At 64.1% G+C, this 108876-nt stretch carries 118 protein-coding genes and 4 pseudogenes (2 of these 122 cut by a window edge); 65 read left to right on the forward strand and 57 right to left on the reverse strand.

The annotated features are described in order from the left end of the window. The 3 genes in view from IVB36_RS12320 to IVB36_RS12330 are tightly spaced (at most 10 nt apart) and all read right to left on the reverse strand, a layout consistent with a single transcriptional unit that may run on beyond the window. Positions 1-219, reverse strand: the 5' portion of a protein-coding gene (locus IVB36_RS12320; RefSeq protein ID WP_018460303.1) for a transporter substrate-binding domain-containing protein. The gene continues 711 nt to the left of window position 1, outside the view; the window shows 219 of its 930 coding nt (coding positions 1-219); the start codon lies at positions 217-219; the stop codon falls past the left edge of the window. Then, complete coding sequence (locus tag IVB36_RS12325; RefSeq protein ID WP_018460302.1) at positions 216-572, reverse strand: c-type cytochrome; 357 nt, start codon at positions 570-572, stop codon at positions 216-218. Before IVB36_RS12325 ends, IVB36_RS12320 begins: the two co-directional genes overlap by 4 nt. Before the next feature lie 10 nt (positions 573-582). Further along, positions 583-2247 carry a methanol/ethanol family PQQ-dependent dehydrogenase gene (locus IVB36_RS12330; protein WP_085350564.1) on the reverse strand — a complete coding sequence of 555 codons (1665 nt, stop codon included), beginning with the start codon at positions 2245-2247 and terminating at the stop codon, positions 583-585. 345 nt (positions 2248-2592) lie between these two features. Between IVB36_RS12330 and IVB36_RS12335 the strand changes: the two genes are divergently transcribed. The 4 genes from IVB36_RS12335 (at position 2593) to IVB36_RS12350 (ending at position 4507) form a co-directional block, all read left to right on the forward strand. Next, positions 2593-2985 carry an EF-hand domain-containing protein gene (locus IVB36_RS12335; RefSeq protein ID WP_026233996.1) on the forward strand — a complete coding sequence of 131 codons (393 nt, stop codon included), beginning with the start codon at positions 2593-2595 and terminating at the stop codon, positions 2983-2985. A 171-nt stretch (positions 2986-3156) separates the two neighbouring features. After that, positions 3157-3237 (forward strand): pyrroloquinoline quinone precursor peptide PqqA, encoded by an 81-nt coding sequence (gene pqqA, locus IVB36_RS12340; protein WP_018460299.1) that lies wholly within the window; start codon positions 3157-3159, stop codon positions 3235-3237. Positions 3238-3273: 36 nt separating this feature from the next. After that, positions 3274-4179 (forward strand): hypothetical protein, encoded by a 906-nt coding sequence (locus IVB36_RS12345; protein WP_247391531.1) that lies wholly within the window; start codon positions 3274-3276, stop codon positions 4177-4179. A 118-nt stretch (positions 4180-4297) separates the two neighbouring features. Beyond that, the gene (locus IVB36_RS12350; protein ID WP_018460297.1) at positions 4298-4507 is read left to right on the forward strand and encodes a hypothetical protein; all 210 of its coding nucleotides are present in this window, start codon (positions 4298-4300) and stop codon (positions 4505-4507) included. A gap of 170 nt (positions 4508-4677) precedes the next feature. On the opposite strand, the gene IVB36_RS12355 is transcribed toward IVB36_RS12350, so the two are convergent. The 4 genes from IVB36_RS12355 to IVB36_RS12370 are packed head-to-tail and all read right to left on the reverse strand — an operon-like array spanning position 4678 to position 7498. Beyond that, entirely contained in the window at positions 4678-5031 is a 354-nt protein-coding gene (locus IVB36_RS12355) for a hypothetical protein (protein WP_018460296.1), read from the reverse strand. A 47-nt stretch (positions 5032-5078) separates the two neighbouring features. Further along, positions 5079-5789: an ABC transporter ATP-binding protein gene (locus IVB36_RS12360; protein WP_018460295.1), complete on the reverse strand. Its 711-nt coding sequence runs from the start codon at positions 5787-5789 to the stop codon at positions 5079-5081. Further along, the gene (locus IVB36_RS12365; RefSeq protein ID WP_018460294.1) at positions 5779-6516 is read right to left on the reverse strand and encodes an ABC transporter permease subunit; all 738 of its coding nucleotides are present in this window, start codon (positions 6514-6516) and stop codon (positions 5779-5781) included. Before IVB36_RS12365 ends, IVB36_RS12360 begins: the two co-directional genes overlap by 11 nt. A 1-nt stretch (position 6517) precedes the next feature. Further along, a complete protein-coding gene (locus IVB36_RS12370; RefSeq protein WP_204513979.1) occupies positions 6518-7498 on the reverse strand; it encodes an ABC transporter substrate-binding protein in 981 nt (326 codons plus the stop codon). 88 nt (positions 7499-7586) lie between these two features. Between IVB36_RS12370 and IVB36_RS12375 the strand changes: the two genes are divergently transcribed. Then, positions 7587-7946, forward strand: coding sequence for a hypothetical protein (locus tag IVB36_RS12375; protein ID WP_018460292.1), 360 nt, complete (start codon positions 7587-7589; stop codon positions 7944-7946). Positions 7947-8066: 120 nt separating this feature from the next. Here the strand turns inward: IVB36_RS12375 and IVB36_RS12380 are convergent, their stop codons facing one another. Together IVB36_RS12380 and IVB36_RS12385 are read right to left on the reverse strand one after the other, a co-directional pair. After that, positions 8067-8885 carry a quinoprotein dehydrogenase-associated SoxYZ-like carrier gene (locus tag IVB36_RS12380; RefSeq protein WP_026233994.1) on the reverse strand — a complete coding sequence of 273 codons (819 nt, stop codon included), beginning with the start codon at positions 8883-8885 and terminating at the stop codon, positions 8067-8069. Positions 8886-8935: 50 nt separating this feature from the next. Continuing rightward, positions 8936-9859, reverse strand: coding sequence for a quinoprotein relay system zinc metallohydrolase 2 (locus IVB36_RS12385; protein ID WP_026233993.1), 924 nt, complete (start codon positions 9857-9859; stop codon positions 8936-8938). Positions 9860-9986: 127 nt separating this feature from the next. Here IVB36_RS12385 and IVB36_RS12390 point away from each other — a divergent pair, with 127 nt between their 5' ends. After that, a complete protein-coding gene (locus tag IVB36_RS12390) occupies positions 9987-10868 on the forward strand; it encodes a substrate-binding domain-containing protein (RefSeq protein ID WP_247295105.1) in 882 nt (293 codons plus the stop codon). Between the two features lie 10 nt (positions 10869-10878). Further along, positions 10879-11436 (forward strand): PQQ-dependent catabolism-associated CXXCW motif protein, encoded by a 558-nt coding sequence (locus IVB36_RS12395; RefSeq protein WP_018460288.1) that lies wholly within the window; start codon positions 10879-10881, stop codon positions 11434-11436. A gap of 127 nt (positions 11437-11563) precedes the next feature. Here IVB36_RS12395 and IVB36_RS12400 read toward each other — a convergent pair whose 3' ends face one another. The 6 genes from IVB36_RS12400 to IVB36_RS12425 all read right to left on the reverse strand — a co-directional run bounded on the left by IVB36_RS12400 (position 11564) and on the right by IVB36_RS12425 (position 16432). Next, a complete protein-coding gene (locus IVB36_RS12400; protein ID WP_007601401.1) occupies positions 11564-11863 on the reverse strand; it encodes a copper-binding protein in 300 nt (99 codons plus the stop codon). 137 nt (positions 11864-12000) lie between these two features. Then, positions 12001-12615, reverse strand: coding sequence for a hypothetical protein (locus IVB36_RS12405; RefSeq protein WP_026233992.1), 615 nt, complete (start codon positions 12613-12615; stop codon positions 12001-12003). Continuing rightward, positions 12612-13460, reverse strand: coding sequence for an ABC transporter permease (locus IVB36_RS12410; protein ID WP_018460286.1), 849 nt, complete (start codon positions 13458-13460; stop codon positions 12612-12614). Before IVB36_RS12410 ends, IVB36_RS12405 begins: the two co-directional genes overlap by 4 nt. After that, positions 13457-14263: an ABC transporter ATP-binding protein gene (locus IVB36_RS12415; protein ID WP_018460285.1), complete on the reverse strand. Its 807-nt coding sequence runs from the start codon at positions 14261-14263 to the stop codon at positions 13457-13459. Before IVB36_RS12415 ends, IVB36_RS12410 begins: the two co-directional genes overlap by 4 nt. Next, positions 14260-15240 carry a YVTN family beta-propeller repeat protein gene (locus IVB36_RS12420; protein WP_026233991.1) on the reverse strand — a complete coding sequence of 327 codons (981 nt, stop codon included), beginning with the start codon at positions 15238-15240 and terminating at the stop codon, positions 14260-14262. Before IVB36_RS12420 ends, IVB36_RS12415 begins: the two co-directional genes overlap by 4 nt. A gap of 10 nt (positions 15241-15250) precedes the next feature. Further along, complete coding sequence (locus IVB36_RS12425) at positions 15251-16432, reverse strand: ABC transporter substrate-binding protein (RefSeq protein ID WP_018460283.1); 1182 nt, start codon at positions 16430-16432, stop codon at positions 15251-15253. 127 nt (positions 16433-16559) lie between these two features. On the opposite strand from IVB36_RS12425, the gene IVB36_RS12430 reads away from it, so the two are divergent. Further along, positions 16560-17060: a DUF3280 domain-containing protein gene (locus IVB36_RS12430; RefSeq protein WP_018460282.1), complete on the forward strand. Its 501-nt coding sequence runs from the start codon at positions 16560-16562 to the stop codon at positions 17058-17060. A 9-nt stretch (positions 17061-17069) separates the two neighbouring features. Here the strand turns inward: IVB36_RS12430 and fghA are convergent, their stop codons facing one another. Together fghA and IVB36_RS12440 are read right to left on the reverse strand one after the other, a co-directional pair. After that, entirely contained in the window at positions 17070-17915 is an 846-nt protein-coding gene (fghA, locus tag IVB36_RS12435; RefSeq protein WP_018460281.1) for an S-formylglutathione hydrolase, read from the reverse strand. 70 nt (positions 17916-17985) lie between these two features. Further along, positions 17986-18606, reverse strand: a complete 621-nt coding sequence (locus IVB36_RS12440; protein WP_018460280.1) for a response regulator transcription factor — start codon at positions 18604-18606, stop codon at positions 17986-17988. 146 nt (positions 18607-18752) lie between these two features. Here IVB36_RS12440 and IVB36_RS12445 point away from each other — a divergent pair, with 146 nt between their 5' ends. The 9 genes from IVB36_RS12445 to IVB36_RS12485 all read left to right on the forward strand — a co-directional run bounded on the left by IVB36_RS12445 (position 18753) and on the right by IVB36_RS12485 (position 28618). Next, the gene (locus IVB36_RS12445) at positions 18753-20111 is read left to right on the forward strand and encodes a histidine kinase (RefSeq protein ID WP_247391532.1); all 1359 of its coding nucleotides are present in this window, start codon (positions 18753-18755) and stop codon (positions 20109-20111) included. Between the two features lie 153 nt (positions 20112-20264). Next, on the forward strand, positions 20265-22784 hold the full coding sequence (locus IVB36_RS12450; RefSeq protein WP_018460278.1) for a TonB-dependent receptor: 2520 nt from the start codon (positions 20265-20267) through the stop codon (positions 22782-22784). 131 nt (positions 22785-22915) lie between these two features. Beyond that, positions 22916-23215, forward strand: coding sequence for a hypothetical protein (locus IVB36_RS12455; protein WP_085384859.1), 300 nt, complete (start codon positions 22916-22918; stop codon positions 23213-23215). Then, positions 23212-23445 (forward strand): hypothetical protein, encoded by a 234-nt coding sequence (locus tag IVB36_RS12460; protein WP_018460276.1) that lies wholly within the window; start codon positions 23212-23214, stop codon positions 23443-23445. Before IVB36_RS12455 ends, IVB36_RS12460 begins: the two co-directional genes overlap by 4 nt. 169 nt (positions 23446-23614) lie before the next feature. Next, positions 23615-23782 carry a hypothetical protein gene (locus IVB36_RS12465; protein ID WP_162847266.1) on the forward strand — a complete coding sequence of 56 codons (168 nt, stop codon included), beginning with the start codon at positions 23615-23617 and terminating at the stop codon, positions 23780-23782. 60 nt (positions 23783-23842) lie between these two features. After that, complete coding sequence (locus IVB36_RS12470) at positions 23843-24250, forward strand: hypothetical protein (protein ID WP_018460275.1); 408 nt, start codon at positions 23843-23845, stop codon at positions 24248-24250. 863 nt (positions 24251-25113) lie between these two features. Beyond that, on the forward strand, positions 25114-26577 hold the full coding sequence (locus IVB36_RS12475) for a GH1 family beta-glucosidase (protein ID WP_085361044.1): 1464 nt from the start codon (positions 25114-25116) through the stop codon (positions 26575-26577). A 148-nt stretch (positions 26578-26725) separates the two neighbouring features. Next, positions 26726-27958 (forward strand): acetyl-CoA C-acetyltransferase, encoded by a 1233-nt coding sequence (locus IVB36_RS12480; protein WP_247335377.1) that lies wholly within the window; start codon positions 26726-26728, stop codon positions 27956-27958. A 357-nt stretch (positions 27959-28315) separates the two neighbouring features. Then, positions 28316-28618 (forward strand): HU family DNA-binding protein, encoded by a 303-nt coding sequence (locus IVB36_RS12485; RefSeq protein WP_007601427.1) that lies wholly within the window; start codon positions 28316-28318, stop codon positions 28616-28618. Between the two features lie 70 nt (positions 28619-28688). On the opposite strand, the gene IVB36_RS12490 is transcribed toward IVB36_RS12485, so the two are convergent. From IVB36_RS12490 to IVB36_RS12510, 5 genes are all read right to left on the reverse strand, one after another. Next, the gene (locus tag IVB36_RS12490) at positions 28689-28844 is read right to left on the reverse strand and encodes a hypothetical protein (protein WP_247295101.1); all 156 of its coding nucleotides are present in this window, start codon (positions 28842-28844) and stop codon (positions 28689-28691) included. 5 nt (positions 28845-28849) lie between these two features. Further along, the gene (gene lon, locus IVB36_RS12495) at positions 28850-31255 is read right to left on the reverse strand and encodes an endopeptidase La (protein ID WP_247335373.1); all 2406 of its coding nucleotides are present in this window, start codon (positions 31253-31255) and stop codon (positions 28850-28852) included. An 8-nt stretch (positions 31256-31263) separates the two neighbouring features. Further along, on the reverse strand, positions 31264-31647 hold the full coding sequence (locus IVB36_RS12500) for an Hsp20/alpha crystallin family protein (RefSeq protein WP_007601432.1): 384 nt from the start codon (positions 31645-31647) through the stop codon (positions 31264-31266). Positions 31648-31801: 154 nt separating this feature from the next. Further along, on the reverse strand, positions 31802-32368 hold the full coding sequence (locus IVB36_RS12505) for a ferritin-like domain-containing protein (RefSeq protein ID WP_085384836.1): 567 nt from the start codon (positions 32366-32368) through the stop codon (positions 31802-31804). A 100-nt stretch (positions 32369-32468) separates the two neighbouring features. Next, entirely contained in the window at positions 32469-32675 is a 207-nt protein-coding gene (locus tag IVB36_RS12510; RefSeq protein ID WP_007601434.1) for a hypothetical protein, read from the reverse strand. Positions 32676-32764: 89 nt separating this feature from the next. On the opposite strand from IVB36_RS12510, the gene IVB36_RS12515 reads away from it, so the two are divergent. The 3 genes from IVB36_RS12515 to IVB36_RS12525 all read left to right on the forward strand — a co-directional run bounded on the left by IVB36_RS12515 (position 32765) and on the right by IVB36_RS12525 (position 36003). Next, entirely contained in the window at positions 32765-33391 is a 627-nt protein-coding gene (locus IVB36_RS12515; protein WP_247335370.1) for a MarC family protein, read from the forward strand. A gap of 158 nt (positions 33392-33549) precedes the next feature. Next, positions 33550-34203: a class II aldolase/adducin family protein gene (locus IVB36_RS12520; protein ID WP_198957640.1), complete on the forward strand. Its 654-nt coding sequence runs from the start codon at positions 33550-33552 to the stop codon at positions 34201-34203. Between the two features lie 12 nt (positions 34204-34215). Continuing rightward, positions 34216-36003, forward strand: coding sequence for a chloride channel protein (locus IVB36_RS12525; RefSeq protein WP_085361046.1), 1788 nt, complete (start codon positions 34216-34218; stop codon positions 36001-36003). Between the two features lie 50 nt (positions 36004-36053). Here the strand turns inward: IVB36_RS12525 and IVB36_RS12530 are convergent, their stop codons facing one another. Further along, positions 36054-36311, reverse strand: a complete 258-nt coding sequence (locus IVB36_RS12530) for a DUF2798 domain-containing protein (RefSeq protein ID WP_085350586.1) — start codon at positions 36309-36311, stop codon at positions 36054-36056. A 286-nt stretch (positions 36312-36597) separates the two neighbouring features. On the opposite strand from IVB36_RS12530, the gene IVB36_RS12535 reads away from it, so the two are divergent. The 5 genes from IVB36_RS12535 to IVB36_RS12555 all read left to right on the forward strand — a co-directional run bounded on the left by IVB36_RS12535 (position 36598) and on the right by IVB36_RS12555 (position 40784). Further along, positions 36598-36987, forward strand: a complete 390-nt coding sequence (locus IVB36_RS12535) for a hypothetical protein (protein ID WP_247335410.1) — start codon at positions 36598-36600, stop codon at positions 36985-36987. Positions 36988-38022: 1035 nt separating this feature from the next. Further along, complete coding sequence (locus tag IVB36_RS12540) at positions 38023-38643, forward strand: TetR/AcrR family transcriptional regulator (protein WP_345947075.1); 621 nt, start codon at positions 38023-38025, stop codon at positions 38641-38643. Positions 38644-38695: 52 nt separating this feature from the next. Continuing rightward, complete coding sequence (locus tag IVB36_RS12545) at positions 38696-39889, forward strand: MFS transporter (RefSeq protein WP_247369267.1); 1194 nt, start codon at positions 38696-38698, stop codon at positions 39887-39889. A gap of 136 nt (positions 39890-40025) precedes the next feature. Then, positions 40026-40436 carry a hypothetical protein gene (locus tag IVB36_RS12550; protein ID WP_026233102.1) on the forward strand — a complete coding sequence of 137 codons (411 nt, stop codon included), beginning with the start codon at positions 40026-40028 and terminating at the stop codon, positions 40434-40436. Between the two features lie 138 nt (positions 40437-40574). Continuing rightward, positions 40575-40784, forward strand: coding sequence for a hypothetical protein (locus IVB36_RS12555; RefSeq protein WP_018456179.1), 210 nt, complete (start codon positions 40575-40577; stop codon positions 40782-40784). A 257-nt stretch (positions 40785-41041) separates the two neighbouring features. Here IVB36_RS12555 and IVB36_RS12560 read toward each other — a convergent pair whose 3' ends face one another. Next, complete coding sequence (locus tag IVB36_RS12560) at positions 41042-42013, reverse strand: LysR family transcriptional regulator (RefSeq protein WP_247298573.1); 972 nt, start codon at positions 42011-42013, stop codon at positions 41042-41044. A 120-nt stretch (positions 42014-42133) separates the two neighbouring features. On the opposite strand from IVB36_RS12560, the gene IVB36_RS12565 reads away from it, so the two are divergent. From IVB36_RS12565 to IVB36_RS12605, 9 genes and pseudogenes are all read left to right on the forward strand, one after another. Further along, positions 42134-43171 carry a class 1 fructose-bisphosphatase gene (locus IVB36_RS12565; protein ID WP_085352578.1) on the forward strand — a complete coding sequence of 346 codons (1038 nt, stop codon included), beginning with the start codon at positions 42134-42136 and terminating at the stop codon, positions 43169-43171. 13 nt (positions 43172-43184) lie between these two features. Next, a complete protein-coding gene (locus IVB36_RS12570; protein ID WP_063993396.1) occupies positions 43185-44060 on the forward strand; it encodes a phosphoribulokinase in 876 nt (291 codons plus the stop codon). A 16-nt stretch (positions 44061-44076) separates the two neighbouring features. Continuing rightward, positions 44077-46097: pseudogene (gene tkt, locus IVB36_RS12575) on the forward strand (transketolase). A gap of 14 nt (positions 46098-46111) precedes the next feature. Further along, positions 46112-47197: a class II fructose-bisphosphate aldolase gene (gene fba, locus IVB36_RS12580; protein WP_247369263.1), complete on the forward strand. Its 1086-nt coding sequence runs from the start codon at positions 46112-46114 to the stop codon at positions 47195-47197. 31 nt (positions 47198-47228) lie between these two features. After that, complete coding sequence (locus IVB36_RS12585) at positions 47229-48689, forward strand: form I ribulose bisphosphate carboxylase large subunit (RefSeq protein WP_085352576.1); 1461 nt, start codon at positions 47229-47231, stop codon at positions 48687-48689. 11 nt (positions 48690-48700) lie between these two features. Next, complete coding sequence (locus IVB36_RS12590; RefSeq protein ID WP_018456187.1) at positions 48701-49108, forward strand: ribulose bisphosphate carboxylase small subunit; 408 nt, start codon at positions 48701-48703, stop codon at positions 49106-49108. Between the two features lie 98 nt (positions 49109-49206). Beyond that, positions 49207-50142, forward strand: coding sequence for a CbbX protein (gene cbbX, locus IVB36_RS12595; RefSeq protein ID WP_247369261.1), 936 nt, complete (start codon positions 49207-49209; stop codon positions 50140-50142). Beyond that, a complete protein-coding gene (rpe, locus tag IVB36_RS12600) occupies positions 50139-50876 on the forward strand; it encodes a ribulose-phosphate 3-epimerase (RefSeq protein ID WP_018456189.1) in 738 nt (245 codons plus the stop codon). Before cbbX ends, rpe begins: the two co-directional genes overlap by 4 nt. Before the next feature lie 278 nt (positions 50877-51154). Next, the gene (locus tag IVB36_RS12605; RefSeq protein WP_018456190.1) at positions 51155-51367 is read left to right on the forward strand and encodes a hypothetical protein; all 213 of its coding nucleotides are present in this window, start codon (positions 51155-51157) and stop codon (positions 51365-51367) included. 115 nt (positions 51368-51482) lie between these two features. Here the strand turns inward: IVB36_RS12605 and IVB36_RS12610 are convergent. Next, positions 51483-52300: pseudogene (locus IVB36_RS12610) on the reverse strand (universal stress protein). Positions 52301-52510: 210 nt separating this feature from the next. On the opposite strand from IVB36_RS12610, the gene IVB36_RS12615 reads away from it, so the two are divergent. After that, positions 52511-54049, forward strand: a complete 1539-nt coding sequence (locus IVB36_RS12615; RefSeq protein WP_247369259.1) for a Do family serine endopeptidase — start codon at positions 52511-52513, stop codon at positions 54047-54049. Between the two features lie 267 nt (positions 54050-54316). Next, positions 54317-54691 carry a hypothetical protein gene (locus IVB36_RS12620; RefSeq protein ID WP_026233103.1) on the forward strand — a complete coding sequence of 125 codons (375 nt, stop codon included), beginning with the start codon at positions 54317-54319 and terminating at the stop codon, positions 54689-54691. 6 nt (positions 54692-54697) lie between these two features. Here IVB36_RS12620 and IVB36_RS12625 read toward each other — a convergent pair whose 3' ends face one another. Together IVB36_RS12625 and IVB36_RS12630 are read right to left on the reverse strand one after the other, a co-directional pair. Further along, positions 54698-55015: a DUF6496 domain-containing protein gene (locus IVB36_RS12625; protein WP_018456194.1), complete on the reverse strand. Its 318-nt coding sequence runs from the start codon at positions 55013-55015 to the stop codon at positions 54698-54700. A gap of 85 nt (positions 55016-55100) precedes the next feature. Further along, positions 55101-55295, reverse strand: coding sequence for a DUF3072 domain-containing protein (locus IVB36_RS12630; RefSeq protein WP_018456195.1), 195 nt, complete (start codon positions 55293-55295; stop codon positions 55101-55103). A gap of 115 nt (positions 55296-55410) precedes the next feature. On the opposite strand from IVB36_RS12630, the gene IVB36_RS12635 reads away from it, so the two are divergent. Both IVB36_RS12635 and IVB36_RS12640 read left to right on the forward strand, forming a co-directional pair. Further along, positions 55411-55632 (forward strand): hypothetical protein, encoded by a 222-nt coding sequence (locus tag IVB36_RS12635; RefSeq protein ID WP_247391580.1) that lies wholly within the window; start codon positions 55411-55413, stop codon positions 55630-55632. Between the two features lie 15 nt (positions 55633-55647). Next, a complete protein-coding gene (locus IVB36_RS12640) occupies positions 55648-55860 on the forward strand; it encodes a hypothetical protein (protein ID WP_018456197.1) in 213 nt (70 codons plus the stop codon). A 130-nt stretch (positions 55861-55990) separates the two neighbouring features. Here the strand turns inward: IVB36_RS12640 and IVB36_RS12645 are convergent, their stop codons facing one another. Beyond that, complete coding sequence (locus IVB36_RS12645) at positions 55991-56239, reverse strand: hypothetical protein (protein WP_247369257.1); 249 nt, start codon at positions 56237-56239, stop codon at positions 55991-55993. 94 nt (positions 56240-56333) lie between these two features. Then, positions 56334-56591: a hypothetical protein gene (locus IVB36_RS12650; RefSeq protein ID WP_018456199.1), complete on the reverse strand. Its 258-nt coding sequence runs from the start codon at positions 56589-56591 to the stop codon at positions 56334-56336. Between the two features lie 138 nt (positions 56592-56729). Between IVB36_RS12650 and IVB36_RS12655 the strand changes: the two genes are divergently transcribed. Further along, positions 56730-56951, forward strand: coding sequence for a hypothetical protein (locus IVB36_RS12655; protein ID WP_018456200.1), 222 nt, complete (start codon positions 56730-56732; stop codon positions 56949-56951). Here IVB36_RS12655 and IVB36_RS12660 read toward each other — a convergent pair. Together IVB36_RS12660 and IVB36_RS12665 are read right to left on the reverse strand one after the other, a co-directional pair. Then, a complete protein-coding gene (locus IVB36_RS12660) occupies positions 56948-58438 on the reverse strand; it encodes an HWE histidine kinase domain-containing protein (RefSeq protein WP_085352570.1) in 1491 nt (496 codons plus the stop codon). The genes IVB36_RS12655 and IVB36_RS12660 overlap by 4 nt on opposite strands. Positions 58439-58451: 13 nt before the next feature. Next, entirely contained in the window at positions 58452-64739 is a 6288-nt protein-coding gene (locus IVB36_RS12665; RefSeq protein ID WP_247391537.1) for a HAMP domain-containing protein, read from the reverse strand. Between the two features lie 282 nt (positions 64740-65021). Here IVB36_RS12665 and IVB36_RS12670 point away from each other — a divergent pair, with 282 nt between their 5' ends. Beyond that, positions 65022-65318 (forward strand): hypothetical protein, encoded by a 297-nt coding sequence (locus tag IVB36_RS12670; RefSeq protein ID WP_085352568.1) that lies wholly within the window; start codon positions 65022-65024, stop codon positions 65316-65318. A 4-nt stretch (positions 65319-65322) separates the two neighbouring features. On the opposite strand, the gene IVB36_RS12675 is transcribed toward IVB36_RS12670, so the two are convergent. After that, the gene (locus IVB36_RS12675) at positions 65323-65835 is read right to left on the reverse strand and encodes a DUF4142 domain-containing protein (RefSeq protein ID WP_085352567.1); all 513 of its coding nucleotides are present in this window, start codon (positions 65833-65835) and stop codon (positions 65323-65325) included. A gap of 96 nt (positions 65836-65931) precedes the next feature. Between IVB36_RS12675 and IVB36_RS12680 the strand changes: the two genes are divergently transcribed. Beyond that, positions 65932-66126: a hypothetical protein gene (locus IVB36_RS12680; protein WP_026233106.1), complete on the forward strand. Its 195-nt coding sequence runs from the start codon at positions 65932-65934 to the stop codon at positions 66124-66126. A gap of 315 nt (positions 66127-66441) precedes the next feature. After that, positions 66442-66648, forward strand: coding sequence for a hypothetical protein (locus IVB36_RS12685; protein WP_007594775.1), 207 nt, complete (start codon positions 66442-66444; stop codon positions 66646-66648). Positions 66649-66785: 137 nt separating this feature from the next. Here IVB36_RS12685 and IVB36_RS12690 read toward each other — a convergent pair whose 3' ends face one another. Next, entirely contained in the window at positions 66786-67034 is a 249-nt protein-coding gene (locus tag IVB36_RS12690) for a hypothetical protein (RefSeq protein WP_018456205.1), read from the reverse strand. A 175-nt stretch (positions 67035-67209) separates the two neighbouring features. On the opposite strand from IVB36_RS12690, the gene IVB36_RS12695 reads away from it, so the two are divergent. After that, positions 67210-67377, forward strand: coding sequence for a hypothetical protein (locus tag IVB36_RS12695; protein WP_162847273.1), 168 nt, complete (start codon positions 67210-67212; stop codon positions 67375-67377). On the opposite strand, the gene IVB36_RS12700 is transcribed toward IVB36_RS12695, so the two are convergent. From IVB36_RS12700 to IVB36_RS12725, 6 genes and pseudogenes are all read right to left on the reverse strand, one after another. Next, positions 67374-67862, reverse strand: a complete 489-nt coding sequence (locus IVB36_RS12700; protein ID WP_247369254.1) for a DUF3147 family protein — start codon at positions 67860-67862, stop codon at positions 67374-67376. The two genes, IVB36_RS12695 and IVB36_RS12700, sit on opposite strands and share 4 nt — an antisense overlap. Then, complete coding sequence (locus IVB36_RS12705; protein WP_018456208.1) at positions 67862-68209, reverse strand: DUF3147 family protein; 348 nt, start codon at positions 68207-68209, stop codon at positions 67862-67864. The genes IVB36_RS12700 and IVB36_RS12705 overlap by 1 nt, the downstream gene beginning before the upstream one ends. Next, entirely contained in the window at positions 68206-68790 is a 585-nt protein-coding gene (locus IVB36_RS12710; RefSeq protein WP_247298602.1) for a phosphatase PAP2 family protein, read from the reverse strand. The genes IVB36_RS12705 and IVB36_RS12710 overlap by 4 nt, the downstream gene beginning before the upstream one ends. Before the next feature lie 134 nt (positions 68791-68924). Beyond that, a pseudogene (locus tag IVB36_RS12715) lies at positions 68925-69023 on the reverse strand (NAD(P)-dependent oxidoreductase); the annotation flags it as partial. A gap of 188 nt (positions 69024-69211) precedes the next feature. Then, positions 69212-69763 carry a DUF4142 domain-containing protein gene (locus tag IVB36_RS12720; protein WP_085352563.1) on the reverse strand — a complete coding sequence of 184 codons (552 nt, stop codon included), beginning with the start codon at positions 69761-69763 and terminating at the stop codon, positions 69212-69214. Between the two features lie 322 nt (positions 69764-70085). Next, positions 70086-71868, reverse strand: a pseudogene (locus IVB36_RS12725) (thiamine pyrophosphate-requiring protein). Between the two features lie 157 nt (positions 71869-72025). On the opposite strand from IVB36_RS12725, the gene IVB36_RS12730 reads away from it, so the two are divergent. The 8 genes from IVB36_RS12730 to IVB36_RS12765 all read left to right on the forward strand — a co-directional run bounded on the left by IVB36_RS12730 (position 72026) and on the right by IVB36_RS12765 (position 79803). Continuing rightward, on the forward strand, positions 72026-72400 hold the full coding sequence (locus tag IVB36_RS12730) for a PRC-barrel domain-containing protein (RefSeq protein ID WP_007594753.1): 375 nt from the start codon (positions 72026-72028) through the stop codon (positions 72398-72400). Between the two features lie 24 nt (positions 72401-72424). Then, the gene (locus IVB36_RS12735; protein ID WP_007594751.1) at positions 72425-72583 is read left to right on the forward strand and encodes a hypothetical protein; all 159 of its coding nucleotides are present in this window, start codon (positions 72425-72427) and stop codon (positions 72581-72583) included. Between the two features lie 200 nt (positions 72584-72783). Next, on the forward strand, positions 72784-73938 hold the full coding sequence (locus tag IVB36_RS12740) for an HlyD family secretion protein (RefSeq protein WP_247391539.1): 1155 nt from the start codon (positions 72784-72786) through the stop codon (positions 73936-73938). Continuing rightward, entirely contained in the window at positions 73935-75554 is a 1620-nt protein-coding gene (locus tag IVB36_RS12745) for a DHA2 family efflux MFS transporter permease subunit (protein WP_247391542.1), read from the forward strand. The genes IVB36_RS12740 and IVB36_RS12745 overlap by 4 nt, the downstream gene beginning before the upstream one ends. A gap of 92 nt (positions 75555-75646) precedes the next feature. Continuing rightward, entirely contained in the window at positions 75647-76648 is a 1002-nt protein-coding gene (locus IVB36_RS12750) for a nitronate monooxygenase family protein (protein WP_247391544.1), read from the forward strand. Between the two features lie 107 nt (positions 76649-76755). Next, entirely contained in the window at positions 76756-77175 is a 420-nt protein-coding gene (locus IVB36_RS12755) for a hypothetical protein (protein ID WP_026233109.1), read from the forward strand. Positions 77176-77273: 98 nt separating this feature from the next. After that, entirely contained in the window at positions 77274-78839 is a 1566-nt protein-coding gene (locus IVB36_RS12760) for an alkaline phosphatase D family protein (RefSeq protein ID WP_247391546.1), read from the forward strand. Positions 78840-78984: 145 nt separating this feature from the next. Beyond that, positions 78985-79803 carry an aldo/keto reductase gene (locus IVB36_RS12765; protein WP_247298616.1) on the forward strand — a complete coding sequence of 273 codons (819 nt, stop codon included), beginning with the start codon at positions 78985-78987 and terminating at the stop codon, positions 79801-79803. A 235-nt stretch (positions 79804-80038) separates the two neighbouring features. Here IVB36_RS12765 and IVB36_RS12770 read toward each other — a convergent pair whose 3' ends face one another. Together IVB36_RS12770 and IVB36_RS12775 are read right to left on the reverse strand one after the other, a co-directional pair. Continuing rightward, entirely contained in the window at positions 80039-80266 is a 228-nt protein-coding gene (locus IVB36_RS12770) for a hypothetical protein (RefSeq protein WP_026233110.1), read from the reverse strand. A gap of 96 nt (positions 80267-80362) precedes the next feature. Then, complete coding sequence (locus IVB36_RS12775; RefSeq protein WP_240543189.1) at positions 80363-80803, reverse strand: hypothetical protein; 441 nt, start codon at positions 80801-80803, stop codon at positions 80363-80365. A gap of 169 nt (positions 80804-80972) precedes the next feature. Here IVB36_RS12775 and IVB36_RS12780 point away from each other — a divergent pair, with 169 nt between their 5' ends. Beyond that, a complete protein-coding gene (locus IVB36_RS12780; RefSeq protein ID WP_018456224.1) occupies positions 80973-81245 on the forward strand; it encodes a helix-turn-helix domain-containing protein in 273 nt (90 codons plus the stop codon). A 4-nt stretch (positions 81246-81249) separates the two neighbouring features. Here IVB36_RS12780 and IVB36_RS12785 read toward each other — a convergent pair whose 3' ends face one another. Then, on the reverse strand, positions 81250-82482 hold the full coding sequence (locus IVB36_RS12785) for a PLP-dependent aminotransferase family protein (protein WP_018456225.1): 1233 nt from the start codon (positions 82480-82482) through the stop codon (positions 81250-81252). Between the two features lie 91 nt (positions 82483-82573). Then, positions 82574-83101, reverse strand: coding sequence for a DUF3124 domain-containing protein (locus IVB36_RS12790; protein WP_204513887.1), 528 nt, complete (start codon positions 83099-83101; stop codon positions 82574-82576). A gap of 67 nt (positions 83102-83168) precedes the next feature. Here IVB36_RS12790 and IVB36_RS12795 point away from each other — a divergent pair, with 67 nt between their 5' ends. The 4 genes from IVB36_RS12795 (at position 83169) to IVB36_RS12810 (ending at position 88574) form a co-directional block, all read left to right on the forward strand. Next, the gene (locus tag IVB36_RS12795; RefSeq protein ID WP_085352555.1) at positions 83169-84896 is read left to right on the forward strand and encodes a cation:proton antiporter; all 1728 of its coding nucleotides are present in this window, start codon (positions 83169-83171) and stop codon (positions 84894-84896) included. 153 nt (positions 84897-85049) lie between these two features. Next, on the forward strand, positions 85050-86126 hold the full coding sequence (gene ribB, locus IVB36_RS12800; protein WP_018456228.1) for a 3,4-dihydroxy-2-butanone-4-phosphate synthase: 1077 nt from the start codon (positions 85050-85052) through the stop codon (positions 86124-86126). 160 nt (positions 86127-86286) lie between these two features. Continuing rightward, on the forward strand, positions 86287-87501 hold the full coding sequence (locus IVB36_RS12805) for an acyl-CoA dehydrogenase (RefSeq protein ID WP_247391548.1): 1215 nt from the start codon (positions 86287-86289) through the stop codon (positions 87499-87501). Between the two features lie 149 nt (positions 87502-87650). Next, entirely contained in the window at positions 87651-88574 is a 924-nt protein-coding gene (locus tag IVB36_RS12810; RefSeq protein ID WP_247391550.1) for an MBL fold metallo-hydrolase, read from the forward strand. A 7-nt stretch (positions 88575-88581) separates the two neighbouring features. On the opposite strand, the gene IVB36_RS12815 is transcribed toward IVB36_RS12810, so the two are convergent. Both IVB36_RS12815 and IVB36_RS12820 read right to left on the reverse strand, forming a co-directional pair. Beyond that, positions 88582-89436 carry a DUF1499 domain-containing protein gene (locus IVB36_RS12815; protein WP_247391552.1) on the reverse strand — a complete coding sequence of 285 codons (855 nt, stop codon included), beginning with the start codon at positions 89434-89436 and terminating at the stop codon, positions 88582-88584. A 240-nt stretch (positions 89437-89676) separates the two neighbouring features. Continuing rightward, on the reverse strand, positions 89677-91305 hold the full coding sequence (locus IVB36_RS12820; protein WP_085352551.1) for a fatty-acid--CoA ligase: 1629 nt from the start codon (positions 91303-91305) through the stop codon (positions 89677-89679). A gap of 65 nt (positions 91306-91370) precedes the next feature. On the opposite strand from IVB36_RS12820, the gene IVB36_RS12825 reads away from it, so the two are divergent. After that, a complete protein-coding gene (locus IVB36_RS12825) occupies positions 91371-92507 on the forward strand; it encodes an extensin family protein (protein ID WP_247391554.1) in 1137 nt (378 codons plus the stop codon). Positions 92508-92544: 37 nt separating this feature from the next. Here the strand turns inward: IVB36_RS12825 and IVB36_RS12830 are convergent, their stop codons facing one another. Continuing rightward, a complete protein-coding gene (locus tag IVB36_RS12830) occupies positions 92545-93231 on the reverse strand; it encodes a L,D-transpeptidase (RefSeq protein ID WP_018456233.1) in 687 nt (228 codons plus the stop codon). Between the two features lie 336 nt (positions 93232-93567). Here IVB36_RS12830 and IVB36_RS12835 point away from each other — a divergent pair, with 336 nt between their 5' ends. Continuing rightward, positions 93568-94545, forward strand: coding sequence for a magnesium transporter CorA family protein (locus IVB36_RS12835; RefSeq protein ID WP_018456234.1), 978 nt, complete (start codon positions 93568-93570; stop codon positions 94543-94545). A gap of 186 nt (positions 94546-94731) precedes the next feature. Beyond that, positions 94732-94950 carry a hypothetical protein gene (locus IVB36_RS12840; RefSeq protein WP_247298668.1) on the forward strand — a complete coding sequence of 73 codons (219 nt, stop codon included), beginning with the start codon at positions 94732-94734 and terminating at the stop codon, positions 94948-94950. 205 nt (positions 94951-95155) lie between these two features. On the opposite strand, the gene IVB36_RS12845 is transcribed toward IVB36_RS12840, so the two are convergent. After that, positions 95156-95908, reverse strand: coding sequence for an SDR family oxidoreductase (locus tag IVB36_RS12845; protein WP_026233115.1), 753 nt, complete (start codon positions 95906-95908; stop codon positions 95156-95158). Positions 95909-96005: 97 nt separating this feature from the next. Beyond that, positions 96006-96647, reverse strand: a complete 642-nt coding sequence (pdxH, locus tag IVB36_RS12850) for a pyridoxamine 5'-phosphate oxidase (RefSeq protein WP_247391556.1) — start codon at positions 96645-96647, stop codon at positions 96006-96008. 113 nt (positions 96648-96760) lie between these two features. On the opposite strand from pdxH, the gene IVB36_RS12855 reads away from it, so the two are divergent. Together IVB36_RS12855 and IVB36_RS12860 are read left to right on the forward strand one after the other, a co-directional pair. Then, positions 96761-97168 (forward strand): RT0821/Lpp0805 family surface protein, encoded by a 408-nt coding sequence (locus IVB36_RS12855; protein WP_247391558.1) that lies wholly within the window; start codon positions 96761-96763, stop codon positions 97166-97168. Between the two features lie 109 nt (positions 97169-97277). Continuing rightward, complete coding sequence (locus IVB36_RS12860; RefSeq protein ID WP_018456238.1) at positions 97278-98243, forward strand: J domain-containing protein; 966 nt, start codon at positions 97278-97280, stop codon at positions 98241-98243. 328 nt (positions 98244-98571) lie between these two features. Here IVB36_RS12860 and IVB36_RS12865 read toward each other — a convergent pair whose 3' ends face one another. Both IVB36_RS12865 and IVB36_RS12870 read right to left on the reverse strand, forming a co-directional pair. Further along, positions 98572-99342, reverse strand: a complete 771-nt coding sequence (locus IVB36_RS12865; RefSeq protein WP_085352549.1) for an anti-sigma factor — start codon at positions 99340-99342, stop codon at positions 98572-98574. Positions 99343-99448: 106 nt separating this feature from the next. After that, entirely contained in the window at positions 99449-99937 is a 489-nt protein-coding gene (locus IVB36_RS12870) for a sigma-70 family RNA polymerase sigma factor (protein WP_007594679.1), read from the reverse strand. A 171-nt stretch (positions 99938-100108) separates the two neighbouring features. On the opposite strand from IVB36_RS12870, the gene fabI reads away from it, so the two are divergent. The 4 genes from fabI (at position 100109) to IVB36_RS12890 (ending at position 104063) form a co-directional block, all read left to right on the forward strand. After that, entirely contained in the window at positions 100109-100924 is an 816-nt protein-coding gene (fabI, locus tag IVB36_RS12875) for an enoyl-ACP reductase FabI (RefSeq protein WP_027568710.1), read from the forward strand. A gap of 14 nt (positions 100925-100938) precedes the next feature. Beyond that, positions 100939-101538, forward strand: a complete 600-nt coding sequence (locus tag IVB36_RS12880) for a histidine phosphatase family protein (protein ID WP_204513890.1) — start codon at positions 100939-100941, stop codon at positions 101536-101538. A gap of 165 nt (positions 101539-101703) precedes the next feature. Continuing rightward, positions 101704-102792, forward strand: coding sequence for a chorismate synthase (aroC, locus tag IVB36_RS12885; protein ID WP_247391560.1), 1089 nt, complete (start codon positions 101704-101706; stop codon positions 102790-102792). Positions 102793-102872: 80 nt separating this feature from the next. Further along, positions 102873-104063: an adenylate/guanylate cyclase domain-containing protein gene (locus IVB36_RS12890; protein WP_247391562.1), complete on the forward strand. Its 1191-nt coding sequence runs from the start codon at positions 102873-102875 to the stop codon at positions 104061-104063. A gap of 44 nt (positions 104064-104107) precedes the next feature. Here IVB36_RS12890 and IVB36_RS12895 read toward each other — a convergent pair whose 3' ends face one another. The 7 genes from IVB36_RS12895 to IVB36_RS12925 all read right to left on the reverse strand — a co-directional run. Next, positions 104108-105277, reverse strand: a complete 1170-nt coding sequence (locus tag IVB36_RS12895; protein WP_026233117.1) for an HWE histidine kinase domain-containing protein — start codon at positions 105275-105277, stop codon at positions 104108-104110. Between the two features lie 61 nt (positions 105278-105338). Continuing rightward, the gene (locus IVB36_RS12900; protein ID WP_026233118.1) at positions 105339-105590 is read right to left on the reverse strand and encodes a hypothetical protein; all 252 of its coding nucleotides are present in this window, start codon (positions 105588-105590) and stop codon (positions 105339-105341) included. A 551-nt stretch (positions 105591-106141) separates the two neighbouring features. Then, positions 106142-106447, reverse strand: coding sequence for an ATP-dependent Clp protease adapter ClpS (gene clpS, locus IVB36_RS12905; RefSeq protein ID WP_007594672.1), 306 nt, complete (start codon positions 106445-106447; stop codon positions 106142-106144). A 43-nt stretch (positions 106448-106490) separates the two neighbouring features. Beyond that, a complete protein-coding gene (locus tag IVB36_RS12910) occupies positions 106491-106832 on the reverse strand; it encodes a DUF190 domain-containing protein (RefSeq protein WP_085384121.1) in 342 nt (113 codons plus the stop codon). Between the two features lie 2 nt (positions 106833-106834). Then, the gene (gene crcB / locus IVB36_RS12915) at positions 106835-107263 is read right to left on the reverse strand and encodes a fluoride efflux transporter CrcB (RefSeq protein ID WP_018456248.1); all 429 of its coding nucleotides are present in this window, start codon (positions 107261-107263) and stop codon (positions 106835-106837) included. A gap of 6 nt (positions 107264-107269) precedes the next feature. Continuing rightward, positions 107270-107668, reverse strand: a complete 399-nt coding sequence (gene crcB, locus IVB36_RS12920) for a fluoride efflux transporter CrcB (protein WP_247396565.1) — start codon at positions 107666-107668, stop codon at positions 107270-107272. A 7-nt stretch (positions 107669-107675) separates the two neighbouring features. Continuing rightward, on the reverse strand, positions 107676-108876 hold the 3' portion of the coding sequence (locus IVB36_RS12925) for an MFS transporter (RefSeq protein WP_247391582.1). The gene runs 8 nt beyond the window's last position; 1201 of the gene's 1209 nt are visible here — the last part of the coding sequence; its start codon lies off the right edge, out of view; its stop codon occupies positions 107676-107678.

Here is a 108876-nt window from a genome sequence, read left to right on the forward strand (position 1 = left end):
CTCGAACCACTGGATCGTCAGCGGCCGTCCGAGCCGGTCGGCGATCGCCTGCGCCAGCAGCACGTCGAAACCCGAGCCGGGCTTGCCCTTGTGATGCACGGAGAGCGGCGGCCTGACCTCGTCGAGACAAATCTTGAGCGGATCGTCGGCCGCGCGTGCAGCTGCGGCCGCCGCCGCGAGAATCGCGGCAATGCTCCAAACGGCCAGCCAGCGCCTCATGGTTTTCTCCGGCTCGAGATGAAGGCCCAGAGATTCCCGATCTCCTCGTCGCTGAGAATGTCAGCCCAGGGCGGCATCTTGTTGTTCTTGCCGTTCTTCACGGTGGTGACGAAGCGCGTCTTGTCGTCGGGGAAGGCGCGCAGGTCCGGCGTGATGGTGCCGGGGTTCATCATGTTGGGGCCGTGGCAGTGCGAGCATTTCTCGGCATAGGTCGACTTGCCGTGGTCGATCTGTGCCTGCACGGGATTGCCGGTTGAATCATCCGCGGCACGAACGGTCGCCGCAAGCGCGACCGTCAGCACCGCGACGGCGGCGAGGATCGCCACCGTCTTGTGAGATAGCTTTCTCAGCATCGTGCCGTGGTTATTGCTTGACCGCAAAAACCCAAAGTGAGCCGCCGGGCGGGACTTTGGCCAGCCGTTCGTCGCCGGAGAACAGCGAGTAGACGCCGCCATAGCCGCTCGTCACGGCGACATACTGCACGCCGTCCTGCTGCCAGGTCACCGGTTGTCCCTCGATGCCCGAGCCGGTCTGGAACTGCCAGAGCTTCTTGCCGGTATCGGCATCGAAGGCCTCGAACTCGCCGGTCAGCGCGCCCGAGAACACGACACCGCCCGCGGTCGACAGCACGCCGGAGAAGCGCGGGATGTCGCTGGGTGCTTCCCACTTCGCCTTGCCGGTCATGGGATCGATCGCCTTCAGATGACCGCGCGGGCCGTCACCCCATTCCCAGAGATCGGTGAGGTCCATGCCGAGATACCATTCACCCTGCTTGAAGGTGGCGGGTTCGGTCTTGTACCTGCCGCCGAAGGCGAGCGTGTTGGCGTAGGCGAGGCCGGTCTGCGGATTGAACGACATCGGCTCCCAGTTCTTGCCGCCGAGGATCGACGGATAGACGGTCACCTTCTTGCCCTCACGCGCATCCTTCGAGACGTCGGTCTCGATGGGACGTCCGGTCTTCATGTCGATTCCCGTCGCCCAGTTGACCTTCACGTAAGGATTGGCCGCGAGCAGCTTTCCGTTGGTGCGGTCGAGCACGTAGAAGAAGCCGTTGCGGTTGGCGTCCATCAACACCTTGGTCGGCTTGCCCTCGACGTTCATATCGGCGAGGACCATCTCGGCCACGCTGTCATAGTCGAACGGATTGTTGGGCGAGAACTGGTAGTGCCACTTGATCTTGCCGGTCTTGGGATCCATCGCCAGCACGGAGCAGGTGTAGAGGTTGTCGCCCGGGCGTACCGCCGAGTTGAACGGTCCGGGATTGCCGATACCCCAGTAAACCGTGTTCAGCTCGGGATCATAGGAGCCCGTAATCCAGGTCGAGCCACCGCCGAGCTTCCAGGTATCGCCCTTCCAGGTGTCGCCGCCGGGCTCATCCGGAGAGGGGATCGAATGGGTGCGCCACAGGTGCTTGCCCGTTGCGGGATCCCAGCCGTCGATGAAGCCGCGGGTGCCGAACTCGGCGCCGGAGATGCCGGTGATCACGACGCCGTCGGCGACCAGCGGCGCCACCGTCATCGAATAGCCTTCCTTGATATCGGCCGCCTTCTGTCGCCACAGCTCTTTGCCGTCCTTGGCGTCGAGCGCGATCACGTTGGCGTCCAGCGTGGTGCGGAACACCTTGCCCTCATAGAGTGCTGCGCCGCGATTGATGATGCCGCAGCAGACGATGCGCGGCGTTTCGGCAGGATACTCGACCTTGGATTTCCAGATCTGCTTGCCGGTCTTGGCGTCGACCGCCATGGTCGCGTTGTGCGACGTCACGTAGATCACGCCCTGGTACACCAGCGGCTGCGATTCCTCGCTGCGATCGTCGTTGAAAGAGTAGTTCCAGACCGGGACAAGGTTCTTGACGCTGTCCTTGTTGATCTGGTTCAGCGTCGAGAAACGCTGAAGATTGTAGCCCATCCCGTAGTTGAGAACGTTCGATGTATCGGTCGCGCCTTTGACCAGCTGCTCGCTGGTTTGTGCACTTGCACAAGTCGATGCAAGCATGACGAGGCTCGCGGCCATCGCAAAGCGTTTCATCCGTCCCTCCCAATATGCGCGCCTATTGACGCTGCGACAGCAACACTCCGCCCGAAAGCAAAACGCGTCAATACGAAAGTCGTAATTGCGATGCCGATATGGTAGGCGGCGCGGGATGCCGTCACCTGACGGAGACCTGACAAAGCAACTCTCACTTGTGCGCAGGCGCTGAAGAAATTCCGCGGCATGGAGCAGAGCGCGTGCGCCACGGCAGCGGTCGCGCCGACGGGTTCTGCAAGTTGTGCGGTGCGCAGGCTGCAATTCGGGACTTGAACCGAGGCTCGCTTGTGGACTTATGTCGTTTCGATCCGGTTCGAATCGGAGCTCTTGGTGAGGGAGGTTTTCATGATATCGCGTCGCTCTGTTGCACTTGCGCTCACGATTGCACTGCTGTCCGGTCCGGCATGGTCGGCCTCCGGCAACGCGGTCAAGACGTTCGATACCGACAATGACGGCACCCTCGATCTTGCCGAGGTGAAGAAGGCGGCGGCGGCGTTGTTCGCCAAGCTCGATCCCGATCACGACGGCACGCTCGACGCCCGCGAATTGCGCGGACGGTTAACAGCGAAAGAACTCGCCGCCGCCGATCCCGATCGCGACGGGACTCTCACGCTCGACGAATATCTCTCGGTGGTGGAGCAGCGCTTCAACGCGGCGAATCCCGACAAGGATGGAACGCTGGATGCGAAGGAGCTGAACTCGCGCGCCGGTCGCGCGCTGCTGCGCTTGTTGCGGTGAGAACCGCGCCGCTTGACTGGGAGCGAAGGCGAGTTGCCCGAGAGAGAAATTTGCAAGCGCGATGCGACAGTTCGCTGTGTCAACGGTGCGATTCCAGACTTGCGCTGTGGCTGACGCAGCCCTAGGTTTTCGCCGGCGCGATGTCGCGCTCAATCCCTTGGGAGTCCCCGAATGGCCTGGAAAGCTCCGAAGATCGTGGAAGTGCCGGTCGGCATGGAAATCAACATGTACGCCTGCGCTTTGCGCAAGTAAGACCACAAGTAAGACTGACGACCTGCCGCGGCTTCGATGGCAACCACCGTCGAAGCCGTGGTAGTGTCGGGGATGCGCGCGAGAGCCCTTACATTCTGGACCATAGCCGCCTGCACCGTCGCGCTCGCGCCGGCATGCGTCCGCGCCGAAGAGGGCTTCGATACCGAACACATCTTCGGCTTCATCATCGGTACCGATGTCGGCAATCCCGGCGAGCGCGAATTCCAGACTCAGACGACAGGCCGATTCGGCAAAGGAGGCGGGACCTATCGCGCCCTCTCGCAGGAGGTCGAGATCGAGATCGTGCCGCTGCCGAACTTTCGCATCGAGGTCGGCGGCACTGCCACCCTGCACGACATCACCGGCGTCCCCGACATCGGCGACCGCCGCCAGTTCAATTTTCAGGGCGCTTCGCTCGACCTGCGCTATCGCCTGCTCGATCGCGAGCGCGCGCCATTCGGGTTGACCGTCGCCGCCGAACTCCATGGCGACCGCATCGACGAGACTTCTGGAGCAAAAGGGCGGATGTACGGTACCGATTTCACGCTCGCCTTCGATCGCGAGCTGATCCCGAACTTCGCCATCGGGGCGCTCAACCTGATCTATCAACCCGAATGGGCGCGTTTCGAAATGGCGGGACTGTCCGAAAAGAGTTCGACCATCGGCGCGGCCTTCGCCGGCCTGGTGCGCGTGCGGCCCGATGTGCTGCTCGGCGGCGAGGTGCGCTACTTCCGGCAGTACGAAGGCATCGGCCTCGGCGAGTTCGCAGGACAGGCGCTCTTCGTCGGTCCGACCGCTTATTTCCAGCTTTCCGAGCGCTCGCGCCTGACCATGAGCTGGAGCATGCAGGCATGGGGCCGGCCGGCCGGATCGGGCGGCAATCTCGACCTCGTCAATTTCGAGCGCCACCAGGCAAGGCTGGTCTTTGGAGTTAATTTCTAGCGCTCGGGGAGAGTTGACAGGCAATTCCCGCTTTATTTCGGGCGGCCGGATTGAAACTTCCCGCTCATCGGAACGTAATCTTTTGTGCTAACTTCATCGCCTCTGCGAGGATCCCGGCATGAATCCGATCGACCTGGTGGTGACTGTGTGTGCGTTGCTCTCGCCAGCGACCTGCGAGGAGCAACATCTGGTGTTCAACTATGCGGGGTCGCCGACGCAATGCGCGATGGCTGCGCCGCCCTATATCGCGCAATGGATTGGTGACCATCCGAAGTGGCAGGCGGTGCGGTGGCGCTGCGAATATCCGCATCCGAACGACAAGGCGTAAAGCCCTGAGCTGCGTTGCCGGTCGCGACTGGCTTAGGTCCTCATCCTGAGGAGCTTGCGAAGCAAGCGTCTCGAAGGATGGCCGCAGGGCGACAGACGGGCCTGCATGGTTCGTGACGCGCGTTCCGCGCTCCTCACCATGAGGGGATAACGCTCGTAACGCAGCCCCCGTTACTTGCTGCAGTCCTTCAGATCCTTGTCGGCGATCGAGAACACCGCATCCGCCTTGATCTCGATGTCGCGCACGATGCATTGCCGCGCATTGGGATAGCTGACCCTGGCGTCGTAGCGGCCGGGCTCGACGCCGGTGATGCGCAGCCGCTCGTCGTGGTCGACCTCCTTGTCTTTGTCGTTCAGGCACTGGTTCGGCCCCCACTCGGTCTTCCCGGCCGGGGAGAGCTGGAAGCCGGAGATCGCCTCCGTCGTCAGATTCCAGAGCCGGATACCCTTGCCCTTGGCCTGGGCGAGCGCCGCGCCCGGCATCGCAACCAACAGGATGCCGATCGCAATCAGCGTACGCCGCATGATGACCCTCCCGCGAAGATGTCGTTGGTCCAATTGACCATGAGTTCTCATTGCGATTCAAGCTGCAACGCCGCGAGCTCGGCCCTGATCTTGCCGAGTTCGGCCTCGCTGCGCTCCGCGCGCGGGATGGCAATCGGCACCTCGCGCACGATGCGCGCCGGTCGCGGCGACAGCAAGAACAGGCGGTCGCCGAGCCGGATCGCGTCATCCAGACTGTGGGTGACGAGCAACGTCATCACCGGACGGCGCGCCACCAGCGTCGCGATCTCGTCGCGCAAACGGCCGGCGAGTGCGTCGTCGAGCGAGGCGAGGGGCTCGTCGAGCACGAGCAGGTCAGGCTCGACGGCAAAGGCGCGAGCGAGCGCGACGCGCCGGGCGAGGCCAAGCGACAGCTCGCCTGGAAAATGACTGCGATGCGCGTCCAGCTCCAGGATCCTGAACAGCTCGGCGAGCTTGGCGTCGGTGACATCGGGTGCCGCAAGCCGCACATTCTGCTCGACCGAGCGCCATGGCAGCAGCCGCGGCTCCTGGAAAACCATACCGATCCGCGCTTCCGGCGGGCGCGAGACGCGTCCCTCGAAATCGCGGTCGAGGCCGAGGATAATGCGCAGCATCGTGCTCTTGCCGCAGCCGGACGGTCCGATCAGCACGCCGACCTCGCCGGATTGAAGCGCGAAGCTGACCGGCGCGAGCACCTCCTGCGTCCCGCCCGCGGCACTCTTGAACCTCTTGCCTGTGATATCGACCTCAAGCCGCACGGGGTCGCCATCGTGTTGCGCGGGCTTCGAACGGTTGCACCAGCGCGGTCTCGATCACGAGCACGACGGCGGCGAAGGTTAGCGAATAGGCCAGCAGCCGCGGCGTGTCGAACAGCTGGAAGGCGACGCCGATCTCGAAGCCGACGCCGTTGGGTCGCCCCAGGAGTTCGGCGACCAGCACGATCTTCCACACCAGCGACAATCCGGAGCGGGCTGAGGCTGCGATATAGGGCGCCAGTTGCGGCAGCACGACGTGGCGGAAAGCGCGCCAGCGCGGCATCGCGAACACGCTCGCCATCTCGTCGAGCGAGCGGTCGAGCGCGCGCGCGCCCTCGCGCAGGGTGACGATGGCGGTCGGCAACTTGTTGATGGCGATCGCCGCGATCGCTGCGGCTTCGGTGAGCCCGGCCCAGATATAGGCCAGCACGATCACGACCAGCGCGGGCAGGTTCAGGAGCAGGATTAGCCAGGGATCGCCGAGCCGGTCGGCGAGCTTCACCCGTCCCATCAGATAGCCGATGGCGCTGCCGAGCGACATCGCCAGCACGAAGGCGAGGCTTACGCGGGCAAGCGTTGCGCCGAGATGCAGGAACAGCGCGCCGCTCGATGCTTCCGCGACGACGACGTCGAGCACGGCGGGCGGGGAGGGCAGCTTCGCGGCGCCGACGAAGAGGGCGGCGATCCACCAGATCGCGAGCAACAGGGCAAACGACAGAAGACGCAGCACCTCACTCCCCGGCAACTGCGTGAAAGAACGTGCCGGGATCGAGCTCGGCAGCCGGGCCGACGAGGTCGCGGCCGCCGGTCTCGGCCAGCACGCGGTAGAGCACGCGCGCGTCCCTTTCTTCGTCATCGATGCTCCGGCGCGGAATGCCGTCGCGATAGCGCTCGCGATAAGTCTTGAGCAGGGTGGCATCGCTCGTGCCGGTGAGCGGTGCGATCTTGTCCCAGGCGGCATCGGAGGTCACCAGCAGCTGCTTGGCCTTGCGGGTCATCGCGATGAAGCGCGCCACCGCATCGCGATGACTTGCCGCCCAGGTTTCGTCGAAGACATAGCCGACCGCGGAGACCGCGCCCTTGGCGCCGAGTTTCGGCAATATGTCCTCGATACCGGCAAGGCGTCTAAAACCCTTGGCCTCCAGCTGTGCGCAGAAATTCCAGAAATTGAGGCTCGCATCCATCTCGCCGTCGAGCGCCTTGGCGGCGAGCAGAGGCGGAGCACCATAGACGATGGTCGCCTCCGATTTCAGGTCGATGCCGTCCTGCTTCATGCGCGCCTGGAGCAGCAGCCAGCTCTTGTCGATGGGACCGCCGCCGACGGCGAGCTTGCGGCCCTTCAAGTCGGCGAGCGACTTGATCGGCGAGGAGGCCGGCACCATCACCGCGCCGAGCGCGCTGGAATAGGGATAGAAGGTGAGCTTGGCGCCAAGCGTGCGCTCGCGAGACACCCACAGCCAGTCGGAGAGGATGATGTCGGCATTGCCGGCGCGCAGCGCGATCTTGCCGGCCTCGGGGCTCGCAAGCTCGGCGACGTCGAGCGACAGGTCGGCCTCCTTGTCGAGGCCGTTGGCGCGGATCGCGGCCAGCTCCCAGGAGAATGTTCCGGTCTTCTGCACCGCAAGGCGAATCGTATCCGCGGCGCGGCCGGGCCCGGTTAGCGTCAGCGCCAGCGCCACCGCGAGCGCCAATGATCCACCAAATGTTCTCATCACGTTGTGAGCCGTTTCCTCTGACAGAAGTGCTTTTCAGGACAATACGCATAGCATAGCTTCCGTCGCAACCAGCGGGAGGACGCTCATGAATCTGGCCGGACAGCTACGACCGATTGTCGCCGCATTGGCGGTGTGGGCTGCGACCGCGCTCGCCGCGCAGGCTGAACAGGCCAATGATTATCCGACGTCGGCGCGTGCCGAGTATGTCTATGGCTGCATGAAGGCGAATGGCGAGAGCCGGCAGGCGATCGAACAATGTTCCTGCTCGATCGACGTGGTGGCCTCGATCGTGTCCTATGAGCGCTACGTTACCGCAGAAACCGCGCTCAGCATGTCCCAGGTCCGCGGCAATCTCGGCGTCCAGTTCCGCACCTCGGAGCAGGCGAACTCGGCCGTGAATGATTTGAGGCGTGCCCAGGCGGAAGCCGAGGTGAGGTGTTTCTGACCGCTTGGTTGTACGACCACCGTATTCGTCATGCCCGGGCTTGTCCCCGGGCATCCACGTCTTGGCGGCACCTAAGATCGTGGATGGCCGGGACAAGCCCGGCCATGACGACCGGGAGCCTCACGTCCCCGGCTTCTCCACGTCCCACTCGTTCCGGAACACGTGTCCGTCCGTGTCCTTGGCTTCCGCGCGAAAACGCCTGGCGCCGTTGGATACATAGGTGAAGCGCAGATTTGGATCTTCCGAGATCGAGATGCCGCCTTCCATCGACAGCACGGGGCTGTCGTCCTGCGTCAGCTTGAGCTGGTTGATGAAGAAGGCGGGAATGTAGAGCTGTGTGACCTGGTCCATCTGCAGGCCGGAATTGTTGGGATGGCCGATCATGATCTGCGCTTCCCGCATGCGGCTCGCCGGGGCCTCCTCGCGCGCGAATTGGCGGTAGCGCATCTGGCCGAGCCGGTTCTGGGCCTCCTCGGCATTCTTCCCTGCTGGTGCCGAGCAGCCGCCGGAGGCCTTCACGTAGACTTTCGAGACATAGAGCTGGCCATCGCTGAGCTCGGCCACCGCATGAACGTCGGTGTAATTGTTGACGCGCACGCGGGTCGAGATTTCAGTGACGTTGGCATCCGGTCCGAGCTCGAACTTCGCCGCCATCGGCGCGGGATTACGATCGATCACCAGCGTGATCGAACGGATGCGGCGGGCATCGCCGGGCGAGAGCTTGCTGCGCAGGGTCACCGGCACGATGGCCGCGTCTTCGGCACGATACGGCATCTCGATTCCAATGACATTGCCGCCGTCATTCATCGGACGGCTGCTGAAGATGTCCTGCACCAGGCCCGGCCAGGGATCGTAAGCCTCTTCCGCCTGCGCCGGCACGGCGAATGCAATGCCGAGGAGCAGGGCGATCAGAGGCAGTCGGCGCGTGCATCCCGTCATGGTCATGGTCCCGCGGACGAAGCAACGTTTCACGCATCGTAGCGCGTCCGCTACTCCCATTCAATTTCCGAAAATGCTGCGGTTGCGTTGCGGGCGTTGTAGTCGTCGAACAGCTCCCAGTGCGGCCGTTCCGAGGCGGCGGCCCTGTCTGCAGCGGTTCGGATCGGCTCGCCCTTCTTGTTCGACGCCCGGATGTCCGCCAGCAGTGCCGTCAGATAGCGCCGTTCATCGGTCAGCGCGGCAGGCCATTCACTCACAGGTCCGTGACCGGGAACGACGCGCTGCGCCGGAATGCTCTCGAGTTCCGCGAGGATGCGAAGCCAGCCGCGAATGCTGCCGTCCATCACCGGAATATGGCGGAGGAAGATGAGGTCGCCAGTGAACAGCGTCTTCGTCATCTCATCGAACACGGTCAGGTCATTGTCGCTGTGCCCGGCCGGCCAAGCCCGCAGGTTGAGGCGGCGCGCACCGAGATCGAGCATCAGGGTGTCCGTGACGAGCATTGTGGGCGGCACGATTTTCACGGGAGATATCAATTCGTCGCCCATGATGCGCCTAAAATTGTCGAGATAGTACGGCCCACGGGCAGCGAGCGCCCGCGGCAATCGGCTGTGACCGACGAAAATGGTGTCCCCGGCGACGAAAGCCGCATTGCCGAAAACATGGTCGGGATGGCCGTGGGTATTGATGACGTAGCGGATCGGCTTGCTGGTGCGGGCCCGCACCGCCGCCAGCAGCGCCTCGCCCTCGCGAACGCTACCGCCGGTATCAATCACGGCCACCGCATCTTCGCCCACGATGAAGCCGACATTGGCGATGTCGCCCTCGTTCTCGCGGGTCATCAGGGCGATGGTCCCGGAGTGTACGAAGATTCCCGGCGCGACTTCGCTCACAGGCAATTCGGCCGCTGCGGCGCATGCTAGCGTCGCTGTTACCAGGGACAAGGCTGCGATCACGAGAGCGATGCGAGACACTTTTCAGCCTCAGTTCAAAGGTTGCGCGCATTGCACTGCAACAAAGAAAGCCAGCACAAAGTCTGGCAAAACATGGCGCGTCATGCGTTGCATGGCTAGCATTCAAACAAGCCTAGGAGGAAGCGCGATGACGGAGGCCGGACGACATCGTCGCTGGTTGCTTTCACTGAGTATCCTGGTTGCGTCTTGCGCGTTCGGCGACGTCGCCATAGCGCAGACCAACGAGACGGGTGACCTCTCGTTCGAACTGGTCGACCCCAAGGTGCTACGCGTCTGTTCCGACCCGCGCAATCTGCCGTTCTCGAATGAGAAGGGCGAGGGGTTCGAGAACAAGCTTGCCGAGCTGTTTGCGGACAAGCTCCAGAAGAAGCTCGACTATGTCTTTTTTCCGCAAGCCACCGGCTTCGTGCGCATGACGCTCGGCTCGCATCGCTGCGACGTCATCATGGGCTTCCCCCAAGGCGATGACCTCGTGCAAGGCACCAATCCCTACTACCGCACGAGCTATGCCTTGGTCGCGAAAGCAGGTAGCGGGCTGGAGGAGGTCGACACGCTGGAGGATGCCAGGCTCAAGGGCAAGCATGTCGGCATCGTCGCCGGCACGCCGCCTGCGACCAACATGGCCATTGCGGGACTGATGGGTGATGCAAAGCCCTATCCGCTCATGATCGACACGCGCTACGACAATTCGGCGCAGGCAATGATCGATGATCTCACGGCGGGCAAGATCGACGCCGGCGTGCTGTGGGGACCGATGGCAGGGTTCTACGCGAAGAAGGCGGGGTCGCTTCATGTCACGCCGCTGGTGAAGGAAACCACCGGGCCAAAACTGGTCTATCGCATCGGCATGGGCGTGCGTGGCGCCGACCAGAACTGGAAGCGGCAGCTCAACAAGCTGATCCAGGAGAACCAGGGCGAGATCAACAAGATCCTGCTCGATTTCGGCGTGCCGCTGCTGGACGAGAACGATCGGCCGCTTGGCGCGGAGACGACCAAGAAGGCACCATGAGGCAGACGCCATGAGGCGGCACCTTGCGGCTGCGCTGGTCGGCGCCGTGCTGGTGGCGCCGGTCGTTGCGCAGCAGCAGGAGCCGTTCGAGCCCGAAGGCTATCGCACCGACAACTACCGCGCGCCCGTGCCGCCGACGCTCGGCGGCGCGCGCGTGCTGTCGACGTCAGAAGCCGAGGCGATTTGGCGCGCGAAGAGCGGCGCCTTCATCGACGTGCTGCCGCGCGCGCCGAAGCCGAAAAACCTTCCCGCGGGTACCGTTTGGCGCGAGGCGCCGCGCAAAAATATTCCGGGCAGCATCTGGCTGCCGGATACCGGCTACGGCACGCTGCCGCCCGCCATGGACGACTATTTCCAGCGCGGCCTGGCGCGTGCATCACACGGCGATAAGAACGCGCTGCTCGTGATCTATTGCCTGGCCGATTGCTGGATGTCCTGGAACGCCGCCAAGCGCGCGCTCGCGTATGGCTACTCCAACATCGCCTGGTATCCCGATGGCACCGACGGCTGGGAGCGTGCAAAGCTTCCTACTGAGGAGGCGCAGCCCGAGCCGCGGCCGGAGCAATAGGCAAGAGATCGTCATGCCTGGGCTTGCCCGGGCATCCACGTTCTTGGTGCCTCGTGGCTGTGCGTGGATGGCCGGGACAAGCCCGGCCATGACGCCCTGTCGCACGTGGGAAGAGGCGAGGAAAAGCTTACTGCTTCTGCAACTTCGTCAGCGTGCCCGTCCCGTTATTGTCGGTCGCAGAGTAGCTCACCCTGTCGCCGGCGTGGACGGCGTCGAGCATCGCGGCATCCTTGGCCTTATACTCCTGGAGCGCGCCGGCGCCGCCTGCGCTGCCGCCGACTGTGCCCTTCTGCGTCTGCTGGATCGAAATCGTGCTGTTGAGCCGATCTATCCGGGTGACCATTCCGGTCAGATCGTCAGCGAATGCGCTGCTTGCGAGCATGCTGATGGCTGCAGCGCCTGCGAGGATGAATTTCGTGGTTCCCATCGAGGCCTCCCGATGCCTTGGATTACCCGTCGACAAGACATCCTAGACCGATTTGGTTCCGGCATATAGCACGGCGGCAGGTTAATGATCGCCATGGAGGCGCGGGAACCGGCCGCAAGCGGTCAATGAGGCTGACTCTATTCCATTTCCTGCTGGATCACGCGTCCAAGCGCAAACAGCCGCTGGTCGATGGTGGTGGGAACCTCGCAGACGAATCGCACCACCTTGTGGCGGTCCTCGAAAATGCGAGTCTTCCAGATCAGCTCGTTGCTGAGCGCATCGACCTTAGCCTCGTCGCGCGGCGTGGCGCCTTGGAGCGCCTGAAGCTGGACGCTCTCCTCGCGGATCTTGTCGGCGGCTTCGCGCTGCTTGCGGCTGACGCGTTCCAGCCCGCTCATGACCTGCGAGCGCTGAGCGTTGAGCGTGTCGAACAGGCCTGCGAACAGCAGTTTTGCGTTCGTGGTCTTGTCGGCCGCGGAGCCCGCCAAAAACTCCTTCACCAACTTCTCGCCCTCGTCCAGCGGCGTCTTGCGTGCCGACAGTTTGGCGACCAGCGCGCTGACCTTGGCGTCGTCCTTCCATTTGTTCTGCACGTCGTCGAGCGGAGGACCGGCCCATACGGCGGCGAGCGAAATTTCCGGCACTTTGGCCTGCGTGCAGGGCCAATCCGGATAGCGCGGATCGGCCGCGCGTGCCGCCGTGCTCGCGGCTGCGAGCATCAGAGCGGCCATGGCCAGAACCCGAACCGTCATCCTTCGCCTCCCGCAGGCCCCCGTCGCGCCAGCCCGCGCGAGGGATCATAGGCCAGAATCGCGCCGATCATGAAGACGATTGTGCAGGTCGCGACCACCGCCAGCGAGATCCAGTTGATCTGTCCGTACAGCGCGAAGCGGATCAGCTCGACCGCATGGGTGAACGGATTGGCCTCGCAAACATAGTAGAGATATGGGCTGCCCTCCTGCACCCGCCAGAGCGGGTAGAGTGCCGATGAAGCGAAGAACATCGGGAAAATGACAAAATTCATCACGCCGGCAAAGTTCTCCAGCTGCTTGATGCCGGAGGAGATCAGCATGCCCAGCGAGCCCAGCATCAGTCCGGACAGGATCAGGGCCGGCAGCACGGTGAGATAGCCCGATAGGGGAGGGGTGATGTCCCAGAACCAGGCTATCAGCAGGAACGCGTAGACCTGGAGCAGCGACACCGCGGTGCCCGCGAGCAGCTTGCAGAACAACAGGTAGCCGCGCGGCAGTGGGCTCACCAGCAGCGTGCGCATGTTCCCCATCTCACGGTCATAGACCATCGAGAGCGAGGACTGCATGCCGTTGAAGAGCTGGATCATGGCCATCAGCCCCGGCGCGATGAAGACCTCGTAGAGGATGTAGGTCTCGTAGGGCGGGATGATGGAGATGCCGAGCACCTGGCGGAAACCGGCGGCGAAGATGAACAGCCAGACCAGCGGCCGCACCAGCGCCGAGACGAACCGCTCGCGCTGGTGCAGGAAGCGCAGTCCCTCGCGCCAGACAATGCCCGTGAGGCAGGTCATGTATTCGGCGGCCGAGAAGCCGCGCTGCGCCTCGCGCGTGGTGATGCTGCTCATGCGCCGCCGCCCGGCAGGGTCTGCGCGCCGGTCAGGCGCATGAAGGCGGTGTTGACGTCCTGCGCGCCGGCTTCCGCGACGACGCGGCTCATCGGTCCCTGCGCCAGCACCTTGCCCTGATGCAGCACCACGAGATCGTCACCGGCCATGATTTCGTCGAACAGATGCGTGGCCCAGAGTACGCCGATGCCTTGCTCGCTCACGAGCTGGCGCACATGGCTGATGATGTCGGCGCGCGCCTTGACGTCGAGGCCGACGGTCGGCTCGTCCAGCAAGAGCAGGCGCGGCCGGTGCAGCAGCGCCCGGGCGATCTCCAGCCGCCGCATCTGCCCGCCCGAGAGATCGCGCACCTTGCTGCCGGCGCGCTCGGTAAGCCCGATGCGACCGAGCAGCTCGGCGGCTCGAGCGCCGGCTTCGCGGCGGCTGATGCCGTGGAGTGCGGCGTGATAGAGCAGGTTCTGCGTCAGCGACAGATCGAGATCGAGCGTGCGCGGCTGGAACACGACGCCGAGCAACCGCAGCGCCTCGCCGGGACTCTTGCTGATGTCATGGCCGAAAATGCCGACGCGGCCGGACTGGATGCCGAACAGGCGCGTGATCAGCGAGAACAGCGTGCTCTTGCCCGCCCCGTTGAGGCCAAGCAGGGCCGTGAAGCTCGCGGGCTGCACGTTGAAGGACACGTCCATCAGCGCGCGGCGCGGTCCATAGGCGTGGCTGACGTCGTCGATCGATAGCGCGGGCACGGTCGCCGGATCGGGCCTTGGTGTTTCGCGTTGTTCGGCGATGGGAACAGGGCTGGTCATGGCGCGATCGTGATACCCCAGGGCAGTTCGCCCACTTGAATGGTCTTGATCACCTTTTGCGCGGCGACGTCGATGACGGAGACGTCGTTCGAGACGCCATTGGTGGTGAGCAGAAATTTTTCGTCCGGGGTGAATGCCATGTGCCAGACCCGCTGTCCCACCAGCAGATATTTCGTCACCTTGCGCGAGGCGGTATCGACCACGGCGACGCGATTGGCGGGACCGAGCGCGATGAAGGCGGTCTTGTCGTCCCGGGTCATGCCGATGCCAACGGGCTGGATCGCCTCTTTCCTCAACCCCGGAATCTCGAAATTGATCTTGCCGGTCACCTCGTGCTTTCCGGGGTCGATGATCGAGACGGTGCCGCCGATCTCCGAGGACACCCACAATTCGGAAGCGTCGTGCTTGAATTCGGCAAAGCGCGGTCGCGCGTCGACCAGCACGTTGGCGACGATCTGGCGCGACGACGTGTCGATGAAATGCGCCATGTTGGTGGTCTCGGACGTGTTGATCAGCGTCTTGCCGTCCGGGCTGATGGTCATGCCCTCGGGCTCGACGCCGACCTGGATGTCGCCAAGGCGAGCGCGCTTCTCGAGGTCGATCACGGTCACTGTGTTGTCGTTCTCGTTGGCGACATAGAGGACCTTGCCGGCGGCATCCTGGGCGAACAATTCAGGGTCGGGACCGGAGGGCAGGCTGTCCACCACGGTTTGCGTCTTCGCGTCGATCATCTGGATCGTGTCGTCGTCGCCGACCGCGACCATCACGAACTTTCCGTCGCGCGTGAAGTCGATGCCACGCGGGCGCTGGCCGACCTTGATGGTCTTGGTCACCGTCCAGCTTTCGGTATCGATCACCGACACCGTGTTGCTCTTCTCGTTCGAGACATAGGCGATGAACGCATGCGCCGGCGCTGCCGCCAGCGCCAATCCGGACAGCAACCCAACACGCCACGCGCGGAACGTCCAAGTCCTCACTTTAATGTCCTCACTTCAGCTTGCATTTGCTCTCCGGGCGGTCATAGCCGAGCGTGTCGAGCTCGGAGACCTGGTGCAGGAAACCTTCTTGCGGCGACACCGACACCACCATGCGGCCATCGACCAGCAGGATCGGCTGGCGCAGCTGCAGGTTCCAGTCGCGCAAGGTCAGCTTCGTGCCCTTGAAGGCGGCGACCGAGAACTCCGGGCCCTTGATGAAATCGGTGACCTTCTTGACCTCGCCGGAATTGGTGCGCGACGTGGCCTCTCCGATCATGCGCACGGCGGTCCACGCCTGCATGTCGAGCGCAGTCATCCGCCGCGCGTTGAGCTTGACGAAGCGGTTCTGCATCTGGATCGCGCCCCACTGGTCCTGCGCAGCGTCCCAGCTCCGCGGCACGAGGCCGGCCGAGCCCGCGACAGGCCGTGGATCCCAGGTGCGATAGGGCAGGTAGGCGCCGAACACCTCGCTCTCGTCAGCGGCGACCAGTACATCATAGGCCGGAGCTTGTTGCGTGAACACCGGCATCTGCCGCTGGATCAGCGTCACGCCGGAGTCCGTGCGGCGCGCGCCGCCTTTGTCTTCGAAGCTGCGCTCCTGCACGATCTTGGCGCCGAACCGCGTCGCGGTGCGCCGGAGCGCATCGGCGAACAGTCTGTCCTCGTCATGCGAGCCAACCACGAGCAGCCAGCGCTTCCATTGCTTCCACACCAGATACTGACCGAGCGCATCGGCCAGCATTGCGCGCGTCGGCGCGGTGTGGATGACGTTGGCACGGCAATCGGCCTCGCGCAGCCGCTCGTCGATCGCGCCGGCGTTGAACAGCAACGTGCCGCGCTCGCGCAGGGCGTCGGCGACCTTCAGCAGCGTGTCGGCCGGCAGGTCGGCGATGATGAAGCCGTTGCGTGCGGCGAGCTCTGTCGCGGCCTGCACGGCATCTTCGCCCTCCTTGATACGACGCTCCTCCAGCGCAAATCGCTGGTTGAGGAATTTGCCGGTAGTGTTGTTGTCCTCGATGGCCAGGCGTGCGCCGGCGACGCCGTCATTCTCCGCGGGCTGCTCGACCAGCGACAGCGTTGATCTGGTGCCGGCGATTCCGAGATAGCCGACGCCGATCATGACAGGGTCGGCTGCGAGCGCACTCGTCGCAGCAAAACCCAGGCAGATCAGGCCGACCAACCATCGGATCATGTTTCCTCCAGATGTTCTCCCCGGCTTGACCGCCGATGGAGAATTGTCTCTGCTAAAGCATGACCGATTTGTCAGGGCATGCAACCCCGCATTTCGTCCTCACGCCGCCACGCCGGGAATCACGATCATGCGAGCGCTGATATGTTTCGCCGCTTTGCTGTTGACGGGCTCGGCCGCATTCGCCGATCCGCCGAAACTCGCGGTGTTCGATTTCGAACTGATCGACACCAGCCTGCCTGGCGAGTTCTACGGCTCCAAGCCCGAGGAAGCGCGGCTCGACCTCATCAGCGAGCAGTTGCGCAAGGCACTGGTTGAGTCAGGCAGGTTCCAGCTGATCGATATTGCGCCGGTCCGGGATGCGGCCCGTCACGCCAATCTGCAGGCCTGCGGCGGCTGCGACCTCAAGCTTGCCGGGCAGCTGGGTGCCGATTTGGAAATCACTGGCATGGTGCAGAAGGTCTCGAACCTGATCATCAATCTGAACATCTACCTGCGCGACGTGAAGACCGGCAACATGATCACGGCCGCCAGCGCCGATATGCGCGGCAACACCGATGAATCCTGGACGCGCACGATGAGCTATCTGATCCGCAACCGCTTGCTGGCGCCGAACTACGGCAAGCCGTGAGGGAGATATTTACCCCTTCAATCGCTCCGCATGCCAGTGCAGGTGATCGCCCATGAAGGTCGAGATGAAGTAATAGCTGTGGTCGTAGCCCGCCTGCCGCCGCAGCGTCAGCGGAATGTTGGCCTTGGCACAGGCCGCCTGCAGCAATTCAGGACGAAGCTGCTCTTTCAAAAAGTTATCGGCCTCGCCGACGTCGACGAGGAAGCCTGAAAACTTCGCGCCGTCCTCGATCAGCGCCACCGTGTCGTGGCTGCGCCAAATGTCCTTGTTCGGCCCGAGATAGCCGGTCAACGCCTTGATGCCCCAGGGCACGAGCGACGGCGCGACGATCGGCGCAAAGGCGCTGGCCGCGCGAAAACGGTGCGGGTTGCGCAGCGCGACCGTCAGCGCGCCATGGCCGCCCATCGAATGGCCCATCACCGATTGGCGCTTCGCATCGACCGGAAAATTTTCCGCCACGAGTTTCGGCAGTTCGTCGGTGACGTAGCTCCACATGCGATAATTGCTTGAAAACGGCGCTTCCGTCGCGTCGACATAGAAGCCGGCGCCAAGACCGAAATCATAGGCATTATTGGCATCGCCGGGCACGTCGGGGCCTCGCGGGCTGGTGTCGGGCGCGACGAAGATCAAGCCGAGCTCGGCGCAGGCTTTGCGGAATTCGCCCTTCTCGGTGACGTTGGCGTGCGTGCAGGTGAGGCCGGAGAGATACCAGACCACAGGCAGCTTGGCGCCCTGTGCGTGCGGGGGAACATAGACCGAGAACGTCATGTCGGTTCCGGTCGCCTGGCTGGCATGGCGATACACGCCCTGCACGCCGCCATAGGATGTATTGGTCGAGACAGTCTGGATCGTCATGCCGTTATGCTCCGTGGCATCAAACCACATCAGGATTGCAACGCTTGTGTGACCGAATTCGCGGCGGCCGTCAGGCCACGCCGCTGTCGATCGCCAGCCGCACCAGCTCGACAGAGGTTTTCACCCCGAGCTTCTGGCGCATGATGGACGAGGTGTTGGCGACAGTCTTGTAGGACGACTGCACCAGCCAGGCGATCTCGGATAGGCTCTTTCCGGCGCTGAGCAGCCGCAAAATCTCCATCTCGCGCGCGTTCAGCTTCGACAGCGGGCTTTGCGCCAGCGCGGGTCCCGCAAAGGCGATGCTGCGCGCGATCGCGCTCGGCAGATAGGTGCCGCCGCCGCCGACGGTGCGAATCGCCTCGACGAGATCGTCGGGGTCACCGGTCTTGGAGACATAGCCCTTGGCGCCGCACTCGATCGCCCGCGCGGCAAAAGCAGGGTCGTCGTTCATGCTGAACATGATGATCCGGGCCTCGGGCGCGCGCTCGAGGATGCGGCGCGCGAGCTCGAAGCCGGACACGGTCGGCAGGTTGATGTCGATGATCGAGAGGTCGGGGCGCTCGACGATGAAGACGCACTCGCCGTCTTCGGCGTCGGCGGCCTCCAAAATCTCGATCTCGCCCTCGTCCGCCAGCACGGCACGGCAGCCGGAGGCGACGATGGGATGATCGTCGACGATCAAAATGCGCATAGGCGTTCCTCGCGACAGCGTCTTGGCCTGTTTCGCGCCCGGCCGGGATTGCTGTACGCTTTCGATTAGATATCGGGCGCTTCGCCTCTGTCAACGTTATCGGACAAGGGGCAGGCCAATCCTTCGCGGGGGCACGGGCGATACCAATGTGGCAAAATCTATCCTTGCGCGGGCGCATCAACCTGCTGCTGGCGCTGCTGCTGGCGCTGGGACTCGCCGTCAATATCGGCCGCCAGGTCGCGGAAGCCGGGCCGCGCGTGCAGGCCGAGGACCAGAGCGTGATCCGGCTCGCGCGCGAATTCATCGAGATGATCGTTGCGGATCTCAACGAGGCGCCCGATCCGGATGCCAGGCTGAACCAGATCGCACGCGACCTCAGCCGCCTGCGCCATGTCAGCATCGCGCTTCGGGACGAAGCCGGCCGTCCGCTGACGCAGCCCCGGACCGACGCCGATGACGACACCCGCGCGCCGCCGGCCTGGTTCGTCAGCCTGGTTCATCCCGAGCAGACCGCGGTGAGCGTGCCCGTCTCGATCCATGGCAAGCCGGGTTCGCTGCTGATCACCTCCCATCCCGATGACGAGATCGCCGAGATCTGGGACGCCATCGTGACCCAGCTCGAGGTCGGCTCGGTGATCGCGCTGGCGCTGTTCCTGGTGATGATGAATGTGATCGGCCGGGCATTGGCGCCGCTCCAATCCCTTGCGGACGTGATGGCCGAGCTCGAAGACGGGCGTTATCAGGCGCGCGTCGCGCCGGGCGGCGCGCCGGAACTCGCCGCGATCTGCACCAAGCTCAACCATCTTGCGGCAACGCTCAGTGACGCCATCGAGGACAAGCGGCGCCTCGCCGAGCGAACGGTGTCGCTCCAGGACGTCGAGCGCAAGGAGATCGCGCGCGAGCTCCATGACGAGTTCGGGCCATACTTGTTCTCGCTACGCGCGCATGCCAGCGCGCTGGCGAAGCAGGCGGACGGACGCGCCCCGAATGCGGTGGCCGTGCGAAAACACGGCAGTGCCATGCTGGAGCAGATCAACGCGCTTCAGCAGTTCAATCGCCGCGTGCTGGAGCGCCTCCGGCCAGTCGGCCTGGCCGAGTTCGGCCTGCGCCAGGCGCTGGAATCGCTGTCGCGGCTGTGGCGGGAGTCGCATCCCGATGTCACCATCGAGACCGTGATCTCGCCGGCGCTTGGCGTCACCGGGGAGACCGCCGACCTCACCATCTACCGCATCGTGCAGGAGGCGCTCACCAACGTGTTCCGCCACGCCGGCGCGACCTCGGTTAACGTCGTCATCGAGCCGGTGGCGGAGGCGGCAAGCGACGGCCGCAGCTGTGCCCGGGTGCGGGTCAGCGACAATGGCCGCGGCATGGAGCCCGGCCAAAAGCTCGGCTTCGGGCTCGTCGGCATGCGCGAGCGGATTCTCGCGCTGGGCGGCACGCTCAACGTCGTCTCGGGTGACGGTGGTCTGACCGTAGAGGCCCTGGTCCCGACGGCAGCGGCCTGATCGCGTCGGGAAAAATTCCCGATTTGGTCGGGAAATTTGGTGCGATACGGCCCGACCTTTTGTGGCTGGCGCACGCATTCCTGCCGATTACACTCGTCTCGACCAACCGGGGGAAGATCAAAACAGTCGGTGGTCACGGATGGGAAGGCTGGGATGGGCGATCGTGTTTGGTTCAAGCGTTTTCGGTTCAAGCCTATTGGGTTCAAGCCTCTTGGGTTCAATCGTCGTTTGTTGATCGCCTTGGTTTCGACCGGGCTGCTCTCCGTCTTCGCGATCCCCGCGGGGGCCGCGCAGGACGAGGAAACCAACGTCCAGAACCTGCCGCCGGTCGAGGTGACGGCGCCGCCGCGGTCAACGGCGCGGCGCACCGCGTCATCGCGTCCGGTCGCGCACATCGGAGCGCCGTCATCCGCCAGCCCCAAGACGCGCCTCTACGTCTATCCGACCGCGCCGGGTACCGGCAGAGGTCTTGACGTCGACAAGGTCCCCTCGGCGATCAACGCCGTCGACGCCAGCCAGATCAAGCGCACCGGCTCGCTGAACATCACCGACGCGCTTCGCGACAACATCGCCGGCGTCAACATCAGCGAGGTTACCGGCAATCCATTTCAGCCGGATGTCGAATTCCGCGGCTTCGTTGCCTCGCCGGTGACGGGCACGCCGCAAGGCCTCGCTGTGTATCAGAACGGGGTTCGCATCAACGAGGCCTTCTCCGACGCCGTCAACTGGGACCTGATCCCGACCGCGGCGATCCGGTCGGTGACGCTCGTGACCAACAATCCCGCCTTCGGCCTCAACGCGCTGGGCGGCGCGATCAATTTGCAAATGAAGGACGGTTTTACCTATCAGGGCGCGGAGCTTGATCTCATGGGCGGCTCGTTCGGCCGCATTCAGGGCTCGGCGCAATGGGGCAAGACGGTCGACAAGAACTACGGCGTCTATGCCGCGCTCGAAGGCCTGCACGACAACGGCTTCCGCAATTTCTCCCAATCGGACGTGCGGCGCTTCTACGGCGACGTCGGTTACAAGGCGGGCGACAGCGAATTCCACGCCAACATGGGCGTCGCCAAGAACGATTTCGGCGCCAACGCCACCGTTCCCGCCGAGCTGCTCGACAAATATTGGGGCGCGACCTACACGACCCCGCAGACCACTTCCAACCGCGTCGGCTATCTCAACCTGACGGGCAAGGTCGATGCGACGCCGACCTGGACACTCGAAGGCACCGCGCATGTGCGCAGGTACGAGCAGAAGCTCGTCGACGGCAATCCGACCGACGCGCAGGAATGCACTGACCCGGGGCTCGCTGGGCTTCTTTGCTTCGGCGACGGCGCCACACCGGCAAACGGCGTGAACGGCCTGCCGCTTGCCAATCCTTTCGCGTCCGGGACCATCCTCGGCGAGATCGACCGGAGCTCGATACGTTCGACCACCTTCGGCGTGTCGGGGCAGGCCACCAACACCGACCAGCTGTTCGGCCACGACAACCGCTTCGTGATGGGCGCGACCTATGACGCCAGTGTCACGCGCTATAACGCCACCGCCGAAATCGGCACGATCGGAGAAAGCTACGTCGTCAGCGGCGGCGGCCTCTTCCTGGGGCCGACTGGCGTACCTGATACCGTTGCCGGCCCTGTCTCGCTGCGGACCGTCAATCAATATAACGGCCTCTACGCAATGGACACGTTCAATATCACGGACGCCTTCGCCGTCACCGGCGGCGGCCGGTTCAACGTCGCGCGCATCACGCTGGAGGATCAGCTCGGGACCGATCTCAACGGCGATCACACCTTCACCCGCTTCAATCCGGTAATCGGCGGCACCTACAAGATCACGCCGGAGCTGACGGCCTACGCCGGCTATTCCGAGGCCAACCGCGTTCCGACGCCGCTCGAGCTCGGCTGCTCGGATCCAGCCCGTCCCTGTCTGATTGCCGCGTTTCTCGTCTCCGATCCGCCATTGAAGCAGGTCGTGTCCAAGACCGTGGAAGCGGGCCTGCGCGGCAGCAGGGAGCTGAACATCGGCACGCTCGGCTGGAAAATCGGCGGCTTCCGCGCCACCAATTACGACGACATCGTCGCCGTTCCCGCAGTCGGCCGCACCGGCTTCGGCTATTTCTCCAACGTCGGCCGTACCAGGCGTCAGGGGCTCGAAGCTGAGGTCAACATCAAGTCGCCCACGCTTCAGTTTCAGGCGAGCTACGCTTTCGTCGACGCACGCTATCTCGACGCTTTCGCGCTCGGTTCCGAAAGCCCGTTCAGGGATACTGTCACCGAGACCATTCAGGTGCTACCCGGCAACCAGCTCCCCGCGATCCCGCGCCATCGCGTCAAGGTCGGCATCGACTATGCCGTCACCGACGTGTGGAAGGTTGGCGGCAACGCGCTGTTCGTCTCCAGCCAATATCTGGTCGGCGACGAGTCCAACCAATATACGAAGCTGCCGTCCTACACCGTGTTCAACTTGCACACGTCCTACCAGGTGACCAAGAACGTCCAGCTCTACGGCAAGATCGACAATATCTTCGACAGGCGCTACGCGACCTACGGACAGTTCTTCGACCGCGAAGCCGTGCCCAACTTCACCAATGGCGGTGCCGAGTTCACCGACCCGCGCTCGCTCAGTCCGGCAAGGCCGCGTGCGTTCTATGCGGGGATGCGGGTGACGTTCTGATCTTGGCTCGGTAAGCCCGGGTTGGCGCCGCCCGGCATGGCGTGTCACGCCGGCTCTGCTCTACCTCAAGCCGATTGACTCATTGTTCATGTTTTGTTCTTGTGCTGCTCGTCCAGCCAAGGGAGCGAGCCATGGACAACCGCATCAACGAAATCCGCAGGATCATCAGGGCGTTACGCGTCAGCATGCGTGAGGCCGAGGCGATCATGCATGAGCAGATCAACAGGGACGAGGACTGCAGCTTCGTCGCAGGCGAAGTCATGAAGATGCGCACGGTAATGAGCGGGCTCGTTCAGGAGCGGGCCGCGCTCGGAGACACCGACCCGATCGTCGTCGCCAGCCTGTTCGTTCCCCGCCGTCGGCCGATGCCATCGCGCGTCGGGGTTGAGAAGCGCAGCCTTGTTCCGCCGCGAAAGATGGCACGAGCATGAAGGGGGAGAGGCCGACCTACTTCTCCGACATGCAGGAGCCGCCGGAATTTCTGAAGGCGCTTCATCATGCGCGGCGCCTGTCCTGCCTCGAGGGTTGGTGCCGCATGCACATCGAGGCCATCCAGGTTGCGATTGATCAGTACGCGGAGGCGGCTCTCGGTAACCGGGAGTTCTTCCTCAATAAGCCGCACAGCATCGGTGGAAGTCGCAGCGGCGGCGACGTGCCGTGACAGCGGTGCGTGTCAGCGTATCGACCTTTTGACATCTCCGATGATCCCGCCCGCCGGCGAAGCTTGGCGTCGCGTTGTTTTTACCGATTGGAAACCATAGCGAATGATCCTAAAATTGTAACGAAACTGTTCGGCTGTCTCTGCGTCGGTTCGTCGGAGGGCCCGTCCGATGACAGAGCACCAGTTGAGAGAGCAGGAATTCCAGATCGCGCGGTACCGGCATTTGGAGCGCGAAGTGACCGATCCACTTGCCGCCTGTCTGCTTCACAGCATCATTGAAGACCTGGAGGCCGAGCTGCGCAGGAATAGCCCGGATTGGCTCGGGCCGCGCGATTAACGCTTTGTTAGCGCTGATCGTGTCGATATGCGCGAGGAAATACCAGGGGAGACTGCTCCCATGTTGAAGGACGGCACCTACGCCGCCTGGTACAAGACGCCGCTCGATCAGGGGACCGGGATCGTCCATATCGCAGACGGACAGATCTGGGGCTGCGACAGCCTGATGACCTATCACGGCTCTTGCAAGGTCGACGGCGATCGCTTCACCGCCACCGTGTCGACGAAGCGCCATACCGACGGACGCGCAACCGTGTTCGGCGTCGACGATGAGCTCACGCTGGACATCGAGGGAAACTGCCCGGGCAAGGTGGCGACCTACACGGCGACGGCAGCGCAAGCGCCGGGAATGATCCTCCAGGGTACGCTGATTCTGACGGAACAGCAGGCGCCCGCACCTGAACGAACCGGGCAGATGCCGCCGTTCAATCCCGACAAGCTGCCAAAGTTGCCGAAGCGCTCGCGCTGATCGCGGAAGCCCGCGCGCCACCGCGGCGGAAGGACCTCATGTCTGCTCCCGACCCAGGCAGACATTCCGCAATCCAGGCTCGCCAAGCAACGAGAACGGTCCCGTCGTTGGTCATGGCAACACCGAGCCAATTCATCCGCGCTGGATTCCCGCCGTCATCAAGCGATCACTGCGAATACGAAAGCTGATCTTCCGTGACGACTCGCTCGATTTTCTCCGACTTGCACTTGATGCGGTATCGGAGACGTCCATCGGACTCGATGGGCATATGCTGGACGATGGTGTAAATCATCGGTGGCTCAGTTGCGGCACGTCCTTGTGGGCCTTGGGGCTGGTGGCGAACGTCTTCATTCAGCTTGTAGGCATACGACATATATCTACCTCGAATTCACGGTGGCTCTGACGCGGGTCAGTCATTGTATCCCTGGCAGGACAGGCGCTTGGTCAAGCGGAAGAGGTTACCACAGTCTGATGCGGTCAAACCGCGTCATAAGTCAGTCGTTCTCTTGCTTGACCGGTGCAGACAGACAATCGCCCAGAGCGGAGCGGCGATGGCTGCAGCATACGCCATATTTGCGAAGTTTGGTCGTAATTTCCGAGCGGTATATGGCATTCTGTGAGCCTACGGGCCCTCGTATCGAGGGAACTGACAACTTCCTTGCCGGATTGGGCTGGAATTCGAATGACGGTGGGGCTGGTATTTCGGCTTTGGGGTAGCTCTGCCGACGATCGCCCTAGCCCCTTTCGGACAACTTTGTCGCATTCCGCAATCCTGCATCCTCGGCCCTCGGCTCGCCCGCTTCTCAAACGACCCGCGATTCGCCATGGTGCCACCGAAAGAGCATCACCCCGGAGCACGATCAATGTCGGACAAGGTCTCGCGTCGCCAGTTCGCCACGCTGGCGGGATTGTCCGCAGCCGGAATCGCCAATCCTCTCGAGGTCGCGGACGCCAAGCCCGCATCGCCGCCGCGAAACGTGGACGGTTTCCCCGCGGGCTTCGTCTGGGGCACGGCGACCTCGTCCTATCAGGTCGAGGGCGCGGTCAACGAGGACGGGCGAGGGGCCTCGATCTGGGACAAGTTCGTCCGCATCCCCGGCAAGATCGAGGATGGCTCGACCGGCGACCGCGCCAACGAGCACTATCACCGCTACAAGGAGGACATCGCGCTCATCAGGGAGCTCGGCTGCAAGGCCTATCGCTTCTCGGTGGCCTGGCCGCGGCTGTTTCCGGACGGCGACGGCAAGCCCAACCCGAAGGGACTCGATTTCTACAACCGCCTGGTCGACGAACTCCTCAAGAACGGCATCGAGCCGTGGCTGACGCTCTATCATTGGGACCTGCCGCAATCGCTCCAGGACCGGTTTGGCGGCTGGCGGTCGACGGAGACCTGCAAGATCTTCGGTGATTACGCGGCCTATGTCGCCGAGCACCTGACCGATCGCGTCAAGAACGTATTCACACTGAACGAGAGCGGTCGCTTCGTCTATTTCGGCTACGGCATCGGCATCGACGCGCCCGGCGTGACGCTGCCACAAGCCGAGGTCAACCAGATCAGGCACAACAGCGCGCTCGCGCACGGGCTTGCGGTGCAGGCGGTACGCGCCCATGGCCGCCGTGGCACCAGGGTGGGGCCGGCGGAGAACATCGATGCCTGTGCCCCCGCGATCGACACGCCGGAGAACGTCCGCGCCGCAGAGATCGCGCTGCGCGAAATGAACGCCGGCTATCTCAACGTCATCATGACGGGCCAGTACACCGACGCCTTCCTGAATTTCGCCGGGCGCGACGCGCCGAAATACACGGATGCGGAGCTGAAGATCATCTCCTCGCCGGTCGATTTCCTCGGCCTCAACATCTACGCGCCGCAGAACTATGTGGTGGCCTCCGACCAGGGCGCGGGCTTCATGCCGCTGCCGATCCCGAAATCCTTCCCGCACATGAATTCGGACTGGCTGCGCGTCGGCCCCGAGACGATCTACTGGGTGCCCAAGCTGGCGGCAAAGATCTGGAAAACGGACGCGATTTATATCAGCGAGAACGGCACCTCCGGCGACGACGTCGTGACGCCCGACGGCAAGATCTACGACACCGACCGCATCATGTATTTGCGCAACTACCTGGCCCAGCTCCAGCGCGCCACCGCCGAAGGCGTGCCGGTGCGCGGCTATTTCCTCTGGAGCCTGATGGACAATTTCGAATGGGTATTTGGGCTCAACAAGCGCTTTGGGCTCTACCACGTCAATTTCGATACGCAGGTGCGTACGCCGAAACTCAGCGCCAGCTTCTATCGCAACGTGATCGCGAAGAACGCAGCGGGGGTTTGATTGCTCTCCCTCGCCCCGCTCTTGCGGAAGGGCGACGAGCTTGGCTCGCGTTGAGAGGGCGGGGTGAGGCGGTTCCGCCAGCGCGCATTGACTCCCTTCGCCCGCTGATTCAAAACGCTTCCAACCGTTCAACAAGAGGATAATGCCAATGATCGACGCACTCATCATCGATGCCTGCCGGACCCCGCGGGGCGTTGGCAAGGCCGGCAAGGGGGCGCTCTCGGGCATTCATCCGCAGCAGCTGGGAGCAACCGTGCTGCGCGCGCTCGCGACGCGCACCGGCATCGACACCGCCGACGTCGACGACGTCATCTGGGGCTGCAGCGCGCAGGTCGCAACGCAAGGCGGCGATCTCGGCCGCATGTCGGCGCTGGACGCCGGCTACGACGTGCGCGCGAGTGCCGTAACGCTCGACCGCTTCTGCGGCTCCGGCATCACCGCCGTCAACATGGCCGCAAGCTCGATCATGTCGGGCACGGAGGACCTCGTCGTCGCCGGCGGCTGCGAGATGATGTCGATGGAAGGACGCCGCGGCGGCGGTCCGATGATGATGGACAACGGCAATCTGCGCCTGCGAGCGCGGCATCCGCAGTCGCATCAGGGCGTCTGCGCCGACGCGATCGCGACGCTGGAAGGCATCACGCGAAGGGACGTCGACGCGCTCGGCCTCGAAAGTCAGAAGCGTGCCGCGCATGCGATCGCGAACGGCCACTTCAAGAAGAGCCTCGTGCCGGTGCATCGCGAGGACGGCAGCCTCGCGCTCGACCATGAAGAATATCCGCGGCCGCAGACCACGATGGAAGGGCTGAGCGCTTTGAAGCCCGCATTCCCCGCAGTCGCCGACCATGCGCTCGACGACAGGGGCACGACCTATCGCGGCCTGATCCTGCAGAAATACCCCGACCTCGAGATCGACTTCATGCACCACGCCGGCAACTCGTCCGGCGTCGTCGACGGCGCCGCCGCGATCCTTCTGGCTTCGCCCGCTTACGCCAGGGCGCACGGCCTGAAGCCGCGCGCCCGCGTCGTCGCGATGGCGAATATGGGGGACTCGCCGACGCTGATGCTGAACGCGCCGGTGCCGGCGACGCGCAAGGTGTTGGCGAAGGCGGGGCTGACCATCGACGACATCGACCTGTTCGAGATCAACGAGGCCTTTGCCGTGGTTGCGGAAAAATACATCCGCGACCTCAAGCTCGACCGCGCCAAGGTCAACGTCAACGGCGGCTCGATCGCGCTCGGCCATCCCATCGGCGCCACCGGCTCGATCCTGATCGGCACCCTGCTCGACGAGCTTGAACGGCGCGACTTGAAGCGCGGTCTCGTCACCATGTGCGCGGCCGGTGGCATGGCCCCGGCCGTCATCATCGAACGTATCTAGCGCGAGCGAAGCTCGTCGCGCTCCCTAGAAATAAGGGAGAGAAAGTACCCGCGATCGCCACATCACGACGATCTAGGCTTATTTTCCAGGGTGAATCGCGACCGGACTCCGACAAAGAGGCCGGTCATCGCTTGTCGAAAGCATCGAATCAGCTTTAGCAAGGCTGCGTGCGGGCCTTTGAAACAAGGTAAAATCCGCTGCCTGAGGCTTCTCCCGCTCCGGAAGTGGCTAAAAAGCAGGGTTTTTTGCCACAGAGGGCCAAAAAAGCCCGTAAAACCCCGACAAAACTGTGCAGAAGGCTATAGGCCTTCACCGGTTGGTCTAATATGCAGCCGTCAACGAATCAGAGGAGACACGATGGCCACCCAAATGTCGAAATCGCAGCTGATCGAAAAGATCGCGACCACCACCGAGCTTTCCAAGCGTGACGTCAAGAGCGTCATGGAGACGCTGACCGACGTCGGTCACAAGGAGCTCAAGAAGAACGGCCTGTTCCTGGTGCCGGGCTTCGCCAAGTTCGTGGTCATCAAGAAGCCCGCCACCAAGGCGCGCAAGGGCACCAACCCGTTCACGGGCGAAGAGATGATGTTCAAGGCCAAGCCGGCCCGGAAGATCGTCCGCGCCCGCCCGGTCAAGGCCGCCAAGGACGCCGTGGGCTAACAACGCAAAGGCCCCCTCGAGCGAGGGGGCCTTTTGTTCGGGGCTGTCGCGAGGACTTGAGACGGAGGGCTCAACCCTTGCGGCGCTTCGCGCGGACCGGGATCGGCTGAAGCCGCGGTCCGGATGCCGCCAGCGCATCGCGAACCCCGTCTATGGCGCGATCGAGCAACTGGCGCAACCGCTGCGTCTTTCGCGATTGCTTCGCTTTTTCCAGCAGTTTCTTCATCGCATTCACTCCGCCGCTTCGACCTTGGCCTCGATTTTGGCCTCGGCCGGCTCGAGCGCCGCGGCGATGGCTTCGTCGACGCGCTCCAGCCAGATGAATTCGAGGTTGTCCCGCGCGCTCTGCGGGATATCGTCGTAATCTCGCTTGTTGCGCGCTGGCAGCATCACCCGCTTCAGGCCCGCGGCCGCGGCTGCCACCACCTTCTCCTTGATGCCACCGACCGGCAGCACCAGGCCGCGCAGCGAGATCTCGCCGGTCATGGCGGTGTCGCTGCGCACCGTGCGATTGGTGAGCAGGGACGTCAGCGCCGTGAACATCGCAACGCCCGCGCTCGGTCCGTCCTTCGGGGTCGCGCCTGCCGGCACGTGAACGTGGATGTCGCTCTTTTCGAACAGCTGCGGATCGATGCCGAGCTGCGTGGCCTTGCTCTTCACCAGCGTCATCGCAGCCTGCACGCTCTCGCGCATGACCTCGCCGAGCTGGCCGGTCAGGATCATGCCGCCGCGGCCTGATACCCGCGAGGCCTCGATGAACAGGATGTCGCCGCCGACCGGCGTCCAGGCCAGGCCAGTGGCCACGCCTGGAATGCTGGTGCGCTGCGCGATCTCGCCTTCGAAGCGCGGCTGGCCGAGCACAGTGCCGATGTCCTTTGGCGTCACGACGATCTTGGCAGCCGTGCCCTCGGCGACCTGCACGGCAGCATGGCGGAACAGCTTTCCGATCTCCCGCTCGAGGTTACGCACGCCGGCTTCGCGGGTGTAGCCCTTGACCACCAGCTTCAGCGCCTCCGGCTCGATCTCGGCCTGCTCGGCGGTCAAGCCGTTGGCCTCGAGCTGCCGGCGCACCAGATAGCGCTTGGCGATCTCCAGCTTCTCATCCTCGGTGTAGCCGGCGAGGCTGATCAGCTCCATGCGGTCCAGCAACGGACCCGGGATCTGGTCCAGCATATTGGCGGTCGCGATGAACACCACGCGCGACAGGTCGAAGGGCACGCCCAGGTAATTGTCCCGGAACGTCCCGTTCTGCTCGGGGTCGAGCACCTCCAGCATCGCGGCGGAAGGATCGCCCTGCACGCCGCGGCCCATCTTGTCGATCTCGTCCAGCATCATGACGCAGTTCCGGGCGCCGGCCTTCTTGATGCCCTGGATGATGTTGCCAGGCAGCGCGCCGATATAGGTGCGCCGGTGGCCGCGGATCTCGGCCTCGTCATGCACGCCGCCGAGGCTGACGCGCACGAAGGGACGGTCCATCGCGCGTGCGATGGACTGGCCGAGCGAGGTCTTGCCGACGCCGGGCGGTCCGACGAAGCACAGGATCGGCGCCTTGCCCTGCGGCGCCAGCTTGCGCACCGCCAGATATTCGATGATCCGGCTCTTGATCTTCTCCAGGCCAAAGTGATCGGCGTCGAGGATGCGGCGCGCTTCCTTGATGTCGATCGGCTTCTCCGCGGGCAGTGCCCACGGCAGCTCGATCAGCCAGTCCAGGTAAGTGCGGACCATGCCGGCCTCGCCGGCGGCCTCCGGCATGCGCTCGTAGCGGCGCAGCTCCTTCTTCGCATGTGCATCGGCCTCGGGCGGCATGTTGGCCTTGGCGATGGCAGCGGTCAGCTCGGCCACCTCGGCCGCCTTGCCGTCGCCTTCGCCGAGCTGGCGCTGAATGGTCGCCATCTGCTCGCGCAGGATCGCTTCGCGCTGCCGCTCGTCGAAGCTGGCGCGGGTCTGCTGGCCGATCTCGTTGCTGATGCGCAGCACCTCCAGCCGTTCGGCCAGATGCTTCGACACCTTCTCGACACGCAGAGCGAGGTCGATGGTCTCCAGCACCTCCTGCTTGTCCTGCGGCTTGATGTCCATGAACGAGGTCGCCAGGTCCGCCAGCGCGCCGGGCGCCGTGGTGCCCTGGAACATCGCGACCAGTTCGGGCGGCGCCTGCGGCAGCAGCTCGATCGCCTCGATGGCCTGGCGCTGCAGGTTCAGCCCGCGGGCCTCGATCTCGGGCGTGCTGGTGGTCGGCTCCGGAATCTGCTGGATCCGCGCGGCCGGGAACGGCGTCCCCGGCAGGAAGTCGAGGATGCGCGCGCGCTGCACGCCCTGGCAGACGATGTGATGGGTGCCGTCGGGCGCGGTGATGTAGCGCACGATGTTGGCGATGGTCGCGACCCGATAGAGGTCGTCCGGTCCGGGCTCCTCGGTCTCGGGGCTGCGTTGCAGGACGATGCCGACCGGTCGCTGCTCGCGCAGCGCCTGTTGCGCGGCGGCGACCGACTTCGGCCGCGCGATCGCGATCGGCGCGATGGCGCCGGGGAACAGCACCATTTCGCGCACGGGAATGATGATCAGCGCGTCTTCGGGAATCTTCACGTCGGAATTGCTCTGGGGATTGGTCGGTGCGGTATTCATTGGTTCGGTGGTCATGATCGACCTCAGGATTTGGCGAGGCGCAGCGCGACGCAGCCGTCCATCACGAAGCGGCTGATGGCGTAACGGCCAACGGGCAATGCAATGCGGCGCTCAAAACGCCCCTGCGGCAGTTCGAGCCGGTGGATGCGGGCGTTGCGAAGCTCTGGCGGAAGGGTGCGCTGGCCGGAGATGACGAGCACGCCGTCATGGATGACAGTCTCGACATTGTCGGGATTGACGCCGGGAAGCGCGACCAGGATCAGGAGCTCATGCTCGGTTTCGAGCACGTCGATCGGCGGCTCCCAGCAGGCTTCCTGCCGGCCGAACTGCTGGCGCAGCCGTTCGGCGCGGGTCAGCGAGTCCAAGGCTTCGGACAGCATCCAGTCGAGGGGATTTTTGGGTTGCATGATGCGGGCTCGGCGGGTGAGGAACGCTGAATATGGGGCCGGTTCCCGAGAATTCCAGCCCGGCTGCGCGCAGGTGCCATGCGGATCGTGCGATCCGAAAACAAGCGCCGCGGCCTTCCGGGCCGCGGCGTTCCGTCGTCACCCTATGTGTGCCTCAGGCCGCCTGGCGGTATTCCTCTTCCGCCTCGAGGTTGATCACGGAGGTGGCGAGCTCGGTCAGGGCGTGATCGGTCGCCTCTTCCTCGTCCAGCGTCGCCTGCAGCAGCTTTGCCGCGTCCTGCATGCCGAGCTCCTCGGCCCAGGTGCGCAGCGTGCCGTAGCGGGAGATTTCGTAGTGCTCGACCGCCTGCGCGGCTGCGAGCAGGCCGGCGTCGAGCGCAGGCGCGTTCTTGAACTCCTTCATGATCTCGGCACCTTCGTCGGTGATGCCGTTGATCGCTTCGCAAGGCTTGCCGCGGGCCGGCTTGCCCAGCATCTTAAAGATCTGGTCCAGACGTTTGACCTGGCCCTGGGTCTCGCGCAGATGCTTGTTGAAAGCCGCCGCGAGCTCCTTCGAGTTGGCAGCCTTGGCCATCTTGGGCAGGGTCTTGATGATCTTGTTCTCGGCGAAATAGATGTCCTTGAGCGTCTCCAGGAATAGGTCGCTCAACATCTTCGGCGCCTGACGGGCGCGGCCCGTCGACGATTTCTTGCTTGTGCGCTTCTTTGCTCGTTTTGCCATACATCCTCCTCTTGAGGTGACGCGCGAAGGCATCGCCTTCCGCAATCCTCAGGCGATCAAAAGCTTTCGGAGAACGAAAGTTCCAAACTGCAGCCTGCGCTCAGGTCGGGCGCTTGTAGGGATCTTCCTGCCGCTGCCGCGCCTCGGTGTTGCGGTCGAGCTGCGCGCGCTCGCGGCGCCGCAGGCGCCCCGCCTTCGCCACGCCGTAGACGAGGACCGCACCGAGCACGAAGGCACCGATGAACCAGAGCCAGAGCAGGTTGCCCGAAAGGTGACCCAGCAACATTCCAATTCCACTGTCACTCATTGTGCATCTCCGGTGATTTTCAAAGCGGTTCTATCGGGCTAAGTCAGTCCGCCAGCCATCGTTCCTGCGTCCAGGGAGCCCACCGAGACATGATCGACTTCACCCTGTCCGCGTTCGTGACGCTGCTGCTCGTGGTCGATCCGGTGGGCCTTGCGCCGGCCTTCCTCGCTGCGACCGGAGGCATGCCCGACAAGACCATGCGCACCATCGCGCTGCGTGCGCCGCTGATTGCGGCGTCGATCCTGGTGGTGATCGCCCTGATCGGAAACTGGCTGCTGCGCCAGCTCGGGATCGGCATCCCCGCCTTCCAGATCGCCGGCGGGCTGCTGCTGTTCGGCGTGTCCTACCAGATGATCTTCGGCGACCGTCCGCATCGCGAGGCCCGCGAGGCCGATAAGGCAACCTCGGAGCATGCCTCCGACGTCGCGGTATTCCCGCTGGCGATCCCGATGATGGCCGGTCCCGGCGCGATCGCGACCACGCTGCTCCTGACCGGCGATGCCGGCTACGGACCGAGGCTCGCGATCATCATCGCGGTCGTGCTCGCCGTGTGCCTGCTCTGCATGCTCTGCTTTGTCTCCGCGAACATGATCGCGCGGAGCCTCGGGCGCACCGGCAACGCCGTCCTCTCGCGCGTGCTCGGCATGCTGCTCGCGGCCTATTCGGTGCAGTTCGTGATCAACGGCATCGCTGCGGTCCGGGCAAGCTTGCCGTAGAGCTGCGACAATCTGTTAATGCGTTGATTTTCATGTTTATTCCATGATGCCATGAGGCGGCTGGCGGGATCGCGCGCGATCCGGTCCGCTTTCTCTTGCGCTGCCATATTGCTTGACGTACTCCCCGTCTGACAGGCGCCCATCGTCAGGAAATCGAGATGTCGATGACAGCGGACGAGCTCGACAAGAGACAGGCCATCATCGGCGCCTGCCGCCGCATGAATGCGCTCGGCATCAACCAGGGCACCTCGGGCAATATCAGCGTCCGGCATGTGGACGGGCTTCTGGTCACCCCGACCAGCGTGCCCTACGACGCCATGACGCCGGACCAGATCGTGTTCATGACGATGGACGGCTCGCACGCGCCCGATCAGAAGCCGTCCAGCGAGTGGCGCTTCCACCTCGACATCCTGAAGGCCCGGCCAGACGTCGACGCCGTCGTCCACGCCCATCCGACCTATTGCACCATCCTGGCGATCATGGGCCTGGAGATCCCGCCCGTGCACTACATGATCGCGGCCGCCGGCGGCGACAGCATCCGCTGCGCGCCCTATGCCACCTTCGGAACGGCGGAGCTGTCCGAACATGCCGTGCGGGCGCTGGAGGGCCGACTTGCCTGCCTGCTCGACCATCACGGCATGATCGCGATCGGCAAGTCGCTGGACAAGGCGATGTGGCTCGCGGTCGAGGTCGAGACGCTGGCGCGGCAATATCACGGCTGTCTCCAGATCGGAGAGCCGCCGCTGCTGTCGAGCGCCGAGATCGAGCGGGTCCGCCAGCGCATGTCCGGTTACGGCATGTCGGAAGGGTAGGGCGGACAGAACGTGTTCCTGCGGATCAGACATCTCGCCGACCGCAAGGGGACGAACCGCATCATGGTTCGGCTGCGGGCGCTGCTACGCAGCAACGAATTCTATCTGATCCCGCTGGCGCTGGTGATCGGCACGCTCGCCGGCGCCATCGTGACGCTGATGGCCGAGATTGCGCAGATTGCCCACATGGTGATCTACGGCATTCCCATCGACGTCCGCCTGTCCGCCAATACCAGCGTCAGTCCGTGGGCCGCGCTGATCGCGCCCGCGCTGGGCGGGTTGGTGCTTGGGATCATGGAGTGGTGGCGGCGACGGCTCAAGCTCTCCAGCGCGGTCGATCCGATCGAGGCGAACGCACTGCGCGGCGGCAATCTGTCGATGCGCGACAGCGTGGTGGTGTCCAGCCAGACGCTGATCTCGAACGGCTGCGGCGCCTCCGTCGGCCTCGAGGCCGGCTATACCCAGATCGGCTCGGGTATCGCCTCGTTGCTCGGCAAGTTCTTCAATCTGCGCCGCAACGATCTGCGCCTGATCGTCGGCTGCGGTGCCGCTGCGGCGATCGCGGCGGCCTTCGGTGCACCGATCACGGGCGCCTTCTACGCCTGCGAGCTGATCGTCGGCGTCTACTCGGTCGGCAGCGCGGCGCCGATCCTCGCCGCCTCGCTCGCGGGCGCCCTGACCGCGCAATGGCTCGGCGGCGCGCCATACTCGCTCGAAATACCCAAGGTCAGCGCCGTCGGCGTCGAGCAATATCTCGCGCTGATCGGTCTCGCGCTCGTCACCAGCGGTGTCGGCATCGCCGTGATGCGCTCGTCCTCGATGTTCGAGCGCCTGTTCAAATGGCTGCCGGTCTGGTTGCGCCCGGTGATCGGCGGCCTCATCGTCGGCGGTTTTGCGATCGTCACGCCGCAGGTGCTGGCGGCCGGCCACGGCGCAATGGTGCTCGATCTCTTTCACGACATGACGATCGGCCTGATCGCGCTGATCATCGCCTTGAAGGTGACGGCCTGCCTGATCTCGCTCGCCTCCGGTTTCCGCGGCGGCCTGTTCTTTGCCTCGCTGTTCGTGGGCAGCCTGATCGGAAAGTTCTTCTCCGCGGTGCTGCTCTTGATCAGCCCGAACTTCGTGATCGATCCGCTGGTCGCGATGCTGACGGGCATGGCGACGCTGGGCGTCGCCATCGTCGGCGGTCCCTTGACCATGTCGTTCCTCGTGCTCGAGATGACCCGCAACGTCGACGTTACCGCCGTGGTGCTCGCCGGCTGCATCGTCACCTCGATCTGCGTCCGCTTCATGTTCGGGCACTCCTTCTCGACCTGGCGCCTGCATCTGCGCGGCGAGACCATCCGCAGCGCCAACGACGTCGGCTGGCTGCGCAACCTCACCGTCGAGCGGCTGATGCGCTCAGATGTTGGCAAGGTGCCGTCGACCACGACGATCGCCGCGGTCCGCCGCGAATTCGCGCTGGGCTCGCGGCCCGGGATCGTCATCGTCAACAATGCGGACGAATATGTCGGCCTTGTCCTGCTGCCCGACCTGTTCTCGGGCGACCTCGACACCATCGCCGACGAAATCCAGGTGATCGAGCTCGCGCGCCTGACCGAGATCGTGCTGATCCCGGAAATGAACGTGAAGTCGGCGATGGCGGTGTTCGACGAGGCGGAGGCCGAGATGCTGGCGGTGGTCGATTCCACCGACAGCCGCAAGGTGGTCGGCTTCCTTACCGAGACCTTCGCCCGCCGCCGCTACGTCGAGGAGATCGACAAGGCGACGCGCGGCGTACTCGGCGCGCTGTCGTAAGGTCACGCGGAAGCGGGACGGCGTGCGTCATGCGCCGCCGTCCGCGCCTGCTATCGGCCTGGCTGCAAGGGAGCAGCGACGACGCTAGCCACGATCCGGCGGACCAGTGGCAGCACCATCAGCAGCGTCGGAAAGGCGACGAGCCATGACAGCGCCCAGGCGCCCGGCCAGGTCGCGAGGAACGCCGGCGTTGCGCCGAGGCTTCGAAGGGTGGAAATGACCGACACCACGGCTGTCATGAGGATGGACAGCACAAATGGCATCACGATCGACGCATAGCGCGCCGGCAGTTTGCGAACCGCAATCATCTGGTTTCTCTTGGAATAAGACGCGTCAGTCACGGTGAACCCAAGAATGGCATCGATCCCGACGGCGTCGGTTGATGCGTTGGTTCACGTAAAACGCTTACGGCGACCGAAAGACGGTGCGCCTGTTCATTATCCGCTCATGTTGGATGGTTCAAGCTGGATCTGGACGTTCGATCTACAATCGTTCAACGCGTGGCAGATTGCCGCGATCACGAAACCATTTCAGTGGTTTGGACGTTTAGTCTTGTTTGATTATGTCGCTTCGAGCGAGAACAGGAAGGTCAAGATGAATAAAGGACCGATGATTTCCGCAGCCGGCCGCAGCGTTGGGCTGGCAGCTTTCGCAAGTCTTGTTCTGATGACGGCCCCGATCACCCCTTCGGCTGCCAACTCGCCCGCGCCCACCAAAGCCGCTGCCGCGGGCTCGGTCGCTCCGGCTGCCACCGATTTCAGCGCGGCTCGCCGCCACCACTATTATCGGCGAGGTCCGAACGCTGCAGGCCTCGCTTTCATGGGCGTGGCGGCAGGTCTGATCGGCGGCGCGATCGCAGAGAGCAGGCGCCAGGAGTACTACGAGGACCGCTATAATTACGGTCCCGGTCCTTACTACGGCGGCCAGAGATATTACGGCGGCGGTCCCTACTATGGTCCGCGTGGCTATTATCAGCCGTATTAGGCGCCTGTCCTCGCCGCAGTCTCGTTCTCGCCAATGGGCGGTGTTTTGCACCGCCCCTTGTTGCTTCTGCGCGAGGCGTCTCATTGCGCGACCTGTGTCGCGGGCGCGTCAATCCCCTCCAGAAAAAAAGATTCCGCTTTACCGAAATTCGGAATTGGCGTATGTGTCGCCCATCCCGGCTCATCCTTGAGGGGCGATCTTGTGGTCGTCATGTTCGCGAGCCGGGCTTGCGGTGGACGCGGCAGCGTTCGGGTGCGAGAGGCCAAGGGCAGGGCGGATTGCTCTCCGTGAGCCCAAGGCTTCGTTCCGACGAGCGGCGCTGCTAGGCTTCGTCTCGTCTGTAAGTTTCCGGCTCCGTCGACAGGGCTGGAAAAACTGCGGCGAAATGGCGAGCCGTGCGTACGGCAAAACCGTGTGGTCCTGGCCGTCGTTGCTACGGTCAAGCCCTGGCGAATGCGGCATCCGCGTCAACCGGCGCGGTGCCGGTGACTTTCGTTGGGGCGAGGGAGGCCAAAGAGAACTCGGCTCCCGAGAGAGCACGGCATAAGCCGTCCAACCATCGCGCAGGGAAGGCCGAGTGATTGGCTACACCTGTATGCTGCTGTGCGGTTTTCCTGCGTGTGCTTTTCGCGCAGCGGACCGCGGGGTGCCAGCCGGCACCCGGCCTTCCCTGCGCCCTCTTGGACAAGAGGGTGGAGCGATCAAGCAAAGCTCGGGCGAAATCAGCCGCGAGGATGAGAAGGCATGTCTGCAAGTTGAAATGTGCGCAGGACCGCGATGTGGCCTGCGCCGTGGCGATGCCCGGCAGTCAGGCGTAACAACCTCAAATGTCGTCGTGGCTAAGGCCAGGACCATACCGCGAGGTCTATCGATTTAAGGCGGTATCAATCCCACCGAACGAATGTCCGCCCAACCCCTTCCCTGGGATAATGGGTCCTGGCCTTGGCCAGGGACGACGCCGGAGTTAGTGGCCCTACCGCCCCAATCACAACCAAGTGTCTTTGTTTGGAAACAAACATTCCCTATTATCCCGCAATGCAAAAAGCGGCCCGCAAATCCAGCTCCGTCGCCCGTTCGCCCGGCCGTCCGCGGGAGTTCGACATGGACACCGCGCTCGACAGGGCCGTCCGCGTGTTTTCCGAGCGCGGTTATCATGCCACGTCGATCGGCGATCTCACCGCGGCGATGCGGCTGGCGACGGGCAGCGTCTACAAGGCGTTTCGCGACAAGCATGCGGTGTTTCTCGCCGCCTTCGAGCGCTACGCCGCGCTGCGCCAGGAGCAGACGCGCAGCGCGGCGGCAAAAGGCGCCAATGGCCGCGAGCGGCTGCGCAACATGCTGCTGTCGTATGTAGAGCATTCCCAGGGCAGCGAGGGGCGGCGCGGCTGCCTCGTGGTCGGCAGCGCGGTCGAATTGTCCGCGGTCGATCCGGTGGTCGCCGCCCTCGTCAGCGCGCGGCTCGAGACCAACGAAGGCTTCATCGCCGGCCTCATTCGCGAGGGGCAGGCCGACGGCTCGATTCCCCGCCATGTCGCCGCCGCCGACACCGCGCGCCTGATGATCTGCATCACGCAAGGCCTGCGCGTGGTCGGCAAGGCGGGCCTTTCGCTCGACGGCAAGCGCCTGGTCGCCGTCGCGATGAAGCTGCTCGCCTGAATTTTTTGTCATATTAGGAAACGACCGTTTCCGATATCTGGAGAGCCTGTGAATGACGATGAATGCCACGATCGAGACCGCGCCGGATCCGGATGCGGTGTCGCAGCGACTGACCTTCGTGCTTGCCGCGGCCTGTGGCATGGTCGCCGCCAACATCTATTACGCCCAGCCGCTGATCGCCCCGATCAGCGCCGCGCTCGGCCTGTCGCATGAAGCGGCGGGACTGATCGTCACCATGACGCAGATCGGCTACGGCGTGGGGCTTCTCTTCATCGTCCCGCTCGGCGACCTCGTCGAGAACCGTACCCTGATTTGCTCCGTCATCACGCTCGGCGCGGCAGCCCTGCTCGCCGCGGGCTTCGCGTCCCACGCGCTGCCCTTCCTGATCGCCGCGTTGTTCATCGGACTCGGCTCGGTCGCGGTGCAGATCATCATTCCCTATGCCGCGCATCTTGCGCCGGCAGCCATTCGCGGCCGCTTCGTCGGCAATGTCTCGACCGGCCTGATGCTCGGCATCATGCTGGCGCGGCCGGTGTCGAGTTTCGTCACGGCGATGCTGTCGTGGCATGCAGTGTTCTTCTGCTCGGCCGCGTTGATGATCGTGCTCGCAGCGGTACTCTGGATGACGCTGCCGAAGCGCAGGCCGGTCGCGCGGATGCATTACGGCGAGTTGCTGCTGTCGATGCTCCATCTGGTGCGGACCACGCCGCTGCTGCGCCGCCGCGCGCTGTACCAGGCCAGCCTGTTCGGCGCATTCAGCCTGTTCTGGACCGTGACGCCGCTGCTGCTCGCGAGCGAATTCGGCTTCACCCAGCGCGGCATCGCGCTGTTCGCGCTTGCCGGTGTCGCCGGCGTGTTCGCAGCCCCGATCGCGGGACGGCTTGCCGATCGCGGTCATAGCCGCATGGCCACACTGGTCGCGCTGCTACTCGCGGCCGTAGGATTCCTGATTACGCATGTCGGCGCGCCCGGATCGGTGCTGAACCTCGCCTGCCTGGTCGTGGCTGCGATCGCGATCGACATCGGCGTGCAGGGCAACGTCGTGCTCGGCTTCCGCGCGATCTTCGCGCTGGGGCATGAGCACCGCAGCCGCCTGAACGGTCTCTACATGGCGACCTTCTTCACCGCGGGCGCGGCGGGCTCGGCGGTCGGCGCGTGGGCGTTTGCACAAGGCGGCTGGACGCTCGCATCGGCCTTTGGCCTCGCGCTGCCCGTCGCAGGCCTGGTCTATGCGGCCACCGAGTAGGGGCTGGTTGCTCCAATTAGCGATCCGGCCCGTTTACCAAGGCCGCCGGGTCGGCAATTTCCACCTCGCAGTTTCCCTGCCGCTGTAGTACTTTGGTCGCAAGCGAGCCTGGTTAACGGGCGGCAGGGGGAGGCTGATGAGGCGTGCGGGGCTGGTTGGCGTACCGCGGGTACGACCATGGTCGTGGCAGGCGTTTCTGCTTGGATTCATCGTTGTCGCAATGTCGGCTGCGCTCCAGGGCGGCTGTGTCGCGCTCGGCGCAAAACTCTATTTCGCGGCGTTCCTGCCCAGCCTGTTCGTGCTCGGCATTATTGCGGGCGCACCGGCGGCGGCGTTCGCCGCACTACTCACCATTCCGCTGGTATGGTGGGCATTCATGCCGCCCTTCTTCGAGTTCAATTCGCTGACCAGCGCGCATGCCGATTCCATCAAGCTGTTCTGCCTGCTCGCCGTGCTGGTGATCGGCCTTGCCGATCTCTGCCGCGAGATCATCAGCCGCGGTGGGTTGAAGCCGCGGGGCGAGAGCGCGGCGACGAATTCGCAATAGATCGGCCTTGTGCGGCCGCGCACGTTGCGCGCGGGCAACAGTCCGGAAACCATTCGCACGCTTGCTGTGCGGCGCTAACTTTTCGAAAAAGATTTGGCCGCAATTTCTCCCTCGGGAATGACGAGGGAGTTTTCGGACATGAACGGCCAAATCACCGGTCACGCCATCTTGGAGAACGTGCGCCGCTACCGCGGTATCGCATCGCTCTATCGCCAGACCGCTGCATTCCGCCCGGACCAGAGCTGGTCGCTGCTCGAGCAGGCGAAGGATTGGGAAGCGCGGGCGCTGCTGGAGCTGGAAGCCTATTTCGCCGCGCGGATGGACTACGCCCCTACACGCGCGGCCTGATCGTTAACCATCGGCGCGGCCTTGCGCAGGCCCGCCGAAGGGCCGGTCGTCGGGTCGTGCACGGAAAACACGGGGCGATTACGGAGTTATCTCGTCGCCCGTCTGTGCTAGCAACGTCCCGACCGAGACATCCCAATTCGGCCGGGGCAAGCGATGACCACCTTCAACCGCATCTTCACGACCGAGCGCCTGCTCCAGATCATCGTCATTCTCGCGGCTACGGTCGCGATGAAGCTGATGGGCTGAATTTCGACGGGCTATCGCGCGCCGAATTCGGGCACGTCGGGAAGATAGTTCGACCCCTCCGATCCCAAGAAATCGAACATCGCCTGCGCCGGCGGCAACAGCACCTTGTCGCTGCGGCGGATCACGTACCATTGCCGCACGATCGGCAGGCCCGCGACGTCGAGCACGATCAGCCGGCCCTCGGTGAGCTCGTGCGCCACGGTGTGGGCCGAGATGAAGGCGATGCCGAGCCCGGCGATGACCGCCTGCTTGATGGTCTCGTTGCTGCTCATCTCCATGCCGATGATCGGCTCAAGATCCGACCTCTGGAACATGCCTTCCATCAGTGTCCGCGTCCCCGAGCCGGGCTCGCGGGTGAGGAAGGTCTCGTGCACGAGGTCGGTGAGGTTGAGGCCGGAATCCTTCTCCAGCCAGTGCCCCTTGCGCGCGACGATGATGTGCGGATTGCGCCCGAGCTGCCGGACGTCGACGCTGACATCGGCCGGTGGCCGACCCATCACCGCGAAGTCGAGGTCGTAGCCGTGCATGGCCCCGCGGATCTCCTCGCGATTGCCGACCGTGAGCTTGATCTCGATCTTCGGATACCGCTTCGAGAATGCCGCGATCGCGTGCGGCACGAAATATTTCGCGGTCGAGACCGCGCCGAGATGCACCGTGCCGCCGGTTCGCCCCGCAAGCAGGTCGAGCGAACCCTGGCAGTCCGCGATTGCGGCCTCGACGCGCTCGGCGAGCGCCAGCACCTCCTTGCCGGCTTCCGTCAGCAGCATGCCGTCGCCGGTCCGCTGAAGCAGCGGCAGTCCGGCGAGATCCTGCAGCTGACGCAATTGCTGGGTCACGGCCGGCTGCGTCAGGCCGAGCTGGGTCGAGGCTGCCGTGACGCTGCCTTTTGCCGAGAGCGCCGCAAGCGAGCGAAGCTGCCGGATCGTGAGATGCCGGAGCTGTGCCGTCGAATGGACATTATAAGATAATTCTTTGGCGCTCATTATGAATAGAAATTTTCCTTATTAAGCCGCCCCTGTCAATCTCGTCGTTGTTGGCACTGACCGCACCGACCTCCAGCGAGGAGGGAACTGGATGCGGCGCCTGCAAAGGGATGGACGCAGATGACCGGGCAACTCAGGCTGGACGACCACCTTCAGCGGTATTCCGAGACGGCGCCGCATGCGCTGGCCGTAGCGGCCGCGGTCGATGCCATCGCGGCGGCCGCGATCGAGATCGCCGATCTTATCGCCACGGGAGACCTTGCGGATGCGTCGGGCCTGACCACCGGCCGCAACAGCGACGGTGACGTGCAGCGCGATCTCGACGTGCAGGCGGATGCGATCCTGCGCCGCTGTCTCGGCAAGCTGCCGATCGCGGCACTGGCGTCGGAGGAGATGCGTGAACCGCAGATCGGTGACCGCGCGGCGAAGATCTGCGTCGCGATCGATCCGCTCGACGGCTCCTCCAATATCGACATCAACATGACCGTGGGCACGATCTTCTCGATCCTGCCCGCGCCCGACGATCTCGCGCTCGCCTTCCATCAGCGCGGCTCGGCGCAGCTCGCGGCGGGATTCGTCACCTACGGCCCGCAGACCTCGCTGGTGCTGACGCTCGGCGAGGGCGTCGACATCTTCACGCTTGACCGCGGGTCCGGTTGCTTCCGTCTCGCGCGTAGCGCCGTGCAAATCTCCGAGACCTGCGAGGAGTTCGCGATCAACGCCTCGAACCGCCGGCATTGGGAACAGCCGGTGCGCGCCTTCGTCGACGAATGCCTCGCCGGTGTGGAAGGGCAGGCCAACCACAATTTCAACATGCGCTGGGTCGGCTCGCTGGTGGCCGAGGCCTATCGCATCCTTACCCGCGGCGGCGTGTTCCTCTATCCCTCCGATTCACGGCCCGGCTATGGCGATGGCCGCCTGCGCCTCGTCTACGAGGCGCACCCGATGGCTTACATCGTCGAGCAGGCCGGCGGCTCGGCTTCGACCGGGCGCGAGCGTATCCTCGAACTCTCGGCGCAGAGCCTGCATCAACGCGTGCCGCTGATCATGGGTTCGAACAACGAGGTGCAGCGCGTCGAGGAACTGCATTGCGATCCCTTGCTGGTCGCCAGCGTCTCCGCACCGCTGTTCGCGCGGCGCGGCTTCTTCCGGCTCTGAGCGAGGCGCCCCGATGTCCAGGAAGCATCCGATCATCTCCATCACCGGCTCTTCCGGCGCCGGCACCACGTCGGTCAAGAAGACCTTTGAGCAGATCTTCTTCCGCGAGAAGGTCAACGCCGCCTACATCGAAGGCGACGCCTTCCATCGCTACGATCGCGCGGAAATGCGCACGCAGATGGCGAAGGAGGCCGATCGCGGCAACAGGCATTTCAGCCATTTCAGCCCCGAGACCAATCTGTTCGAGGAGCTGGAGCGGGCGTTCCGCGACTATGGCGAGACCGGCACGGCGACGACGCGGCACTACGTCCACGACGCCGAGGAATCCGCGCTGCATGGCGCCGCACCCGGCACCTTCACCGAATGGAAACGGCTGCCGGAGAGCTCCGACCTTCTGTTCTACGAGGGCCTGCACGGTGCTGTCGTTACCGACAAGGTCAACGTCGCGCGTTATGCCGACCTCAAGATCGGCGTCGTGCCCGTTATCAATCTCGAATGGATCCAGAAGCTGCACCGCGACCGCAGTGCGCGAGGCTATTCGACCGAGGCCGTTACCGACACCGTTCTGCGGCGGATGCCCGATTACATCCACTACATCTGCCCGCAATTTTCCGAGACCGACATCAACTTCCAGCGTGTGCCGACGGTGGACACCTCCAATCCGTTCATCGCGCGCTGGATCCCGACGCCGGACGAGTCGATGGTCGTGATCCGCTTCAAGAACCCGCGCGGCATCGACTTCCCCTATCTGCTCTCGATGCTGCCGCAAAGCTGGATGTCGCGTGCCAATTCGATCGTGTGTCCCGGCGCGAAACTCGATCTTGCGATGCAGCTGATCCTGACGCCGCTGATCATGCAGCTGATCGAGCGTAAGCGAAACCTGAAGTGAACGAGAGGAGGATCCGATGAACATCTCCGTCCACGCCGACGCTGACCTCACGGCGGTATCGCATGGCGATCTCGCCAACGCCGTCCGCTTCCTCGCGGTCGACGCCATCGAGACTTCGCAGTCCGGCCACCCCGGACTGCCCATGGGCATGGCCGATGTCGCCACCGTGCTGTTCTCGCGCTTCCTGAAATTCGACTCGGCTCACCCCCATTGGCCGGATCGCGATCGCTTCGTGCTGTCGGCGGGCCATGGCTCGATGCTGCTCTATGCATTGCTCCATCTCACCGGCGGCGACGTCAGCCTCGATGACATCAAGGCCTTCCGGCAATGGGGCTCGAAGACGCCGGGCCATCGGAATATGGCCATACGCCGGGCGTCGAGACCACGACCGGTCCGCTGGGGCAGGGGATTGCGACCGCGGTCGGCATGGCACTCGCCGAGCGCATGGCCAATGTGCGACATGGCGACGGCCTCGTCGATCATTTCACGTACGTCATCGCCGGCGACGGCTGTCTGATGGAGGGCATCAGCCAGGAAGCGATCTCGCTCGCCGGGCATCTCGGGCTGGGCCGCCTGATCGTGCTGTTCGACGATAACGGCATATCCATTGACGGCCCGACCTCGCTTGCGACCTCCGATGACCAGCTCGCGCGCTTCGCTGCCTCCGGCTGGTCGGTGCGCCATGTCGACGGGCACGATCCCGAAGCAGTTGCGCAGGCGATTGCCGAGGAGCGTGAGAGCACAAGACCGTCGCTGATCGCCTGCCGCACGGTCATCGGCTACGGCGCGCCGGATCGTCAGGGCACCGAGAAGGCGCATGGCGCGCCGCTCGGCACGGAGCAGACGGCCGCGGCGCGGCGAACGCTCGGCTGGGACTATCAGCCCTTCGTGGTGCCTGTCACGATCCTGAAAGCATGGCGGATGATCGGGCAGCGCGGGCAGGTCGAGCGTCTCGCCTGGCTCGATCGCTATGAATGCGCGACGCCCGAGCAGCGCGACCTGTTTATCGAGGGCAAGGCGGTTGCCCTGCCGAACGCCTATGCCCAGGCCTCGGCGAAATTGCGCGAGCGCTTTGCCACCGAGCGTCCGAAGCTCGCGACGCGGCAGGCGTCGCAACAGGTGCTCGACGGCATCGCCGAGACGATTCCCGGATTTGTCGGCGGCTCGGCGGATCTCACGCATTCGAACCTGACGCATGCCAAGGCGCAGACCCCGGTCAAGCGCGACGCGTTCGCCGGCGATTACATCCATTACGGCATCCGCGAGCATGGTATGGCGGCCGCGATGAACGGCCTCGCGCTGCACGGGGGCTTCATTCCCTATGGCGGCACCTTCCTCGCGTTCTCCGATTACAGCCGGCCGGCGATCCGCCTTGCGGCCTTGATGCGGATCCGCGTCATTCATGTGATGACCCATGACTCCATTGGCCTCGGTGAGGACGGCCCCACGCACCAACCGGTCGAGCATCTCGCAGCGCTCCGCGTCATTCCGAACCTGCTTGTTTTCCGGCCGGCCGACGCGGTTGAGACGCTGGAAGCATGGGACTGCGCGCTCCAAGCTGAAAATCGTCCCTCCGTGCTGTGCCTGTCCCGTCAGGCGCTGCCGACCTTCCGCAGCGATGTCCGCGGGAGGAACCGCGTCGCACGCGGCGCCTATCTGATCGTCTCGCCGGACGGTGGCCGCGACGTGACGCTCATCGCAACGGGTTCGGAAGTGTCTATTGCGCTGGAGGCGGCCCGCCTGCTCGCTACCGAGCACGTCCGTGCGGCCGTGGTCTCCGCGCCCTGCTTCGCGTTGTTCGAGGAGCAGCCGGAGGATTACCGCGCCGCTGTGCTCGGCACCGCGCCGCGGGTTGGCATCGAGGCGGCAGTCGTCGGCGATTGGCACCGCTGGATCGGCACCGAGGGCGAATTCGTCGGCATGCGCGGCTTCGGCGCTTCGGCGCCGGCCCCGGTGCTCTACCGCGAATTCGGCATCACGCCGCAAGGCGTTGCGGAAGCCGCCCGGCGGGCGATGGCCCGCGCCGGCAAGCAATAACAGGAGGATTTGTCGTGGCCCGTATCACTCTTCGTCAGCTGCTCGACCACGCCGCCAGTCACGGCTACGCGGTGCCGGCGTTCAACATCAACAACATGGAGCAGGGCATCGCGATCATGCAGGCGGCGGCCGAGGTCGACGCGCCCGTCATCATCCAGGCTTCGCGCGGCGCGCGCAGCTATGCCGGCGACCTCATGCTCTCGCACATGATCGATGCGCTGGAGCGGACCTATCCAGACATCCCGCTCTGCCTGCACCAGGACCATGGCAATGACGAGGCGACCTGCGCGTCCGCGATCGCCCATGGCTTCACCTCGGTGATGATGGACGGCTCGCTCAAGGCCGACGCCAAGACCGCGGCCGACTACGACTACAACGTTGCGATCACCCGCCGCGTCGTCGATCTCGCGCATTGGGTCGGTGCCTCCGTCGAAGGCGAGCTCGGCGTGCTCGGCTCGCTCGAGCATGGGGGCGGCGAGCAGGAGGACGGTCACGGCGTCGAAGGCACGGTCAGCCATGATCAGTTGCTCACGGATCCCGACCAGGCGGTCGACTTCGTCCGCGCCACCAAAGTCGATGCGCTCGCGATCGCGATGGGCACCTCGCACGGCGCCTACAAGTTCAGCCGCAAGCCGGACGGCGACATTCTGGCGATGCGGGTGGTCGAGGAGATTCATCGCCGGCTGCCGAACACGCATCTCGTGATGCACGGCTCTTCCTCTGTGCCGCAGCCGCTCCAGGACATGTTCAACCAGTTTGGCGGCGAGATGCCGCAGACCTGGGGCGTGCCGGTCGAGGAGATCGTCCGCGGCATCACGAGCGGCGTGCGCAAGGTCAATATCGACACCGACTGCCGGCTGGCAATGACCGCGGTGTTCCGGAAAGTGGCCGCGCAAACGCGCTCGGAGTTCGATCCGCGCAAATTTCTCAAGCCCGCCATGGATGCGATGCGCGAGCTCTGCCGCGAGCGCTTCGAGCAGTTCGGCACCGCAGGCCACGCCAGCGGTATCAAGGTCGTTCCCTTGAGCGAGATGGCGCGGCGCTACCGCGCCGGCGATCTCGATCCGCGCGTCGACGCCCGCCAGCCCGTCGCGGCCTAATCGTTCAGAGAGAGAAGAGCAGGAGAGAGCCATGAATGCACATGCAGGAACCGTCCGCGGCAAGGAAAGATATCGATCGGGCGTGATGGAATACAAGCGCATGGGCTATTGGGAGCCCGACTACGTGCCCAAGGACACCGACGTCATCGCGCTGTTCCGCGTCACGCCGCAAGAGGGCGTCGATCCGATCGAGGCGTCAGCCGCAGTCGCCGGCGAATCCTCGACCGCGACCTGGACGGTGGTGTGGACCGATCGGTTGACCGCCGCCGAGAAGTATCGCGCGAAATGCTACCGCGTCGATCCGGTGCCGGGCACGCCAGGCTCGTACTTCGCCTACATCGCCTATGACCTCGACCTGTTCGAGCCGGGCTCGATCGCCAACCTCTCGGCCTCGATCATCGGCAACGTATTTGGCTTCAAGCCGCTGAAGGCGCTGCGGCTGGAGGACATGCGTTTCCCCGTCGCGTATGTGAAGACGTTCCAGGGACCGGCCACCGGCATCGTGGTCGAGCGCGAGCGGCTCGACAAGTTCGGCAGGCCGCTGCTCGGCGCGACCGTCAAGCCTAAGCTCGGCCTCTCGGGCCGCAATTACGGTCGCGTGGTCTACGAGGCGCTGAAGGGCGGGCTCGACTTCACCAAGGATGACGAGAACATCAACTCGCAGCCGTTCATGCACTGGCGCGACCGCTTCCTCTATTGCATGGAGGCGGTGAACCGGGCGCAGGCGGCCTCCGGTGAGGCCAAGGGGACCTACCTGAATATCACCGCGGGAACCATGGAGGATATGTACGAGCGCGCCGAGTTCGCGAAGGAGCTCGGGTCCTGCATCGTCATGATCGATCTCGTGATCGGCTACACCGCAATCCAGTCGATGGCGAAATGGGCGCGGCGCAACGACATGATCCTGCATCTGCATCGCGCCGGTCACTCGACCTACACGCGGCAGAAAAGCCATGGGGTGTCGTTCCGCGTCATCGCCAAGTGGATGCGGCTCGCCGGCGTCGATCACATCCATGCCGGCACCGTGGTCGGCAAGCTCGAAGGCGATCCCAACACCACGCGCGGCTATTACGATGTCTGTCGCGAAGACTTCAACCCGGCCAAGCTCGAACACGGCCTGTTCTTCGACCAGTCCTGGGCGAGCCTGAACAAGATGATGCCGGTCGCCTCCGGCGGCATCCATGCCGGCCAGATGCACCAGCTGCTCGACCTGCTCGGCGAGGACGTCGTGCTCCAGTTCGGCGGCGGCACCATCGGCCATCCCATGGGCATCGCGGCCGGCGCGATCGCCAACCGTGTGGCGCTGGAAGCGATGATCCTCGCCCGCAACGAGGGCCGCGACTACGTCCACGAAGGACCGGAGATCCTGGCCAGGGCGGCCGAGACCTGTACGCCGCTGAAAGCTGCACTTGAGGTTTGGAAGGACGTCTCCTTCAATTATGAATCCACCGACACGCCGGACTTCGTGCCGACCGCGCTCGAAACCGTTTGAGGAGATTTGACATGAAGCTGACCCAAGGCTGCTTCTCGTTCCTGCCCGATCTGACCGACGACCAGATCACCAAGCAGGTGCAGTATTGCCTGACCAACGGCTGGGCGGTGAACATCGAGTTCACCGACGATCCGCATCCCCGCAACACCTATTGGGAGATGTGGGGCCTGCCGATGTTCGATCTCCAGGACGCCGCCGGCGTGATGATGGAGCTCGCCGAATGCCGCAGAGTGTATGGCGACCGATACATCCGCCTCAGCGGCTTCGACTCCAGCCATGGCTGGGAATCGGTGCGGATCTCGTTCATCGTCAACCGCCCGCCGCAGGAAGCCGAGTTCGAGCTGGTGCGGCAGGAGGTGAGCGGACGCGCGATCCGCTACACCACCGTGCGCCGGCAGCTCGCGCACGCACCAACCTAAGTCATTCTCCTCCGCGCGGAGCACTCCCTGCTCCGTTTCCTTGGCGGACCACTGCTTCGCCGCTCCCCCGCGGCGAAGCCCTTTTCTTCGAGGTGCCGATGCTGGATGTTCCCCACGCCGTGACCACTGAGCCCGGCGAGACCAGTTTCGATCTCCGCAAGGAGGCCGAAGAGGCTGGAATCACGGGCACGCTGCAGCAGCTCGAGCAGGAGCTGATCGGATTGAAGCCGGTGAAGAGCCGCGTGCGCCAGATCGCGTCGCTCTTGCTGATCGAACGTATCCGGCAGCGTGCGGGATTGGCTTCGTCGCCACCGACGCTGCATATGTCGTTTACCGGCAATCCCGGCACCGGCAAGACGACGGTCGCGCTGCGCATGGCAAAGATCCTGCACGGCCTCGGTTTCGTGCGGCGCGGGCAGGTGATCTCGGTGACGCGCGACGATTTGGTCGGCCAGTATATCGGCCACACCGCGCCGAAGACCAAGGAGATCCTGAAGAAGGCGATGGGCGGCGTGCTGTTCATCGACGAGGCCTATTATCTGCACCGTCCCGACAACGAGCGCGACTACGGCCAGGAGGCGATCGAGATCCTGCTCCAGGTGATGGAAAACCAGCGCGAGGACCTCGTCGTGATCCTTGCCGGCTATGGCGAGCGGATGACGAGCTTCTTTGCCTCTAATCCCGGCTTCCGTTCGCGGATCGCGCATCACATCGACTTTCCGGACTATGCGGAAGCCGAGCTGCTCGTCATCGCCGAGCTGATGCTGAAGGAACGGGGTTATCGCCTCTCGGCGGCGGCGCGCGAGGCGTTCGAGAAATACATCGCGCTACGTCGGACCCAGCCGTTCTTCTCCAATGCGCGCTCGATCCGCAACGCCGTCGACCGCATCCGCCTGCGGCAGGCCGATCGGCTGGTGTCCGATCTCGACCGCATGCTCGATATCGCCGACCTCGAAACGATCGATCCCATGGACGTCCTGGCGAGTCGCGTCTTCAGCGGCGGTGCGGACGCGCAGGGGAGTGCGAAGCCATGACGAGAGAAATCCTCATCGCGCCGTCAATCCTGGCTGCGAATTTCGCCCGCCTCGGCGAGGAGATCGTGGCGATCGATGCGGCGGGTGCCGACTGGATTCACTGCGACGTCATGGACGGGCATTTCGTCCCGAACATCAGTTATGGCGCGGACGTCATCAGGGCGATCCGGCCGCTGACGAAGAAAATGTTCGACGTGCATCTCATGATCGCGCCCGCCGATCCCTATCTCGAAGCGTTCGCGAAGGCCGGCGCGGATGTCATCACGGTGCATGCCGAAGCCGGTCCGCACCTCGATCGCTCGCTCCAGGCCATCCGCGCGCTCGGCAAGAAAGCCGGCGTCAGCCTGTGTCCCGCGACTCCCGAAAGCACGATCGAATATGTGCTCGATCGCCTCGACCTCGTCCTGGTGATGACGGTCAATCCGGGCTTTGGCGGCCAGTCCTTCCTCGAATCCCAACTCGAGAAGATCGGGCGTATTCGAAGCATGATAGGCGACCGGCCGATCCGGCTCGAGGTTGACGGCGGCATCACGCGCGACAATGCCGCCGCCGTGGCCGCTGCGGGCGCCGATACGCTTGTAGCGGGCTCCGCCGTGTTTCGCGGCAAGAGCAGCGCGGACTATGCCGGCAACATCGCGGCCATCCGCGCCGCTGCGGAAGCCGGCAGGGTTCCGATGCTGCAACATAGTTCGGCGCAGACAATGCGTGCCGGTGAGCCCGCGCTCATCCGGTAGACTGCCGGATACAGGCGGGCGAGCCGGCACCGCAATGGGGTGTGCCAGGGCGTGCCCCTTTGCACTGCAGACATACGAGGATGACCCACAACCCTAGCCCTGGCCTGCGGTAAGGTCCGAAGCGTTGAGTCGCGCTGATTGGAACTTTCGCCTCGATACGCGTTTGCCTAGAAACAAGCGAGACAAGCGCGCGGCGGGCGCAGCAAATCTTTTGCACAACCGCCATCGCCCTGACGCAAATAAGGGCAATAAGCTCTGTGAATGCGAGGGAGGGTCTCATGGACAACGTACGTCGCTACCGCGCGCTAGCGTCCCTCTGTCGTCAGCAGGCCGCCTACCGGCCGCTCCAGAGCTGGGAACTGCTCGGCCAGGCCGAACATTTCGAACATCTCGCCGAAGTCGAACTCAAGGCGCATTTCGACGCGTGCAATGCGCAACAAGACGAGGACGGCGTCGAGGCCACGGCGTGGGAGAGACCCGCCGCGGCGTGACGGTCCAACGTGTTCGAATATGACCTGAACTTGCCGATGCCGGCACCGCTCAAGGACGCGGTTGTCAGCCCGAACGACAAGGCCTGTGACCGGCCCGACCTGGATAAGCCCTCGATTAATGCGACATCAGCGTCGGGACGGTCATGGCTCCAGCATGGCGCGGGTGACGCCGCCGAGGAACCGCTCCTGCAAACGCGAATGGCCGTAGCCGCCCATGATCAGAATATCCAGGTTCTCATCGGCTGCCAGCGACAGCATGGTCGGCTGAATCAGGTTGACCGTGCGGGTCGACAGTCCGCGCCGGCCGAGATGCCTTGCCAGATTGCGCGTCGAGACTTCCTCGGGAACCATATCTGTTTCGTTGATCGCAATGATCACGATCTCCTCGGCGCGGGCCAGGAATGGTGCGGCGTCGCGCATAGCGCGCGCGGCGAGGCGGCTGCCATCCCAGCAGATGCCGATCCGTTTCGCCTTGAACGCTCCATGGAAGGTGTAGGGCAGGAAAAGCACCGGGCCACCCGCCTGGAACAGGATCTCGCCGGGCACATCGTTGTCGAGTGAGCCTTGCGCCGGATCCGGCTGGAGCACGATGCTGAGATCGTGCAGCCGCGCGATCTCGCCGAGCAAGCCGACCGCATCCCCCGGCATCGCCCCGAGTGGGTGGCATGTGTAGGAAATGCCGGCGTTCATCGCTTTGCTCTTGAATACCGCGAGCGCCGCCTCGGCCCGCTCCACTGCACTCTCGCGCTCCATCTCGAACACCGCCGCCACCGCAGCGCCGCCCTCCATGATATAGGCCGCACTGGTTGCCACATAGCCAACCGCAACTGCATCGAGATGGGCGTTGAGGCCCGCTGCGAGCGAGATCGAGCCGTCGATCACCGGGCGGATTGGCCGCTCGGTGGGGATGTGGACGAGAATGTCTTTGTACATGACGGGCCTCCGATGGACATCATCCGGTGGCCGCAGTCTTCCACGGTGCGCATGGCCCGCGTTGAGCTGCATCAAACGTGCAGCCTTGACCTTTGGCCGTATCGCCGGCCCCGGCTACTTTGCCAAGATTTAATCGCGTGGACGGGACGCTGTAAGGTGGCGACCACCATGTTGGGTGCAAGGCGACTTACCCAACATGGACATATCGACATGAGCGATCACGTCAATTCCGACACCACAACGTCCCGCAAGGTCCTGAGGCCGCGCCGGCTCGCGCTGCTCGGCACCGTGGCCGCGCTTGGCGTGGCCGTGCTGGCGACTGCTCCCGGCTCTTCGCCGTTCAGCGCGACCTCCTTCATTGCGCCCGCCCAGGCCGCGGAGACCGCCGCGACACCGCCGGGCTTCGGCGACCTCGTCAGCAAGGTCAAACCCGCCGTCATTTCGGTGCGGGTCAGGATCGACCAGAACAATGATAAGAGCGCGATGCTGCAACAGAACCGGATGGATTCGGACGAGGCGACGCCGTTCGACCAGTTCTCGCGGCAATTCGGCTTCCGCGGCCCGGGTGGCATGGAGGGCATGCCGCGCCAGCGCCGCCAGATGATCACGGGTGAGGGCTCCGGCTTCTTCATCTCCGCCGACGGCTATGCCGTGACCAACAACCACGTCGTCGATCACGCCGAATCGGTGCAAGTGACGATGGACGACGGCACCATCTACAGCGCGAAAGTGGTCGGCACCGATCCGAAAACGGATCTCGCGCTGATCAAGGTCGAGGGCAAGAAGAATTTTCCGTTCGTCAGATTCTCCGACCAGAAGCCGCGTATCGGCGACTGGGTGGTCGCGGTCGGCAATCCCTTCGGCCTCGGCGGCACCGTGACCGCCGGCATCGTCTCGGCCAGCGGCCGCGACATCGGCAATGGTCCCTATGACGACTTCATCCAGATCGACGCGCCGATCAACAAGGGCAATTCCGGCGGCCCGGCCTTCGACATGAACGGCAACGTGATCGGCGTGAACACTGCGATCTTCTCGCCCTCCGGCGGCTCGGTCGGCATCGGCTTCGACATTCCGGCTTCGACCGCAAAGCTCGTCGTCGCACAGTTGAAGGACAAGGGCGCGGTCACGCGCGGCTGGCTCGGCGTCCAGGTGCAGCCGGTGACGTCGGATATCGCCGACAGTCTGGGCCTCAAGGAGGCGCGCGGCGCGATCGTCGACAATCCGCAGGACGGCAGCCCGGCGGCGAAGGCGGGCATCGAGGCGGGCGACGTCATCACCGCCGTCAACGGCACCGCGATCAAGGATTCCCGCGATCTCGCCCGCACCATCGCCACCCTGGCGCCGGGCACGTCCGTGAAGCTCGATGTCGTCCACAAGGGCGACAGCAAGACGGTGACACTGGCGCTTGGCGAGTTGCCGAACGAGCGGCAGGCTAGAGCCGACGAGGGCAAGTCGCAGCCAGATGCCGGCATGCCGCCGCGTCTCGGGCTTAGCCTGGCTCCGGCGGGCGACGTGCAGGGCGCCGGCCAGAAGGGCGTCGTCGTCACTGAAGTCGATCCGCAAGGCCCGGCCGCGCAACGCGGCATCCAGACCGGCGACGTCATCCTCAACGTGGGCGGCAACGCCGTCGCCAATATCGGCGATGTCCGTTCGGAGCTGGCGCAGGCGAAATCGTCCGGCAAGCGCAGCGTGCTGCTGCAGGTCAGAAGCGCGCAGACGACCCGGTTCGTGGCGGTGCCGCTCGCATAAGGCGAACGTCGATCGGCGCAACTCCAAAAAGGCGGCCTTCGGGCCGCCTTTCCCGTTCGCCTTCAGGATTTCCGCACATCGCCGATAACATTCTCGTTAACGGCAGGGAGGATGACCCGGTTTCGTCCGAAAAAGCCGTGTTCGCTCATCACAATTGCGGATCTCGTACGGACTCGGCGGCAATGAAGCCGCCGACGATTGCAAGCGTGGAACTTCGAACTTGCCGCCGCTGAGCCGGCCGGCAATTCGTATTTGATCGGTGCCGACATGGATCGATTGAAGCTCTCGCTGAGAAGTGCGCTGCTTGTGGCGCCGTTGGTAGCGCCACTCGTGCTATGGGGTGGAAACGCTCTCGGGCGCGACGACGGCCGCTACGCGGACTCACCTCTCAAGCCGTGGTTCGACGGCCTGCGCAGCCATCTCGGTCCGTGCTGCTCGGATGCGGATGGGTTTGCGGTCGCCGATCCCGATTGGGACTCGCACAATGGACATTACCGCGTGCGGCTCGACGGCGAGTGGGTCGAGGTACCGGACGAAGCCGTGATCACCGAGCCGAACCGGGCCGGCCGCACCATGGTGTGGCCGGTGAAGACCGCGTTCGGCGTTTCGATCCGCTGCTTCATGCCGGGCAGCATGATCTGACTGAGGTCAGCGCGACCGTTTGGAGGATTTGCGCTTCGACGTCTTCTTCGAACTCTTTCTCGAAGTCTTCTTGGATGTTTTCCGAGATGTCTTCTTTGACGTCTTCTTGGACGTCTTTCGTTTCGCGGCCTTCTTCGGGACCTTCTTGCCCTTCTTGCGCGCTTTCGACAGGCCGATCGCGATTGCCTGCTTGCGGCTCTTCACGCGTCCGCCTCGACCGCCCGGTCCGCTTTTCGCGGTCCCCTTCTTGTAGCGCTTCATCTCGCCTTCGACATCGCTGCCGGAGCTGCGCGAGTAGCGGCGCTTCTTTGCCTTGCGTGCCATGCATGTTCTCCCTTGGCCTGGGAAAACAATCCGGGACAGGCATGGTTCCGAAAGCGCAAGCAACGTTCCGGATGGGCGACCTAGCCTAGAACGAATCCGCCAGCTCGATCTCCGCTTCCAGCACCTGAATGCGCCGTGCTGCCTCGCTGGAGGACAGATCCCGCGCGTATTGCGCGGGCTGATACGCCTCTTCGCTCAGCCGTTTCAGCCGGAGGCCCTGCGCCCGCGTCATCTGCTCGGTGAGGAAAGACTTGGCATCGTATTTACCTTGAACCTGCATGTCGCTTCTCCCTTCTGAAATCGTGACTTGACTATATGTTCTTATTTTGTTCTAACAAGTCATGGACAACAAAATTAATGAAATTCGACGTAAAATCAGCGCCTTGAGGCTGGAAATGGCCGATGTCGAGGCGGCCGTACGCGAGCTTGTCGAGCGCGATCGGGACTGCACGGAGAAGGCCCTGGCGCATATGGATCTGCGCCGGAAAATCAATCTGCTGATCGGCGAATGGAAGGCTGCAGGTGGCGGCGATGTCCTGCCGAATGTCCGCGATAGGATGCGCCTTCGTTCCGCGAAGACATCAGGTAGTCCTCTGCGCGTGATCGCGCGCCGCTGAGAGCCTTGGGAGCGCATGGTGGAGGAAGACCCGGATGCATACCGGATTCTAAAGCTGCGCGCCGAGATTCTCGAACTGGGCTCTGCCATCCGGCAGCTGCAACGCGAGGGGCTCGACGACGCCGCGGCCCAGCTCTTGATCGCGCGCAAGCGCGCACGACTCGACCATCTGGTGAAGTCAGATCCTGCAGGCGTTCATCCTGACATCCTGGGCAGCCATCGTAGCTGAAGCCTACGCGCAACGCGAGGTGCGGGGCTCGTCGATACCGCATGTTGACGAAGCGGCCCGAGAGAAGTCTGTTCGAATACCAAAGCAAGAGGCCCCGCGATCGCGGGGCCTTCGTGTTTTCGACGAACGCCTACTTGGTGTTGCTCATGCCGGCTTTGTTGTTCGTCATGGTGCCGCCCTGGTCGGAGCCGGGGCCGGAGCCGCCCTGACCGGAGGGATCAGCACCCTTGGAGGACTTGGTGTTGGCGCCCGTGGTGGTCTGCGACGATGACATCGATGATCTGTGTTTTGCCTTGTGCGACTTGGCCTGCACGGCGAACGGTGCAGCGGCGAGGCCGGTTGCCAACATCACGGCAAGAGCGAGCTTGGTGGTCTTCATCTGCGGGAACTCCCTGAGTTGAATTGACGCAGGCAGCCAACTGCCATTCGTCGCAGGAGTTCCGAACAAAGAATTCCGGTAAAGCACGCATAGTTCAAGATTGCTTGTCCTCGGCCAGGATGAAAACGACGCCGGTCAGTGTCGCGCCGATCGCGAACGTCGTCACCAAGGTGAGGGCGAAAACGACAACGGCCTGCCTTCCGCCGTGACTCAGCAAATTGGCGACGCCGGGATTGGACAGCACGAGCAAGAGGCTGAAAGCGAGTCCTAAGGCTGCGCCCATCATCGCGTGCGTCATCAGCTTGACGAGCCCGCTGGGAGAGATCAGGTCAGACGACTTCTTCGCGCGCATGGAACTCTATCCCAATCTCGCATGCAACGCCTGCGACACGCGCCGGTTCCACCCGCATGAAGGAATTGTCATCGTCCGCTTCATCCGACGTTCATGCCGGGTGGGCGAGAATGACCGCGCAATACGGGAACATTCGATATGGGTAAGGTGGTCTTTCTCTATCGCTCTCTGGCTTATCGTAATGCCGCTGCGGACATCCTCCGCAAAGCGCGCAAGCTGCCCCGCGGCGCGGAGCGAAGCGCGGCGTGCCGCTATGCCAAGGCTCTGCGCGATCTCGCCCAAACAGAAGCCTGGCTCGAAGGACGGGTCGCGCGCGAGCCGCAAACGACGCAGCGCAGGAAGAGTGCGGCCTCCGGTTAGCCGGAAGCGCGTTGCAATTCGGCGGAGCTGGCGGCTTCGAAGTTGCCGGGCGCGGTCGTCGCGGCAGTCTTGCGGACCAACGGCACCTCGAGCCGGCACAGCAGACCCTCGGCGCGCCAATCGAATCGCGCCTGCCCGCCGAGCTGGGACTCGACGCTCGCAAGCAGGCTCCGCGTACCAAAGCCGCGGGATTTCGGCGTCATGACGAGCGGGCCGCCGGATTCCTCCCAGGTCAGCGTGAGCAGCTCGTCCTCGACCTGCCAGCCGATTGCGAGCCGTCCCGTCCGCGTCGAGAGCGCGCCATATTTCGCCGAGTTGGTGAAAAGCTCATGCAGCGCCAGCGCCAGCGTCTGGGCGGTTGCCGGCAGCAACTGAACTTCCGACCCCGCCAATTTGATCTGGCCGCCGAGGGAATAGGGCGCAAGCTCCTCGTCAATCAGCTTCGAGAGTTCGGCGCCCTGCCAGCTCGATAGCGACAGGATCGTGTGCACGCGCGCCAGTGCATTGATGCGTCCCTCGACGGCGCTGACATAGGCTTTGACCTCGTCGGCGCGGGTGAGGCGCACGATCGATTGCGCCAGCGCCAGCGCATTCTTGGCGCGATGATCGACTTCCCGCGCCAGGAGAGTCTGCCGTTCCTCGGCGCGCTTGCGTTCGGTGATGTCCACCGTCACGCCGCTGACGCGCATGACCCGACCGCTATCGTCAACCGTGGCGGCGGCCGTGCCGACACACCAGCGCACATCGCCGTCGGGCCGCACGATGCGGAACTCCGTTTCATAGGAGCGCGTGCCCTTGTTGAATTCGGCGATCGCCTTGCGCAACTGATCGACGTCATCCGGATGCAACAGCGCCTGAACGTTGGCCGGATTCACCTCGAAGCTCTCCGGGCCAACACCAAAGATGCGGTATTGGCCCTCGTCCCACATCCAGTCGCCGGTGATCCAGTCCCAGTCCCAGGAGCCCATCTTGCCGGCGGCGATCGCCATGCTGCGCCGCTCTTCGCTCTCGCGCAGCTTTGCTGTGGAATTCTCAAGCTCGGCGGTGCGTGCACGCACGCGGTCCTCGAGGTCCTGATTCAGCCGTTCGAGCTCGCGCGTCTTGCGATAGAGCTCTGCAAACACCTTGACCTTGGCGCGCAGCACCTCCGGCACGACCGGCACCGGGACGTAGTCGACGGCGCCCATCTCGTAGCCGCGCAGGCGGTCGATGTCGCTGACTTGAATGGCCGAGATGAAGATCATCGCGGTCTTCTGGAAGCGCGGGTGCTCGCGGATCATCGCGGCGAGCTCGAAGCCGTCGAGCTCGGGCATGCAGACGTCGACCAGGATCACCGCGATCTCGGTCTTGAGCAGCACCTCCAGAGCCTCGCGACCGGACGAGGCGATCACGAGGTTCTGGCCGAGATCCTTCAGGATCACCTCATAGGCGAGCAGCTTGGCCGGCTGGTCGTCGACGAGGAGGATGTTGACCTTTTCGTGGTCCATACGGGCATCCAACTCAGCGGTGCAGCCACATGCGGATTGCAAGCAGCAATTGATCGGTGTTGACGGGTTTGGCGAGATAGTCGGACGCGCCGGCCTCGAGGCATTTCTCGCGGTCGCCCTTCATGGCCTTGGCCGTCAACGCGATGATCGGAAGACGGGCGAAGGTGGGGTTTTCACGAATGACGCCGATGGTCTGATAGCCATCCATCTGCGGCATCATGATGTCCATCAGCACGATGGCGATCTCCGGGTTGGATTCGACCAGGGCCACCGCCTCGTTGCCAGTCGTGGCCGTCAGCACCTTCATGCCGCGCCGCTCCAGCACGCTCGACAGCGCAAAGATGTTGCGGGCGTCGTCGTCGACGAGCAGGGCGGTCTTGCCGATCAGGTCTTCGTCGGAACTGTTCAGCTTCTCGAGCATGCGCTGCTTCTCGATCGGCAACTCCGTGATCACGCGGTGCAGGAACAGCGCGGTCTCGTCGAGCAGGCGCTCCGGCGATTCCACGCCCTTGACCACGATGCTCCGCGCCATGGTGTGGAGCTCCGCATCTTCCTCGGCCGACAGCTCGCGGCCGGTGAAGACGACCACCGGAACGTTCGAGAGCGCCTCGTCATTGCGGATCTGGTCCAGCACCTCGAAGCCGGTCATGTCGGGCAGGCGCAGGTCGAGCACGACGCAATCACAGGGGTTCTCACGCAGCATCGAGAGCGCGTCGGCACCGGTGCCGGTCGTCACGATCTCGATGTCGTCGTGATGCAGGAGCTCGCGGATCGAGAGCTGCTCGGCCTCGTTGTCCTCGACAATGAGCAGCCGCTTGCGCCGCGGTCGCGCATATTCCTTGATCTGGGTCAGCGCGGCCGAGACACCCTCGGTCGTCGTCGGCTTGTTGACGAAGGAGAAGGCGCCGCGCGCCAGCGCATGCTGGCGGTCCTCGTCGAGCGTGATGATCTGCACGGGGATGTGGCGGGTCAGCGGATTGTGCTTGAGCTGGCTCAACACGGTCCAGCCGAGCATATCCGGCAGGAATACGTCGAGCGAGACAGCCCTCGGCTGGTACTGCTTTGCAAGCTCCAGCGCCTCCGCGCCGCGGGCCGCGACCAGCACCTTGAATCCCTTGTCGCGGGCGAGGTCGACCAACACGCGCGCGTAGTGCGGGTCGTCCTCGACGATCAGGAGGATGCTATCGCCGGGTTCGAGGTTGAGCCGGTCGTCGGGAAGCTGCTCGATCACGCGCTGCGGTTCGGCTGTCGCGGGCTGCAGCGCCGGCGGCTGGCTCTGTTGGGGCGTTGCGCGGGGCGCGAGCGTCGGGCCGGAATATTTCAGCGGCAGGTAAAGCGTGAAGCACGAGCCCTTGCCCGGCAAGCTGCGCAGGTGGATCTCGCCGCCGAGCAGGCTTGCGAGTTCGCGGCTGATCGCAAGGCCGAGGCCGGTACCGCCATATTTGCGACTGGTGCCGGCATCCGCTTGCTGGAACGCCTCGAAGATCAGCTTCTGCTTCTCCAGCGGAATGCCGATGCCGGTATCGGACACTTCGAATGCGATCACGGCCGGCGCCGAGTTCAGCACGGGATGATCCGTGCCCCAGCCGCCGACCGCGGCGGCGACCTTCAGGCGCACTTCGCCCTCGGCGGTGAACTTGAAGGCGTTGGAGAGCAGGTTCTTCAAAACCTGCTGCAGGCGCTTGGAATCGGTGACGAGGCTGCGCGCAAGATTCGGATCGACGTCGATCTTGAACGACAAATTGCGGTTCTCCGCCTCGTGACGGAACGGCCGCCCGACCGTCTCGAGCAGATTCGCGGTCAGGATTTCCTCGGCGTCGACCGTCACCGTACCGGACTCGATCTTGGAAAGATCGAGAATGTCGCTGATGAGATTGAGCAGGTCGGTGCCGGCGCCATGGATGGTGCGGGCGAATTCGACTTGCTTGCCGGTAAGATTGCCGTCCGGATTGTCGGTGAGCTGCTGGCCGAGGATCAGGATCGAGTTCAGCGGCGTGCGCAGCTCGTGGCTCATATTGGCCAGGAATTCGGACTTGTACTTCGAGGTCAGTGCGAGCTCGGTCGCCTTTTCCTCCAGTGCGCGCCGGGCCTGCTCGATCTCCTGGTTCTTGCGCTCGACTTCGACGTTGCGCTCGGCGAGCTGCTGCGCCTTCTGTTCGAGCTGGTCGTTGGTCTGCTGCAATTCGCGCTGCTGGGTCTGGAGCTCGCCGGCGAGCTGCTGCGACTGCTTGAGCAGGCCCTCGGTCTGCATCGTCGCCTCGATCGAGTTGAGCACAATGCCGATCGAGTCCGTAAGCTGCTCCAGGAAGGTCATCTGCGAGGTGGTGAAGGAGGTGAGCGAGGCGAGCTCGATGACCGCCTTGACCTGGCCTTCGAACAGCACCGGCAGCACCACGAGGTTCTTCGGCGCGACGCGAAGCAGCGCCGAATTGATCGGCACCACGTCGGCCGGAATGTCCGCAATCACGCGCGGGCGCCGGTCGAGCGCGCATTGGCCGATCAGGCCGTCGCCGAATGGCAGCACGCGCGGATACGGATAGACGCCGTCGCCGGCATAGGAGGCAAGCAGCAGGAGCCGCGGATTCTCTTCATTCTCGACCTGGTAGATCACGCCGGTATGCGCATTCACCAGCGGCGACAATTCGGTCAGCAGCAGGCGACCGACGGTGGTGAGGTCGCGCTGGCCCTGAAGCATGTTGGTGAATTTCGCCAGATTGGTCTTCAGCCAATCCTGCTCGGTGTTCACGTCCGTCGTGAGACGGAGGTTCGTGATCATCGTGTTGATGTTGTCTTTCAGCTCTGCGACCTCGCCGCGGGCGTCGACCTGGATCGACCGCGTCAGGTCGCCCTTGGTCACGGCGGTCGCCACTTCCGCAATCGCGCGCACCTGCGAGGTGAGGTTGGCTGCCAGCAAATTGACGTTGCCGGTGAGGTCCTTCCAGGTGCCCGCGGCGCCGGGCACGTCGGCCTGACCACCGAGCCTGCCCTCGACGCCGACCTCGCGCGCCACCGACGTCACCTGGTCGGCGAAAGTCGCGAGCGTCTCGGTCATGTTGTTGATGGTGTCGGCGAGCGCCGCGACCTCGCCTTTCGATTTCACGGTGAGGTTCTGCTTGAGATCGCCGTTGGCGACCGCGGTCACCACCTTGACGATGCCGCGGACCTGCTCGGTCAGGTTCGCCGCCATGAAGTTGACCGTGTCGGTGAGATCCTTCCAGGTGCCGGCGACGCCGGGCACCTGGGCCTGGCCGCCGAGTTCGCCTTCGGTGCCGACCTCGCGGGCAACGCGCGTCACTTCGCCGGCGAAGGCATTGAGCTGGTCCACCATGGTGTTGATGGTGTTCTTGAGCTCGAGAATTTCGCCCTTCACGTCGACGGTGATCTTGCGCGACAGGTCGCCGCGCGCGACGGCGGTGGTGACTTCGGCGATGTTGCGGACCTGGGTGGTGAGGTTCGCGGCCAGCAGGTTGACGTTGTCGGTGAGGTCCTTCCAGGTGCCGCCGACGCCGGGCACGACGGCCTGGCCGCCGAGCCGGCCCTCGGTGCCGACCTCGCGCGCGACGCGCGTCACTTCCGCGGCGAAGGAGCGGAGCTGCTCGACCATGGTGTTCAAGGTGTCCTTGAGCAGCAGAATTTCGCCACGCACGTCCACCGTGATCTTCTTCGACAGGTCGCCGCCGGCGATCGCGGTCGCGACCTCGGCGATGTTGCGGACCTGAGCCGTGAGGTTCGAGGCCATGAAGTTGACGTTGTCGGTGAGATCCTTCCAGGTGCCGGCAACGCCGGGCACCTCGGCCTGGCCGCCGAGCTTGCCTTCGGTGCCGACTTCGCGCGCCACGCGCGTCACTTCACCGGCAAAGCCGTTGAGCTGGTCCACCATGGTGTTGATGGTATTCTTCAGCTCCAAAATCTCGCCACGGACGTCGACGGTGATCTTGCGCGAGAGGTCGCCGCGCGCCACGGCAGTGGTGACTTCGGCGATATTGCGGACCTGGGCGGTGAGGTTGCCCGCCATCGAGTTGACGCTGTCGGTGAGGTCTTTCCAGGTGCCGGCGACGCCGGGCACGTTGGCCTGGCCGCCGAGCCGACCTTCAGTGCCGACCTCGCGCGCCACGCGCGTCACCTCGCCCGCGAAGCGGTTGAGCTGGTCGACCATCGTGTTCAGCGTGTCCTTGAGCTGAAGGATCTCGCCGCGCACGTCCACGGTGATCTTGCGCGACAAGTCGCCGCCGGCGATCGCGGTCGCAACTTCGGCGATGTTGCGGACCTGGGCGGTGAGGTTGCCCGCCATCGAGTTGACGCTGTCGGTGAGGTCCTTCCAGGTGCCGGCGACGCCGGGGACTTCGGCCTGGCCGCCGAGCTTGCCTTCGGTGCCGACTTCGCGCGCGACGCGCGTGACTTCGCCGGCGAAGGCGTTGAGCTGGTCCACCATGGTGTTGAGCGTTTCCTTCAGCTGAAGGATTTCGCCTGACACGTTGACGGTAATCTTCTTCGACAAATCGCCCTTGGCCACCGCGGTCGCGACTTCGGCGATGTTGCGGACCTGGCCGGTCAGGTTCGAGGCCATCGAGTTGACGCTGTCGGTGAGATCCTTCCAGGTGCCGGCGACGCCGCGCACCTGGGCCTGGCCGCCGAGTTTGCCTTCGGTGCCGACCTCGCGGGCAACGCGCGTGACTTCGCCGGCAAAGGCGTTGAGCTGGTCCACCATGGTGTTGATGGTGTCTTTCAGCTCGAGGATCTCGCCGCGGACATCGACGGTGATCTTTTTCGACAAATCGCCGCCCGCGACCGCGGTCGTCACCTCGGCGATGTTACGGACCTGCGCGGTGAGGTTCGAGGCCATCGAGTTGACGCTCTCGGTCAAGTCCTTCCAGGTGCCGGCGACGCCGGGCACGTTGGCCTGGCCGCCGAGCCGGCCCTCGGTGCCGACCTCGCGCGCGACGCGCGTGACTTCGCCGGCGAAGGCGTTGAGCTGGTCGACCATCGTGTTGAGCGTTTCCTTCAACTGAAGGATTTCGCCCGAGACGTTCACCGTGATCTTCTTGGAGAGGTCGCCGCTCGCGATGGCGGTGGCAACGTCGGCGATGTTGCGGACCTGCGCGGTGAGGTTCGACGCCATGAAGTTGACGTTGTCGGTGAGGTCCTTCCAGGTACCGGCGACGCCCGGCACCTGGGCCTGGCCGCCGAGCTTGCCTTCGGTGCCGACCTCGCGCGCGACGCGCGTCACTTCCGAGGCGAACGAGTTGAGCTGGTCCACCATGGTGTTGATGGTGTCCTTCAGCTCCAGGATTTCGCCGCGCACGTCCACCGTGATCTTGCGCGACAGGTCGCCGCGGGCCACGGCGGTGGTGACGTTGGCGATGTTGCGCACCTGTGCGGTGAGATTGCCGCACATCGCGTTGACGCTGTCGGTGAGATCCTTCCAGGTGCCGGCGACACCTGGCACGATGGCTTGGCCGCCAAGCTTGCCGTCGGTGCCGACCTCGCGCGCCACGCGCGTCACTTCCGACGCAAAGGAGCGGAGCTGGTCCACCATCGTGTTGATGGCTTCCTTGAGCTGAAGGATCTCGCCGCGGACGTCGACCGTGATCTTCTTCGAGAGGTCGCCGTTCGCAACTGCGATCGTCACCTCGGCGATGTTGCGAACCTGGTTGGTCAGGTTGTTCGCCATCGAGTTGACGCTCTCGGTCAGATCCTTCCAGACGCCGGTCACCTCAGGCACCTGGGCCTGGCCGCCGAGCTTGCCTTCGGTGCCGACCTCGCGCGCCACGCGCGTCACCTCGGAGGTGAACACGCCGAGCTGCTTGATCATGGTGTTGACGATGGTCGCCGACTGCAGGAATTCGCCGCGCAGGGGGCGTCCATCGACGTCGAGCTTGACGGTCTGGAGCAGGTCGCCCTGCGCCACGGCTGCGACCGCGCGCGTCACCTCGCGCGTCGGCCACAGCAAATCGTCGATCAGCGTATTGACCGAGCCTTCCATGTCGGCCCAGGAGCCGGAGGCCAGCCCAAACTTCACGCGCTGGCGGGTCTTGCCCTCGCGGCCCACCACCTGGCCGACCAGTTCGAGCTGCTGCGCCATGCGCTGATTGGCGGCGATGATGTCGTTGAAAGTGTCGGCGAGCTTGCCGTCGATGCCGAGATAGTCGCCGCTCATGCGCACGGAGAAATCGCCGTTGCGCATGGCCTGCAGGGCGAGCAGCAATTCTGCCCGGGAATCGGGCTCCGACATGCCGTTGGTTTTTGGCTTTGGAACGCGACGACCGGAACGTGATGCAGATCCGGGATCGAGGTCGCTCATAATTTGTCCCCCGCAGGCGTCAGCCGATTCCCAGGCAAGACGCGGATTATCAAAATAGAGCGTCAGCCAAATTCGAAATCAAGCGCCAACGTTACGGCGCCAGGACGTGGAACCTGCTTTGCTCAGCCCGATTAACATAATAGCGATACCTCGGAATGGTTCCATTGGGTTCCTGATTTCTGCCGAGGGAAGACACCTTTGGGGCCCGTTTCGGGCCTCGGTCATCGCTTCCGGAACGGACCGCTAGTCCTGCTGTTAGCCTCGAATACAGGGAGAGCGCACATGAAAGCAGGATTTGCCGTGATCGGCACCGTGATGTTGTTGGCTGGATCGGCGTTCGCACAAGGCGGCGCGCCCAGCGGCCGTGGTGCGGTGACCGGCGACCCCGCCGCAAGCTCCGCCACCCCACGCGCGGACACACCAACTACGGGTGCGTCGACCCGGTCCAATCCCAGCGGTAGCGGCACCTCGACTTCGGGCGGGAAGGATGACAATGGGGATGCCGGCCGGGACCGGATGCCGGAGAGCGACCGCACCGTGCGGCCGGAGAGCCAGCAAAGTCATCCGAACAATAAATAAACGGCTACTTGTCTGCCATGGTGCGCTCGGCGTCTTTGACCTGTGAGCGCAACAGTGGGAGCTGCTCGCGCGCGAATGTTGCAAGCGCGGCATTGTCGGGCGCCTTCAGATAGCGCTCGAGCAGGTCGATCACCGATTCATACTCGGGAATCTGCGCGGCATAGAAGCTTCTGACGAAAGTCGGTCCGTCCGAAGTTTCGGGCTCGACCAGGCTCGCGCTCGCCGAGGTCGTCTTGGCGACGCGCGGTTCGGTGCCGATCGTCTCCTGAATCTGTTTCAGGGCCTTGTCGCGCCGGGCTGCTTCTTCGGCGCGCAGGGCGGCGAGGTTCTTGACCTCGGCATTGCCCTTCAGGTCGGTGCTCTCCAGCAAGCCCTGCTGAAAGCGGCTGAAAGTGTAGAGGTCGCTGATGGTCTCGGTTGCGGTCGGCGTGCGGCCGGTCGGCCGTCGCTCTCCGGTGCTGTCGGCAAGCGGTGCAGTGCTGATGAACGCCAAAACCATCGCGAGAAGAATCCGCATGGACGTCCAATGGCGGACGGCGGTCGAAAGTTCCGCAGATGTTACGATCCGGTAAGGGCGGTTGCGACGCGTCGGTTCCGTCCCCAATTCATGTTGATGAAACAGTCCGAGATCTTCAGGGATAACGCCGACAACTGCCTCCAGCTCGCCGAGAGGGCCGAAGCACAGCCGGCACACAATCGTTTTCTGCGCATGGCGAATGCGTGGACGGCACTTGCCGACGAGCAGGATTGGCTCGACGGCGAGGTGCCGCCCGTTCCAACGCGCAGGCCTCAAAAGCAGGATGCGTAATTCTGTCGTGTTCGTGGATCTGCGTGTGAGACTGCGCACGGACAACAAGCAGGATCATTCGTAACAGTCGATCGCGTTGATTTCCTATTTCAGGAGGTTTTTGCAATGGCTCCACGTCTGGCTCTTCTTTCGCTCATCCTCGCCTTTGGCGTGTCGGTCGCGTTCGCCACCGTGACGACAGTGCGGCAGGTGCATCACGAAAATGCATCGACCCCGGTGCACTCAGCGCACAGTTAGCAGTCTGATCTCGCGGGTCGGAACCTTCGACGCTCCGGCGCGTAAGCGCTTCGAGACAGCAAAGAGGCGAGAGCTATCATGGCCCATTCCGACCAAGGCATCATCAGAGATCAGCGCGGTGAACAGCAGCCGCGGGACAAGCAGCGTGCGCAGACCGTGCACAAGTCGGAGCCAAAGGGCTCGCCCTCTCGTGAGGCCACGCGCGATCCCAAGCTGAACGACAACAGCAAGACGCCCGGTTCCGGCATGGCGCCCGATGATTCCGGCGACGCGCCGAGCGGCTAATTCCTTCAGGAACGAATTCGCACGCGAAGAGTCGAGGGATTGCTTCCGGTTGTCATGCCCCCGGTGATCCGGAAGTAATCTCCAAGGACGGCCCTGGCACCCCGTGCCGGGGCCGTTTGCTTGAGCATCAGGCTGGACTAATCCTCGGAGCCGCGCTCGGGATGCGGTTGCGTATGGCCGTCCGGGCCCCGCCCGAAAACTCCGAACCTGCTCGATTTGACATTCGCCCCTGCATCGACTGCGGCGGTGGCCAGTCCGAGCTTCAGGAGCTCGCGCACGGCCGCGGCTCGCGTCGGCATGCGATGTTTGAACCGGAAGTCGTCCACCGCGGCCAGTTCTTCCGGTGACAGCATGACCTGGAGCCGCTCGGCGCGAAGGTCGTTCATGATCAATCACCCAAAATGAGCAAGTTGAGTAGTTTACTCAACGAACTCATTCGGCCGCGGTTCCACAAGATGCGGCTATGACGCCAAGTTAGCCAGAAATATAATGAAATCAATAACTTATGTGATGCAAAGATCCTTTGACAGGTGTATACTCCCGGCAAATGGGAGAGACGTCATGACGAACGAAGTCAGATTGCCCCGCACACATGTCGAAGAGAGCGAAGCACCCAGGCCGGTGCGCCCCAGCCACCAGAAGGTCATCGAGCAGGTCGAGCGCTGGGCCAACAGCCCGGGCCTTCAACCGCCGAGATTGCAGCCGTCAATGCATGCCAAAGCGGGCTAACGCTTCGTAAGGGGAGAACCCTTTGCTGATGGCGAATGGGCTGACCGGGGCGGTTTGCGGGAGACGATGCGCAGCTTGCGCCTGAGCCCCCAGGCCAATACCGAAACCACGGCCCAAGCTATCAACGCGGCGGCGAAAGCGCCCGGAACGCTTGCGGCCACGGTAACATGAAAGACGGCGGCGAATGCCAGGAGACCGATGCTTCCCCAGGCGGCACCAGCCGCGTCGAGCCCGGCGGCCTCTTGTCCGCGGCGCGTGCCGCTGAGGCCGGCCTTCTCCTTGGTGCGGCGTTCATGGCTTTCGACCAGCGTTGCGCTCGCGCAGAAGATGGCGGGAAGCGCAAGGAAAAGTCCGCCGACGGAAACACCGAAGCGCGCTCCCAGAACCCCCGTGAGCACGGTCGCCAGGCCACCGAGCAGGAAACGAATGCCGTATTCGTACCAGCGCGTCTGCTTCAGCGCGGAGAGCGACAGCTTGACCGGCATCAGGCCGCACCTCCAAAGCCGGCGAGCAGGCCGAAGGCGACCGCAAGCCACACGATACCAGCAAGGACGGTCGCCGGCAGCGCGGACACACAGTATCTGATCAGCAGATGGCAGACGACGACGCTGTAGCAGCCGAGCGCGACCGCGCCATAGATCATCGTCCAGCTTTCTGCCGCGGCATATTGCGGGCCGTGCTGGACGACGGCGATGCCGAGCGTCGCCAGTGCAACTGACGGTGCTGCGCCGAGCAACCCCGCAAAGCTTTTGGGTTTGAGCATATCCCCCAAGATCGCAAAAGCGGAGACGATGATGCCACCGGCGATGAAGCGCACGACATATTCGGTCATGGCCGTTTCCGCCAAGTGAGCTGCTTGCGCAACGATTGCGTCAGTGTCCATGGCCGCAAGAGTCTCTCTACGGCCGCGCCCAGCGCAAAGCCTGCGACGACGTCGCTTGCCCAATGCGCGAGTACCGCAATCCGTGTCAGCGAAAGTGCGACCGCAATCGCACGCACCAACCGACGCGGCGTTTTCGGCAGCAGGCCCGCCGCCGAGGCAAGTGCGCCCATATGGACCGCGTGACCGGACGGGAAGGCGTCGCGCGCCTGTCCTGAGATGGGTACTCCATGTCGGTGTCCGCGTATGGTCAGCCGGTCTGGCCTGGTCTGATCGAATATGGATTTCAGGACATGCGGGAGGACGGCAGTCGCCAGCGACACGGCCACAACGTGATTTGCAACGGGGCGCTGTTGGGGCTGCCAAATATGAGTGTAGAGCCACCCTGCCGCGGCCAGCGCGAGCAGCACGTGCTCGTCGGCAGCCCAGGTCAATGTCTGCGCCGTGTGCTCGATGCCTGAATTGGTGTGATCAGCGATCGTATCCGCGATCGCGGTGTCGATCCGGCTAGGTTTAACCTCTACTAATGCCATCGGTCTGCAAGCGTGATGTCCTTCATGACAGTTTTGTAAAGCCCGGAGACAAAGAAGGTTCCTGGGCTCTGCCTCGTGGCATAAGTCTGCCGCGCCGACTACGGCTGTCCCGATCCACCAGCGGACCCATACACCTAGCCGGTCGCATTGCTCGCGTCGGCCGCGGCACGCTGCACATAAATCGAGGCCAGTTCGGCGGGCTGGCCGGAACGGCCGAGCGGCGTCATGCCTCCGCTGTCGAAGAGGCCAGCGAAGCAGCAGCGAGCGTTGCGCTCGCCGCTTGGACGACGTGCCGGCGGGATACTGAAGTCTTGTCGTGATGTGTCATGACGATCTCCGCGATCTTCGATCTCACTGCGCGGAGACAGGCATCGTTGCAAAACGAGAGGACGCCGGTAGGGCCGGCGTCCTCGTAAGATGTTTACTTGGTCTGACCGACGCTCGGCGCCTTGCCGAGCTCCTTGGCCATGTCGAGATGGTGCTTGAGCGCCGGCAGCGTCTTGCCGGCCCAATCCTTCAGGTCGGAATTGTCGCCGCCCTTGGCGTAACGCTCGAACAGCGAGACCGCGTCCTCATGGGCGCTGACCTGGTACGAATTGTAATCCGAACTGAAGTCCTTGCCATTCGCGCTCTTGAGCTTGTCGAGTTTGCTCTGATGCGAGCTGTCGAGTGCTGTCGGCAGCGTCGCCTGCACCTTGCCGCCGCTGACAAGGCCCTTAAGTTCGCTGCTGGTCTTGGTGTGGTCGGTCACCATCTGTTGCGCAAAGGTCTTCTCCTGCGCGTTGCCTTTCTGCTCGGCGAGCTTGCTCGACTCGATCTCGAACATATCGCTGATGGCGACTTCCTTGACGAAGTCGGCGGTGGCGGGCGCGACGCCGAGCGCCGAGTTGACGCCGGTTTTCTCGCCGAGCGACTGGGCGAGTGCGGGGCCTGCGAGCAGCACGCAAGCAGCTGCGATAATCATTCGTTTCATGGTCCGATCCCTCCGAATGGGCGCGCAGCCTCTCGCCGCGCGACGTTGCGCCCACCAACACACTGCAGCGGCCGGAGTTCCTAACGGCTAATCCGTCGGTCTCCGCCCGCTCCGCGGGTTGATTGGATCGGTAGGCTTGCGCCGAAGCCGTTCGGGCAGAAATGGCTCGCTCGGCGTGGCAGTGGCCTCGGCACGCACGTCTGCATGGCGTTGTGCCCGTTCATGCGGCGTCCGGTTGTCGTTATCTGCCGCTTCACGTCGAGGCCATCCACGGGATCGTTGACGCCGTGCTGGATATCGCGGAAATCGCTCATGCTTCACCTCATTCGTTTCCAGGTAGGATCTTTTCCAGCACCTGCCGCGCCGCCCCCTTGATCACTCCGCTCTCGTTGGGATCGCCCTTCAGCAGCGCAAGCGAGAAGTTCTTGGCCTGCTGCAAGGTGATGTGCGGCGGCAGCGGCGGCACTTCGGGATCGATCTTCACCTCCAGCACCACCGGCATCTCGCTCGCCAGCGCCTGCTCCCAGGCCGAGCCCAGCAGCCGCGGGCTGTCGACATAGATGCCGGAGAGGCCGATCAGTTCGGCAAAGCGCGAATAGGACACGTTTGGTATGCGCTGCGATGCCTCGAATTTCGGATCGCCGTTGATGACGCGCTGCTCCCAGGTCACCTGGTTGAGGTCTTCGTTGTTGAAGACGCAGACGATGAAGCGCGGATCCTTCCAATCGCGCCAATACTTGGCGGCGGTGATCAGCTCCGCCATGTTGTTCATCTGCATCGCGCCGTCGCCGACGAGGGCGATCACCGGGCGGTCGGAATGGGCGTATTTCGCGGCGAGCGCATAGGGCACCGCGGCACCCATCGAGGCGAGCCCGCCTGAGAGCGAGGCCATCATGCCGCGGCGCATCTTCAGGTCGCGCGCGAACCAGTTGGCGCAGGAGCCGGAATCGCTGGTGACGATGGCGCGGTCGGGCAGGCGCGGAGACAGCTCCCAGGCGACGAGCTGCGGATTGACCGGTGCTGCGGGCTGATGTGCCCGATCATCGAGCGTCTTCCACCATTTCGCGACGTCGTCCTGGATACCCTGGCGCCAGGCGCCATCGCTCTTGGGTTTCAGTCGCGGCAGCAGGGCGCGCAGCGTCTCGGCGGCATCGCCGACGAGGCCGACCTCCATGGGAAAGCGGATCGACATCATGCTGGCGTCGATGTCGCACGCCGCGCGCCGCGCCTTCCTTCGGCAGGAATTCGGCATAGGGAAAGGCGGAGCCGACCATCAGCAGCGTGTCGCATTCCATCATCATGTTGTAGCTGGGCTCGGTGCCGAGCAGGCCGATCGAGCCGGTGACCCAGGGGAGATCGTCGGGGAGCGCCGCCTTGCCGAGCAGCGCCTTGGCGCAGCCGGCGGACAAGCGGTCGGCGACCGCGATCACCTCCTCGGTGGCGTGGAGCGCGCCGGCGCCGATGAGCATCGCGACCTTCTTGCCGGCATTGAGCACCTCGGCGGCACGGTCGAGGTCAGCGTCACGAGGCTTGATGCTTGGCGCGCTATAGCCAATGCCGGAGTGCAGAGTGCCGTGAGCGCGCGGCGGGTCCTCGTAGGGCTCCTCCTGGATATCGTTGGGCAGGATGATCACCGTTGGCGTCCGCCGGGCCAGCGCGATCCGGATCGATCGATCGATCAGATGCCGGATCTGCGCCGGCGAGGAGGCCTGCATGACGTAGGCGCCAGCCACATCCTTGAACATCGAGACGAGATCGAGTTCCTGCTGATATTGCCCGCCCAGCGCATTGCGTGCCTGCTGGCCGACGATCGCGAGCACGGGCTGGTGATCCAGCAGGGCATCGTAGAGCCCGGTGATCAGATGCGAGGCGCCGGGGCCCGAAGTTGCGATACAGACCCCGAGTTGGCCAGAGAACTTCGCATAGGCGCTCGCCATGAAAGCGGCCATCTCCTCATGCCGGGTCTGAACAAAGCCGATCTTGCCCTCAGCACGCTGAAGGGCTCCGAACACGCCGTTGATGCCATCGCCAGGATAGCCAAAGAGGTGGCGCACGCCCCATTGATGCAGACGTTGAACGATGAAGTCGGAGACGGTCTGGGACATCAAGGGCGGCCCTTCGTTTTCCGGTATTTGGTTTCCGGGATTTGAAGTTGAGAGAACCACCCGTTTCCGGCGATGTTCCTCAAGTCTGACGGAACATGCCGGAACGATCGCGCACCTCTTCGGGTTGTCTCCACAACTGGCTGAGTGGAGAATTGAGATGTTGAATCAGGGTGAACTGGACCAAAACGAGATGGGTCGGTTGATCGGCAGCGACAAGGTCGAGGGAACATCGGTCTACGGTGCCGATCGCAACAAAATCGGCTCGATCGAACGCGTGATGATCGACAAGATCAGCGGCAAGGTGTCCTACGCCGTGCTCGGCTTCGGCGGATTTCTGGGCCTCGGCAACGACCACTATCCGCTGCCGTGGCAGTCGCTGAAATACGACACGGAGCTCGGCGGTTACGTCACCGGCATCACCACCAAGGAACTGGAAGGCGCGCCCAAATACGGCGAACGGAGTGATTGGAACTGGGGTGATGACGCCGCGGTTCGCGGGATCAACTCCTATTACGGTGTCCCCTTCGCGTAAGCGTTTCCACCGAAAGGAAGCTCGATGAGCAAGGAACGGCCTAACGACGATCCCCGGCAGCAGAGCGACTGGGGTTCGCACAAGCAGACGGACAAGCCCTGGAAGGGCACTCCGGAAAAGGAGCAGGGATCGGACGAGGTGAAACCCGATCTCGAGAAATGGCACGCGACGAAGACGCACTGAGACCGGGTGCGCTTCCCATGAGATATCGAGGCGAGCGCGGCATGCACTGTGCCGCGCTCGCTTTTTGGGCAGGGCGTTCACGAACGCGATGGTGCTCGCAACAAGCGGAACCATGATCAGGAGTTGCAGTTGGGCTCGCGGCGCGTGTGCCGGCCTTGGCGGCTCTGCCGCCAGTTTGATCCCCGAGAAAGGTGTTCACCGTGGATGCTCAAACACGGGAGCGTGGACCGTCCGCGGAGCAGCCGCAGAGGGCGAAGGAAGCTCCGAAGATATCTCCTGATCAGGCCCGTGACGCCACGGACTCGAAGCCGGCCAAGGCGCCGTCGCTGCGAGAGCGGATTCGCGAGCATTGGTTGCTGGCAAGCGTTGGCACCATCGTCTTGCTCGCGGCCCTTATCGGCGGAGTGCTCTATTGGCTCCAGGTGCGCCACTATGAATCCACCGACGATGCCTTCGTCGCCGCGCGCAGCTTTTCCGTGGCCTCCAAGGTTGGCGGCTACGTGACCGACATACCCGTGACGGACAACCAGCATGTCAAAGCCGGGGACCTTCTCGCCAAGATCGACGAGCGCGACTATCGCATCGCCATCGATCAGGCCAATGCGCAGGTCGCGGTCGCCAGGGCGAACATCGCCAATGTCGAGGCGCAGATCGTCTCCCAGCAGGAGCAGATCAAGCAGGCGGAGGCGCAGCTCGAACAGGCCCAGGCCCAGCTCCAGTTCTCGCAGGAAGAGTTCGCGCGCGCCCAGGATCTGGTCGAGAAGGGGGCCAGCACCGTGCAGCGCCAGCAGCAGACCCGCTCCGACCTTCAGGCGCAGCAGGCCAACACTGAACGCGCGAAGACCGCGGTGACGGCCGCGCAAGTTGGCATCAAGTCGCTGCACGCGCAGCTTGAGGGCGCCCGGGCGCAGCTCGAGCAGTCGCAGGCGCAGCTCGATCAGGCCAAGCTGAACCTGCAATATACCAGCGTGGTTGCGGCGCAGTCCGGCCGCGTCGTCAAGCTCAGCGGCGCCAAGGGCACTTTCGTTACAGCCGGACAGAGCCTGATGATGTTCGTGCCTGACGAGGTCTGGATCGTCGCCAACTACAAGGAGACGCAGCTCAACGACATGCGGCCGGGTCAGCCGGTCGAGATCCGCATCGATGCCTATCCCGGGCGCAAGCTGACCGGCCATGTCGAGTCCGTGCAGCCGGGCTCCGGCACCGCGTTCAGCCTGTTGCCGGCGGAGAACGCCACCGGAAATTACGTCAAGGTGGTGCAGCGCGTGCCGGTGAAGATCGTGGTGGACAGCTGGCCGGCCGATCTGCCCGTTGGTCCCGGCATGTCGGTCGTGCCCTGGACCAGGGTGCGATGACCGACACGGCGCAGGGCAGTGCATCCGCGGGCGGCTGGTCGCCGGAGCGCTCGGCGGCGGGCGGTCATAATCCCTATCTCATCGCGTTCGTCGTCTCGATCGCGACCTTCATGGAGGTGCTCGACACCACCATTGCCAACGTTGCCTTGCGCCACATCGCCGGTGGGCTTGCCGTCGGCATCGACGAGAGCACCTACGTCATCACCAGCTATCTCGTCGCCAACGCCATCGTGCTGTCGATCTCGGGCTGGCTGTCGACCGTGATCGGCCGCAAGCGCTTCTACATGATGTGCGTTGCGATCTTCACGGTCTCCTCGCTTTTGTGCGGCTTCGCCTGGAATCTGCAGGCGCTGGTGCTGTTCCGAATCCTTCAGGGCCTTGGTGGCGGCGGCATGGCGACCAGCGAGCAGGCGATCCTCGCCGACTCCTTCCCGCCGCACAAGCGCGGCCAGGCGTTCGCGATCTATGGCGTCGCGGTCGTGGTCGCGCCCGTGGTCGGTCCGACGCTCGGCGGCTGGATCACCGACACCTACACCTGGCACTGGGTGTTCCTGATCAACGTCCCCATGGGATTGCTGTCGCTGTTCCTGGTCGGCACGCTGGTCAAGGAGCCCTCGGGCGCGGAGGAGGAGAGGGAGAAGCTGCTGAGCAAGGGCCTGCGCGTCGACTATGTCGGCTTCCTGCTGGTCGCGATCGGGCTCGGCTCGCTCGAATACGTGCTGGACGAGGGCCAGCGCAACGACTGGTTCGGCTCGAACATGATCGTGTTCTTCGCGGTACTTTCGGCCATGTCACTGCTTGCGCTGATCCCGTGGGAGCTGACGCGGGAGGATCCCATCGTCGATCTCCGCCTGCTGGGCCGTCGCCAGTTCGCCGCCTGCTTCCTGGTCATGCTTGCGACCGGCGCGGTGCTGATCTCGACGACACAGCTTTTGCCGCAACTGCTCCAGAGCGATTTGAACTACACCGCCATGCTGGCCGGTCTCGCTTTGTCGCCCGGCGGCGTCGCGACCCTGGTGCTGATGCCAGTGGTCGGCCGCCTCGTCAGCAGCGTGCAGCCGAAATATCTCATCATGTTCGGTGCCGCCATCGTCGCCTTCTCGATGTGGCATCTCACGGGCCTTACCGGCGATATCACCTACGGCTATGCCGCGATGTCGCGGATCTTCCTCGCGCTCGGTCTTCCTTTCCTGTTCCTGCCGGTCACGACCGCGTCCTATGACGGTGTGCCGCCCGACAAGACCAACCAGGCGTCGGCGCTGATCAACGTCGCCCGCAATATCGGCGGCTCCATGGGCGTCGCGCTGGCGCAAACAATTCTGGCGCAGCGCCAGCAATTCCACCAGAGCCGCCTGATCGAGCACGCCGCGCCATCGGACCTCGGCTATCAGCAGACCATCGAGACGATGACCCGCTTCTTCCAGGCTCAGGGCTCGAACGCGGGTGATGCAGCCTCGCAGGCGGTCGCCTGGGTTGGGCGCACCTTGCAGCAGCAGGTCGATTTGCTCGCTTATATCGACGTGTTCTGGACGCTCGCGATCATCGCGGTGCTGATGATCCCGACCGCCGCGGTGCTGCGCCCGATCAAGCTGGGCGCTCCCGCGCGGGGGCATTGAGCAATGGCCGTTCGGAGAGAAAGGGTGACCGCGGCGCAAAAGTCTGGCTAGACTGGTCCGAACGTCAAGCAAGAGCCCGGGAGGTAGTTTAAGTGAAGACCGCGATCACCGAACTGTTCGGCATTGAGCACCCCATCATCCAGGGCGGCATGCATTTCGTCGGCTTTGCCGAGCTGGCGGCTGCCGTCTCCAATGCCGGCGGACTCGGCATCATCACCGGTCTCACGCAGAAGACGCCGGAGCTGCTGGCAAAAGAGATCGCACGCTGCCGCGATATGACCGACAAGCCGTTCGGCGTGAACCTCACTTTCCTGCCGACCTTCGCCGCGCCGCCTTATCCGGAATACATCGCCGCCATCGTCGAAGGCGGCATCAAGTCCGTGGAGACCGCCGGCCGCAGCCCGGAAGCCTACATGCCGGCGCTGAAGGCTGCCGGGATCAAGGTCATCCACAAATGCACCTCGGTGCGCCACTCCCTGAAGGCCGAGCGCATCGGATGCGACGCCGTCAGCGTCGACGGCTTCGAGTGCGGCGGCCATCCCGGCGAGGACGACATTCCCAACATGATTCTGCTGCCGCGCGCGGCGGAGGAATTGAAGATTCCGTTCGTCGCGTCCGGTGGCATGGCGGACGGCCGCAGCCTCGTCGCGGCGCTGTCGCTGGGGGCGGCCGGCATGAACATGGGCACGCGCTTCATCGCGACCAAGGAAGCCCCGGTGCATCAGAACGTCAAGAACGCGCTGGTCGCGGCGACCGAACGCGACACCCGCCTCATCATGCGGAGCCTGCGCAACACCGAGCGCGTGCTGAAGAACGCCAATGTCGACCGCCTGCTCGAGATTGAACGCGAGAAGGGCGACAAGCTGAAGATCGACGACATCCACGACCAGGTCGCGGGCGTCTATCCCAGGATCATGCTGGACGGGCAGATGGACGCCGGCGCCTGGAGCTGCGGAATGGTCGCAGGCCTCATCCACGACATCCCCACCTGCAAGGAACTCGTCGACAGGATCATGGCTGAGGCGGAAACCATCATCCGTACCCGTCTAATGGGGTTTCTTGAAGGGACGGGTGCACCGCGAAAGGTCGCCTGACACCGCCAAACTTCTTAACCACGGCGGCAGCTGACCGCTGGAATTGCGCGCGACGCCTCCTAAATAGAGGTAAATTACCTCTTAACAATCAATTTCAGGAGGCGTCCGTGATTCTGAAGAGCGCTCCTTTTGCAATGGCCGTTGCCCTCGTGCTCGCATGGGGCGGCGTCGCGCGCGCTGACGACTACAAGCCCGACGACTATCTCGGCCTCGATCTTTCGAAGGCGGTGTTGTCGCCCAAGCGGCTCGGGCCCGAAACCCGGTTCGCGCCTGTCGCGCTGGAGGCGCGCGGTGGCAACGAGGCGCAGGCGCGCGCCGAGCCGGTCGACGTGCCGAAGAAGGTCGCCGCCGAACGCGTGCGCGTGTCGGAGCCGAAGGTCGCGCACGTCAAGCCCGCGCAGCCACGCGGCGCGGCACGCACCAAGCTCGCGCATCGCCACGGCAATCCGCTCGACGCGCAGGCGATGGACACCCGGATCCAGACCTGGCCGTGCCGCAGCGGCGGCATCTGCAACTGGAAGCACTAGGTCAGCTCCGAGCCGTCATCCGCACGTCGCAAAAAACCGTAATCCGGGGGTCAAACGACGCAGGCACCTTCCGTCGCTAGTCGACGAAGGTTTCCTGAATGGTAGCGCTCCGCGCCTCGCGCGCCTGGACTCGGCGGCAATTCCTGGTCCGTTCCACCTCGAGCCTCGCCGTTGCCGCGCTCGCAACGCCGCATCTCAGCCGCGCCGCGGATCGTCCGCAGATCGCAGGCGGCATCCAGTCCGGCGACGTCTCGGATGGCTCCGCCGTGATCTGGGCGCGCGCCGACAGGCAGGCGCGGATGCGGGTGGATTATTCATCCGTGGAAAGCTTCAAGACCGTGATCGCGTCGGCTTCGGGCGATGCGTCGCCCGATGACGACTTCACCTCGAAACTGCTGCTGGACGATCTGCCGCCCGGGCAGGACATCTTCTATCGTGTGCGCTTCGACGATATCGCGACCGGCATCGCCGGTGAAAGTCGCATCGGCCATTTCCGCACTGCGCCGGCTGCCGGCCAGTCGATCTCGTTCCTGTGGTCCGGCGATACCGCGGGGCAGGGTTGGGGCATCGACACATCGCGCGGCGGCTACCGCAGCTATCGCACCATGCTCGACAATCGCCCGGACTTCTTCATCCACTCGGGCGATCACATCTACGCCGACTGCACGATCCCCTCCGAGCAGAAGCTGCCGAACGGCGAGATCTGGCGCAATGTCGTGACCGAGGAGAAATCAGAGGTCGCGCACACGCTGGCGCAGTTCCGCGGCAATTACAAATACAACCATCTCGACGAGCACTTCCGCGCCTTCCACGCCGAGGTGCCGATGTTTGCACAATGGGACGACCACGAGGTCACCAACGATTGGTCGCCGACCGGCAGCTATGACGCCGCCGGCCACGAGGATGACGGCACCCCGCGCCTGGTCGCGCGCGCCCGTCGCGCGTTCTTCGACTTCATGCCGATCCGCGACATCGGCGCGCGAAAGGGGCGGGTCTATCGCAAGATCGCCTATGGTCCGCTGCTCGACGTCTTCATGATCGACATGCGCAGCTATCGCGACGAGAGCTGGAACAAGGGCGACGATCATCGCGGCTGGATCCTGGGTGCCGAGCAGCTCGCCTGGCTGAAGCGTGAAGTCGCGGCCTCGCGCGCGACCTGGAAGGTGATCGCGGCCGATCTGCCGATCGGCCTGGTCAGTCTCGATGCGGTCGCGCTGGGTGATGGGCCGCCCGACCGGCGCGAGCACGAGATCGCCGATCTTCTCGCGTCCATCAAGCGCGCCGGAATCCGCAACATCGTCTGGCTCACCGCCGACATGCACTACACCGCCGCGCATTATTACGATCCGAACAGGGCGCAATTCCAGGAGTTCGAACCGTTCTGGGAGTTCGTCTCGGGGCCCTTGCACGCCGGAACATGGGGCCCGGGCGAGCTCGACAATACCTTTGGTCCGGTCGCGATGTACCAGAACGGGTGCAGTGAGGCGCAGGGCGAAAACCTCGCGCCCTGTTTCGGACTGCAGTTCTTCGGCAAGGTCGACATCGATGGCCGAACCGGCGTGATGACCGTGACGCTGAAGGACGTCGACAACCGGGATCTCTGGTCGGTCGATATCGAGCCGCAGCCGCAGACGCGTCCAGCCGTGGTGGCGCAGCATTCCTAGGTCGCTAACCCGATCTTGATTGGCCGCCGTGCGTCTGCCGCACTATGCTGTCCGCTCCCGCCACCTCTTTTCCATCCCCGAAGAGTCTGCTCACGCAGCATCGCTGCTGGCCTCCGGCGGGCCGAACGATGTCAGGAACTTGTTCATGGATAATCTCAAGACACAGGGCATCAGCATGCCCAAGCTCGGCCTCGGGACCTTCCGCATGCAGGGCGATACCTGCCGCGCGGCGGTCGAGAGCGCACTGTCGATCGGCTATCGCCATATCGATACCGCCGAGATGTACGGCAACGAAGAACCGATCGGCGCGGCGCTCGCCGCGGCCCGGCTGCCGCGGGGCGAGCTGCACGTCACGACGAAAGTCTGGCACGAGAACCTCAGCCCCGACGCCATCCGCCGCTCTTTCGACGCCAGCCTGACCAAGCTCAGGCTTGACCATGTCGACCTCTATCTCGTGCACTGGCCGTCCAAGGCGGCGAACTGGGGTGCTGTGTTCGAGACCTTGATGACGCTGAAGCAGGAGGGGCGGACGCGGGCGATCGGGGTCGCCAACTTCACCACGGCGCTGCTGAAGATCGCGGTCGAGGACATCAAGGCGCCGATCGCATGCAATCAGATCGAATACCACGCCCTGCTCGATCAATCGAAGGTGCTGGCCTATCTCAACGCCAAGTCGATCCCGCTGGTCGCCTATTGCCCGCTGGCGCAGGGACGCATCGCGTCAGATGAGGTGCTGGCCGAGATCGGCGCCAAGCATAATGCAACTGCGGCGCAGGTCGCGCTGAAATGGCTGCTGGACCAGGACGGTGTGGCCGCGATCCCGAAAGCCTCGCGCCGAGAGAGCCAGCAGGCCAATCTCGACGCGCTGAAGATCACGCTCGACGATGCCGACCGCAACAAGATCGCCGCGCTGCCGAAGGACAGGCGCTGCGTCAATCCCGGCTTCGCACCGGCATGGGACTGAGAGTCGACGCTGGGCCGCACCGCCGGACCCTCTCCCCTTGTGGGAGAGGGTGGCTCGCCGCGCAGCGGCGAGACGGGTGCGGGGTCTCTCTCCGCGCGCACATTTGTCAGTTTGAATTCGCCGAGGGATACCCCTCATCCGGCGCTTCGCGCCACCTTCTCCCACAAGGGGAGAAGGAAGAAGGCACGCAAAGAAAATGGCCCCGTGAAGGGCCATTTCCATATTGCGTTGCGCATTAGTCCCAATGATGACGGTGACCACGCTTGATCACGACGACGCGGTCGCGATGGCGCCAGCCGCGATGCCAGCCGTGATCGCGATGCATGCCGTATTCGGCGCGGGCGCCATACATGCCGTGATGATGACCACCGCGCTTGATCACTACCGTCTCCGCGCTGGCGAGCGTCGGCATTGCAACCGCGAGCGCGCCGACAGCGGCAAGCACATAACCAATCTTCTTCATGATGTCCTCCTCCAATGGAATGCAAATCTAAACGGCGCATTCGCGGGAACGTTCCGGAGGAATCGCAGGAGATTTCTGAACGCCTGTTCAGGTGGGTTAATCGCAGCGCTGTTGTGAAGGTGTTGGCGCGCCGGTCGCGACGTATTTGCCGTCCCTGATCGTGTACTCGCCGCGCTCACTGCGATTGTAGATTGCGCGCAAGCTGCCTTGCTTCGAGAGTAGCAGACCGAACTCGCGCGTCTGCTGCAGCAAGGGGAAGTACACCATCACATTGAGCAGGCCGTCGGCGTTGACCATCGCCGATACCACTTCGTTTTCGTCCTTGGCCTCGCCGAAATTGCGCCGGTACATCACCCTTCCGTCCTTCCGGATCTCGTAAGTCAAGAGCGCGCCCTTCTCGCGGTCGGGCCGGCCGGCGCAATCGACCGCCCATGAGCCGAGCAGGCCCCATTGCTCGACGGTCGCCGCAAGCGACTCGGCACCGGCCGCGGGCGTGAACGCAACCCACAGCACTGCTGCCGCGATAGAGCGGCACAAACAACGTCTCATGTCCTGAAAGGCCCCACCTGCAAAGAATTCCGAAGTGTAGCATGCCGCGCGCCATCGTCCACGCTGACCGCCATTCGCGCGCGAATTTGATCCGCGTCAATGAGGCAGCCCGTTTCCCCGGTAGGATGGCGCTCCCGAAGGGAAATTGGATAAACCGATGCTGAATCAAGTCAGGGATTTCGCAGGCGAGGTGCTGCCGGGGAGCTGCGCCGTGCCGCCTTATTCCGAGAGCGCGTTTCTGGCCGAGCTGGGCGACCGCTTGAAGTCCTCGCGCATGCGCTGCGTCCTGTCGCGGCGGGAGCTCGCCCGCCGCTCCGGGATATCCGAGCGCTACATCGCCCAGATCGAGGCCGGAAAGGGCAACGTCTCGATTGTGCTGCTGCTGCGGCTGGCCTCCGCGATCCACGGCAGCCAGCCCCAGATCGTCTGAAGGCTCAAGCTCGATTCTCCACATTGGCACTGCGGGCCGGCACGCCGAACTCCTTGCGGCAGACCTCGGCCAGCACGGCCACGCCCTCGCGGATCTGCTGATGCGAGGGGCTCGCAAAGCACAGCCGCAGTCGCGATCTGGAGTGGTTTTTGTCAGTCGACCATTCCGGCCCCGGATTGATCGATACGCCGGCGGCAAGCGCGGCCTGATACAGCTTCAGCGTATCCACCTGATCGGGCAGCTTCACCCACAGGAAGATCCCGCCCTTGGGCTCCTCGAACTCGGCGGCCGTCCCGAACTGCTCGTTGACGGCCTCCATCAGCGTATCAAGCTTGGTCCGTAGCGCCTTCGTCAGTGCCGGCACGTGGGTCGAAAAATGCGGCTTGCAATAGGCAGCGAGCACCATCTGCTCCAGCGCGCCTGAGCCGGCGTCCGTCTTCAGCGCCAGCATCCGCGACATCACATCCCAGGGCGCGACGATGAAGCCCACGCGCAGCGCCGGCGCGATCGACTTGGAGAACGAGCCGATATGGATCACGCCGCCGTTCGGGCTCATCGCATGGATCGCCGGCGGCCGCTGTCCCGACCAGACCAGATCGGCATAGCAATCGTCCTCGAAAACAGGCACGCCGTAGTCTGCCGACAGCCGCAACAGCTCGGTGCGGCGGCCCTCCGGCATGATGCTGCCGGTCGGGTTCTGCACGGTCGGAATGGTGTAGATGTATTTCGGACGGATGCCGCGGCCCTTGAGGTCGGCCAGCGTCGTGGCCAGCACGTCCATGCGCATGCCGTCGTTGTCGAGGGGAATGCCAATCACGTTGACTCCGAGCCGTGCCAGGCGGGTCAGCGAGCCCTGATAGCTATCCTGCTCGAAGATCACGGTGTCGCCGCGCGTCAGCAGCGTGGCGTTGACGAGGTCGAGCGCCTGCAGCGAGCCGGACACGATCAGGAGATCGTCGACCGTGCAGTTGATGCCGGCATCGCGCTTGAGTTTTGCCACCAGGAATTCGCGCAAGGGCAGATAGCCCTGGGGACCATGTGCCAGCCCGTAAGTGGCGAGCGAGCGGCCTTCGCGTTGCAGAGCCAGATTGGCCGCCTCGATCAGATCATCGAGCGGCACCTGCTCGGAGTCGTTGTTGCCGCCGACAAAACTGTATTTGGCGAGGCCCGTCCAGCGCGCAGAGGGGGCCGGCAGCCCTGCGGGAAACAGGGGCGCAAAATCGAAGCTGGACGTCATGGGAGCGTTCCTCGTTGTTTTCTTTTTGAGCCGGCCGGCGTTGCGTCGGCCATGCCTATTTCTTTTGCCCGCATCCGGCGGACAGACGGCCTTAGTTCTTGCCGGCCGTCCGGGTCGGACGGCCTTGGCTGATGAAAGCGTAATGCGCATTGGCGACGCCGCCAACCATCAAGGCCTCGACAGCAGGCTCGGCGATCTCGCTTGCTGCGGCCCAATCGACCAGGAAATTGGCTCCGGTCCCGCCGCGTACGTCGTCGGTCGGAATGAAGATCGAGACGGTGGCGAGGGGCTTCAACGCGACGGGCGCCTTCAGATAGCTCTCGACCTGCTTGCCTGCGGTGTCGAAATAGGCGATGCGTTTGACGACCAGCGGCTGGGTCTCGGAGGCGTTGTGCACGCTCAAGGTCACCGAGAAGTCGACGCGCAGCTTGCCCTGGCTCATCGCGACACTGGAATAGGCGGGCACGTAGAACCCGCCGGCGACGGCGAGTTCTTCTTTCGGCAGCGCGGTGAGGGAATCTGCAAAGTTTTGTTCGATATTGACCTTGGATTGAGCGGCTGCGGGCACGGAGCAGGCGAGGGGGCATAGCAGCAGTGCAGTGGCGAGCCCCATCCGCATGTGACGAATTGCTTGCTTGCCGCACCGCACTCGATCACTAGGGTGCGGCAAAACGGACCAATCTGGCATGCACGAGCTCATTCGCGACATCACTCTCTGTATCCTGTTTGCCTGGATGCTGGGCCTGCTTGCCCACTTCTCCAGGCAACCGCTGATCCTTGCCTATCTTATCGCCGGCTTCTGCATTGGTCCATTTGGCGCCGGCTGGGTCAAGTCGCAGGAATCGATCAGCGTCATCTCCGAGCTTGGCCTGATCTTCATGCTGTTCATGATCGGCCTGGAGATCGACCTGAAGAAGATCGTGCGGGCCGGAAAGGTCATCCTGTTCGCGGCGGGCGGCCAGCTCCTCGGCGGCTGCCTGCTCGGGGTGCTGTTCTTCGTCGGCATCGGCCTGTCGCTCGGGGGCGGACAGTTCGATGCGGTTTACCTCTGTGTCGCCTGCGCGCTGTCGAGCACCGTCATCATCGTCAAGGTGCTCTACGAGAAGCGCGAGCTCGACACGCTGCCCGGCCGCATCACCCTCGGCGTGCTGGTGCTCCAGGACATCTTCGCCATCCTGTTTCTGGCGGTGCAGCCGAGCCTTGCCAATCTGGAAATCAGCGTGATCCTGCTCTCGATCGGGCGGGTCGCAGTGCTGGTCGCCGCGGCACTGCTGGTGAGCCGCTACGTGCTGCCGCGCCTGTTTCACCAGATCGCCCGCCGCCCCGAGTTGATCCTGCTCGGCGCGCTCGCCTGGTGCTTCCTGGTCGCCGAGACCGCCGAGCGGCTGTCGCTGTCGCGCGAGATGGGCGCCCTGATCGCCGGCGTCTCGCTCTCGACCTTTCCCTATGCGCTCGATGTCACGGCCAAGGTCACCACGCTTCGCGATTTCTTCATCACGCTGTTCTTCGTCGCGCTCGGCATGACCATTCCCGTGCCCGGCCTCTCCGTGATCGGACTTGCCCTGATGATCGCGGCGTTCACGGTGGTGAGCCGCCTCGTGACCACCTTCGTCCCGCTCTATCTGATGAAGCAGGGCCTGCGCGCCAGCCTGTTGCCGGCCCTGAATCTCGCGCAGATCTCCGAGTTCTCGCTGGTGGTGATCCAGACCGGCGTTGCCGACCACCACATCGCAGCCCAGACGGCGAACGCGGCCTCCTTCGCCTTCGTGGTGCTGGCGGTGCTCTCGACCTTCGTGATGACCCGCAGCGACGAGATCACCCGCTGGGCGATCGGTCCCCTGAAGCGGATCGGCCTGCGCGATCTCGACCACGGCAATGGCCACGGCGAGGAAGGACACGAGGGCCATGGCGAGGCGCGCCGCATCGTCATCCTCGGCTTTTTCCGTGCGGCGAGCGCGCTGCTGGCCGAGATCGAGCGGCAGGCACCGGTGCTGCTCGAGCAGATCACCGTGATCGACTTCAATCCCAATGTGTACCAGACGCTGCTGTCGCGCGGCCTGCACGTGATCTATGGCGATATCAGCAGCGCCGACACGCTGCTCCATGCCGGCGTCGGCAAATCCGAGATGATCATCCTCAGCGTCCCGGATGCGCTTCTGAAGGGTGCCAGCAACGAGAAGCTGGTCCGCCACGTCCGCACCCTCAACCCGACCGCCATGATCATTGCCACGGCCGATCTGTTGTCGGATGTAGACGAACTCTACGCGGCTGGCGCCAGCTATGTCACCGTGACCCGGCTCAGCGACGCCCATGAGCTGTTCACGGTGATCGAGGCCGCCCAGGCCGGCCTGTTGGCCGACAAGCGGGCCGAGCTCGATCAGCGGCTCGGCGAGCGGCGCGAAGTGCTGCCCTGACCGCTCCCGGCCGGCTTCTCACCGGGCTTAGGCCCGACGCGAGCCGCCCGTCGGGCAGGGCTGCGGTCCGGCATATGCGGTTGCGCCGGGGACACTAGCGCCCCGGCTCAAGTCCGGCTAAGCCTCCGGGCCATAACCGATAGAGATTGGGAAATGCCGGATAACGTCCAGGAAGTCTTGCAGGCCTTTGCCCGGGGTGAGCTCGTGGTCGTCACCGACGACGAAGACCGCGAGGGCGAGGGCGATCTGATCGTCGCCGCCTCGTTCTGCACCGCCGAGAAGATGGCGTTCATCATCCGCCACACCTCCGGCATCGTTTGCGCCCCGATCACCAGCGAAGATGCGCGCCGCCTGCGGCTCGATCCGATGGTGGCCCACAACGACTCAGCGCACACCACCGCATTCACGGTCTCGATCGACTACAAGCCCGACGGCGGCACCGGCATCTCGGCCGAGGAGCGCGCCTCGTGCTGCCGCGCGCTGTCCAATCCCAATGCCGGCGCCAACGACTTCGCCCGTCCCGGTCACATCTTCCCGCTGATCGCCAAGGACGGCGGCGTGCTGCTGCGCTCCGGCCATACCGAGGCCGCGGTCGACCTGTGCAAGCTCTCCGGCCTGCCGCCGGTCGGCGTCATCAGCGAGTTGATGAACGACGACGGCAGCGTGATGAAGGGCGAGCAGGTCGCCCGCTTCGCCGCCCAGCACAAGCTCAAGCACGTCACCATCGCCGACATGATCGCCTACCGCCAGGTGCGCGAGAAACTGATCGAGCGGGTCTCGACCTTCGTCACCGAGAGCCCGATCGGGCCGCTGCAGGGCTATGCCTACCGCTCGCCGTTCGATTCCATCGCCCATGTCGCCTTCGTCTACAACGGCGTCGGCGACGGCAAGAACGTCCTGACACGCTTTCACAAGCCGAACATCGTCAAGGACATCTTCACCGGCCACAAGCGCATGGCGGCGGTGCTCGAGCACTTCAAGAAATCGGGCCGTGGCGTTCTGGTCTATCTGCGCGACGGTGCGGCCGGTGTCCCTGTGGCGCCGCTGCCCGATGAGAGCGCGACCGAGGCCGACCGCAACCGCCAGTGGCGCGAAGTCGGCGTCGGTGCACAGATCCTGCGCGATCTCGGCGTCACCTCGATCCGGCATCTCACCTCCTCGGTGCACGACTACAAGGGCCTTTCGGGCTTCGGCATCGAGATCGTCGCCAACGAGCTACTCGAAAGCTAGCGCTGTCATCCAGGGGTGCGCGAAGCGCATCCCCCGAGGCGCGCCTCGCGGGTCCCCGGGAATCACGCAGACCCGTACATCTGCAACGCAATTGCACTTGTTGCCGCGGCGCTTTACTTTGTCGGGCAAATTTTGACGGAACCAGACGAAAGGACGTTTCATGACCGCGCGCCCTCAGGCCAAGGACAAGCCGGCTTCGGCTTCTTTCCAGTGGGACGATCCGTTCCTGCTCGACGAGCAGCTCACCGAAGACGAGCGCATGGTGCGCGACACCGCGCGCGCCTACGCCCAGGACAAGCTGCTGCCGCGCGTCGCCAAGGCCTATCTCGAAGAGAAGACGGATCGCGAGATCTTCAACGAGATGGGCGAACTCGGCCTGATCGGCATCACGTTGCCGGAGGAATATGGCTGTGCCAATGCAGGCTATGTCGCCTATGGTCTGGTCGCGCGCGAGATCGAGCGGGCCGATTCCGGCTACCGCTCGATGAACTCGGTGCAGTCCTCGCTGGTGATGTATCCGATCTACGCCTATGGCGACGAGAACCAGCGCAAGAAGTACCTGCCGAAGCTCGCCAGCGGCGAGTGGGTCGGCTGCTTCGGGCTGACCGAGCCCGATGCCGGCTCCGATCCGGCCGGCATGAAAACGCGCGCCGAGAAGGTGTCGGACGGCTATCGCCTGACCGGCAGCAAGATGTGGATCTCGAACGCGCCGATCGCCGACGTGTTCGTGGTCTGGGCCAAGTCGGCCGCGCACGACAACCAGATCCGCGGCTTCGTGCTGGAGAAGGGCATGAAGGGCCTGTCGGCACCGAAGATCGGCGGCAAGCTGTCGCTTCGCGCCTCCATCACCGGCGAGGTCGTGATGGACGGTGTCGTGGTTCCGGAAGACGCGCTGCTGCCCAACGTCTCCGGCCTGAAAGGCCCGTTCGGCTGCCTCAACCGCGCCCGCTACGGCATTTCCTGGGGCGTGCTCGGCGCGGCCGAGGACTGCATGCACCGCGCCCGCCAGTATACGCTCGACCGCAAGCAGTTCGGCAAGCCGCTCGCCGCGACCCAGCTCGTGCAGAAGAAGCTCGCGGACATGCAGACCGAGATCGCGCTGGGCCTTCAGGGCTCGCTGCGCGTCGGTCGCCTGATGGACGAGGGCAAGTTCGCTCCCGAGATGATCTCGATCATGAAGCGCAACAATTGCGGCAAGGCGCTCGACATCGCCCGCGTCGCGCGCGACATGCACGGCGGCAACGGCATCTCGATCGAGTATCACGTGATGCGCCACGTCCATAACCTCGAGACCGTCAACACCTACGAGGGCACCCACGACGTCCACGCCCTGATCCTGGGCCGCGCGATCACGGGCATTCAGGCGTTTTTCTGAGCAAACCGCCCCAGTGTGGGATGCGACTGAACTCTCCAATCGCGTCATGGCCGGGCTTGTCCCGGCCATCCACGTCTTAGACCACGCGAAGAACGTGGATGCCCGGCACGAGGCCGGGCATGACGAAGTCAGCAAGGTACGAGCAAGCCATGTCCGACAACGACGACGTCCCGTTCAACCGCGACTTTCCGCTGAAGCCCGGCATCGTCGAGGAAGTCCGCCCCGGCGTGCGGCGCGTGCTCTGTAACAATCCGAGTCCGTTCACTTTCACCGGCACGCTCAGCTACATCGTGGGCCGGGGCAACGTCGCGATCATCGATCCCGGTCCGGACGACGAGGCGCATGCGGCGGCGCTGCTCGATGCCGTCAGCGGCGAGACGGTGAGCCATATCTTCGTCACCCACACCCACCGCGACCATTCGCCGAACACCGCGCGGATCAAGCGGTCGACCGGCGCGCCAGTTTACGCCGAAGGCCCGCACCGCGCCTCGCGCCCGCGCTTCGAGAGCGAGAAGCACAACCCGGAATCCGGCGCCGACCGCGACTTCGCGCCCGATATCAGGATCGGCCATGGCGACGTGGTCGAAGGAGATGGCTGGCGGCTCGAGGCCGTGGCGACACCCGGCCATACCGCCAATCACCTCGCTTTTGCCTGGTCCGAGCGAAAATTCAACTTCGTCGGCGATCACGTGATGGGGTGGTCGACCTCGATCGTGGCCCCGCCCGACGGGTCGATGATCGACTACATGGAATCGCTGGATCGTCTCGCCGCGCGCGAGGAGGATGTGTATTTCTCCGGTCACGGCCCCGAAATTCCGGACGGTCCGCGCTTCGTGCGCTTCCTGATCCGTCACCGCAAGGCGCGCGAGGCCTCCATCCTGCACCGCCTTGCCAAGGGCGAGACCGACATCCCGACCATGGTCCGGGCGATCTATATCGGCATCGATCCGAGGCTCACCACGGCGGCGGGCTACTCCGTGCTGGCGCATCTGGAAGACCTGGTCGCCCGCGGCGTGGTGGCGACGGACGGCGATCCCGTGATCGGCGGGACCTATCGGATGGCGAACGCTTAGCCTTCCGTCACTTCTTCACCGTCTTTGCCTGCGCCTTCGGCGGCGCCACTGGCGTCTTCTTCACCGGCTTGAGTGCGTCGGCATCGGCGGCGGTGTTGAGATCGTCGATGAATTTCTTCACGCGTGCGGCGTTGCTGCCGAGGTCGCTCTCGAAATAGCGCGAGGCGGAGCGGATATCGACGCGGGAATCCTCGCCGTCGGGCACGACCCGGATGGCGATGTCCTCGCGGAAACCCATGATCGGGGAGCGCGCCACCGCCTCGATGCGGCCGATGCGGCGCGGCGGCTGCGGCGCGCGCTCGTCGATGATCAACCATTTGCGCTTGTTGACCAGCTGAAGCGCGATCGCATAGGCGCGGTCGACTGAAATCTCGAGCTCGATCGGCTCGATATCGGGATAGGATTGACGCTGCTGCTCGGCCGAATAGAGGCCGGCATACACAGCGGTATTGGCACCATCCCCAGTGCGCAGGCGAGCCAGTGCGTCGAAGCGCGGCGGGTCGATCGGGTCGGTGGTGATGTCGTGGATCGCCGGCAGCTTGCGGTATTGCAGGCCGAGATAAGCGGGATAGGCGAGGATCGCGCCGTCGATCAGGAACGCAAGCAGGATGCGCGCCATGCCGCGCGAGCCGTTCTGCCAGATCGCGGCAAAGCCGGCGAGCCCGAACAGGATCGAGAGCGCGGCGATCCCGAGCCCGCCGAAGAAGGTCGCGAGCGCCGGCTTCATCTCCAGGAAGCCGAACCGGACGATGATGATCGAGACCACCACCGCCACCACGGCGAACACGGCCAGATTGCGCGCCCAGCTCGCGAGGCTGGACACGGGCTCCGACTGGTAGGGAGCGGAAAACCTGCGGGCCATCGGGTGAGCTCTGCCGGGATCTTGGGGACGGTGCCGGCCGATCTGGCACGACGATGGGCCGTTGAGACCACGGCCCGCGGGCAAATTCAAGAGTTCCGCACAAGGCTGCATCGTCATGGCCGGGCTTGACCGGCCATTCACGTCTTTTTGCCACGAGGACGCGGATGCCGGCCTTCGCCGCGCCGAAGCGGCTTCGGCCCCGCAGGCGGGACGAAGCCCGGGCACGACGTCCGAGATGGCCTACGCCGCCGCGTTCGGGAAGCGGTATTCCCTAAACTGATCGCGCAGCGCGGTCTTCAGGATCTTGCCCGTCGCCGTGTGGGGGATACCGTCGACGAAGGCAACGTCGTCGGGCATCCACCATTTGGCGATCTTGCCATCCATGAACTTCAGGATGTCCTCGCGGCTGGCCTGCTGGCCCTGCTTCAGCTGCACGATCAGCAGCGGACGCTCGTCCCATTTGGGATGGAACACGCCGATCACGGCGGCTTCCGCCACCGCGGGATGGCCGACTGCGAGGTTCTCCAGCTCGATCGAGGAGATCCACTCGCCGCCGGACTTGATCACGTCCTTGGAGCGGTCGGTGATCCGCATGTAGCCGGCTTCGTCGATGGTCGCGACGTCGCCGGTGTCGAAGAAGCCGTCCTCGTCGAGAATGTTGGCGTCGACCCGGTAATAGGCCTTGGCGACGGCCGGGCCGGCGACCTTGAGGCGGCCGAAGGTCGTGCCGTCCCACGGCAGTTCCTTGCCGGCATCGTCGGTGATCTTCATCTCGACGGCGAACGGCGCGTAGCCCTGCATCTGGAGCACGTCGAGCCGCGCCTCGCCAGTCGCATTCTGGAACGGCGGCTTCAGCGCCGCGACGCTGCCGATCGGGCTCATCTCGGTCATGCCCCAGGCGTGACGGACGTTCGAGCCCATGTCGAGGAAGGCCTTGATCATCGAACGCGGCATCGCCGAGCCGCCGCAGATCACCATCTTCAGGTCCGGCAGCTTCAGATTGTTCGCGGTCATGTGCTGGAGCAGCATCAGCCACACCGTGGGCACGCCCGCGGTATGCGTCACCCTCTCGGTCGAGAGCAGCTCATAGACCGAGGCGCCGTCGAGCTTGGCGCCGGGCATGACGAGCTTGGTGCCCTGCGACGGCGCGGAGAAGGCGATGCCCCAGCTGTTGGCGTGGAAGAGCGGCACTACGGGAAGCATGGTTTCGGAGGCGCTGGTACCGAGCGCGTCGACATTGTTGGCCATCAGCGCGTGCAGCACGTTGGAGCGATGCGAATACAGCACGCCTTTGGGATCGCCGGTGGTGCCCGATGTGTAGCACATCGCGGCCGCCGTGTTCTCGTCAAAGTCCTTCCATTTAAACTTGCCGTCGGCCTCCGCGATCCAGTCCTCGTAGGCGACCACGTTCTTCAGCGTCGTCTGCGGCATGTGCGCCTTGTCGGTGAGCACGACATAGCGTTCCACGCTTGTCAGCTTGTCGGCGATCTTCTCCAGGACCGGAATGAACGTGATATCGGTCATCACGATGCGGTCCTGCGCATGGTTGATGATCCAAGCGATCTGCTCGGGGAAAAGGCGGGGATTGACGGTATGGCAGATGGCGCCGATCCCCATGATGCCGTACCAGACCTCAAGATGGCGCCAGGTGTTCCAGGCGATCGTTGCGACACGGTCGCCGAGCTTGATGCCGTCGCGCTCCAGCATCTGCGAGACCTTGAGCGCGCGCTTGTGGATATCGGCATAGGTGGTGCGATGGATCGGTCCCTCGACCGAGCGCGTCACGACCTCCTGCTTGCCATGAATCTTGGCGGCGTGTTCGATGATCCTGTGGCAGAGCAGGGGCCAGTCTTGCATCAAACCAAGCATTCCGTCGTTCCTCCGAGAAGCCGCTGGGCGGATTGTCGCTCTCAGCGTTGGGCCAAAGAATTGTCATGAGTTTTAGCCTGCCCGCCTTTCGCCGCAAATGGTCTTATCGCGGCTATATGTCCGTCGGCGCGGCAATGGTTACCGTCGCGCTCGGGCTCGCGGATCGGGCAGAGGCGCGCAAATATGGGTCCCCGCTGGACATCTTTGGTATTGCGGCACCACGGCCGCGCGCCACGGTTCATTCTGCCAATATCTCTGGCAGGATCCCGCTCCCAAGACCTCGCCCCGAGGAGGCCCCCAAGGCATCGGCCAAGGCATCGGACGAGGCTCCTGCGGAGACCGGCGGCAAGCCTTCCGCGGAAAAGCCTTCCGCGGACAAACCTGGCGCCACCAAGCCCGCCGAGTCGGCGCCGCCGCCCGAGAAGCAGGCCTCGGCGTGCCGCGTCGCGCTGACCGAGGAGATCGCGATCGCGCCTTCGATCCCGGATATCCGCGGCCCCGGCGCCTGTGGCGGCGAGGATCTGGTGCGGCTCGAGGCCATCGTGCTGCCGGACAAGCGCAAGGTGGCGGTCAAGCCGGCGGCGATCCTCCGCTGCACCATGGCATCCGCAATCGCCGATTGGGTGCGCAAGGACGTGGTGCCGCTGGCCGCGAGCCTCGGCTCGACCATCAGCGATCTCGACAATTTCGACAGCTTCGAGTGTCGTGGCCGCAACCGCGTCGTCGGCGCCATGCTGTCCGAGCACGGCAAGGCCAATGCGATCGATGTGCGCGCCATCAAGCTCGCTAACGGGCAGTCGATCGGCCTGACCGACCGCACCATGCCGCGCGAGGTGCGCGAGCGCGTGCTGCATTCGGTCTGCTCGCGCTTTTCGACTGTGCTCGGCCCCGGCTCGGATTGGTACCACGAGGACCATATCCATCTCGATCTCGCGCAGCGGCGCAACGACTACCGGATCTGCCAGTGGAACGTCTGGGATCCGCTGCCGCAGGTTGCCCCGCTGCTGCCGGCGGAACGGCCCGAGGAGGCGCCGCCGCGTGAGGTCGCGGCCAAACCCGAAGCGAAGCCCGAGGCCAAGCCCGAGACGAAGCAAGGAATTGACGACGAGGCGGCGGAGAAGTCGGCTGCCTCCCCGGACAAGCCGGCGGCCGACGGCCAAAAAGCCCGGCCGCACAAGCCGGCAACAAAAAAGCGCCGGTGAAACCGGCGCTTTTGAATGTCAGAGATCAGGTACCTGATCAGTAGCTGCCCGCCTGGCCAGTTTGGCTGCCGCCGAGCGCAAGCCGTGAATTGTAGGGCGAGTCGCCATGCTTGGGCTCGAGCACCACAACGAGGGTGCCGACCTTGACGCGATCATAGAGGTCGATCGCGTCCTCGTTGGTCAGGCGGATGCAGCCCGACGAGATCGACGCGCCGATATATTCCGGCTGGTTGGTGCCGTGAATGCGGAACAATGTGTCCTTGCCGCCGGAGTAGAGATACATCGCGCGGGAGCCCATTGGATTGTCCGGACCGGGGGCGACGAAGGTGGGCACGCCCAGGCGCGAAATTTCGCCGGGGGTAGGGTGCCAGGCCGGCCACTCGGTCTTGCTGCCCACCTTGGCGATGCCCGACCAAGCCATGGCTTCTTCACCGACGGTGATGCCGTAGCGGATCGCCTTGCCGCCATCCAGAACGTAGTAGAGGTAATGGTTGTCGGAATCGACCACGATCGAGCCCGGCGATTCCTTGCGGTGGTACTCAACGATGGCGCGGCGGAACGGCTCTGCGACCGGGGTGTTCTCGTACCGAACCTTGGCAAGGAGTTCCTTGTCCTTCGGCTTGAAGGCCTTGGTGTCGGTCGCTTCAAAATGCGTGGCCTGCATGCAGCCCGACAGCATCAGGCCAGCAGCCAAAATACCCAGCGTAACTTTCAGCGACGACATGATTTGGTTCCAATCGACAACAACAAGCTTTCGTGGAGCTTGAGTAAGCCCAATTCCACGATTCCGTTGGCCCCATTATCGTTGAAATCTGCCACAATTCCAGCCTCACGACGCTTCTCCCGCGCTGCAAGACCTTACCTGTGGCTTTTCTGCCGCAAGTTTTGCGGGCCAGAGCCGATTTCTGGGCAAAACGGTCGTAAGTGTCGATTCCGTGCCACAGTTGGGCCATGGCGTCGCCACAAATGCAAACGCTCCGTTAATGTGCTTGTCATCATCAACTTGTCAGAATCGCGCTAAGCGCTGTCAGTCTGTCGCAGGCCCCTGCTGGAGTTGTGCATGTTTTCTGTGTTCGTTCCCTTCGAGTCCTCCCTCAAGAAGGCCGTCATCGAGGATCTCGCAGCAGTCCCGGAGCATGCGGTCTGGATCGACCTGGTCAACCCCACCGCGGCCGAGGACAAAGCCGTCGAGAAGCTCTCGGGGATCGCAATCCCGACCCGGGAGGACATGCAGGAGATCGAGATCTCGAGCCGCCTCTATATGGAGAACGGCGCACGCTACATGACCGCGACGCTGATGTGCCAATCCGATACCGATATGCCGAGGACCACGGCGGTCACGTTCATTCTGGGCGACCACCGCCTGGTAACGGTGCGCTATGACCAGCCCAAGCCCTTTGCGCTGGTCGAGGCCAAGCTGGCCCGTTCCTGCACACCGGCCATCACCGGCGAGATGGTGCTGATGGAGCTGCTCGATGCCGTGATCGACCGCTGCGCCGACATCCTGGAGCGCTGCGGCGCCGAGATCGATCAGGTCTCCCATGACATTTTCGAGCCGGAGAGCGAGCGCCACGGTCACGCCAAGCAATATTCGCAAATCCTGATCTCGATCGGCCGCAAGGGCGATCTGACCTCCAAGGTTCGCGAGAGCCTGGTCTCGATCGGCCGCGTCGTCGCCTTCCTTTCCGCGGTGGTGGAGGGCGTGAAATGGTCGAAGGACATGCGCGAGCAGCTCAAGACCATGCAGCGTGACGTCGTCTCGCTGACCGATCATGCCTCCTATCTCTCCAGCAAGATCACCTTTGTGCTCGACGCCATGCTCGGCGTCGTCAATCTCGAGCAGAACAACATCATCAAGCTGTTTTCGGTCATGGCGGTTGTCCTGATGCCGCCGACGCTGATCGCCTCGATCTACGGCATGAACTTCAAGTCGATGCCGGAACTCGAATGGGTGCACGGTTATCCGTTCGCGCTGGTGCTGATGCTGATTGCGGCGATCGTTCCGTACTGGATCTTCAAGTGGAAGAAGTGGCTGTAATAGTGACCGAGACCTTACGCCGGACGCAGAGACACAGTGTCTGGTGTCGCAGAATAGAGCGGGATTGCGGCCGCACGGCGATGTGTGCTCGCCGCCCCAATTCCTCCGGTAAAATTTGAGCGGTGGGCTGAACGTTTGCGCGAAACTTGTCTGCGATAAGGAGCAGGTAAGCCGCGAGGAACAGCCATGGTTGAAAAACACATAACGACGCCCCCCAACGTCATCGATCTGGCGAGCTATCGCCACGTCGCGACGAGCGGCAAGGCGTCGTCGCTGTCGGCACGCATGTGCCGGCACTGTGGTGCTCCGCTGCTCGACGGCGAGAACGACGACGATTGCTCGACTGCAATCAGCACGGCCGCTCCGCAGCCACGCGAGAGGTCACGTCGGATTCGACTCGATTGAGGAACGGAAGCTAAGGGCGATCCAGGTCTTGCGGCGGCGTTGTCTGGATCGCCTTGCTTCTCCGGCGTTATTTCCAACATCATCATTGCGAGGACCTCGCGACAAAATTGCGAAGCAATTTTGCACTGAAGCGACGAGGCAATCCAGACTGTCCTCACCGAGGCAGTCTGGATTGCTTCGCTTGCGCTTGCAATGACGCGGTAGCCTACACGTGCTGGCCGCCGTTGATGTGGATCTCGGCGCCGTTGACGTAAGAACTGGTGTCCGTGCACAGCACGTAGATGATCTTGGCGACCTCGTCCGGTGTGCCGAGCCGGTGCATCGGGATCTGCTGGTCGACGATCTTCTCGGTGCCCGGCGACAGGATCGAGGTGTCGATCTCGCCCGGCGCGATCGCGTTGACGCGCACGCCGACGCGGCCGAAGTCGGAGGCCATTTCGCGCGTCAGGGACGCCAGCGCGGCCTTCGAAGTGGCGTAGGCCGCGCCCGCGAAGGGATGCACGCGCGAGCCCGCGATCGAGGTGACGTTCACGACAGAGCCCTTGGCCGCCTTCAATTCCTCGATCAGCCCGCGCGCCATCATGATCGGCGCGAAGAAGTTGACATTGAACACGTGCGTCCAGGTGTCGAGGTCGGTGTCGATCGAGCCGAGCCTGGAGCCGCCGGCCCCCTTCGGCGAGATCGCGGCGTTGTTGACCAGCGCATGCAGCATGCCGCCTTCGAGACGGTCGCGGATGTCGGAGATCGCGCGCGTGGTATCTGCGGGGGTGGCGAGGTCGACCTGGATATGGTCCTCAGGGCCCGCGTCCCAGGGACAATCCTCCGGGAACGGATGCCGCGAGCAGGTGATCACGCGCCAGCCGGCCGAGGAGAAACGGATCACGGTGGCATGGCCGATGCCGCGGCTCGCCCCGGTCAGGAGCAGCGTACGGCGCGGCGCATTGGACGACTGCGGCATGGACATCTTTCAGGCTGGAGCATGATCCGGACCCGGAGGGCCGCGTTAGCGCAAACTGTGCAGCGGTTTTCCGAAGGGATCATTCTCGAACAAAATTCTAGGGATACATTCGCGTCTTGGACCATTTCTGGCCGGCCGCGTCACGGCGAAATTCAATGCGGTCGTGCAGGCGGAACGGGCGGTCGTGCCAGAACTCGATACGCGACGGTGTTATACGCCAGCCGCTCCAGCCCGGCGGACGCGGCACCTCGCCGATCATGTGCTTGGCGGCGACCTTGGCGATCGCCTGCTCGAAAGCGAAGCGGCTCTCGAGCTCCTGCGACTGCTTGCTCGCCCAGGCGCCGATCTGCGCTTGCTTGGGACGGGTGGCGAAATAGGCGTCGGCTTCGGCCTCGGTCACCGGCGTCACGTTGCCGCGGATGCGGACCTGACGGCGCAGCGACTTCCAGTGAAAAAGTAACGCCGCCTTAGGATTTGCGGCGAGTTCGCGGCCCTTCTGGCTGGCGATGTGGCTGTAGAAGACGAAACCATCGGTATCGAAGCCCTTCATCAGCACCATGCGCACGTCCGGCAGGCCGTCGGGATCGACGGTCGCGAGCGCCATGGCGTTCGGATCGTTCGGCTCGCTCTTGATGGCTTCGTTCAGCCAGGCCTCGAACAGCGCAAACGGCTCGTCGGCGGCGGTGAAATCACCGGATGTTAAGGGTGTCTGGTGTTTCATCGAGGTCGTGTCGGTCATGTCTGGGGTCCGAGTTGCGTCCTGCGGTCCAAAACGCGTTGTTGTCTGCTACCGCCCTATATAGGGTATGGGGACGCGTTGGCCTATCGGCGATCCGGCCGTCCGGCTTCGTCATGACGATCATTCTGATCGGACTCGGCACCGGCGGTTGCAGCTTTTCCCGCAACGACAAGAGTGCCTACGCCAAGGCCGAGGACAGCGACCTTACCGGCTCGATCGCAATGCCGGCCAGGGTGGCGGCACCGACAGAGACCGATCTCGCCTTCGCCCGCAACGCCGCCTCCGACGTGCTCAGCAAGAACGATAAGGATTCCAGCCAGCATTGGGAGAATCCGGAAACCGGGGCGCGCGGTTCGGTCACGCCGATCGCGCAATCCTATGCCGCCGAGGACGGCCGCAAGTGCCGCGACTTCCTGGCGAGCTACGTCAATGGCAGCACCGAAAGCTGGCTCCAGGGCGCGGGCTGCCAAAGCAGCCGTGGCAGTTGGGAGATTCATACGCTAAAGCCGTGGCGGAGCTAGGAATCGCTTCACCAGGCTAGTTGCAAAAATACCACTCGCCCCCCACATGAGGCTCAGTTGGGGCGGGGAGCCCTTTGAACAATTCGATTTCTTGAAGGAGACGTCACGGATGCGCGACCCCTATGAGGTCTTGGGGGTGCCGCGGAGCGCCAACGCTGCCGCGATCAAGAGCGCCTATCGCAAGCTTGCCAAGAAGCACCATCCCGACAGCAACAAGAACGACCCGAAGGCGGCCGAGCGCTTCGCTGAGCTCAATACGGCCAATGAGATCCTCGGCGACGAGGACAAGCGCAAGCAATTCGACCGCGGCGAGATCGACGCCGACGGCAAGCCGCGCTTCCAGGGTTTTCCGGGCGGCGGCGGTGGGCCGCGCGGGCGCGCGGGTCCCGGCGGGTTCGAGAGCTATACGTTCCGCGGTGGCGGCGCGGGCCCTGGTCCGGGCGGCGGCGCGTTCGAGGACATCCTCAACAGCATGTTCGGAGGAGGGCCGCGTCCGCGCCCCGGGGCCGGCGGCGGTGCCCAGTTCGAATTCGACACCGGCGGGATCGGGCTCGATCTCGACGTCAATGTCGCCATGACCGTCTCGCTGGAGGAGGCGGTGAAGGGCGGCGAGAAGCGCGTCCGGCTGCCGAACGGCAAGGAGCTCAACGTCAAGATTCCGGCCGGCGTGACCGAAGGCCAGCAGATCCGGTTGCGGGGGCAGGGCGAGAGCGCTCAGGGCCATCCGCCGGGCGATCTCCTGATCACGATCGGCATCGCGCAGCATCCGTTCTTCAAGATCGAGGGCGCCGATCTCAGGATCGACCTGCCGGTCACGCTCTACGAGGCGGTGCTTGGCGGCAAGGTCCGCGTGCCCACCCTCGGCAATGCCGTGGAGCTTTCGGTTCCGCAAAACACCTCCAGCGGCCGGACCTTCCGCCTCAAGGGCAAAGGATTGCCAAAAACTGGTGGAACCGGGGATCTCTTCGTCACCGTCAGGATTATGCTACCGGACGGGAACGACGCCGAGCTTGAAGCATTGATGGAGAAGTGGCGGGAGCAGCGCCCCTACAATCCACGTAGCGGGCTTGGCTAAGTGTGATCCGGAAACTGTGAGGGGTTCTCCTAAAGACTGAGAGCGTCGTCCATCGAGATGATGCTCATCATATGCCCGAGGCGTGGTAGCCCTTCTTGGCTCACGTGCTCGACGTGTCGGCTGTCCGGCGGGGCAGCCGATAAAAAGGTGCGGCCTCGAGAGGGGGACCAGCGCGGTACCAAAAACCCCAATCGAGGCCGCCCGCGTCGATCGGCGGATCGAACGCTGCTCATTTTCGCGTGATCATCCGGTGCGATAATGAGACGCGCCGATGTCTTCATTCCAAATTTTCAATGTCGGAATCGAGGCACCGCGTTTGCGTGGTTGTCTAGGTGCCGCTTTTCTCTGCTTGGTCGTAGACCGCCTGCGCCACTTTGGTCAGCCGGTCCCGGTCGCCGCCACCGCTGACGACGTAGCCGACGCCGCGCTCCGACCAGAACAGCGCCCCGTCCTTGTCCGTTCTGGCATACCGCATCTGCGTCGCGCCATTCTCGGTCTTGGCGGTGTAGATCGTGTACCGCTCGCCCGAGGCGCCCTCATACATCAGGAACGACGCCGGGCCGTTCGGCCCCGGCAAGAGCCGGCCGCCGACGAGCTTTAGTCCACTCGCCTCCAGGTTCGGAGCAAACACGGTCCAGCCGCAGCGTCTGGTCAGCCAGGCCTGGAGGTGGTCGCGCTCGTTGCCGCCGACCTCGACGGGATGGCGAACCTCGACGACATAGAGGCGGTGGGCGTCGAGTGCGTCGGTCGTAAAGCTCTGGAAAGTCGAGGGCGCGTTGGCGGCACCGTGCGCCAGCCAGCCGGCGGTGCCGCCGGCCATGAAGGCCACCAGCACAGCCGCGGCGGCGCCATAGAGCCAGTGCCGCGGGCGGCGCTCCAGCCGTTCGAGCTCGAGCCGCGCCGGCACCGGCTCCTGGGCGACGGAATCGTAGCGGGCGTGCAGCATCTCGGCCATGGCGCGCCAGGACTGCACGCGCTCGCCATCCTCGGGCTGCGCGGCAAGCCAGGCCTCGACATCGGCGCGGCGCTCGGCCGGCAGCTCGCCGTCGACATAGGCGTGCAGTTCGTCCTCGGTGACTGGGATCTTGCGGTCGTTCATATCGATCGTCTCTGGCTCTGCGGCCCAAAATGTTCTTCGTGGTTCAACTGCGCCGCTTCCCGCGCCATGCAGGAGAAACGACCGGCGCGATGCATCAATCCTGCCATCATTTCACCCGCCTGAGCGCCGGGCGCTCGCCCTCCAGCGAGGCTTTGACGTGGGCGCGGGCGCGTGCCAGGCGCGACATCACGGTGCCGATCGGCACGCCCTGGATGTCGGCGACCTCGCGGTAGCTCATGCCCTCCAGCATCACCAGGAGCAGCACCGAGCGTTGCTCCTCGACGAGCGTCGCCAGCGCCCTCTCGATATCGCGCCCTTCGGCTTCGGTCCCGCTGGCATCCGGGTTGTTCTCCGTCAGCTGCATGAATTGCGGCCGTCGTGCCAGCGAACGCCGCCGGTTCTTGTTGAGGTTGGTCAGGATCGTATAGAGCCAGCTCCTGACGTCGCCTCCGAGGAACAGACGCTCCGAACGCAGCGCCCGCACCAGCGTATCCTGCACCAGATCGTCGGCCGCATCCGCCTCGCGCGTGAGCGCGCGGGCGTAGCGGCGCAACGCCGGGATCATGGCTTCAACACTCTGGCGAAACGCACTCATTGCGGTCTTGACGTCCTGATGTCGGCGCGAGCGCCACAACGATCATAACACCCGAGCGGAACGGCTATTCCGGCGCTTGAAACAGCGTTAACGCCGCGTATTAGGACTGTACCGCAACGGAGGGCTGGTGTACCTCCAAACCTCACCGGGAGCTCGACGGGACGTTAGCAAATGGCGCAGAATTCAGGTCTGATGCAGGGCAAGCGGGGCGTGGTCCTCGGCGTTGCCAACAACCGCTCGATCGCCTGGGGCATTGCCAAGGCATGCCACGCGGCCGGCGCCGAGCTTGCCTTCACCTATCAGGGCGATGCGCTGAAGAAGCGCGTCGAGCCGCTCGCCGCCGAGATCGGCGGGCTCGTGCTCGGCCATTGCGACGTCACCGATGCTGCGACCATCGATGCGGCCTTCGCGGTGCTGAAGGAGAAGTGGGGCAAGATCGACTTTCTGGTGCATGCGATCGCCTATGGCGAGCAGCTCGACGGCCGCTACGTCGACACCACGCAGGAGAATTTTTCGAAATCCCTGCTGATCTCCTGCTATTCGTTCACAGCGGTGGCGCAGCGCGCCGAGAAGCTGATGACCGACGGTGGCTCGCTCATCACGCTCAGCTATTACGGCGCCGAGAAGTGGATGCCGCATTACAACGTCATGGGCGTCGCGAAAGCGGCGCTCGAAGCGAGCGTGCGTTATCTCGCCGCCGATCTCGGCGAGAAGAACATCCGCGTCAATGCGATCTCCGCGGGGCCGATCAAGACCCTCGCGGCGTCCGGCATCGGCGATTTCAGATATATCCTGAAGTGGAACGAGGCCAACGCACCGCTGCGGCGCAACGTCTCCACGGAAGACGTCGGCGGCAGCGCGCTGTATTTCCTCTCCGACCTCTCGCGCGGCGTCACCGGCGAGGTGCACCACGTCGATTCCGGCTATCACGTGCTCGGCATGAAGCGCCCGGACGCGCCGGACATTTCGTTCGGCGGGAAGGACTAACTTTTCACCCAGCAATGCCCGTCCCCACGATCTATTACCTTCGCCACGGCGAGACCGAGTGGAATGCGCTCGGGAGGCTTCAGGGCATCAAGGACATTCCGCTGAACGCACGCGGTCGCGGTCAGGCGGTGCAGGCCGGCGGCATTCTCGCCGATCTCTTCAAGCGCGAGGACCGCGACAAGGCCGCATTACCCTACGTGTCGAGTCCGCTTGGCCGCGCACGAGAGACCATGGAACTGGCGCGGAGCAAGCTCGAACTGCCGACTGCGGGCTATACGCTCGACGATCGCCTGCGTGAGATCGGCTACGGCACCTGGGAGGGACTGACGCTGGCCGAGAGCGAGGCCTCCGATCCCGACATCTACGCCCGGCGCCTCGCCGACAAATGGACGGTGGGCCCCGCGGGCGGAGAGACCTACGCCGATGTGCAGGTCCGCGTGCGCGCTTGGTACGACCAACTCCGGACCGACACCGTCGCGGTCGCCCATGGTGGGACCTGCCGGGCCCTGATGGTTTCACTCGGCCTGGAGACGCCGGCGAGCGCCGCCGAACTTTATATCGAGCAGGGCGCCGTCTACGTGTTCCGCGACGGGCGGTTGGAGAAGTTTAGTTAAGCCGGTTCGCTTGCGCGTCCTGCGCCGTCATGCCCGGGGCGCCCTTTTGCGCTTGTGGGCCAAGAACGTGGATGGCGGGACAACCCCGGCCATGACGACCGTGTAGGCATTTGACCCCAATTTCAGGGCGAGTTAAGTCAGCACTGACTTACGAGCTAGATACGGATGTCCTTCAACACCTTCGGCCACATGTTCCGCGTCACGACCTTCGGCGAGAGCCATGGGGTGGCGATCGGCTGCGTGGTCGACGGCTGCCCGCCCATGATCCCGCTCGTCGAGGCCGACATCCAGGGTGATCTTGATCGCCGCCGACCCGGCCAGTCGCGCTTCACGACCCAGCGTCAGGAGCCGGACCAGGTCAAGATCCTCTCCGGCGTGATGGCGCATCCGGAGACCGGCGTGCAGGTGACGACGGGCACGCCGATCGGGCTCCTGATCGAGAACACCGACCAGCGCTCAAAAGACTATTCCGAGATCAAGGACAAGTTTCGGCCTGGCCACGCTGACTTTACCTATGAAGCGAAGTACGGCCTGCGCGACTATCGCGGCGGCGGCCGCTCCTCGGCGCGCGAGACCGCGACGCGCGTCGCCGCCGGCGCGATCGCTCGAAAGGTGCTGCCCGATGTGAAGGTGCGCGGCGCGCTGGTGCAGATGGGGCCACACAAGATCGACCGCGCGAAATGGGACTGGGACGAGATCGCGAAAAACCCGTTCTTCTGTCCGGACAAGGACAAGGCCGCGTTCTTCGAGACCTATCTCGACGGCATCCGCAAGAGCGGCTCCTCGATCGGCGCGGTGATCGAGGTCGTCGCCGAAGGTGTGCCGGCCGGCCTTGGCGCCCCGATCTACGCCAAGCTCGATGCCGAGCTCGCCGCCGCAATGATGAGCATCAATGCGGTGAAGGGCGTCGAGATCGGCGCCGGCTTCGGCGCGGCCGAACTCACCGGGGAAGAGAATGCCGACGAGATGCGCACGGGCAATGACGGCACGCGTTTTCTGTCCAACCACGCTGGTGGCGTGCTGGGCGGCATCTCCACGGGGCAGCCGGTGGTGGTGCGTTTCGCCGTCAAGCCGACCTCGTCGATCCTGCAGCCGCGTCTCACCGTCGATCGCAACGGCGCCGACACCGAGATCATGACCAAGGGCCGCCACGATCCCTGCGTCGGAATCCGCGCCGTCCCCGTCGGCGAAGCCATGATGGCCTGCGTGTTTGCGGATCATTTCCTGCGCGACCGCGGCCAGGTCGAGCGCTAGCGTTCCGCAGGGCGCTTGTATCGCGCCACTAGTCCACCGCGCAGCTTGACGATCCCACAACTTCGTCCGCAAATGCGCGCATGGAAAGCTCCGAGCTCCAACGTATCACCAACTGGCTGATCGACGGCGCCTGGTCGTCGAAGGCCCCGGCCGAGATGACGGCCGAAGCCTGCGAACGGATGGTTGCAGCCGGTCTGCCGCTATGGCGGTTCGGCATCTTCATCCGCACGCTGCATCCCGAAATTTTCGGTCGCAACTTCATCTGGCGGGAAGGCGAGGAGGTCGAGATCGGCACGGTCGATTTCGAGATCCTGGAGACGCCGGAATTCGCCAGAAGTCCGCTGCGGGTCGTGTTCGAGCAGGGACTTGAGGTGCGGGGACGCATCGACGATCCCGGCAGCAAGCATTTCCCTTTTTTCGACGATATGCGTGCCGAAGGCGTAACCGACTACGTCGCGACGCCAATGCAGTTTCTCGACGGCTCGGTCCACGCGACGAGCTGGACAACGCGCCATCCAGGCGGCTTCACCGATGAACACATCGCGGCGATTCACACCATCGTCAAGCCGCTCGCGCGCATCACCGAGATCATCAGCCTGCGCCGCACCGCCGAGATGCTGCTCGACACCTATGTCGGCAATCGTGCCGGCGCGCGCATCCTTGGCGGTCAGATCCGCCGCGGCCACAACGACACCATGCAGGCTGCGATCTGGCTCTCCGATCTGCGCGGCTTCACGGCACTGTCGGACCGGCTGCCGGCCGAGACCGTGGTCGAGATCCTCAACCATTATTTCGACTGCCAGGTTGCCGCGATCCGCGGCCATGGCGGCGAGGTGCTGAAATTCATGGGCGACGGCCTGCTCGCGGTATTCCCGATCGACGAATATGTCGGCGATGCCGCGCATGTCTGCACGCGGGTGCTGGAGGCAGCGCGCGAATCTCGCGCCAGTGTCGAGGCGCTCGCGTATCCTGTCGGCGACGTCGTCGAGCGCTTCCGCTTCGGCGTGGCGCTCCACGTCGGCAACATCCTCTACGGCAATATTGGCGGCGGCAACCGCCTCGACTTCACCTGCATTGGCCCCGCGGTCAATCTTGCTGCGCGGCTGGAGAAGATCACGGGTCGCCTGGGGCGGACCGTCGTGGCCTCAGAAGGCTTCGCCAATGTCTGCCGCCACGACTGGCACGAGCTCGGCGAATTCCCGATCGCGGGCTTTTCCAAGGCGCAGCGCGTGTACGGGCTGACGGAGGAGACGCCGGTGGTGATGGCCTGAGGTCATCCTCGGATGTCCGCCGCCGTCAGCCTGGTGAGCAGAATTCAGGCGTTCGACGCCATCACCGACTTCAGCGGTACATCCAGCTGATAGACAAATCCGGACGGTTCGTAGGCCAGCCGCACCTGTCCGTTCAGTTGCTGGCCGAGCGACTCGATCATCCGGGTGCCGTAGCTCCGTCGTGTCGGCGGCGCCACCACGGGGCCGCCGCTTTCGCTCCACTTCAGGCGCAGCCTTTGCTCGATCTCGTCCACCGTCCATGCGATCTCGACATGTCCGGAGGAACTGGACAGTGCGCCGAACTTCGTCGTGTTGGTGCAGAGCTCGTTGAACGTCATCGCGAGCGCTATCACGGCACCGGATGTGATCCGGAGATCCGGCCCATTGAAATGGAATCGTCGACCTCCCTGACCGTCATAGGGATCGGTGGCGCCGCTCAGGGTATGAGTGAGGCTCGCATTGGACCAGCTGACCTGTATCAACAGGTCGTGGGCGCGCCCCAACGCCAGCAAGCGGCCATCCATGGCTTTTTGGCCTTGCTCGAGATTGATTGCGGCCCGGAAGCTCTGGGCTGCGATTGCGCTCACCGTCGCAAGCGTATTCTTGATGCGATGATGCAGCTCTCCGAGGATGAGCTTTTGCAACTTGTCGGCCGCCTCGCGTTCGTGGGCTTCGATGCCGGCTTGAGCGAGCAGGACCTTGGCGTCGGTGTCGGCCTGTTCCAGCAACAGGCGCAGATTGTCGTTCTCCGCCACCAGAACCGATTCCTGTGGCGATCGAGCAACCCCAAGGTTTTCCCCGGGATCCGTCGTTGTGGTCGGAAGGATTTTTAGCGCGCCCGCTCCGATCATCGTCTGCAACTGCGAGATCATTTCGTCGACGGCGAGCGGCTTGCGAAAGAAGCGGCTGTCCGCCGGCGTTTCGGTTTCAGACGGCTTTACCTGACCGGAGACCAGTACGATCTTGATGGCAGGCCAGCGATCGTGCACCGCGTGGGCCAGCTTCAGGCCGTCCATGGTCCCGGGCATCTGGATGTCGCTGAACAGAAGCGAGATGTCCGACCGCGACTCGAGGATCGAAATGGCTTCGTCGGCGTTGACGGCCTCCACAGGGCAGAAGCCTGCATCCTCTACGATATCGACCGCGCGCATGCGCAGGATCATCTCGTCTTCGACGACGAGAACGTTCGGCAAGGAGGTTGGGGGCGTTGACATCTGTGCACGACACTTTCCTGGATCATCCGACAAGCTCGGCCGGCGCTTTGCGATGGTTGGTCTAGCGGCGAGCCGTCACCAAACGAGCTTCATGAACCCTGACATCGGATTCACCCCGGCGCAGACACGATGCTTCGAAGTCCGGCCAGACCTGGCCCAGGCAATTCCGCGCCACCGGAAGGCTCGCCAGCCGGTCCGCCTTCGCCAAAGCAACGGTTTCGCGCGCTTTTACTTGCGGAGCAAAACCGGGCAGCACCATTACGGACACTCCGAGGAGCGCGAACATCGCGAACGCGACAAGAGATTTCATCATTTGGGCTGCTTTGGCTGTTGACCGCCCCGTTTCGTTTGGGGACGCTGTTATAACAACCAAAATGAAATATAGTTCATTTCATACAACTTATATTTGAAGTGCGATTTGAAGGCGGATGCCGCCCTTGGCCCGGATCGTCGCTCGACGTGAACAGGCGGTCGACAAGGTTTGCTTGCCATTACCTCGGGGTTTTGGGGCCAGGCAGGCTTATCCAATCATGAATGTGCGAGGCCGTTTCACTCAATCGCGCCGCCTTGAGCAGCGATTCCCGCTGAACGCCGGGCGGGGCAATCTCTGCGCGACGGCGAGCCTCGGCTGCCAATTGGGCAAGGCGATTGCTCAGAGGGATGGTGCGCTTGGTGGTGTCTTGCATAGGACGCTCCGCATTGGGCGGGAGCGCAAAGACTCTCTCAGTCACCGATGGATGCCGTGATGAGCCGGTGATGGCTCAGCATGCGCCTGTTGACAGCCAATAGATACACTATTCGGCAGAGCAGATTCGGCGCCGAAATCGAAAGCGGGCGCAAAAGCACCAAAGCCGGACCGGTGCACTATTCCTCCGGCTCCGTGGTGAACAGCAGGGGATAGCCCTTGGTGCGGCCGGCATCCGTTGCGCGGGTAGCCTTGGTCTCGGCGACGTCCTTGGTGAAGACCGCGACCACGCAGGCGCCGAGCTTGTGGGCGGTGATCATCACCTTGTAGGCCTGATCCTCGGTCATGCGGAACTCGGCCTTGAGGATCATCGTGACGAATTCGCGGGGCGTAAAGTCGTCGTTGATCAGGATGACCTTATGCAGCTTCGGCCGCTCGACCTTGGTCTTCGTCCTGGTTTTCGGTTTGGCAACGGTATCGTTCATTCCGCCTCCCGGATATGGCGGGCTCGGGTTCCTGCCGGCGCGCTCAGCGCGCGGCCTTCTCACCATATTGCAGGACCTGCACCTTCTCCAAGGTGATCAGGCCGCTCGACATCATGCCATCCAGGATGGGCAGGAATGCATTGATGTTGTCCTCGCTGTCGACGATCTCAATCAGCAACGGCAAGTCTTCCGAGAGCCGCAGAATCTTGGAAGTGTGGAGCCGGCTGGACTTGCCGAAGCCCATCGGGCCGCGCAGCACGGTGGCGCCGGCCAGATGCCGCTCGCGCGCCGTCATCACGATCGCTTCATAGAGCGGCTTGCCGTCGAATTGGTCGTTCTCGCCAAGGAAGATCCGGAGCGAAACTGCCTGATTAAGGATTTGCATGGTCAGCTCCTTCGCAAGCGGTTGGTGCCGCTGGCTATCATATGGCCTGCCCATACCGACACCAGCCAGCAGATGACGGATGCCGCGATATAGGCGAGCGCCGTATATTTCATGCCGCCGTGGAACAGGCGGAAGGTCTCCAGGCTGAAGGTTGAAAAGGTCGTGTAGCCGCCGCAGAACCCGGTCATGACGAACTGCCGGTGCTCGGGCCGCGCCAGCAGGCGGCCGTCGGGCCCGGTCAGCGTCGCGTAGAAGCCGATGATTAGTGAGCCGGTGGCGTTGATGAACAGCGTCGCGACCGGGAAGCCGGAGCCGGTGTCGAGCGCGAGCCCGACCAGATAGCGCGTTAGCCCGCCGACCATGCTGCCGGCGGCAATCCAGGCATAGAGCGTCGCGGTGCGCCAGCGATCGGCAGAGGAGGGGGACTTCATCTGCCTCTAGCCTCCCAGAGTGTCCGCGAGGAGGAAGCCGCAACTGACGGCCGCGAGGCAGAGCACGACCGAGACCGCGAGATTCCCGAGCGCGTGCATCGCCTCGCCGTTGCGCGCCAGCGTCAGCGTTTGCAGGCTGAACGAGGACACCGTGGTGTAGCAGCCAAGAAAGCCGGTGACCGCGAACAGCCATGGATCGGGCGCGGCGAAGACCGAGCCGGGATGGGTCGCCAATGCGCCAAAAATGCCGATCAGGAAGGCGCCGGTGACGTTGACGGTCACGGTGCCCCACGGAAACGTCTCGCCCAGCCGCCGCGCGATCGAGCCGGAGATGAAATAGCGCGCACAGCCGCCCAGCACGCTGCCGATCATAATCGCAAGCACTCCGCTCAGCACGGCGAACAGCCCCCCGTCATCGTTTCTCCTCCGTTGCCAGCCCGTTGCCGACGGCAAATAGTCCCATGAGCGCGACCAGCGCGAAGCCGAGCCCCGCCAGGAACGTGCCGGCCGGACCATAGGCATCCCACAAGGCGCCGGCGATCACGCTTGCGGCCAGCAAGGCAAGGCCGGTGAACAGGTTGAAATAGCCGAACGCGGTGCCGCGCAAGCTCGGTGGCGCTGCGTCGGCGACGAGGGCCGAGAGCAGGCCTTGCGTCAATCCCATATGCAGTCCCCACAGCACGACGCCGAGGGCGAGGCCGCCAAGGTTTGGCAGCAGCGCGAGCGCGAGATCGGCGCCGGCGAGGAAGACGAGGCCGAGCGCGAGCAGGCCGGTGCGGTTGATCCGGTCCGAGAGCACGCCGGCCGGATAGGCCGACAACGCATAGACGATGTTCATCAGCACCAGCACGGCCGGCACCCACATCGCATTGAGCCCGATATTCTGCGCACGCAGGATCAGGAAGGCCTCGCTGAAACGTGCCAGCGTGAACACGACGCCAACCGCGACCACGCGCCAGTACACGGACCCGAGCTGGCGCATCGCAGCGGTATTCAGCGGATTCCTTGACGGCTCCCGGCCGGGGTCCGGCTCCGGCTCGCTCACCGCGAACGCGATCAGTCCGAACGACAGGAAGCCCGGCAGCACGGCCACCCAGAACACCATCGTAAAATTGTCCGCCGTCCACCACATCAGGCCGATCGCCATCAGCGGCCCGACGAACGCACCGATGGTGTCGAGCGACTGCCGCAGGCCGAAGCTCGCGCCGCGCAGACCGATAGGTGCTATATCGGCGATCAGCGCATCGCGCGGCGCGCCGCGAATGCCCTTGCCGACGCGATCGATGAAGCGCGCGGCAACCAGCCATTCGACGCTGGGGGCAAGCGGGAACAGCGGTTTTGTCAGCGCGGCCAGCCCGTAGCCGAGCGCAGCGAGCAATTTGCGCCGACCGAGCCAGTCGGACAACGCGCCGGAGAAGATCTTCGTGATCGAGGCGGTCGCCTCGGCAATGCCCTCGATCAAGCCGACGGTGAGCGTGGAGGCGCCGAGCACGGTGACGAGATAGACCGGCAGCAGCGCGTGGATCATCTCGGAAGAGACGTCCATCAGCATCGAGACGAAACCGAGCACCCAGATCCCCCTGGGCAGCCCCGCACGCGCAGCATTCGGTGTT

Source organism: Bradyrhizobium sp. 35 (genome assembly GCF_023073215.1).
GTDB classification, from domain to species: Bacteria; Pseudomonadota; Alphaproteobacteria; order Rhizobiales; family Xanthobacteraceae; genus Bradyrhizobium; species Bradyrhizobium canariense_D.

What these genes read in the sequence shown, in the direction of transcription:
- IVB36_RS12785 (WP_018456225.1), bottom strand. Translation starts at nt 82,482, where the DNA reads ATGACGTCCAGCTTCGATTTTGCGCCCCTGTTTCCCGCAGGGCTGCCG.
- IVB36_RS12830 (WP_018456233.1), bottom strand. Translation starts at nt 93,231, where the DNA reads ATGTCGTCGCTGAAAGTTACGCTGGGTATTTTGGCTGCTGGCCTGATG.
- rpe (WP_018456189.1), top strand. Translation starts at nt 50,139, where the DNA reads ATGACGAGAGAAATCCTCATCGCGCCGTCAATCCTGGCTGCGAATTTC.
- IVB36_RS12535 (WP_247335410.1), top strand. Translation starts at nt 36,598, where the DNA reads ATGAATAAAGGACCGATGATTTCCGCAGCCGGCCGCAGCGTTGGGCTG.
- IVB36_RS12475 (WP_085361044.1), top strand. Translation starts at nt 25,114, where the DNA reads ATGTCGGACAAGGTCTCGCGTCGCCAGTTCGCCACGCTGGCGGGATTG.
- IVB36_RS12615 (WP_247369259.1), top strand. Translation starts at nt 52,511, where the DNA reads ATGAGCGATCACGTCAATTCCGACACCACAACGTCCCGCAAGGTCCTG.
- IVB36_RS12700 (WP_247369254.1), bottom strand. Translation starts at nt 67,862, where the DNA reads ATGCCGGTCAAGCTGTCGCTCTCCGCGCTGAAGCAGACGCGCTGGTAC.
- fabI (WP_027568710.1), top strand. Translation starts at nt 100,109, where the DNA reads ATGGCGCAGAATTCAGGTCTGATGCAGGGCAAGCGGGGCGTGGTCCTC.
- IVB36_RS12910 (WP_085384121.1), bottom strand. Translation starts at nt 106,832, where the DNA reads ATGCAAATCCTTAATCAGGCAGTTTCGCTCCGGATCTTCCTTGGCGAG.
- IVB36_RS12335 (WP_026233996.1), top strand. Translation starts at nt 2,593, where the DNA reads ATGATATCGCGTCGCTCTGTTGCACTTGCGCTCACGATTGCACTGCTG.
- IVB36_RS12815 (WP_247391552.1), bottom strand. Translation starts at nt 89,436, where the DNA reads ATGGCCCGCAGGTTTTCCGCTCCCTACCAGTCGGAGCCCGTGTCCAGC.
- clpS (WP_007594672.1), bottom strand. Translation starts at nt 106,447, where the DNA reads ATGAACGATACCGTTGCCAAACCGAAAACCAGGACGAAGACCAAGGTC.
- IVB36_RS12485 (WP_007601427.1), top strand. Translation starts at nt 28,316, where the DNA reads ATGGCCACCCAAATGTCGAAATCGCAGCTGATCGAAAAGATCGCGACC.
- IVB36_RS12590 (WP_018456187.1), top strand. Translation starts at nt 48,701, where the DNA reads ATGAAGCTGACCCAAGGCTGCTTCTCGTTCCTGCCCGATCTGACCGAC.
- IVB36_RS12515 (WP_247335370.1), top strand. Translation starts at nt 32,765, where the DNA reads ATGATCGACTTCACCCTGTCCGCGTTCGTGACGCTGCTGCTCGTGGTC.
- IVB36_RS12620 (WP_026233103.1), top strand. Translation starts at nt 54,317, where the DNA reads ATGGATCGATTGAAGCTCTCGCTGAGAAGTGCGCTGCTTGTGGCGCCG.
- IVB36_RS12550 (WP_026233102.1), top strand. Translation starts at nt 40,026, where the DNA reads ATGAGGCGTGCGGGGCTGGTTGGCGTACCGCGGGTACGACCATGGTCG.
- IVB36_RS12865 (WP_085352549.1), bottom strand. Translation starts at nt 99,342, where the DNA reads ATGAACGACCGCAAGATCCCAGTCACCGAGGACGAACTGCACGCCTAT.
- IVB36_RS12720 (WP_085352563.1), bottom strand. Translation starts at nt 69,763, where the DNA reads ATGAAACGAATGATTATCGCAGCTGCTTGCGTGCTGCTCGCAGGCCCC.
- IVB36_RS12430 (WP_018460282.1), top strand. Translation starts at nt 16,560, where the DNA reads ATGCGAGCGCTGATATGTTTCGCCGCTTTGCTGTTGACGGGCTCGGCC.
- IVB36_RS12445 (WP_247391532.1), top strand. Translation starts at nt 18,753, where the DNA reads ATGTGGCAAAATCTATCCTTGCGCGGGCGCATCAACCTGCTGCTGGCG.
- IVB36_RS12545 (WP_247369267.1), top strand. Translation starts at nt 38,696, where the DNA reads ATGACGATGAATGCCACGATCGAGACCGCGCCGGATCCGGATGCGGTG.
- IVB36_RS12660 (WP_085352570.1), bottom strand. Translation starts at nt 58,438, where the DNA reads ATGGACCACGAAAAGGTCAACATCCTCCTCGTCGACGACCAGCCGGCC.
- IVB36_RS12680 (WP_026233106.1), top strand. Translation starts at nt 65,932, where the DNA reads ATGAAACAGTCCGAGATCTTCAGGGATAACGCCGACAACTGCCTCCAG.
- IVB36_RS12760 (WP_247391546.1), top strand. Translation starts at nt 77,274, where the DNA reads ATGGTAGCGCTCCGCGCCTCGCGCGCCTGGACTCGGCGGCAATTCCTG.
- IVB36_RS12805 (WP_247391548.1), top strand. Translation starts at nt 86,287, where the DNA reads ATGACCGCGCGCCCTCAGGCCAAGGACAAGCCGGCTTCGGCTTCTTTC.
- IVB36_RS12530 (WP_085350586.1), bottom strand. Translation starts at nt 36,311, where the DNA reads ATGATTGCGGTTCGCAAACTGCCGGCGCGCTATGCGTCGATCGTGATG.
- lon (WP_247335373.1), bottom strand. Translation starts at nt 31,255, where the DNA reads ATGACCACCGAACCAATGAATACCGCACCGACCAATCCCCAGAGCAAT.
- IVB36_RS12500 (WP_007601432.1), bottom strand. Translation starts at nt 31,647, where the DNA reads ATGCAACCCAAAAATCCCCTCGACTGGATGCTGTCCGAAGCCTTGGAC.
- IVB36_RS12770 (WP_026233110.1), bottom strand. Translation starts at nt 80,266, where the DNA reads ATGAAGAAGATTGGTTATGTGCTTGCCGCTGTCGGCGCGCTCGCGGTT.
- IVB36_RS12405 (WP_026233992.1), bottom strand. Translation starts at nt 12,615, where the DNA reads ATGACGGTTCGGGTTCTGGCCATGGCCGCTCTGATGCTCGCAGCCGCG.
- IVB36_RS12635 (WP_247391580.1), top strand. Translation starts at nt 55,411, where the DNA reads ATGGCCGATGTCGAGGCGGCCGTACGCGAGCTTGTCGAGCGCGATCGG.
- IVB36_RS12400 (WP_007601401.1), bottom strand. Translation starts at nt 11,863, where the DNA reads ATGGGAACCACGAAATTCATCCTCGCAGGCGCTGCAGCCATCAGCATG.
- IVB36_RS12375 (WP_018460292.1), top strand. Translation starts at nt 7,587, where the DNA reads ATGAATCTGGCCGGACAGCTACGACCGATTGTCGCCGCATTGGCGGTG.
- IVB36_RS12460 (WP_018460276.1), top strand. Translation starts at nt 23,212, where the DNA reads ATGAAGGGGGAGAGGCCGACCTACTTCTCCGACATGCAGGAGCCGCCG.
- IVB36_RS12825 (WP_247391554.1), top strand. Translation starts at nt 91,371, where the DNA reads ATGAGTTTTAGCCTGCCCGCCTTTCGCCGCAAATGGTCTTATCGCGGC.
- IVB36_RS12745 (WP_247391542.1), top strand. Translation starts at nt 73,935, where the DNA reads ATGACCGACACGGCGCAGGGCAGTGCATCCGCGGGCGGCTGGTCGCCG.
- IVB36_RS12675 (WP_085352567.1), bottom strand. Translation starts at nt 65,835, where the DNA reads ATGCGGATTCTTCTCGCGATGGTTTTGGCGTTCATCAGCACTGCACCG.
- IVB36_RS12900 (WP_026233118.1), bottom strand. Translation starts at nt 105,590, where the DNA reads ATGATGAAATCTCTTGTCGCGTTCGCGATGTTCGCGCTCCTCGGAGTG.
- IVB36_RS12410 (WP_018460286.1), bottom strand. Translation starts at nt 13,460, where the DNA reads ATGAGCAGCATCACCACGCGCGAGGCGCAGCGCGGCTTCTCGGCCGCC.
- IVB36_RS12520 (WP_198957640.1), top strand. Translation starts at nt 33,550, where the DNA reads ATGTCGATGACAGCGGACGAGCTCGACAAGAGACAGGCCATCATCGGC.
- IVB36_RS12330 (WP_085350564.1), bottom strand. Translation starts at nt 2,247, where the DNA reads ATGAAACGCTTTGCGATGGCCGCGAGCCTCGTCATGCTTGCATCGACT.
- IVB36_RS12690 (WP_018456205.1), bottom strand. Translation starts at nt 67,034, where the DNA reads ATGAACGACCTTCGCGCCGAGCGGCTCCAGGTCATGCTGTCACCGGAA.
- IVB36_RS12585 (WP_085352576.1), top strand. Translation starts at nt 47,229, where the DNA reads ATGAATGCACATGCAGGAACCGTCCGCGGCAAGGAAAGATATCGATCG.
- IVB36_RS12355 (WP_018460296.1), bottom strand. Translation starts at nt 5,031, where the DNA reads ATGCGGCGTACGCTGATTGCGATCGGCATCCTGTTGGTTGCGATGCCG.
- IVB36_RS12465 (WP_162847266.1), top strand. Translation starts at nt 23,615, where the DNA reads ATGACAGAGCACCAGTTGAGAGAGCAGGAATTCCAGATCGCGCGGTAC.
- IVB36_RS12870 (WP_007594679.1), bottom strand. Translation starts at nt 99,937, where the DNA reads ATGAGTGCGTTTCGCCAGAGTGTTGAAGCCATGATCCCGGCGTTGCGC.
- IVB36_RS12440 (WP_018460280.1), bottom strand. Translation starts at nt 18,606, where the DNA reads ATGCGCATTTTGATCGTCGACGATCATCCCATCGTCGCCTCCGGCTGC.
- IVB36_RS12765 (WP_247298616.1), top strand. Translation starts at nt 78,985, where the DNA reads ATGGATAATCTCAAGACACAGGGCATCAGCATGCCCAAGCTCGGCCTC.
- IVB36_RS12650 (WP_018456199.1), bottom strand. Translation starts at nt 56,591, where the DNA reads ATGCGCGCGAAGAAGTCGTCTGACCTGATCTCTCCCAGCGGGCTCGTC.
- IVB36_RS12835 (WP_018456234.1), top strand. Translation starts at nt 93,568, where the DNA reads ATGTTTTCTGTGTTCGTTCCCTTCGAGTCCTCCCTCAAGAAGGCCGTC.
- IVB36_RS12570 (WP_063993396.1), top strand. Translation starts at nt 43,185, where the DNA reads ATGTCCAGGAAGCATCCGATCATCTCCATCACCGGCTCTTCCGGCGCC.
- IVB36_RS12695 (WP_162847273.1), top strand. Translation starts at nt 67,210, where the DNA reads ATGACGAACGAAGTCAGATTGCCCCGCACACATGTCGAAGAGAGCGAA.
- IVB36_RS12510 (WP_007601434.1), bottom strand. Translation starts at nt 32,675, where the DNA reads ATGAGTGACAGTGGAATTGGAATGTTGCTGGGTCACCTTTCGGGCAAC.
- IVB36_RS12710 (WP_247298602.1), bottom strand. Translation starts at nt 68,790, where the DNA reads ATGGCATTAGTAGAGGTTAAACCTAGCCGGATCGACACCGCGATCGCG.
- IVB36_RS12860 (WP_018456238.1), top strand. Translation starts at nt 97,278, where the DNA reads ATGCGCGACCCCTATGAGGTCTTGGGGGTGCCGCGGAGCGCCAACGCT.
- IVB36_RS12455 (WP_085384859.1), top strand. Translation starts at nt 22,916, where the DNA reads ATGGACAACCGCATCAACGAAATCCGCAGGATCATCAGGGCGTTACGC.
- IVB36_RS12350 (WP_018460297.1), top strand. Translation starts at nt 4,298, where the DNA reads ATGAATCCGATCGACCTGGTGGTGACTGTGTGTGCGTTGCTCTCGCCA.
- IVB36_RS12645 (WP_247369257.1), bottom strand. Translation starts at nt 56,239, where the DNA reads ATGAAGACCACCAAGCTCGCTCTTGCCGTGATGTTGGCAACCGGCCTC.
- IVB36_RS12730 (WP_007594753.1), top strand. Translation starts at nt 72,026, where the DNA reads ATGTTGAATCAGGGTGAACTGGACCAAAACGAGATGGGTCGGTTGATC.
- IVB36_RS12560 (WP_247298573.1), bottom strand. Translation starts at nt 42,013, where the DNA reads ATGAGCGCCAAAGAATTATCTTATAATGTCCATTCGACGGCACAGCTC.
- IVB36_RS12345 (WP_247391531.1), top strand. Translation starts at nt 3,274, where the DNA reads ATGGCAACCACCGTCGAAGCCGTGGTAGTGTCGGGGATGCGCGCGAGA.
- crcB (WP_018456248.1), bottom strand. Translation starts at nt 107,263, where the DNA reads ATGAAGTCCCCCTCCTCTGCCGATCGCTGGCGCACCGCGACGCTCTAT.
- IVB36_RS12640 (WP_018456197.1), top strand. Translation starts at nt 55,648, where the DNA reads ATGGTGGAGGAAGACCCGGATGCATACCGGATTCTAAAGCTGCGCGCC.
- IVB36_RS12625 (WP_018456194.1), bottom strand. Translation starts at nt 55,015, where the DNA reads ATGGCACGCAAGGCAAAGAAGCGCCGCTACTCGCGCAGCTCCGGCAGC.
- IVB36_RS12425 (WP_018460283.1), bottom strand. Translation starts at nt 16,432, where the DNA reads ATGATCCGATGGTTGGTCGGCCTGATCTGCCTGGGTTTTGCTGCGACG.
- IVB36_RS12415 (WP_018460285.1), bottom strand. Translation starts at nt 14,263, where the DNA reads ATGACCAGCCCTGTTCCCATCGCCGAACAACGCGAAACACCAAGGCCC.
- ribB (WP_018456228.1), top strand. Translation starts at nt 85,050, where the DNA reads ATGCCGGATAACGTCCAGGAAGTCTTGCAGGCCTTTGCCCGGGGTGAG.
- IVB36_RS12480 (WP_247335377.1), top strand. Translation starts at nt 26,726, where the DNA reads ATGATCGACGCACTCATCATCGATGCCTGCCGGACCCCGCGGGGCGTT.
- IVB36_RS12895 (WP_026233117.1), bottom strand. Translation starts at nt 105,277, where the DNA reads ATGTCAACGCCCCCAACCTCCTTGCCGAACGTTCTCGTCGTCGAAGAC.
- aroC (WP_247391560.1), top strand. Translation starts at nt 101,704, where the DNA reads ATGTCCTTCAACACCTTCGGCCACATGTTCCGCGTCACGACCTTCGGC.
- IVB36_RS12840 (WP_247298668.1), top strand. Translation starts at nt 94,732, where the DNA reads ATGGTTGAAAAACACATAACGACGCCCCCCAACGTCATCGATCTGGCG.
- IVB36_RS12880 (WP_204513890.1), top strand. Translation starts at nt 100,939, where the DNA reads ATGCCCGTCCCCACGATCTATTACCTTCGCCACGGCGAGACCGAGTGG.
- IVB36_RS12505 (WP_085384836.1), bottom strand. Translation starts at nt 32,368, where the DNA reads ATGGCAAAACGAGCAAAGAAGCGCACAAGCAAGAAATCGTCGACGGGC.
- IVB36_RS12820 (WP_085352551.1), bottom strand. Translation starts at nt 91,305, where the DNA reads ATGCTTGGTTTGATGCAAGACTGGCCCCTGCTCTGCCACAGGATCATC.
- IVB36_RS12685 (WP_007594775.1), top strand. Translation starts at nt 66,442, where the DNA reads ATGGCCCATTCCGACCAAGGCATCATCAGAGATCAGCGCGGTGAACAG.
- IVB36_RS12380 (WP_026233994.1), bottom strand. Translation starts at nt 8,885, where the DNA reads ATGACGGGATGCACGCGCCGACTGCCTCTGATCGCCCTGCTCCTCGGC.
- IVB36_RS12540 (WP_345947075.1), top strand. Translation starts at nt 38,023, where the DNA reads ATGCAAAAAGCGGCCCGCAAATCCAGCTCCGTCGCCCGTTCGCCCGGC.
- IVB36_RS12705 (WP_018456208.1), bottom strand. Translation starts at nt 68,209, where the DNA reads ATGACCGAATATGTCGTGCGCTTCATCGCCGGTGGCATCATCGTCTCC.
- IVB36_RS12810 (WP_247391550.1), top strand. Translation starts at nt 87,651, where the DNA reads ATGTCCGACAACGACGACGTCCCGTTCAACCGCGACTTTCCGCTGAAG.
- IVB36_RS12370 (WP_204513979.1), bottom strand. Translation starts at nt 7,498, where the DNA reads ATGAGAACATTTGGTGGATCATTGGCGCTCGCGGTGGCGCTGGCGCTG.
- IVB36_RS12790 (WP_204513887.1), bottom strand. Translation starts at nt 83,101, where the DNA reads ATGCGGATGGGGCTCGCCACTGCACTGCTGCTATGCCCCCTCGCCTGC.
- IVB36_RS12555 (WP_018456179.1), top strand. Translation starts at nt 40,575, where the DNA reads ATGAACGGCCAAATCACCGGTCACGCCATCTTGGAGAACGTGCGCCGC.
- IVB36_RS12630 (WP_018456195.1), bottom strand. Translation starts at nt 55,295, where the DNA reads ATGCAGGTTCAAGGTAAATACGATGCCAAGTCTTTCCTCACCGAGCAG.
- IVB36_RS12325 (WP_018460302.1), bottom strand. Translation starts at nt 572, where the DNA reads ATGCTGAGAAAGCTATCTCACAAGACGGTGGCGATCCTCGCCGCCGTC.
- IVB36_RS12890 (WP_247391562.1), top strand. Translation starts at nt 102,873, where the DNA reads ATGGAAAGCTCCGAGCTCCAACGTATCACCAACTGGCTGATCGACGGC.
- IVB36_RS12565 (WP_085352578.1), top strand. Translation starts at nt 42,134, where the DNA reads ATGACCGGGCAACTCAGGCTGGACGACCACCTTCAGCGGTATTCCGAG.
- cbbX (WP_247369261.1), top strand. Translation starts at nt 49,207, where the DNA reads ATGCTGGATGTTCCCCACGCCGTGACCACTGAGCCCGGCGAGACCAGT.
- IVB36_RS12450 (WP_018460278.1), top strand. Translation starts at nt 20,265, where the DNA reads ATGGGCGATCGTGTTTGGTTCAAGCGTTTTCGGTTCAAGCCTATTGGG.
- IVB36_RS12670 (WP_085352568.1), top strand. Translation starts at nt 65,022, where the DNA reads ATGAAAGCAGGATTTGCCGTGATCGGCACCGTGATGTTGTTGGCTGGA.
- fghA (WP_018460281.1), bottom strand. Translation starts at nt 17,915, where the DNA reads ATGACGATCCAGACTGTCTCGACCAATACATCCTATGGCGGCGTGCAG.
- IVB36_RS12795 (WP_085352555.1), top strand. Translation starts at nt 83,169, where the DNA reads ATGCACGAGCTCATTCGCGACATCACTCTCTGTATCCTGTTTGCCTGG.
- IVB36_RS12490 (WP_247295101.1), bottom strand. Translation starts at nt 28,844, where the DNA reads ATGAAGAAACTGCTGGAAAAAGCGAAGCAATCGCGAAAGACGCAGCGG.
- IVB36_RS12395 (WP_018460288.1), top strand. Translation starts at nt 10,879, where the DNA reads ATGAGGCGGCACCTTGCGGCTGCGCTGGTCGGCGCCGTGCTGGTGGCG.
- IVB36_RS12470 (WP_018460275.1), top strand. Translation starts at nt 23,843, where the DNA reads ATGTTGAAGGACGGCACCTACGCCGCCTGGTACAAGACGCCGCTCGAT.
- IVB36_RS12665 (WP_247391537.1), bottom strand. Translation starts at nt 64,739, where the DNA reads ATGAGCGACCTCGATCCCGGATCTGCATCACGTTCCGGTCGTCGCGTT.
- IVB36_RS12605 (WP_018456190.1), top strand. Translation starts at nt 51,155, where the DNA reads ATGGACAACGTACGTCGCTACCGCGCGCTAGCGTCCCTCTGTCGTCAG.
- pqqA (WP_018460299.1), top strand. Translation starts at nt 3,157, where the DNA reads ATGGCCTGGAAAGCTCCGAAGATCGTGGAAGTGCCGGTCGGCATGGAA.
- IVB36_RS12780 (WP_018456224.1), top strand. Translation starts at nt 80,973, where the DNA reads ATGCTGAATCAAGTCAGGGATTTCGCAGGCGAGGTGCTGCCGGGGAGC.
- IVB36_RS12390 (WP_247295105.1), top strand. Translation starts at nt 9,987, where the DNA reads ATGACGGAGGCCGGACGACATCGTCGCTGGTTGCTTTCACTGAGTATC.
- IVB36_RS12855 (WP_247391558.1), top strand. Translation starts at nt 96,761, where the DNA reads ATGACGATCATTCTGATCGGACTCGGCACCGGCGGTTGCAGCTTTTCC.
- IVB36_RS12655 (WP_018456200.1), top strand. Translation starts at nt 56,730, where the DNA reads ATGGGTAAGGTGGTCTTTCTCTATCGCTCTCTGGCTTATCGTAATGCC.
- pdxH (WP_247391556.1), bottom strand. Translation starts at nt 96,647, where the DNA reads ATGACCGACACGACCTCGATGAAACACCAGACACCCTTAACATCCGGT.
- IVB36_RS12845 (WP_026233115.1), bottom strand. Translation starts at nt 95,908, where the DNA reads ATGCCGCAGTCGTCCAATGCGCCGCGCCGTACGCTGCTCCTGACCGGG.
- IVB36_RS12735 (WP_007594751.1), top strand. Translation starts at nt 72,425, where the DNA reads ATGAGCAAGGAACGGCCTAACGACGATCCCCGGCAGCAGAGCGACTGG.